The organism is Actinoplanes sp. NPDC051859, assembly GCF_044452725.1.
Taxonomy (GTDB): domain Bacteria; phylum Actinomycetota; class Actinomycetes; order Mycobacteriales; family Micromonosporaceae; genus Actinoplanes.
The window spans coordinates 171,050-260,105 of sequence record NZ_JBITBX010000002.1 but is presented as its reverse complement, the minus strand read 5'-3'; the positions used below and the strand labels follow the sequence as shown (position 1 = coordinate 260,105).

The window sequence follows — 89,056 nt, the reverse complement described above, 5'->3', positions numbered from 1 at the left end:
GACCGGGCTGAGCTTGGCCTGGCTCGGCTTGACCCGGCTCGGCGACCGCACCTCCGTCATCCACGCGGCGTGGACCGGCGGCTACGGCGAGCGCTGCCACGGCCAGTGCGAGGCCGACCGCGAACGTGATTCGGCCGCTGACCAGGTTCGCGGCGAAGACCACCGCGCCCAGCACCCCGCCCAGCAGCGGGCGACGGGCCGATGTGCGCCACAACAGCAACAGGAAAGCGAGCGACGACGCCACCGCGGCGACAGCACCGAGCAGGCGCATGCCCACGAGGGAGCCGAGCGGTGCGGTCAGCAGGCTGTAGCCGAACTGGGCCACGCCGCCGTACCAGCCGAAGTCGACCGGCGCGGTGCCATGCTCGGCGAAGAAGTCGGCGCGGGCTTGTTGGGCGGCAAGGTCGGTGCCCATCGGCGGAGCAAGCAGGAACGCGATCGACAGTGCCACGGAAACAGCGGTGGTCCAGACAAGCGCCCACGGGAGTCCCCGCGGCGATGCTGCCGCGGCGGTCGGACGAGCGGGTCCGGCCGTGGTCGACGCCGCGTCGGCGTGACGTCCGTGCCGATCGCCGGCCGCGGCAACGGCGGAGCGGCGGTGCGGTTCAGGCATCGAGGACGCGTTCCATCGCGGCACGGGAGCGTCGGGTGATGCGCAGGTAGCGGTCGACGAACTCGCCGGGGTCGCCGCCGCCGAGCAATTGCACAACGCCAGCGAGCTCGGGGCCGTGTCGGGGCAGCTGGTCGGTCGGCCGGCCCCGGACCAGCGTGAGCGCGTTGCGGACCTGGGCGGCCAGCGTCCACCCTGCGGTCATTGCCGCCGCGTCGACCCGGTCGACCAGCTTGGCGTCCAGGGCCGCGGTCAAGGCTTCGAGCGTACGGGTCATGCGCAGGCCGGGCAGCGCGAAGGCGTGCCGCAGTTGGACGAGTTGGACCGCCCATTCGACGTCGGCGAGGCCGCCGCGGCCGAGTTTGGCGTGTGTGGTGGGGTCGGCGCCGCGGGGCAGGCGTTCGGTTTCCACGCGCGCCTTGATCCGGCGGATTTCGACGATCTGGTCCCGGGTCAGGCCGCCGTCCGGGTAGCGCATGCGGTCGGCGAGCTGCTCGAATTCCCGGCCCAGGTCTTCGTCGCCGCAGACGAAGCGGGCGCGCAGGAGGGCCTGTGACTCCCACACCTTCGACCAGCGGGCGTAGTACTGCGCGTACGCGTTGAGGCTGCGGACGAGCGGACCTTGGCGGCCTTCCGGGCGCAGGTCGGCGTCGACGCCGAGCGGCGGGTCGGGGGCCGGCGCGCCGAGGGCGCGGCGCAGTTCCTCGGCGATGGCGTGCGCGGCGCTGCTGGCCTCGGCATCCTTGCTGCCCTCCGGGGCGGCGAAGACGAACAGCACGTCGGCGTCGGACGGGTAGCTCATCTCGTAGCCGCCGAGCCGGCCCATGCCGATCACCGCGAACCGCAGGCCGGGCGGTCCGGGTCGGACCCGGCGGGCGGCGTGCAGGGCGGCGCTCAGGGTGGCGTCGGTGACGGCGGACAGGGCGATGCCGATGGCGTGCACGTCGAGCGGCTGGGCCGGGGCCAGCTCGCCGGCGTGGCTCAGAATGTCGGCGCAGGACAGCCGGAACAGCTCGCGGCGGCGCAGTGCCCGGACCGCGGCGATGGCCGGGGCGGGGTCGGTGGCGTCGTCGCGCAGGTGCCGGTCGACGGCGGCCACGAACCCGTCGCGCAGCACTTCGCGGGGTCGCGGCTGGAGTTCGGCGTCGTCGGCCAGCAGGCGCAGTGCTTCCGGGTCGCGGGTCAGCAGGTCGGTGGCGTACCGGGAGAGGCTGAGCACGCGGGCGAGCCGCCGCGCGACCGGGCCGCCGTCGCGCAGCAGGCGCAGATACCAGGGGGTGCCGCCGAGCTTGTCCGACACGTGCCGGTAGTTGAGCAGCCCGCGGTCGGGTTCGGGCGCGTCGGCGAACTCCTGCAGCAGCATCGGCAGCAGCGTGCGCTGGATCGCGGCGGTGCGGCTGACCCCGCCGGTCAGCGCCTGGAGGTGTCGCAGCGCTCCGGCCGGATCGGCGAAGCCGAGCACTTCGAGGCGGCGGCCGGCCGATTCGGCGGTCATCCGCAGCGCTTCGGCGGGCACCTTGGCGACCGCTTCGAGCAGCGGTTGGTAGAGCAGTTTCACGTGCAGGCGCCGCACGTGCGCGGCGTGGCCCACCCAGTCGGAGCGGAACGCCTGGACCGCGTCCCGGCCGGGGTTCGCCGTGTAGTCGAGCGCCGCGGCGAGCCAGCGCAGCAGCTTCGGGTCGTCCGGGACGGTGTGGGTCCGGCGCAGGTTCTGCAACTGCAACCGATGTTCGACCGTACGCAGGAATCGGTAGCCCCGCAGGAGCGTCTCGCCGTCCTCGCGGCCCACGTAGCCGCCCGCGACCAGGGCACGCAGCGCGGGCAGGGTGCCGCCGAGGCGCAGACTTTCGTCGACGCGGCCGTGCACGAGTTGGAGCAGCTGCACGGCGAACTCGATGTCGCGCAGGCCGCCCGGCCCGCGCTTGATCTCCCGGTCGACCTCTTTCGGCGGCACGTTCTCGATGATCTTGCGCCGCATGTCCCGCACGTCGGCGACCGCCTCGGGCCGTTCGGCGGCGTGCCACACCAACGGCGCAAGGTCGTCCAGCCACTCCCGTGCGAGGGCAAGGTCGCCTGCCGCCGGTCGCGCTTTCAGCAGAGCCTGGAATTCCCACGTACGCGCCCAGCGCCGGTAGTAAGCCTGGTGGCTGGCGAGGGTCCGGACCAGCGGCCCGCGGGAGCCCTCCGGCCGCAGGGCGGCGTCGACCGGCCACGCCACCTGCCCGCAGATCTCGATCAGTTTGGCCGCGACCGTGGTCCCGGCGCTGAGATCCTCGTCGCCCGCCGCCACGAAGATGACGTCCACGTCGGAGACGTAGTTCAGCTCGTTGCCGCCGCACTTGCCCATGGCGATCACCGCGAGGCGCGGCGCGGCAATCGACTCCGGCAGCCCCGCGACCGCGATGGCGTACGCGGCGGCCAGCGTCTCGTCGGCCAGCCGGGACAGCGCCGCCATCGTCGGTTCGAGGCCGCGGCCGCCCGTCAGGTCGGCGGCGACGATCCGCAGCAGCGCGATGCGGTACGCCGTACGCAACGCGGGAACCGCCGGCTCCTCGAGCTCGAGGTGACCTTCCGCGGGCGGCGGCATGCCGGTCTTGCCGGTTTCGAGGACACGCCACTGGCCGGGGTTGGCAACCAGGTGATCGCCCAGTGCGCTGGACGCACCGAGCACGCTGATCAGCCGTCGCCGCAGGGCGTGATCGGCGGCCAGCGCCGACAGGACCGCGTCGGCGGCCGGGCTCGCGGCGATCTGCTCGCCGGGGCCGGTGACCGGGCCACCGCTCTCGCGCTGGGCCGCCCGCGCCACCGCGTCGACCAGCCGGTGCAGTTGGCGCAGCGCGAGGCTGGGATCGGCGGCCCGGGACAGCGCCTGCAGCAGCTCCGCGGCGGCGGGGTCGGCCGGCTCCTGCGCGTCGGCGTTCCACAGCCGCAGCCCCTCGGGGCCGAGCAGGGCACCGTCGTCGGCGAAGCCGTACCGGGCGAGGCGGCTGGGTTTGGTCACGTCATTGGCCCAGCAGCGGCAGCGTCCGCGGGCTGTTGCCCGGCACGGGAATGTCCGCGTCGGGCAGCTCTCCGAGGGCGAGCGCGGCGAACCGGGCCGCGAACGGCTGCCAGGCCTCCTCGACATCGGCCAGCACGTCCGCCGTCGCCGCGACCACCACTTCGGGGTCGAAACCCAGTTCTTCGAGCAGCGTACGGTCGGCGGCAGCCCAGCCTTCGATCATGGCCGGATCGCACTCGATGTGGAACTGCACGCCCCAGGCCCGGTCGCCGAGCCGGAACGCCTGGTGCGGGTAGCGGGTGGACGCGGCCAGCAGCACCGCGCCAATCGGCAGCTCGGTGATCTCGTCGCTGTGCCACTGGATCACGTCGGGCAGCAGCGGCACCCACTTGAACAGCGGGTCGGTGTCGGAGGCGTCCCGACGCGCGACCAGGCCCGGACCGATCTCCGGACCGGCCGTGCTGCGCTCGACCAGGCCACCGTGGGCCTGTGCAAGCAGCTGCGCACCGAGACAGACACCCAGCGTCGGTACGCGGTGGCGCACCGCCTTACGCAGCAGCCCTTCGAGGGCCGGGAACCAGGGCGAACCCGGCTGTCCCTGCTCGTCGGGGTACGCACACTGGTCGCCGCCGAGAACGACGAAGGCGACGTACCCGTCGAGGGTTTCGGGCAGCGGCTCGCCCGCGTGCGCGCGGACGACGGTCAGGCCGAGACCGGCTTCGGTGAACCAGTCGCCGAGGCGACGCAGATCGTCGGACGGATAGTTCTCGATCACCAGTGCTGTGCCCACCCCCCGAGGCTATCGGGTGCGGCAGGCTTGTCAGGCCGCGGTCGGCCCGGCCGTTCAGGCCGGCGTCCACCGGGCGATCAGCTCGTCGTCCTCGCGTTCGCCGGTCTCCACGAATCCGAGTGAGCGGTAGAGCTCGCGGGCCGCGGTGTTCTCCGGCTGGTAGCTCAGCGCGACGTTCGGCACGCCCGGCTCGGCGGCGAGGCGGTCCCGCAGCGCGACGATCAGCGCCCGACCGATGCCCTGCCGTTGCCGGGCCGCGTCGACGACCACCCCGCCGATCCACCGGCTGGCGTCGTCGTCGACCGCCCACATGCAGAAGCCCACGACCTCGCCGTCCACGGTCACCGCGAGCGGGTGCCACAGCTCGCCGTAGTGGCAGAGCAGCAGGTAGTAGCTCACGTCGTTGACGAACTCACGCTGCTCGGGCAGCACCGTCAACGCGACGCACGCCCGCCAGGTGTCCTTGGTGACCGGCTCCAGGTCGACCTGCACCGGCATCAGGCGATGCAGGCGCAGACGATCAGGGCCGCGCCGAAGTGCGAGGCCGCGCTGACCAGGGCGCCCGGGTGCCGCTCCTGGGTGCAGATGACCTCGCCGAGCTTGCCCGGGGTCATCCAGTCCAGCACGAGGAAGGCCAGCGCCATCACGCCGATGCCCAGCAGGCCGAAGATCGCCGTGGACGCCAGGCCCTCGCCGAAGTTCTGGTAACTCGTGAAGATCGCGGTGAACACGATCAGCGCGATGCCCAACTGGTTGGCCGCGAGCAGCAGGGCGGCGTTGGGGTTCTTCTCCACCCAGATCAGGTCGCGCAGCTTGCCCGGGGTCAGCAGGTCGACGAGCACGAAGCCCAGGGCCATCAGCCCGATGCCGACCCCACCGAACACGATGCTGCGCCCGGCACCCTCAAGCAGATTCTCCAGCACGGTTACTCCCTCGTCACGGTGTCCGAGGGCACCGTATCCGACCAGGGCACACGGGTGCTCCACCGGCCGGTGGAAAGATCAGAGTGTCAGGTACCGCTCGCGCTCGTACGGGGTCACCTCGCGCCGGTACTGTTCCCATTCCTGCCGCTTGTTCCGCAGCACGAAGTCGAACACGTGCTCGCCCAGCACCTCGGCGACCAGTTCGGACTGCGACATGACGTCGATCGCCTCGGCGAGGTTCTCGGGCAGCGAGTCGTACCCCATGGCCTTGCGCTCCTGCGGCGACAGGGCCAGCACGTCGTCCTCGGCGCCTGGCGGCAGCTCGTAGCCCTCTTCGATGCCCTTGAGCCCGGCGCCCAGCATGACCGCAAAGGCCAGATAGGGGTTGGTGGCCGAGTCGATCGACCGCACCTCCACCCGCGCCGAGTTGGGCTTGCCGAAGGCGGGCACCCGGACCAGCGCCGACCGGTTCAGATGCCCCCAGCTCACGAACGCCGGCGACTCGGTGATCCGGTCCGGCAGCTGCAACGGGAACAGCCGCTTGTAGGAGTTGACCCACTGGTTCGTGACCGCCGTGTACTCCCGGGCGTGCACGAGCAGCCCGGCGATGAACGCCCGCGCGGTCTTCGACAGCTTCAGCGTGTCGCCGCCGTCGTAGAAGGCGTTGCGCTCCCCCTCGAACAGCGACAGGTGGGTGTGCATGCCGCTGCCCGGCTGGTCCGTGTACGGCTTCGGCATGAAGGACGCGCGTACGCCCTGGGACAGCGCGACCTCCTTCACCACGTGCCGGAACGTCATGATGTTGTCCGCGGTGGTGAGGGCGTCGGCGTACCGCAGGTCGATCTCCTGCTGGCCGGGCGCGACCTCGTGGTGGCTGAACTCCACCGAGATGCCGATCCGCTCCAGCGCGAGCACGGCCTGCCGCCGGAAGTCCCGCGCGACCGAGTGCGTGGTGTGGTCGAAGTAGCCGCCGCCGTCCACCGGGATCGGCACGGTGCCGTCCAGCGGGCCGTCCTGCACGAGGAAGAACTCGACCTCGGGGTGGGTGTAGAAGGTGAAGCCCTTCTCCGCCGCCTTCGCCAGCATCCGGCGCAGCACGTGCCGCGGGTCTGCCCAGGCCGCACTGCCGTCCGGGAGCAGGATGTCGCAGAACATCCGGGCGCTCTCGCCGCTGTCGCCGCCCTCGAACGGGAAGACCTGGAACGTGGTCGGGTCGGGCATGGCGACCATGTCGGACTCGGAGACCCGGGCGAAGCCCTCGATCGCCGACCCGTCGATCCCGATGCCCTCCTCGAACGCGGCCTCCAGCTCGGCCGGTGCGACGGACACGCTCTTGAGGGTGCCGAGCACGTCGGTGAACCAGAGCCGGACAAATCGGATGTCGCGCTCTTCGAGCGTACGAAGCACGAACTCCTGCTGTCGGTCCACGTCAACCCCTCGTCCTGCGCCGGTGGGCCCAAGGGTGCCCTGCAGCGGTTACGCCGAGATTACGCGATGCCGGTCCGCGGCCAGGGGGAGAGCACCGCCCTCCCCCGTTCCGGCCTTACCGGTCGAACGCTCCGCCCCGGACGCCCGCCGCGAACGCCTCCCACTCGGCGGGGGCAAACAGCAGCACAGGCCCGGCGCCCCTGTCCTTGGTGTCCCGCACCGCGACAACGTCACGCAGGTTGGTGGCGACCTCGACACACTGGCCGCTACCTGCGGACCGGGACGACTTACGCCACTCAGCATCATTCAAGTTATGACTCACGGTCGTTCAGCTCCTTCATCTTTCGAGAAATGAACTCGACGGACTCGGTCTTGTCGAGGGACGAGGCTTCGAGTTCTTCCCAGAGGTACTGATAATCAAGGATCTCGGAGTGCCCGTCGAGGTAGATCGCACCGGTCAGACTCTCGCTGTAGACCGTGCTCGCCGCGGACCCTCCATCGTCGCCAGCGAAATCGAGCACCGTGAACGCGCCCGCCACTACTGCTCGGTGAATCCCGGAAGATAGCGGGAGCACCCGGACCTGCACGTGCGGCAGCTCGGTGGCCTGCAGCAAGTGCCAGAGCTGACGACGCATCACTCCCTCAGGCAGCTCAATCAGCAGAGCCGGTTCGGCGATGATGACCTCTAGCCGCAGTGTATCGGGGAATCGCGAGAGCAACCGCTGACGAGAACGGCGAAGCTCCGCTCCGCTTCGACGTCCTCATCGGAGAGCTTCGGCCCTACGGCCCGGATGGCCTGCTCCATGTAGGCATCAGCCTGCAATAGCCCGTTGACCACCAGCGGGTCGAAGCAGCGCAGCCGGTATGCCGTTGCTTCCAGAGCTACATACAGCTCGAACCAGTTCGGGACCACGTCGGCGTAAGAGTGCCACCACTGCGCCGCCGTGCCCTTGGTGTCCTTGGCGAGATGAACCAGTGCCTGTCGCGTCTGGACCGGCACGGCGTACAACTCGCAGAGGTTCGCGACTTTGCCGGTCGGGGTGGAGACCGAGCCTTGCTCGATGCGGCGTACCGACTGCTCGGACTGGCCGAGGATGTCGGCGGCCTCCCGCATGGTCTTGCCCGCCATGGTGCGGAATCGGCGGAGAGCGATCCCGAGGATGCGCCGCGGGACCGTCGCGCCTACCGCCACATCTGCCACGCGATTCGACTCCTTCCACATGGGCCCCGCGGACCTCACAGATCGGGAGGTGCAAGGACCTGATTTGTCACGTCAGACAGGTTTTTGCTGGAACGTGAAGATCAACCCGTGGAACCACGCTCTGAGCGGTTGATCCCCCGACCTTACGGAGTGAACATCGACACCCACAAGGTTCGAGCAACCACAAGGGGTGACCGATTGTGCTGCCACTCGCCGTCATATCCGCGCTGATCATCGGGTTTCTCGCCGGTCTCCTGACCTTCAAGATCAAGACACGCTGGTGTCCCTCCTGCGGATCCACCACCCGCGCGGTTCCACCGCCGGAAGGCGCCCGCCCGGACCAAGGGACGCGACGTGTCTGAGCCCCGGAATCAGCTGCCACGACGGGTGTCCGGGACGAACTTGCCGCCCGCGGCGTACCAAAAGATCAGTGCCGAACCCGTCTGGGACGAGAAGACGCTGAAGGTGCTGCTGAACGCTCTCCGGCGCTGGCAGATCATCGAGCGGCGGTGAGGTCACCGGGTCCCGCCAGATCGCGCTCGCCCTGGTGAACAATGGGCGCATGCCCTCGATGCGCATTGCTCTCGCCCAGGTGAACCCCGTAGTCGGTGACATACCCGGTAACGCCGCCGCCGTCCGCCGGTGGACCCGGCAGGCCGCCGACGCCGGTGCCCAGCTCGTCGCCTTCCCGGAGATGATGCTGACCGGCTATCCCATCGAGGACCTGGTGTTCCGGCAGTCCTTCGTCGCGTCGTCGCAGGCCGCGGTCAAGCAGCTCGCCGCCGACCTCGCCGCCGACGGCCTCGGTGACGTGGCCGTGGTGGTGGGCTACGTGGACGCCGACGGGCCGGCCCCGACCAGCGCCGACGCCGTGCCCGGCAGCGGCCCCCGGGACGCTTCCGCGTTGCTGCTCGGCGGCGAGGTGGCAGCCACCTACTTCAAGCACCACCTGCCCAACTACGGCGTGTTCGATGAGGACCGCTACTTCGAGCCTGGCGACACGCTGACCGTGGTGCGGTTCGGCGAGGCCGACATCGCTCTGACCGTCTGTGAGGACCTGTGGCAGGCGGGTGGTCCGTTCGCCGCCGCGCGCCGGGCCGGGGTGCAGCTGGTGGTGTCGATCAACGCGTCGCCGTACGAGCTGGACAAGGACGACGTGCGGCTGCCGCTGCTGCAGCGCCGGGCGGCGGAGGCGGGGGCGACCGTCGCGTACGTGAACATGATCGGCGGTCAGGACGAGCTGGTCTTCGACGGCGACTCGATGATCGTGACGGCCGGGGGCGAACTGCTGACCCGGGCCGCACAGTTCTCCGAGGAGCTGCTGATCCACGACGTGGAGTTGGCGACCGGCGCCAGTGCAGCCACTCTCCCGCCGCCGGCTACCTCCGCGGAAGCCCCGCAGGGCGAGGAGCGCGGTGCGGACGACATGGACATCGCGCGGGTCACGGTGGCCGCCGCGCCGCGCCCGTACGCGGATGGTCCTGCTGTTGGTGGGATTGCCGAAAGGGTGACCGACGAGGCGGAGATCTGGTCCGCGCTGACCCTGGGTCTGCGTGACTACGTCGAGAAGAACGGCTTCCGCTCGGTCGTGCTGGGCCTGTCCGGCGGCATCGACTCGGCGGTCGTCGCGGCCATCGCCGTCGACGCGGTCGGTCCGGAACGCGTGGTCGGCGTCTCCATGCCCAGCGGGTACTCGTCGGACCACTCCCGCGACGACGCAGCCGACCTCGCGAAGCGCACCGGGCTCGACTACCGCACCGAGCCGATCCAGCCGATGGTCGACACGTTCCTGGCGAACATGTCGCTCTCCGGCCTGGCGGTGGAGAACCTGCAAGCCCGGGTGCGCGGCGTGATCCTCATGGCGTTGTCGAACCAGGAGGGCCACCTCGTACTCACCACCGGCAACAAGAGTGAGCTCGCGGTCGGCTACTCCACCCTGTACGGCGACTCGGTCGGCGGCTTCAACCCGCTCAAGGACGTCCCGAAGACGCTGGTGTGGCGCCTCGCGAACTGGCGCAACGCCGACGCTGCCCGGCGCGGGGGCGAGCCGCCGATCCCGCAGAACTCGATCACCAAGCCGCCTTCAGCGGAGCTGCGGCCGGGCCAGGTCGACACCGACTCGCTGCCCGACTACGACGTGCTCGACGCGATCCTCGGCGGCTACATCGACGGCGACCAGGGCCGCGACCAGCTCATCGCCGCAGGTCACGACACCGCGCTGGTGGACCGGGTGCTGCGGATGGTCGACATCGCCGAATACAAGCGCCGGCAGTCCGCGCCGGGGACGAAGATCTCCAGCAAGGCCTTCGGCCGCGACCGGCGGCTGCCGATCACCAACCGGTTCCGCGAGGGCTCGGTGTGACGGCTTCCACTCGCCTCTGACCGCGGGCGGGCCCCGGGTGCGACGATGCGAATCGACACCCGGGGACCGCACTGTGCGGCCTCGAGGGAAGGAGACAACGATGTCCGAGATCACCACCCTGTACGGCGGCCCACCCACCCGCCGGGTCCGCACCCGCGACCTGATCGCGGCGAAGGAACGCGGCGACCGCTGGCCCATGCTCACGTCCTACGACCAGTACACGGCTGCGCTGTTCGACACCAACGGCATCCCGGTGCTGCTCGTCGGCGATTCCGCGGCCAACAACGTCTTCGGCTACGAGACGACGCTCCCGGTCACGACCGACGAACTGCTTCCTCTGGTACGCGCCGTCGTCAACGCCACGAAGACCGCACTGATCGTGGCCGACCTGCCCTTCGGCTCCTACGAGGAGGGGCCGGTCCAGGCGCTGCGCACGGCCGTACGCTTCATGAAGGAAGCCGGCGCCCACGCGGTGAAGCTGGAGGGCGGCCGCCGCGTCGCCGACCAGATCCGTGCGATCGTCGGCGCGGGCATTCCCGTGATGGGCCACGTCGGGTTCACGCCGCAGAGCGAGCACACCCTCGGCGGCTACCGCGTCCAAGGCCGGGGCAACGCCGCCGACGAGGTCATCGCTGACGCGCGGGCCGTCGCCGAAGCCGGTGCCTTCGCGGTCGTGCTCGAGATGGTGCCCGGTGAGGTAGCCAAGCAGATCACCAAGGACCTCGACATCCCGACCGTCGGCATCGGCGCCGGAGCCGACACCGACGCCCAGGTGCTGGTGTGGCAGGACATGGCCGGGCTGCGCACCGGCAAGGCGCCGCGGTTCGTCAAACGCTACGCCGACCTGGCCGGAGTGCTCGGCGAGGCCGTCCGCAGCTTCGCCGACGAGGTCCGCACCGGCGAATTCCCCGCTGAGGAACACACCTTCTAGAAACAGGCACCCGGGCAAGATCGGGGCAATGGCAGACTTTGTGCCATGTCTGTTCCTGCCCGGGTAAGCCTCAGCACCCTCGGCGTGGCCGACGTCGCCCGCGCCACCGAGTTCTACCAAGCCATCGGCTGGCGCCTGTCGCCCGCCTCGGTCCCCGGCGAAGTCAGCTTCTTCCATACCGGCGGCAGCACCCTCGCCCTGTTCGGCACCAAGGACCTCGCCGCGGACGCGGGCCTGCCCGCCGAGACGCCCGCACCGGCGGCCACCGACTTCCGCGGCACATCGCTGGCGATCAACGTGGAAAGCCCCGCCGAAGTGGACGAGGCGCTGCGCACCGTCGTCCAGGCCGGCGCCACCCTGGTCAAAGCCGGCACCGCCACCGCCTGGGGCGGCTACCTCGGCTACTTCACCGACCCCGACGGGCACCTGTGGGAGGTCACCCACAACCCGGACTGGCCGTTCGACGACCGCGGCCTGCCTCAGCTGCCCTGAGCCTTCTCGAATGTCACGGTGCGGCTCGCCGGGTCCGCCACGGCCAGCCGCACCGTGACCCGCTCACCCAGCGGCAACTCCCCCACGCACCGCGCCCGCACTGCGGGCTCGTCGATCGCCACCGTGCCGCCCCGCTTCTCTTTCGGCGGGTCGTCCACATCGAGGACAGCCGCCTCGAAATGCTCGCCCACCCGGTCCGCGAGCAGCACCGCCTCGGTCAGCGCCACCGCGCCACGGTCGGCCGCCGACGCCACCCGGTCGGTCGCGGCCATCGCCGCCGGCAGCTTCGGCAGGGCAGCCCGCGCCCACTCCGGCACCGGCTCACCCGCGTGCAGGGCCAGGCACACCTCGGTCGCGTACCGGTCGGCCAGCCGCCGCAACGGCGCGGTGACATGCGCGTACGGGGCGCCCACCCCGCCATGCCCGGTTTCGGCCGGCACTGCCCCGTCGAACGCCGTGTAGGCCGCCCCACGCAGCAGCGCCGCCGCCTGATCCAGGAAGGCGGCACCCCGCGGATCGGCCGGATCCACCGACGCGACAACCGCGCCCACCGACGCTTCCGCCGGCCACTGCACACCGAGCGAACCGGCAGCGACCCGCAACGCGGTAACCGCCTCAGGTTTCGCCGCCGGCATGGTCCGCAGCAGACCCACCCCACCGTCGAGCATCAACGACGCGGCGGCCATCCCGGTCAGCAAAGAGATCTGCGCGTTGTGCTCCTCCACCGGCAACGGCGCCCGCAACACCAACCGCCACCCACTGCCGTCCGGCTCCACCTCCTGCGCCGGCATCGGCAGATTGACAGCGCCCCGCTCGGCAGCTCGAGCAGCGAGCAGCCCGCCGATCTCCGGCAACAACGCGATCGGCTCCGGCGCGGTCCCCGCCGCCACCGCCTCCTGCAACCCGGCGTAGGCCAGCTTCTCCCGGCTACGCACCCGCGCCCGCTCCACCACGACAGCAACGATCACACCGTCCGCGTCCAGGTCGATCGTCCACAGCACGGCCGCCCGGTCCACGCCCGGCAGCAGGCTCACCGCATCCTCGCTGAGCACCGGCGGGTGCAACGGGATCCGGCCGTCAGGCAGATAGATGGTCTGTCCGCGTACCCAAGTCTCGGTTTCCAGCGGACCGCCCGGCCGCACAAAGCTCGCCACATCGGCGATCGCGTAACGCACCCGGAAGCCGCCACCAGACCGCCGGCCCAGGTGCATCGCCTGGTCCAGATCGCGCGACGAAGCCGGATCGACAGTCACCAACGGCACATCGGTACGGTCCACAGCCGGCGGCACGATGGCGGCAGCCCGTTCAGCCTCCGCCAACGCCTCCGCCGGGAAGTCGCCGGGCAGTTTCAACTCCGCCCGCAGCACGGAGAAGTCGATACGCGGCGCGAAAACCCGTTTGATCGGCACCGCCCATTCCTAACACGCGAAAGGGCCGCACCCCTGCTGGGTGCGGCCCTTTCGCGGCGCTGCTAGCGCTTGGTGGTCGCCTTGCGCACCGCGGCGCTGCTAGCGCTTGGTGGTCGCCTTGCGCACCGCGGGTGTACGACCGTTGATGGTGCTCGCCGCCCGGCCATTGCTGGCCGCAGTCGCCCGGCGGGCTGCCGCCGCGTTGGCGGGTTGCTTGACCCGTCCGGCGTTGGTGGCCGAGTTCTTGGTCATCGTCGCCGGCTTGGCGTTGCTGGCCTTCCCGGCCCGAACCTTGGCAGCGGCGGCGTTGCCGGTCGCCCGCACAGCCGTCGCCTTGGTCGCGGTCGCCTTGGTCGCGGTCGCCTTGCTCGCGGTCGCCTTGGCCGCGGTCGTCTTGGCCGCAGTCGCCTTAGCCGCGGATGCCCGTGACGCAGACGCCTTGGCGGCGGTCTTGGTGGCAGTCGCCTTGGTGGCAGTCGCCTTGGCCGCGGCTGCCGACTTTGCTGTGGCGGGTCGGGCCGCGGGCTTTGCCGCTGGGGACTTGGCGGTTGCCGGGCGGCCGGCCTTGGCGATGCCAGGGGCCTTCTTGGCGATCGTCGACTTCGCCGCCTTGGTCATCGTCGACTTGGCAGCCTTCGGCTTGGCCGTCGTTGACTTGGCAGCGCCGGGCATGGCCGCGGTCGATCGTGCCGTGCTCGGTTTGGCGGAAGCCTTCTTGGCGACAGCGGACTTCGCCAGCGCCTTCTTGACAGCAGCCTTCTTGACAGCAGCCGTCTTGGTGGCGGCCTTTGCCGCCGCATCCGACCTGGTAGCGGCAGCCTTGGTCGCCGCAGCCTTAGTCGCAGAGGCCTTGGTGGCAGTCTTCTTCGCCACCGTCGTCGCCGTGGCCTTCGCTTTCTTCGCCACCGTCGTCGCCGTGGCCTTCGCCTTCTTCGCCACCGTCGTCGCCGTGGCCTTCGCCTTCTTCGCGACGCCGGTCGCCTTCGCCGTCGTGCTCTTGGCCGCCGTGGCCCTCCCTGCGGTGGCGTTGGCCGCGGTCGTGCGGGCGGTCGTCGACTTGGTCGCGGTCTTGGTTGCCGGAGCCTTCTTCGCGGCCGTCTTGCTAGCCGGGGCCTTCTTCGCCGCCACCTTGCCGGCCGCCGTTGTCGCAGCCGCGCTCTTCATCGCCCCAGACTTCGCAGTCGCACGCTTCAGAGCCGTGGTCGTCCCAGCCGTACTCTTCGCAGCCGTGCTCTTCGCAGCCGTGCCCTTCGCAGCCGTTGACTTCGCGGCCGCTGACCTTGTCGCCGTGGTCTTGACGGCCGGGGTCCTTGCAGCGGTCGACTTGGCAGCCGTTGCCTTCTTCGCAGCAGCCGACTTTGTCGCTGCCGATGTGGTGGTAGCCGTCGACTTCGCGGGTGTGGTCTTTGCTACCGAAGCACGGCCCACGGCTTTCGTGGCGGAGGCAGCCTTGGTCGCGGAGGAAGTGGCGCTCTTGGCGATGGTGGAGGCTCGCTTCGCGGTCTTCTTCGCCACAGCAGTACCAGCAGCACCGTTGGCCGACGCCCGGCGGGCCGGAGCGGGCGCCGCGGTGCTCGAAACCGTGGCGGGGCGCTGGCCGGTGGTCGAGGTGGCGGCGGCGGTGCGTTTGGTGGGCGCCGCGGTGGCGCGTTTGCCGGTTGCCGACCGGGCCGCGGCCGTTGCGGCGGCGGGTTTCTTGGCGGCAGCCCGGGTCGGGGCGGCCTTCTTGGTCACGGCCATGGGGTACTTCCTCCTAGCGAATGACTGCGGGCTCGTCTCCGCGGAGGAGACCGACGATTCCGGCTTGGACACAGGGGTCGGGCCGGAGCTAGCTGACCTCCCCGGTCCAGCGGGCGTCCTCGGCATCCCACGCCGCATTGCGCTTCTCGACCGTCTCGAGTGCCCGCGTGGCGTCGTCAGCGGAGGCGTACGGGCCGAGCCGGTTTTGGGCAGCACATACGGCGTCCTCGGACTCGACCCGGTCATGCCGGAGGCACCAGAAGTAGCCGCCCCCACCAGGCCCACTGTCGTTCATGCCATCACTGTGCACCTCAAACCGACCAAGCGCTACCGATTCAGGCAAAAAGCCCCGTTTTTCCATAGTGGAGCGTCGCAAATACCCCCCGAAGGAACGACAAAATGTTTACCGCCGCCGGCGCTTCCTGCCCGCCGAGCCGACCGAAACCACGACCGGGCCAATCACCGAGCCGCCCTGACCAAACAACAGCGCCCCGCCCCACCGAGTCGGCGGGACGGGGCGAACAAGCCAGGAAGCTCAGCGCAGCGAGGCCGCCACCAGCTCCGCGACCTGGACGGCGTTCAGCGCCGCTCCCTTGCGCAGATTGTCGTTGGACAGGAACAGCGCGAGCCCGTTCTCCACCGTCTCGTCGGCACGGATCCGCCCCACGTACGTCGGATCGCGCCCGGCGGCCTGCAACGGCGTCGGAATGTCCGACAGCTCGACACCGGGAGCCGCCGCCAGCAACTCGCGCGCCCGCTCCGGCGTGACCGGTCGGGCGAACCTTGCGTTCACCTGCAGCGAATGGCCGGTGAACACGGGCACCCGTACGCACGTACCCGAAACCTTCAGGTCCGGTAGGCCGAGAATCTTGCGGCTCTCGTTGCGCAGCTTCTGTTCTTCGTCAGTCTCGCCGCGGCCGTCGTCGACGATCGCACCGGCGAGCGGCAGCACGTTGAAGGCGATCGGTCGGGCGAAGGAACGGGCCGCAGGAAACTCGACCGCACTGCCGTCGTGGGTCAGCTCGGTGGCGCGGTCGGCGACCTTCTGCACCTGCTCGGCGAGCTCGGCGACGCCGGCCGAGCCCGCGCCGGAGACCGCCTGATAGGTGGTGGCGACCAGAGAAAGCAACCCGGCCTCGTCGTGCAGCGGCCGCAGCACCGGCATGGCGGCCATGGTGGTGCAGTTGGGGTTGGCGATGATGCCTTTCGGACGCCGGGCGATGGCGTCCGGGTTGACCTCGGCGACCACGAGCGGGACGTCCGGGTCCATCCGCCAGGCCGACGAGTTGTCGATCACGACAGCGCCGGCCTCAGCAACCCGCGGCGCGAACTCTTTGGAGCTGCCCTTGCCCGCCGAGAACAGGACGATGTCGAGTCCGCGGAAGTCCGCCTTCTCGGCGTCCTCGACGGTGGCTTCACCCCCGTGCCAGGGCAGTGTCCGACCGGCGGAACGCGCGGAAGCGAAGAGCCGGAGCTGGTCTACGGGGAACGCGCGCTCGGCCAGGATGCGGCGCATGACGCCACCGACCTGTCCCGTCGCGCCGACGATGCCGATCCTCATGGTCCCAACGTACGGTCCGAACTGCGCGTACGGAAATCTCCGGCCGTAACGTCGACGGCATGTCTGCCGTCTACACCCACGGACACCACGAGTCGGTTCTGCGGCCACACCGGTGGCGCACCGCAGAAAATTCGGCGGCGTACCTGCTGCCCCACCTGACCTCCGGCGCACGCCTGCTCGACGTGGGCTGCGGGCCGGGCACCCTCACCGCCGACCTGGCGACGCACGTCACACCCGGCCGGGTCACGGCCCTGGAGCACACCGGGCCTGCGCTGGACCTCGCCCGCTGCGAGATCGCCCGGCGCGGCCTGACCACCATCGACTTCGCGGTTGGCGACGTGCACGCCCTCGCCTTTGCCGACGCGACCTTCGACGTGGTCCACGCCCACCAGGTGCTCCAGCACGTCGGCGACCCGGTCCAGGCGCTGCGCGAGATGCGCCGCGTCGCCCGTCCCGGCGGCGTGGTCGCCGTGCGCGACAGCGACTATGCGGCCTTCACCTGGTTTCCGCGCCTGCCGGAACTCGACGAGTGGCTGAGTCTCTACGACCGCATCGCCCGCGGCAACGGCGGCGAACCGAATGCGGGACGCCGGCTGCTCTCCTGGGCACACGCCGCCGGCTTCACCGACGTCACAGCGACCTCGTCAACCTGGTGCTTCGCCACAGACGACGATCGGGCGTGGTGGGGTGGCATGTGGGCGGAACGCATCCTCGCCTCGGACCTGGCCCGGCAAGCGGTGGCGTCGGGAGCCGCCACCCGCGACGATCTGAACCGCATCTCCCACGGCTGGCAGACCTGGGCGGCCCACCCCGACGGCTGGCTGTCCGTCCTGCACGGCGAGCTGATCTGTCGGGCTTAGACCGACTTCGGTTTGTACGCCCAGTGCCACGGCTCGCGCGGCACGTTCTCGGTGAAGCCGTACTTTTCACCGTTCTCCCGCATCCACTTCTGCGCCTTGGCGTTCAGATCGAGGTCGGTCGCCATGCCCCAGCCGTGCTCACTGGTGCCCGGCTTCGCCGCCAACCCACCTTGGGAATACAGGCCCTTACGCCGCGCGACGTCGACCTGCTCCTCATATGAGCGGTAGGAGTCGGTGATGCCGATGGTCACCCCCTGCGCCTTGGCGTCGGCGATCATCTGGTTCAGTGACTCGGCGGCCGGCGCCCACAGCTTGTGGTTGGTGTTGCCCACCTTGCTGAGCGCATTCGCCGGGATCTTGCCGTTGCCGTAGGCGGCCAACTCGGTCGGGATCCCCTTACTGTTCAACGAGTACGACTTGTTGGCCGCGCCAGTTGTCTGCGTTCCCATCGCGTCCGCAAGCGCCGAGGCGAACGAGGCACCCGAGGCGGATGTGGTGCCCGTGGCGGTCGAGGTAGCTGCCGCGGTCTTGGTGGCCTGCTGGGTCTGCAACGCGAGGATCCGGCTCTGGATGTCGCTCATCCGGCTGTTGACGCGCTCGATTCCCACCGCGAACACCTCCGTACTTGCGCGGCCTGACCCCTGCCTCTTCGGCGCAACCCGGAAAAGACTGAGCCGCAACCCAGGAGTGGCGTCAACGCGAACCGAACCCCAAGGCGGGGCCAGCCTGCGGCGCAGCCCAAGGCGAGGCCAACCTGCCGCGCAACCCAAGGCGAGGCCAACCTGCCGCCCAGCCCAAGGCGAGGCCAACCTGCCGCCCAGCCCAAGGCGAGGCCAACCTGCCGCGCAGCCCAAGGCGAGGCCAACCTGCCGCGCAACTCAGCGTGCCGTCAGCCTTGCGCCGCGATCGAGGTGGGTCAGCCGATGGCGACGGGTTGGCGCACCTCGTTGCCTTCGATGCGGTCCTTGACCTCCAGGTCGAGCTCCGAGGTCTTGTCGGCGCGGTTCGGCAGCAGGTTGGTGATCAGGACGAGGAGGCACCCGATGCCCGCGTAGAGGGAGAGCACCAGCAGCGGCCCGCCGATCGAGGCGTCCGGGAAGTAGAGGTCGTAGCGGACTGCCTGCACGCCTGCGCCGGTCGGCAGGTTCTCGCCGAGGATCCGGCCGAAGTCGGGCAGAAACTCGGGGAGGATGCTCGCGCCGCTGATCACCGTACCGATGGTGAAATAGACGGCTCCGAGCAGCGCGCCCGCCGGACCGACGAGGGCCACCGCGCCCGCGGTGGAGCCGGTGATCGCGAGCGAGACCAGCGCGAAGATGCCGAACATCGTGACGTGATCGGCATCCGCGCCGACCCCGAACCAGCTCATCGACCACAGCACCACCGCCGCCGACGCCACGGCGTACACGATCAAGGTCGTGAGGTGTCCCAACCCGCGCGCCCACGAGCGGCGAGTGCGCGGGATGAGCCGGCCCAGCCCGACGGAGGCAATCGTCCCGCCGAGGGCGAGCGCCTGGGTGAGGAAGCCCAGTGATGCGCCATTGACATCGTCAGCGGGCAGCGGCACGACGTCGGTGATCGGCGGCGGGGCGGCCAGCGAACTGGCCTCGGCGACGGAGATCGCATTACCCCGCTTCGCCAACTCGCTGAGATGCGCGCCGTTCTGCTGGGCGATGACGGACGTGTAGGTGGTGCGCAACAGTGACGCGGCGGCGGTCCCGGCGGCGCTCGCGATATAGAGGTGCGGCCGGTCAGCTGTCACGTCGACCCCGCCGTACACGGCACGCTCCTGGATCGCGGTCTCCAGCTCGGCCACGGAACCATAGATGGTGGCCTCGAAAACACCGTCGCGCTCCAGCAAGTCGAGGATGGCGGCCTGCTTACTTGCAGGCGAGACCAGCCCGACCGGCACGTCATGCGGCATGGCCCGATGGCCCATGCCCAGGTAGTAGGCGGTGAGCGCAAGCTGCACCAGTGCACCGGCGAGACAGACCACCACAGCGAACCGGCGGAACTGCCGCACCGATTTGATCTGATTGTCGTCATCCGTCATAGCCCCAGCATTACGGACATCCCGAATCTCCCGCAGGTGATCGTCGCGCAAGGTCCAGATCCCATAGGTACGGGCACACCCGCCCCCAACCGCACTACCGCCGCCCCGCCCCCAGGTCTGACGCCGCCCCGCCCCCAGGTCTGACGCCGCCCCGCCCCGCGGCCTAGGCCAGATCTGCGGGATCGGTGTTGGCTCCGCAGAGCAGAACGATCACCCGCTCCCCGACCGCCGGGACATACGCACCTGAGGTGAGCGCCGCCTGCGCGCACGCCGTCCCGTGCTCCACCACGAGCCGATAGTCCTCCCACAACCGCCGACGTGCCTCGACGATCGCCTGATCGTCGACAAGCACCGAGCTCAGCCCGGCGGCGACGGCGGTTTCGACGGCGATCGCCCCGGCACGCCGCGCTCCGAGCGAATCCGCGGCGACTCCGGAAACGGGCACATCCACTGCTGCTCCGGCGTCGAGGGCGGCATTCAACGCCCGGGCGTTGCGCGGTTCGACCGCCACCACCTTGGCCTGGCCGTGCAGAGCAGCCGCCACACCCGCAATCAGGCCACCCCCACCGACCGCCACCAGCACAGTGTCGAAGCCAGCGGGCAACTGCTCCAGCAACTCCAACGCCACCGTGCCGTTGCCCGCGACCATGTCCGCGTCGTCGTAGGCGTGACAGAACAGTGCCCCGGTTTCGGCGCCGCGCACACTCGCGGCGGCGAACGCTTCCGCGTACTCAACTCCGGCTTGGACGACCCGGGCACCCAGCTTGGCCAGCTTCGCGACCTTGACCGGCGGCGCGGTGACCGGCACGAAGATCTCCGCCGGCACGCCCAGCTCCCGGGCGGCGTAGGCCGCCGCAAGTCCCGCATTGCCGCCGGACGCGGCGATGATGCCGGCAGCGGGCAAGCCGTCCTCGGCGGCCGTCAGGATCTTGTTGAACATTCCCCGGGTCTTGAAGGACCCGGCGTGCTGCACCAGCTCTAGTTTGTAGCCGACCGGCCCATCGGTCAGCACGGGTGTCCGGCGCACCCGTCCGGTCAGGCGCCGGGCTGCAGCTTCGATTGCATCGCGGGAGATCACCGATCCGTTCTACCCCACCCGGCGTACGCCGTGCTGCGGCCTGTGGATACGCCGCAGCCTTGTGGATATTCCGTCCCCGCTCTCGCCTCCGTTTCCGCCGGCGCTGTCGCTACCCCCGCTGCCCTCAGCCGGGCGGCTCGAATAGTCCTGATGACGTTCGCCGCCGCCAGTCCCGTTGCCGGCGGAGGCGGTCAGGCTGCCGCGGTCTTGTAGAGGAGGCCCGCCGGGACGGGCTCACGTTCCCCCACCAGGCGGGAAAGGTCGACCAGCCGATGGGAGAAGCCCCATTCGTTGTCGAACCAGCCACGCACCTTGACGCCCCCGTCGGCCGTGGCCTGGGTCCCGGACGGGTCGAAAAGACAGGAGGCCGGGTTGTCTCGGACGTCGATCGAGACAGTCGGATCGGGGTCATAGTCGATCAACCCACGCATCGGCCCCGCTGCGGCCTCCGCCATCGCGTGGTTCAGCTCGTCGACGCTGACCGGCCGATCGGTGTGCCCACCCAGCTCGGCGAGCGACCCGATCGGGGTGGGCACGCAGTAGTAGCTGTAACGCACCTCGCCGAGCCGAGGAAGCACCACACTTAGCAGGTCACCGCTAACGTGATCGTGCGGAATGATGCTTTCCGAAGCGGCCCGTCCCAATCGCGGATCGTCTCGCGACGTTCCCGTGGTGGCATCGTGCACCTTCTGCCAGCCCTGCACCGCAAGCACCACCGAGGTCTGCACGCTGCGCAGCCCGAAGCGGTCCAGCAGCACCTTTGCCATCACGGACAGTGCGTTCACACCGCAGGAGGCAGGCGACACGACATCGTGCCGGGCGGGGTCGTACAAGTCGTGGTTCACCCCCCAGACCAGGACGGCATCTGGGTCGTCCGCAGACGCACTGATCACGACCTTGCGGGCGCCACCGTGGGTGATGTGCACGCGTGCGTCGTCGCCGCGGCGGAACTGGCCGGTGGCCTCGATGACCACGTCAACGCCGGCGTCGGACCACGGGATGCGGCCCGGCTGCGATTCTCGGTAAGTCCAGATCGGACGGTCGTTCACGATGAGCTGCCCGCCCACCGTACCGACGGTGCCAGCGAATCGGCCACGCAAGCTGTCGCGTTTCAGGGCATGCGCCAATCTGTCCGGCGCGGCGATGTCATTAACGGCAGCAACCGTGATTCCAGAGCCCGGCGCGGCGTTGATGATGCGCATAACGGATCGCCCGATGCGACCGAAGCCGTTGATGCCGATCCTGACAGTCACCAAGCACTCCTCGCGGCCGCTCCGACTACCCTGCACTTCGCGACGCGGGAACTCATCCCAGCCCGCACCCGTCGTCACATATCAGACACTATGAGTATGCAACTTGCACGTCAACTCGACCGGTCGGAGGGCATACTCACAACCCCGAGCCGTCGTGTCAACCCGATCAAGGCCGGCCCTTACTCATTACCCGTCCGCTGTGGATCTGCACTTTCACCTGCTATTTCAACCACATCGTAGCCCGCTCCCTGATCACCGCAGGGTCCTCACTGAGTAGGACGGCGACCGTCTAGACTGGACAGAACGTACCGAAGGGTGTCGATGCGTTCCGTCACTGCGCCCGCTGCCGCGCCGAACGGACATCACCGCAGCTCAATCCGTTTTCCGGTCATCATTCAGCACCTCTCTCGCCAATTTGCAAGACCCGAATTTTCCACGGCGACACGGGACTGTGACCATTCATTCATACAGCTAACCGGCCGCGGCACAGAAGAACCGCATCCGCCCCTGCTGAACCCGCTCACGATTCACCCCTACCGCGCTATCCGATTCACGAAAATTTAATGAACGACATCACGGTCCGACCTTTTCTCCTGCCGATCGACCACACCCCCTGCACTACCGCGTCTGGCCGGCCTCGTCGCTCTGGAGCGGGCATCCCTGCGCGCACCTCCTCGGTCGGGCCTCCGCCGCCTCCAGCAGTTGACCGGCCGCGTGACCGGCAACCCGCTACGCCGGCTCTCATCAACGCTCCCACTCGATGCCGGCATCTCGACCGCCGATCCAGGCCGGCATACCGCCGATCCAGGCCGGCATACCGCCGATCCAGGCCGGCGTACCGCCGGACTCGACGGTCGGTTGCATCCGCTTCGATGTCGCGAGGAAGCCGTGCAGTCCCTCCAGACTGGCGTTACGCCCTCGATGGTCAGCACGCAGAACAGCCGGCCCGCACCCAGCCGCAATCGCACCCACACCGATCTCCGACGCCGCCGGCATATCCGAACGCCCGAAGCCACCGCTTCCTAGCCCGCGCCCGAACCCTCCGAGATCAACCGCATCCCAGCACCCGGACCTCGAGAGCGGCCCACCCTTGCGTCAGCTAGGCGCGACCGCGGTCCCGACCGCCGCAGCTGTCGGTTCAGGTCAGCAATCTTTGCCTCGGCACTCGAAGCCGAGTCAGCACAGCCGCGTCCGAGTCCACGTCAGACCAGAACAGCCAGCGACTCCACTCCCACGGCAGAGAAGTAGTACACGGCGCGGCCCCGATGCCGCATCAGCACCCGGCCTATTTCCCTGCGCTGCTGCCGAGCCGCGGGCACTAACACCAGCGAACGCCCCTGGTGCAGCCCGGCCACGTACAGATGCATAAGTGGCGCGTCGCCATCCCAGTCCCGCAAGCGGCAACGCTCGGGATGCCAAGGTCGACTCTCGACCGCAGCAAACCCGGCCGCATGCAATGCGGCGACAGCTGCCCGCGCGCTCTGCCTGTCAGGCAGCAGACCCGCCACCGCGTCAGCGGGCCGTGCCACGAATTCGGGGGTGTCCTGCAAGATCGTCACGATCGCCTCCCGCGCACCGCTCTGCCCGCAGACTAGGGAGTGCTCCGCCGCCCCGGAATGCGCCAGCCAGATGCCCGACACCACACCCCTCCCCAGTTGCGCCACCTCCCTGAGCCCCGCACCATCACCCGCCCTGGCACTTGCTGAGGATTCTGACGGTCAGCCCCGCCAACTCGGCGGCGAGCAGGAAGCGCGGCGGGCGGGTGAGCGGCTGCAGGGTCGCGAGTTCGTGGCAGTGCTGGCACGACGGTACGTAAGCGTATGGCCGCGCTCGTGCGGACTGGGCTCGTGCAGGCTGAGCACGTGCAGGCTGAGCACGTGCAGGCTGAGCCTGCCGGATCGCTCATCGCCGAGGCGTGTGCAACCTCGGCATCAAGATTCACCGCGACAGCGGTTAGTCGCTCTGCTGCTCACGAGCGAGTCGCTTGCGCTCTCGCTGGTCCCGGGTGAACTGCTTCCGGGCAGCCAAGTCACGCTTCCACTGCTCACGAGCGGGCTGCTCGCAGCCGTGCACCGCGTTAGCAGTCTGCGCTGGGCCAATCATCGACCGGAAGAACCAGTCATCAAACGTCGCATGGAACCATCGCATGAACCGGCTCCGGCTCGGAGCCCGATCAGTCTTCGCCATGAAGCCAGCCTCCAACGGATCCCTTGGTGTCCCAATAGTTTGTACCCCAACTATTGGTACTCTAGCCAGCAACCTGAGGAGAAGCCGTAGTGAGTGATCCGATCGACACCACCGATCCGCTGGCGTTGGAGCAGCAGGTGTGTTTCGCCCTGTCGGTCGCTGCCCGGGGCGTCGTCGCGGTCTACCGTCCGCTGCTGGAACCCATGGGCCTGACCCACCCGCAATACTTGGTGATGCTGGCGATGTGGCAACACGAACCGCTATCCGTCCGCAGGCTCAGCGACCTCCTCCAACTCGATCCTGGCACCCTCTCCCCGCTGCTCAAGCGCTTGGAGTCCGTCGGCTACCTGCGCCGCGAACGGGATCCCGACGACGAGCGCAGCCTGTCCATCAGCCTCACCGCCGAAGGCCGCGCTCTCCGCGCCCGCGCTGAGCAGATCCCGCCGGCCGTCGTGCAGCGCCTAGGCATGCCTGTTGCTGAACTCCAACAACTCCACGCCGCTCTCACCCGAGTCATCGCCGCCGCCCGACCCCCAGCGTGACCTCCCGCTCCATTCCCTGGGCCCGCGTCAGCCTTCGCGCCACACGCCCCGATCCGCGGCGTCATTCACATACGCTGCGAAATCCCTGGCGGGTCTGCCTAGAACCTCCTGCACGTCTCCGGTCAGTTCGGTGTCGCCCCGTGCCGCGAGGTTCGCAAAGTTGGCAGCCATGGTGTCGATTGCCTCGACAGGCAGCCCATCCGCGCTCATCGCCTCCCGGAAAGCTTCCGGGCTGCCGTCGAAGGTGATCGAGCGCCCGGTGGCTTGCGAGATGAGCTCCAGCGCTTCCGAAAACGACAAGGCTCGTGGGCCCGTCAGCGACAGCACCCGCCCGGCATAGTCTCCCGAGCTTCCGACTCTCGCCATGACGGCACCGATGTCGGCGGCGTCGACGAAACCCTGCCGGGCCGCCCCGACCGGCACACAGAGGCGCCCGCCCAGGACCGCTGGCCGGAAGAACGTCTCGAAGTCCTGATCGAACCAGTCAGCTCGGACGATCGTCCACTCACCGCAGAAGTCTCGGACCGCACGCTCCGCCTTCTGCAAGTGGGTGACGTTCATGATGTCGATGCCGCGATCCGACAGCAGCACCACTCTGCGCACATCGGCCCGCTCCGCGGTGCCGAGAAACGTGGCCGGCAGCTCGGTGCGGTCCGGCAAAACGACATACATCGTTCCCACGCCACTCAACACCGGCTCCCACGTCTCCGGTGCGGACCAGTCGAAGGGGATTTCGCCATGCCGCGAACCGACTCTGACCTCGTGGCCGGAGTCGCGGAGTTGCCGGACCACCTGGCTGCCGATCGTGCCGGTGCCGCCCAGGACGAGGGTGGAATCGCTGGTAACCATGGCAGCCACGCTATCGCCGATCGTGCCGGCGCAAGCGGTTATCCACAATGGCTACTTATCCACAGGGGCCGCCCAACGCCAGGCCGATCAGGTCATCATGAGCCAGCGCCGCGGGACGGAGCGGCCAAGGAACGCGCGGCCTGGGTGGCTCGGTCGGCGACAGCGTCAGCGGAGTGCGCCTTGCGAGCAAAGAATCCGTCTGCCAGCAACGACGTGTAACCCTGAGCCACCGCGATGGTGGCCTCCACCATCAACACCGCTTCCTGATACGACGGCACACCGGTCGCCGTACCCAAATCAAGCAAGGAGGTCATCAATGCCCGGGTCTGCTCCCGGCGTGCTTCATCCGGAAAGTCGTGCAGCTCCGCGGCATAGATGACCGAGAAGCCGGCTCCCGTACGCGCAACGTACCGAACATATGCGCCCGCCGCGGCCGCCAACCGGGCGGCGGGATCAGACCCGGCCTCCACCGCAGCGGTCTCGATCGCGGCTCGCAGATCGCCCGCAGCGACCGCCGAGACCGCGCCGAGCAGGTGCACCCGATCCGGGAAATGCCGGTACGGCGCGGCCGAGCTCACGTTCAGCCTGCGCGCTACGGCGGCGACCGAGAATCGGGGCAGGCCACCGTCAGCGAGTTGGTCAAAACTGGCCGCAATCAGGGCAGCCCGGAGGTCACCGTGGTGATAGCTCCGCTTCGCCGCCATAGCCCCCGCCCCTCCCTATGTAAGTGGTAACTTACATGAAGACGACCAAGGACAGCGGAGGCACTTGTGAGCATCCGGCTCGGCTACCAGATCCCGAACTACACCTACCCCGGCGGCGCGGTCGAAGATCTCTTCGACACCGTGACTGCGCAGGCTCGCGAGGCCGAGGCGGCGGGCTTCGACACCGTGCTGGTCATGGACCACTTCTATCAATTGCCGGGCATCGGCGCTCCCGAGAACGCGATGCTCGAGGCGTACACCACGCTCGGCGCGCTTGCCTCGGCCACGTCGACGATCCAGCTGTCCGCGCTGGTCACGGGCAACACGTACCGAAATCCCACCCTGTTGGCGAAGACCGTGACCACCCTCGACGTGGTCTCCAAGGGGCGAGCGATCCTCGGCATCGGCGCCGGCTGGTTCGAGCGCGAGCACCACGATTACGGCTTCGAGTTCGGCACCTTCACTCAACGTTTCGAACGGCTCGAAGAAGCGTTGACGATCATCGCCCCCATGCTCAAAGGCGAGCCCGCCACGCTCGACGGCAAGTGGTACCAAGCCCGCGGCGCGATGAACAACCCGCGACTGCGACCGACAATTCCGATCATGCTCGGCGGCAGCGGCGAGCAGAAGACGTTTCGGCTCGCCGCCCGTTTCGCCGATCACATGAACATCATTTGCGACGTCGAAGAGCTCCCCCGCAAGGTCGCGGTTCTGCGTGAGCGCTGCGAGGAAATCGGTCGGGACCCCGCCACGCTCGCGACCAGCTACCTCGCCATGGGCCTCGTCGGCGAGACCGAGCAGGAGGTGAAGGAGATCGGTCAGGAGATCCCGGAAGACCGCCGAAACCGCGTCTTCTTGGGTACGCCCGAACAGGTCGCCGACCAACTCCACGACAGGGTCATCAAGGCAGGCATCGACGGCATCACCATCAACTTGATCCGCACAGGCCACCGCCCCGGCATGGTGACCACAGTCGGCACCGCCCTCAAGCCCTTGGTCGCGTCCGCATAACACGCTTCTCGCAGGTGGTCTGCGCAGACCGTCACGCTTCTCGCAGATGGCGTGCGCACACCGCAACGCTTCCCGCTGACAATGCCGGCAACCTCGCGCTCACCGACAGCCCGGTCGGCTGAGCGTGAGGCCGGTCATGCCGAGTCTGCCAGCGCTCGACCGGACACCACCTGCCCAGCTCTCACTGAAAAATCTTGGCCGTCGGCACCAGGAACCCCCGCAGGTCAAACTCAGTCACAGCCCCAGCGGCAAGAGGGAAGTCGCCCTGGGAAAGGTCCGCCACCACCGAGTTGACCTCCTGCGCGAAGTGCTCGAACTGCTCCCGAGACTCCCAAATCTCGATCACCTCGAAACCACGAGCAGTGGCTCGGCCGATATGCACCAACAAGCCCTCGACCGACCCCGTGGTCCGCCGCAGCAACTCCGCATGAATCTTGTCGTACAGCTCGACCGGGGCGGGAACTTCCATCGTCATTGCGTACATGACGTCCACCTCTCTCAGCACGCCGATGCGCTTCGCGTCTCGATGATGAACCCCGCGGCAAGGACCGGACAGCCGCGTGTCGCCCAACCGACGATGCCGAGTTGGTCACCGCCATGGGTCAACCGGTCCCGCACCTGCGAACGAGGTCAGACATGGCCCTGATCAGGTGCCCGATGCGTGTTGCCTATGACGTTCGCCCAGGCGGAGGAACCGGGGGATCACATACTCTGCGGCCGTCCGACTGGGGTGTGGCGGTTCCGTGCAGATGCGGTGCAGGGCCGCGATCAGCTCGGCGTCCGCTGGTTTGATCAGGCAATGCGCAACCTTCGAGTCCGGCACTGGCTGCCGGTGTCCGTGTTGACAGGAATGTCGACAGTTCTCGTGTACCTGTACGGGTTTTTCTCTCTGGCTTGGGACATCTTCGAGGACTGCCAACGGCATAACCAACCCTTCGACCAGGCGTACCGGTCGGAACACCCGCAGGAGCCGGGGCGCTGGTTCCCACTGCACGACAAGTGCAACGCCAACTTCGATCTCGTACCGGCGTGGGTCAACCCGGCCGTGGTGACCCTCGCAACGGCAACCGTCATTAGTTTGATCATCACTGTGGTCGCTGGCGGGGCCAAGATCGGCCGATCAAGGACCCGGGTGGGAGCGACTTACCCAGGTTGAGGGTGAGTTCTCTTCATCCGGAGGGTGCGTAGTCTCTACGGTTTTCCGCAGGACGGCATGACGTTCAGTCACGCGTGGGGGCAGCGCTGGGGCGTCAGACGACCAGTCTTCCCCCACATCGATCATCACGCCGACAGATGCGGCGAGTTCAGCGCCGCCGGTGGTGAGGGCGACGGACGAGTCGGCCTGTACGCCGGATTCACACTGGCGCACCGGCTCTGAGCAGCCAATATGTAGATCAATTCTAGCTCTGGGCCAAGCCGGGGCCATCAAGGTCCCCGAAGACTTGGTCGAGCGCATGCCGCGCCCGGCCCTGGCTGGAATGCATCAGATGGGTGTAGACGCGCAGAGTGAACGCGGGGTCCGAGTGCCCGAGCCATTCGGAGATGGCCTTGATGTTCTCGCCGGCGTCGAGGAGCGCGGAGGCGAACAGATGCCGTAGCGCGTGCATCCCGTTGTGTCGGCCCCGTTCGAGACCTGCCGCCATCAACGCCGGATGCCAGCACTGTTCGTTGAAGGTGCTGCGGTTGACGGCGTTCTTCCGGGCCGTGGTGAAAACAAGCTGCACCGTGGTCGGCTCACCGCGGAACGGATCTTCCCACGGCAAGGTGACTGTCACGGGTTCGCAGACTGCCATGTGCGCCTGGATCGCCCTGCCGACTGACGCAGGCAGCGGGGTACGCCTTTCCTTGTCGTTCTTGGGAAGGCCGAACACGAGCCGGGAGCGAACCCGCTTCACTTGGCGCCGGATGTGGAGCCATCCCCCTTCGAAGTCGAAGTCGTCGGGTGCGACGCCGAAGATCTCCCCTTGCCGCGCTCCACAGCCACCACCGACGTCCACCATGGGCTTGTAGCGGGGCGGCAGGTCGGCTCTGATCGCGGCTACGGTCGACTTCCGCCAGGGAACGACCTTGCGCGGGATCGGCTGCGGCTGAGTGACCGACTTTGCCGAGCACGGGTTCTTGCGGATCAGGCCGTCATCGACTGCCGCTGTGAAGATCGCGCTGAGGTGTGAGAACGCTACCGATCGAGTAGCGACGGCAAGCACACCTATGAGGCTGGTGTCCCACTCGCGAACGTCGCTCGGCTTGATCGTGTTGATGGGACCGTCGCCGAAGAACGGGATGATGTGCTTCCGTACGCGAATTTCGGTGGTTTCTCGGCTGGACTCGTCGAACTGGTGAGTGCGCAGCCAGCTCTCGGCGAACGTGTCGAACGGCTTCTTCCCCGCGGCGGGATCCACGAACTCGCCGCGGCGCTTGTCCGACTCCACGTCGATCAGGAAGTTCTCGGCCGCCTTTTTCTGCCGATCGGGGAACGACTTGCTCAGTTGCCGGCCATCCGGGCCGTCGTACCGCACCCGGTACCGGTCGCCTTTACCGAAGCGGCTGGTCTTGACCTTCTTCGTTTTGCCTTCGCCGAGGTGAACGGTCTTCCACCACCGGTCCTGGATAGAGCCCATCAGGCCACGACCTGTTCTCGGTACCAGGCTCGTACCGCGGCGGCGTCGTAGCGCAGATGACGGCCAACCCGCCCGGCAGGTGGCCCATAGTGGCGCTTGCGCCATGTGTAGAGGGTGAGAGGTGGCACCCGCAGAAACGCTGCTGTTTCCTCGATCGTCCACAATTCATCGGGACCGGGCTCGGGTGGCGATACCGTCAGTCGCTTGGTCACTTTCCCGCCTCCCCCGCATGGTCGTCAGTTGCCGAAAGATCTGCGGTGGCGAGTTGGGCGGCGCGGTCCTGGGCAGCGAGTAGGGCAGTGCGCCATTGGACACGATGGGAGAGGGCGCGCAGGAGGCGGTGGCCGAGGGGTGCGAGGTCGGGGTCTTGTGGGTGGGCGAGTTCCCAGGCGTAGGTGCCGATCGGTTCGTCTGGTGCGGCGGGTTCGGCGGTGTGGGCGTCGGTGGTGACGCCGAGTAGGGCGCGGACCCAGGCGCGGGTGTCGGCGCGGTGGTCGGCGAGGGTTTTGCCGGACCAGTCGCGGGAGATGAGGATGCGCCGGCCGCCGATGCCGAGGGTGGCTCGTTGGTGGGTGCGGCCTTTGCAGCGGCCGGGCTGCAGTCGGCCGTGGGCCTTCTTGGGTTGCACGCCGTAGAGCAGCCAGTTCGCGCACCTGTCGGAACACGGGGTGACGCGGAGCTCGTGCCAGAGCCGGTCGAGGTGTTGCCGTTGCCGGGCGGTGTCGGTGGTGTGGCAGTCGGCGGAGCTCTTGGTGATGTACTTCGTGATGTAGCCGATGGTGCGGTTGGCGTGTTCGGTGCCGGGGTTGACGCCTTCCGCGCGGACCTGGACGCCGAAGGTGGCGAGGTGGGCGGGTTCGGCGTGCGGGTCGGCGTCGACCTGGTCGAGGGCATCGGCCCACGGGGTCAGCGGTGCGCGGCTGTCCGGGTCGAGCCATGCGCCCTGGCCGGCGTCCCAGATGGGCGGCTGGTCGGGGGTGTAGCGCATGCGGTCGGCCGGGGGCCACCACACCTGGTGGTAGGTGGCGGCGGCGACCTGCCGTAGGACAGCCCGCGGGATGGTGCCGCGGATCGCGAAGTGGGCGTGCGGGGCGAGGCGGCGCTGCGGTTCGACGCAGCCGGCGTACTGGACGTTCCAGCCGACGCAGCGCCTGAGGTTTTGCCAGAACCGGTCGAGCAGGCGGGGAAAGTGCACGGCGTCCCAGGCGGCGCGGCGGTAGTCGTAGCTGCCGGGGTCGACGGGGGTGCCGTCCGGCAGGACGCGGCCGTAGGAGTCGAGGGTCAGGGTCAGCCACATCGATGGCCGGTCGATGTGGCCGTCCGGGGTGGTGTAGGTCTTGCCGACGGTGCGTGGTTCGACCTTCTGCCGGGGCAGGGCGGGGGCGTCTTGCCGGCGGCGGGTGGAGCGCTGGCGGCGTTTGCCGGTGTCGGCGTCGTCGTCGGGACCGGGGTGCGGGGGTGCGACGCGGCCGCGGAGTCCTTCTGCCGCAATGGATTCCTCGACTTCGGCGATGGCCTGATCGAGTTCGGCGACCTGGTCCCATTGGGCTTCGCGCACAGCGCTGTCGCGGGCGGCTTCGAAGTCGGCGCGCAGCAGGATCAGCCCGCGCTGTTCGTGGGTGGCCGGGGCCGGGGCGGGTAGCGGTTCGTCGTCGCGGTGCCAGCCTTCGCGGATCTGGATTTGGCGCAGGCGGCGGGCGCGTTTGGCGCAGGGCGCGCATTTGTCCTCGCGGGTGGCGCCGCACGGGATGTCGATCAGTTCGGTGCGTCCGGTGTGCAGGTCGGTGCGGCGCAACGACACGGGGCGTAGGCAGACGCCGTGCTTGGCGCAGATGTCCTTGAGCACGTGCACCGACAGCGGCAGGCCGAGGCGGGCGGCACGCGATCCCGGGCGGGGCTCGGTGTCCGCGTCCGGCGCCGCGGGCTCGAGGCCGGGCAGCGTGGCGGTCACAGGCGTCCCCATCCGAGGAGGTCGCGCTTGAATTCCCAGGTCGTCGTGCCGTCCGGCCAGCGGACTTTGACCTTGTGTTCGTACTCGTCCATCACTGCGCCGAAGTCTTCGGCGTCGGTACCGGGTTCGTTGCTGTAGCGGACCAGGGCGTGTAACCAACCGTGGGGCATGTAGGGCTCTGACATGGCGGCTGGACCTCCGGTGGGGTGCGGGTTTATCGGGTCACGTGGCCGATCACCGGCGGGCCGTTGAGACGGGTGAACGGCTCCGACGGGATCGGCACGGCCGCGGGAGTGGACGGCTGCGCGCCGGTGGCGGGGGCCGGGTTGGCAGCCGCCGCCGTGGCGGGCTCGGCCAGGGCGGGCTCGGCCGGGGTGGTTGCGATGTCATCGGAGCTGGTGAAGATCAGCTTGACCAAGGCCATGAACGCCAGGGCGGGCACCGCGGACAGCAGCCATCCGGACGGGCTCGGCTGAGCCACGGCGAGTTGCGCCGCCAGCGACAGAACGCCCGAAGCAATCAGCAGGAACAGCGGGTAGCCGACGGGCTGGCCGGTGCGGCGGCGCCGGCGGATGGTCAGGATCGCAGCGACCGGGACCAGCTCGGAGATGACGGCGTTGACCCAGCCGAACGCATCCGGGGTGCCGGCCGGGACGTGGCGCATGGTCCAGTCGTGAACGTGGGTGAACGAGGCCCACCCCGCGGCCAGCGCGACGACGGCGAGGATGACGGTCAGGGCAGCCGATTCGACGCGGCCCGCGGCGTTCACCGCGACGTCCTTGCCGGGCCGATCGCGCGCAGCAGCCGGGTCAGGTGGTTGAGCAGGGTCACGAGCCGGTGCCGGGCCGCGGCTTCGGCGGTAGGCAGGGCGACGCAGAGGTGCACGTCGGCGTACTGGCGTCCGTGCGCGGTCTGCACGCGGGTGATGACGACGGTCCCGGCGCCGGGCAGCTTCGCGGTGATCGGGGCCGACCGGTGTTCGCCGAGCCCGCATCGATGATCTGCGGCGCACCAGTCGAAGTGCCCGGCCTCGGCCGACTGTCGGGTGGCCGCACGGGTGGTGGTGAACATCGAGCTTCGCCTCCTTGCCGAGTGGGTGGGGGTCAGTGGTGGCGGCAGCCGGGGCAGTGCAGGCCGCTGCAGGTGCGTTTGCGGGGCCACAGCAAGGCGGCCAGCAGCAGCACCACGCCGAGGCCACCGACGATGGCCGGGGCATGGGCGGTGATCAGCGGGACGAGGAGCAGCCCGGCGAGGAACAGCACCGCCAGAACGGCGAAGATCAGGGCGGCGATGCGCATCAGGCGGCCTCGCTGCCGGTGATCTGCTGTCCGCTGGCCGTCCGACGGGTGTCGAGGGCGACGACGGTGCGCAGCGAGCCGACGTGGTCGATCAGGGCGTCGATGTCGGCGTCGGTGACGTAGCCGAGCCGGGCGCGGGTGGTGTGCCGGCCGCCGTCGACCAGGGAGAACAGGACGCCGGGCAGGCTTTCCGGGATTTCGTGGCAGCGGGCGCCGTAGTCCACGGCCTTCTCGATCAGTGCGGCGTCGGTGTGGCTCTCGGTGGGCAGCCGCAACGCGATCCGGCGGGTGAACAGGTCCCGCAGCGTGAACGAGTCCTTGGTCGGTTCCTGGATCGCGCCGAGCAGGATGTAGCCGGCGGCGCGGCCCTGGGTCAGCAGCAACCCGAGGCTGTCTTCGATCTTGTCTCGGGTGCGGCGCGGCCAGTACTTGAGCAGCGGGGCCAGCTCATCGATGTCGATCAGGTGCAGCGGCTTGGTCTGCGACGGGACGAAGTCGCGTTCACCGGCCTCGGCCGCGGCGGCGTTGGCGGCCTTCATGTCGCGCACCAGCTGCTGCAGCAGCTCGACCACGTCGTCCTCGTCCACGGCGTACTCCGCGAACAAGGTCCGGGCGCGGGCTAGTTCCTTGGCCTTCGGGTCGATGCCGATCAGGCGCACGGTGCCGTCGGCGATGGCCGGGGCCAGGTGCCGCAGCGCGTTCCACTGCACGCCCGCCTTCCCGGCGCCGCTGGATCCGGCGACCGCGGTGTGCCCGCCGACCACGCTGATCGTGAACGGGTCACCGAACTCGTCCATGCCGACCGGTACCCGCGCGAAGTCGATGGCCGCGGTCGAGGCGGCGAACGGCGTCGCGGGGACCGGTTCGAGGAGCGGGTCGCGGCGCATCAGGTCCAGGCCCACTGCCCCGGGAGCGAGTTCACGGACGGCGACGCGGTGCGCGCCGAAGCCGTGCCGGACCTTCTCGGCGCCCTGGCGGAACTGGTCGAGGTCCTGCCCGATCTGCATCTTGATCGTCAGCCGGTCCCAGTACGCGGTCGTGGTGACCTTCTTCAACGTCGGCGGATGCCACTCGTCGTTGGCCGGCACGGCCAGGTCGCAGCGGGTGAACACGTCGGCCCACCGGCGGCGATACGTCCACCAGCGCCGCCACCACGTGCGGGCCGGTCCGCCGACCACCCACATGAACGTGTCCGCGTGGGCCACCCGCCACGTCGACGCGGCGACCAGCACGGCGCCGAGGACCAGCACGAGGATGCGCCACCCGGCGTAGAACACCGCGGCCGAGACCAGGGCGGCGGACAGCGTGGTGCGCGGGTGGGACACCGCGAGCATGACCAGGCGGGCGACCAACTTGGCGGCGAGCTTCGCCACCCAGACGAGCAGTTTTCCGATCAGGCTGAACAGGAAATCTCCGAAGCTGTGCCGTCTCGCGGTGGCCACGACTCCTCCTGGAAAAGGGCAGCAGGGAGCCGCACCACCAAGCGAAATGGCGGCTCCCTGCTGAATCGGATTTGCGTTAGGCGGCGTTCTGCCGCAGGAGGTCTCGGTACGCCCGGTCGACCCCTTCACTGGCCGCGAGCGCACGGTCGATGCGGCGCTGAATCCCGGTCAGGTCTTCCGTGGTGCCCAAACCGGCACCCAGCTCCGGGTCCTGGCGGGCGCCGTTGTCGATGAGGCGGCGAATCCGTTCCATCTGCACATCGATGTCATCGATGCGGCCGGTGATCTCACTCATGCCGCCGCCTCCGTGTAGTACACCTTGCGGCGGGAGAAGGCGAAGAACTCGTCCGCCGCCGCGCTCGTGACACCGCTCGCGCTCTTCAGCAGGTCCGTGGCCTCGTCCACCACGGCCGTGTCCATGCCCGTACGCCGGCCGCCGACGTTGATCCTGATCTCCCCGTGCCGGTCATCGACCCGCACGATCTCCGCGTGCAGGCCGGACACCATGTCGGCCAAAACCCGCATCTCGGTGGCGATCGTGCGGCGGCGGTGCTTGATCTGCCGCAAGTTGCGGTAGAACTCGACCCGCGCCATCCGATCCACCTGCGCATCGGCGATCTTGTTCGCTAGATACGCCCGCACCATCGACTTGCGGACCTGCCTGCGCTGCGACTTCGGCAGGAAGTTCGCCTCCCGCAGCGGGCGCTCCGCGGCCAGCACCCGGCTGACCCGGTCATGGTCCCTGCTCGTACTTCGCCGTGTTCGAGACATCTCCCTCTCCCCCTCATCCGAGCGGATCCGCGAACCGGACCCGGTCACGCACTGAGCTGGAACAGCGATTCCTGCGACGGCACCCGCGCCGAACGCGTCACCCGACGCCGCACCGACCGCGACACCGGCACCACCGCCGCGGCCACGCTCCCACCCGTCGGGGCAGCGGTCGGCGGAGCGGGAACGTGCCGGGTCATCGTCGGCAGCCACCGGCCCCGGCCCAGCACCGCCCGCAGATCCGTCGCGTCGCGCACATGCGGGGCAATCAGATCCGGGTCCAGGCGCCGCAGCCGCACCACCGTCCGGGCCAGCGCAGCCGCCGCAGCGGAGATCTCCACCAGCGCAGCCACCCGAATCGCGTCGGCCGGCACCGTCTCGTACACCTCACGAGCCGCGCGGACACCCGGACCCGCCAGGACGGCGACGGTGCGGCGATGCGTCCTCATCACGCCGCGGCCTTCGTGCTCTTCGCGGCGGCCTGCGGCTCCGTCATCCCCGTCGCGCGGATCGACCACGCCAGCCGGGCACGGCACTTCTCCGTCGTGCCCTTGCACTTCTGCGAATCCACGTACGGGGTCAGCGTCACTCCCGTGAACTCCACCATCGGCGGATAGCCCGGCAACGTCGCAGCCGGCGGAACCGGCTGGACCGGCGCCACCACCTTGACCTTGATCTCCTTCGTCGCGCCGAACTTGCCCGCCTCCGGGTCCAAGTCCAACGCCTTGACCAGCCACACCCGCTCGCCGGTCTCCTTGTCCCGGAGCTGGTCATCACCCGTGCCGCGCTTATCGAAATCCGTCGCCGGCTCCACACCGAGGAACAGCGCACCACTCGGCGCGATGTACTCCCAGGACACCGGCACCTTCATCGTGTTCGGAATCGCCACGTCTGCCACTCCCTCTCGCGCGCCTCCGGGACTCCCCGGTCAAGGCTTATTCATGCGTGCATGAATAGTATGCACGCGTGCATAGGGGTCGGCAAGCTGAAAGTCGGAAAAATCTTGAGGATGCTAGGCGCGCTGGCGGTAAGGCCAGGTCAGGAGGCCCGTAGCGATGAGAACGGATGCGGCCACAATCAGTGGCGCTGTGAGCCCGTAGATGTCTGCGACTGCACCGCCTACGAATGCGCCTAGGCCAGCGGCCCCGAGGCCGAAGAGACGGAAGGCAGAGACAACCCGACCCAGGAGGCCGTCCGGCGTGAGGGCTTGGCGTGCAGATCCGACGGCGACGCTCGAGAGGGCGGAGCCCGCGCCAAGAACGGCGAGCAAGGGCGCCGCAATCCAGACGTTCCCGGAGATCGCGATGCCCGCCCAGGCGGCGGCCTGGGTGAGGTGCGCTAGAGCCATGGTTTGGCGGAACGACAGCCGGTGAGTTAGCGGTCCAGCCTTCCACCCAGCGATCACGCCGCCGAGCGCGCTCGTGGCGAGCAGGACGCCGTACGCGGCGTTGGGCACCTCGAGCACGTCGATCGCGTAGAGGACGAACGGCGCCATGGCGATGTTGAAGGCTCCGTTGTACGCACCCATGCTGAACGCGAGCGTCCTGAGCTCGTGGGTCCTGAACAGGTGGCGAAGGCCCGATCTGATCGCGACGGTGATCTTCTCGTGTGGTCCGGCTGGAACGGGAGTGTCCGGCAGTCGCCTCACCAGGACCGCGGACAGAAGGAAGGACGCCGCGTCGGCAATGAACGGCAACGGCCGGGCGAGCTGGAAGGTCACCGATCCGAGCGGCGGACCGAGAAGGGACCGACCGACGGTGTCGAGGGCCCAATACCGTCCGTTGATCAGGGCGAGCGCCTCCTTGTCGCGCCCGACGATCGCCGGAATGACGGCTTGCGCTGCCGAGTCGAAGAAGCACTGGGCGATGCCGATCAGGACGACGGCGGCCACCAGAAGCGGCACGGTGAGCCAACCGGCGACCAGCAGCCCAACGAGGCCAGCGAGCACGGTGGCTCTCGCAACATCGGCAATCACCATGACGCGGCGACGGCGCCACCGGTCAACCAGGGCGCCAGCCGGAAGACCGAAGACGAGCCACGGCACGTACACAGCCGCAGTCACCGACGAAACAGCGACCGGATCTCGCGTCAGGGCAGCGGCCAGGAGAGGCGCGGCGGCGAGGAAGGCACCGTCACCGGTGATCGAGATTCCGGTGGCGGCAAGCAGCGGAGTGGCGCGCCGAGTCGCCTTGGTGTGCCGCTCCACTGCTTCCGCCGCCATGGGATGTCAGTCCGCGAGCTCGTTGAGCTCGAACTCGCCAGCCTGGGCGCCGGCCAGGAAGGCCGTCCACTCCCGCTGCGTGAAGGCGAGCACGGGGCCAGCCCCGTTGTCCTTCGTGTCTCGAACACCGATGACGCCATCGACGTACGCGACCTCCACGCAGCCGCCGTCGCCACTGACGCCGCTCTTACGCCACTTTGCTTTGCTGAAGTCGGGACGGTTCATCGTGTGTTGCCTCCCCGGTTTGCTGGACTCAGGTATCGCTCCACGTCGATCGCGAGCGATCTTAGGTAGTCAACCGAACCGTCGGGGGGCAGCGCAACGCTTTGCAGCGACTTGAACAACTCGGCGTAACGCGCGATGTCCTCAGCTGCGGAGAAATACACGTCACCGGTGGGAGACTCGATCCACGCCACCGACGGACTCTCGGCGGCCCGGAAGTCATACACCGTGAAGCCGACGGTCGAGAACGACGGCGAGACGACTCCGAGCGGGATGACCCTCAGGTCGAGCCGCCGAAGCGACTCGGCCCGATCGGCCAGCGCGACGAGCTGGCTTCGGATCAGGTCAGCATCGGCGACGCCCAGGAGCAACGCGCGGGCATCGAGGACAACCTCATATCTCGGGGCGCCCTTCGCCGTCAGCATGTCCTGCCGGCGCATCCGGGCGACAGCGATGCCGTCAGGGTCGGCCGCACCGGCCGCCTTCGCGACCGCCCTCGCATAGTCGTAGGTCTGAAGCAACCCAGGCAACACGACCGGCTGATGATGACGGATCCGCTTCGTCACGGTTTCAAGCGACGCTATCGATCCTTGCCGGCGTGGGTAGCCTCCCGCTCGTACGATCCAGGCGCCCTCACCGGTGTCCTGGGCCGTGGCCCCAAGCAGCTCTGCCCGTACGTCGTCGGTCACTCCATACAGCGCGAGCAGGAGCGAGACATCCTTCACCGTGAACGCGGTGCGACCCGCCTCAATACGAGAAACCTTGGGCTGTGACCAGCCGAGGGTGCGAGCGACGTGCTCGCCCGACAGCTCGGCCAGTTCTCGGAGCCGTCGTAGCTCCGCGCCGATCCGAAGCCGCTGAGCGGATGCGTCCGTCGGCACTCCGACCCCCTCATGCATGCATGCATTGCCTGAGGGAGACTCTACGCCGGTCAAGTAATGCTTTACACGAAGGGATGTTCGGCAGCCCCCTCACTTCAGCGAGGTCGTTCAATCAAGGCTCTGGCCAGAGGCATCCTGCCCGTCCAGACGGCGGCAACTCACGCTACAAGCCGCGAACCGATCACTCTCCGCAAGTGTTCCCTTGCTTCCTCCTTGGCGTGAGCGCCGTCTGCAATGGCTGCGGGAAGCCATTCGGGCCCTTTACTGACCTCAATGTCATTTGCGAAACGCTCTAGCTCACCCTCCCTAACGAGGCAGATTCCCAACACATCCAAGCGATCCAGCAAACGCTTGGCGGCCGCGCGACTCTCGCCCGTCTTGAAAGCTCTCATTCCGTATAGCTTCAGAGCCTTCCAAGGACTCTCCGCAAGCCTCATTTGGGCTCTCACCGCGTTGGCGCTAGCGCCATCCCACGGCGCATCTGGATCCTTACCGAGGACCGAACTAACGGCATCTAGAATGTCCCGGTGAGCAGCCTTAGGGTGGGGCACCTGGAAAGGCTTCACAGCTGTTTGATAGTCGTCTTTAAAATCATCCCATCTACCCCCAAAGCTTTCCACAAGCTTTCTGACCTTCCCAGAGTTATCCAGAAGGTCCAAGTCAGGCGAGGCAACTACTCTGACACGTAGCGAAAGCAGGGCCTTGGCGATCTTTGACATGCCATCCTTTCCGCCAGTTGGAAGGAATAAGACCTCACTAGGGGCCACTCTTGCAGCATCGCCGTCATCCAATGCATCGAGCGCAGCTTGATAAAACTTACAGTCGTCCTCCCCTTCGGCCAACACGACCATTCGATGAAAAAGGCCATCCAAGACGTTCGAGTACCTAAGAACAGAATCACTCCAAAGCAGCTTGACCTCGGAGCTCTGCAGTTGAGACGCAGTGGTATTGCCCTCGTCGCGATCTAGTCGCACGATGGAAACATCGTGGTCGACTTCGAGCAGTCCTGCTACTAGATTTCGATCGTGGGTTGCCAGAACTATCTGTATTTCACGTTTGCTAGCAATCTCCCCTAGAACACGCCCGAGTTCGAATGCCTGGGGCGGGTGCAGAAATGCCTCAGGCTCATCGATCAGAACGACGGGATACGACGAAGTCATCACAGCAAGCAGGGCGCCCATCAAACTGCGCATACCATCACCTTGCTCTGACAGCAAAGGCAAAGAGGACAAAGCATCTCGATAATCACGAGTAACCGCATCCACTGGCGGAGCCGCAACATTAGTTGTTCCGACTCTGAATGCAACCGTGTTACTCAACCTGTCGAGAGTGAGCGGGACTCGAAAGATTCGGACGCAGATCTTGTTGAACTGACCTAGCAGTTCTTCATCATCTTCAATGTGATGCATCGGATGTGCCGGCGGGCTAGATATATCCTCTCGCCGACTTACTCCGCCGACAAGACCAACCCGCGACACAACCTCCGAATAATGGACCAGGAAGGGCATTAGCTGGCCCAGACTTCCGATACTCTCCCAAAGATATCGCACAACATGATCAGCTATTCCGGGAGAGCTACCAGGCAGCGCGTAGGTTCCTGCGGAAGTATAGTAACCATTCTCTTGGAGCCAAGATAGCAGATTGTCGAATCTATCAATCTTACTCAGTGAAGCATCCCGCAAAACCTTCGTGTTGGCAATCTTCCGATTATCATTCCGATCCATGCAAGCCAACAGTTCTCGAAGGACAGTAGATTTGCCAACATTATTGCCGCCCACGATGGCGGTGATCCCCCTCGGAGGTAACTTAATCTCAGCACCAGATTTAAGCTGGATCTGGTCTATCGAGAAGGAAAGCCCCGCCACCTTGCCTCCATAAATTCGCTTGAGCGCTGAACTCCGACCAAGATACTCCGCGACGAGCACACATGTGGAGATTCCTGGCGCGCGCGCCAGCGCCCGCCAGCGGCTAAATCCCCGGCAGTTGCCGTGCCGCTCTACCGTTTCGGTGTCAGATTCCGGAGAGCTGAAGTTCCCGCTGTTGCCGAATTGACCTTTCTAGGATCAAGGCGGCCCGCACGCGGGCCGCAGGCTCGGCGGACCGGCCGGGCACCCCAGAGGGGCCCCACCCCGCCGGTCCGCCGGCCGCAGCCGAGGGGTGCTTGCCGCACGACAAAGCCCGAGCCTCCGGCGGGAGCGCTCAGGCTTCTGGGATGGGTGCCATCCCGCCCACCGACGACCCAGGCGAAGCCGAGCAGACCTGCCCCTCCCGGGACAAGGTCGTTCGTCCGGTAGGGCGCTCCACCTTGTCCCGGGAGGGGCAGGCCCGCTCCACGGTGTGTGGGTCGACGGCGGACGGGATGGCGGCAGCGATTGGGTGGGGGCGAGGCGATCTCTGGGCCATGGCTGGGCCATCGGGGCCATCGCTGGGCCACAAAATGCCGACCAATGATGCCCAACGCTGATCAGTGACGAACACCTATACCCGCAGCTCAAGCCGGGGTACAGGTGCTCCGATCAGGAGGGCGACGGACGAGTCGGCCTGTACGCCGGATTTTGTCCGCGGCGATTGCTCGCCGCTGGGCGGTCATCCATCTCGGCCTGCCGTTGCCGACAGGCTCTTGCGGCCTACCCGCAGGCTCGGGCGAGCAGCCCTCGAACGCCTGCGCCGGCCCCGCACCTTGCGGCGTGGTGCCTTTCTTGGCCTTGCTCCGGGTGGGGTTTACCGAGCCATCCCGGTCACCCGGGATGCTGGTGGGCTCTTACCCCACCGTTTCACCCTTACCGGCTGAACAGCCGGCGGTTTGTTTTCTGTGGCACTTTCCCGCGGGTCGCCCCGGGTTGCCGTTAGCAACCACCCTGCTCTGCGGAGTCCGGACGTTCCTCGGCGGCACCTGTGAGGGCACCGACGCGACCGCCCAGCCGACTCGTCCGTCGCGGGTTGATGATACCTGGGGCTGAGGCCGTAGATTCTTGCGCATCATGGATGTTGGTCAGGTGCTGTTGCTGGTTGTTGCTGGTCTCGCCGCCGGGGTGGTGAACGCGGTCGCCGGGGGCGGGTCGCTGATCACGTTTCCGAGTCTGCTCGGGGCGGGGTTGCCGAGTGTCGCGGCTAATGTCACGAATTCGGTTTCGGTTTTTCCCGGGTACGTGTCGAGCGTGGTGGGCAGCCGCGCGGATCTGGCTGGGCAGCGCCGGCGGTTGGTGGCGATCGTGCCGACGAGTGTGGTGGGTGGGGCGGTCGGGTGTGCACTGCTGTTGAATACCCCAGCCAGGGCATTTGAGGTAATTGTCCCTTTTCTGGTGCTGGGTGCCACGGCCACGCTCGCCTTTCAGGATCGGTTGAAGCGGAGCGGGGGGACGGATCGGACAACAGCGCTGCACCTCGTCGTCTTCGTCGGGGCTGTCTACGGCGGCTACTTCGGCGCCGCCCTCGGGGTCATGTACGTGGCCGCGCTCGCCCTGGTCGTCAACGAAAGCCTGAACCGGATCAACGCGTTGAAGAACGTGCTGTCCGCGTCGGTGGGACTCGTGACCGTCGTCGTCTTCGCGCTGTTTGCGGAGATCCATTGGGGAGCGGTTGCCGCCGTCGCGCCAGCGACCGTGGTCGGTGGGTACGTCGGAGCGCGGATCGCGAGGCGGTTGCCCGCTCCGGTGTTGAAGGGCTTGATCGTCACATTCGGCGCGGTGATCGGAGTGGTGCTGCTGTGGCGGGCGTTCCGGTGACAGAATGCCGACGACGAGGGAAGGTCACATGGTCGAGGATGAGGCGGCGCTAGGCGTCATCGAAACCCAGGTCGCGATGATCGTGCGGCTGGGTGAGGCCACCCGGCGCAGTTCGCCCCGGCCGCATCGGGCGCTGGACCGGGCGGCGTACGTGATCCTGCGGTTTTTGCAGGAGGCCGGGCCGCAGAACATTTCCGCGGTGGCGCACCGGCTCAATTTGGACGGTTCGACGGTGACGCGGCAGGTCGGTGCGATGCATCGGGACGGCCTGGTGGAACGCAGCCCGGATCCGGAGGACGGCCGGGGCACGGTTATTGCCGCGACCGCGCAGGGGCTGGCGCAGGTGGAGGCGGTCAGCCGCGCCCGCCGCGAGCTCTATGACGTGCTGCTGCGGGACTGGACGCCCCACGAACGCAAAGAGCTCGCGGCCATGCTGGAACGGCTGACCCGGGACATGGACACCTACATCAAGACCCGCACCCCGTAAGGCACCAAGACCCGGCCCGGTGAGGCACCTAGACCCGGCCCGGTGAGGCACCTAGACCCGGCCCGGTGAGGCACCTAGACCCGGCCCGGTGAGGCACCTAGACCCGGCCCGGTGAGGCGTCAAGACCCGGCCCGTTAAGGCGTCAAGACCCGCTCCCCGTGAGCGCGTCCGGGGTGGTGCGGCCCTTTTCCAGGCGCGGGTCGCCCTCGTCGGCGAAGTAGTCGTCCGGCGTGGTGCCGTCCGCGCCTTCCGGAGTCTTGGCCGCACGCAGGATCAGCGTGACGATGACGGCGACGAGCAGGTTCACCAGCACCGCGATGAAGCCGACGTAGATGGTGCGCTTGGTGTCGAAGCCGAACTCGGACAGCGGGAACGCCGAACCGCCGAAGTGTTTGCGCCCGGTGGCCGCGTTGGGGATCTGATAGAGCATCCACATGCCGAGGCCCATGCCGGCGGCCCAGCCGGCGATCAGACCGCCGCGGTGCAGCCAGCGGGTGTAGAGGCCGAGGGCCACCGCCGGGGCGGTCTGCAGAATGATCACGCCGCCGATGAGTTGCAGGTCGATGGAGAACTGTGGGTCGAGGAAGATGATGAACGCGACCGCGCCGACCTTCACCACCAGCGAGACGATCTTCGCCACGTTGGCTTCCTGCGCGTGGGTGGCGTCCTTGCGCAGGTATTCCTTGTAGATGTTGCGGGTGAACAGGTTGGCCGCGGCGATCGACATGATCGCGGCGGGGACCAGGGCGCCGATGCCGATGGCGGCGAAGGCGATGCCCGCGAACCAGGCCGGGAACTGTTGGTCGAAGAGCAGCGGCACGACGGTGTTGCTGTCGACGGTGCCCTCGGTGGCGCCGGGCAGCGGCTTCACCCCGGCCGCGATGGCGGCATAACCGAGCAGGGCCAACAGACCGAGCAGGAAACTGTACGCGGGCAGCGCCGACATGTTCCGCTTGATCACGTTGCGGTTCTTGCTGGCCAGCACACCGGTGATCGAGTGCGGGTAGAGGAACAGCGCGAGCGCCGAACCCAATGCCAGGGTGATGTACTGCAGCTGGTTGTTGGCGTTGAGCGTGATCCCGTCGTTGGGGTTCGGCGAGGCGTCGAACTTGGCCTGCGCCGAGTCGAAGATGCCGCCCCAGCCGCCCAGCTTGTAGGGCAGGTAGATCACGGCGACCAGGATCACGATGTAGATCAGGGTGTCTTTGACGAAGGCGATCAGCGCGGGGGCACGCAGCCCGGACTGATAGGTGTACGCGGCCAGAATCGCGAACGCCACGATGATCGGCGCATGCCGGGCGAGCAGGCTGTCCCCGGTCATGCCCATCGTCTTGAGCACGGCCTCGATGCCGACGAGCTGCAGCGCGATGTACGGCATGGTCGCCACGATGCCGGTGATCGCCACGAGCAGCGCGAGGGTGGGCGAGTCGAACCGGCTGCGCACGAAGTCGGCCGGTGTCACGAACCCGTGCCGGTGCGACACCGACCAGAGCCGGATCAGAATCAGGAAGAACAACGGATAGATGACGATCGTGTACGGCACCGCGAAGAACCCGGCCGCACCGGCGCCGAAGATCAGCGCGGGCACCGCGACGAACGTGTACGCGGTGTAGAGGTCGCCACCGACCAGGAACCAGGTGATCCAGCCGCCGAAGCTGCGCCCGCCCAGCCCCCACTCGTCGAGGTGCGCCATGTCCTTCGGCGCGCGCCACTTGGCCGCCACGAAACCCATGGCGCTGACCAGCAGGAACAGCAGGGTGAAGACGACGATCTCGGTGATGTGGTCACTCATCGCCGGCCTCCGTACGCGCGGAAGGGCGGCGGGTCATCAGGTAAACGGTGGACGTGGCGGCCACGCCGAGCAGGATGAACGCGAACTGCAGCCAGTAGAACGCCGGGAAGCCGAAGAGCCGCGGCTCGTCAGAGTTGTAGAGCGGGGTCAGCAGCGGCACGATGATCGGGACGATGAGCAGCCAATTCCATGGGCTGCGGTCGCTGCGGCCGGAACGCACGGGTTCCGTCATGGGGGCACCTCCACTTCACGGCGGTCGCCGCAGGTTACCGAGAGGTTTCGGCGCCCCCCACTGCCCGAGATCATGGTGCGCCGAACGGCCCCGGTGGTGCGCCGAACGGCAAAGGATCAATCCAAGACCGCGGATATCGTACGGGTCAGAGCAGCGTTCTCGTCGTCGCCGTCGAGCGACCACATCATCGCCCCGCCCAGCCCCCGCAGCCGGATGTATGCCGCCTTCTGCGCCACCTGCACCGGGTCGTCGTAGGTCCAGAACGTCGTGCCGTCGAACAGCCAGGCATGCCCGGAGCGCAGGTCACGATGGACGGCGTAGCCCTGGTCGGGCAGGGCCTTGAGCACCTTGTAGTCCTCGGTACCGACGGCGAACGTTCCTGGCGCTCCCTTGGCGGCCGGGGCGAACAGGCCGTCGCCGCCGCCGGTCACGCCGGTCCAGCCCTGGCCGTAATAGGGGATGCCGAGCACAAGCTTGCGGGCCGGCGCACCGAGGTCCCGCCAAGTGTCGATGGCGACCTGGGCGGAGAAGTCGGGGTCGTCGGGGGCACCGGGCGGCACGCGCAGGGCGGACTGCTGGTTGGTGCGGGCATCCCACGAGCCGTGGAAGTCGTAGCCTTGGACCGTACCGAAATCGAGGTGTCGGAAGATCTCCGGCTCGAAGCCGGCGGCGATCTTCGCGGGCGCGGCCGGCAGGAACGCGGTCAGGTCGTAGCGCTCGCCGGTCGTGTGGGTGAGGCGGCGTAGCTGCCGCCGGAACTCGGCGGTGAGCAGGGTGAAATTCTGCTTGTCCTCGGGCCGGATCACGTTGCCGGGGTTGCCTTCGGAGGCGGGCCACTCCCAGTCGAGGTCGATGCCGTCGAAGATGCCGGCGGCGGTGCCGGCGGGCAGGCCGGGCAGGTCGCCTTTGATCCACAGGTCGATGCAGGAGGCGACGAGCTTGTGCCGGGACTCCTCGGTCAGCGCGGCGTCGGAGAAGTGCGCCGAGCCGGTCCAGCCGCCCAGCGAGATCAGCACCCGCAGCTCGGGGTTGGCCGCCTTGAGCTCGGCGAGTTGGTGCAGGTTGCCCGCCAGGGGCTGGCCGGGCTCGTCGGCGACGCCGTCCACACTGTTCTCGGCGGAGAACGACGTCTGCCAGTCGGCCCACGGGTCGGCGGAGGCACAGACGCCGTCCGCGGTGACCGGGCCGAACGCGTAATTGAGGTGGGTGAGCCGCTCGGCCGCACCCGAGTTCTGCACCTTGGCGAGCGGGAAGTTGCGGCCGTAGATCCCCCACTGCGTGAAGTAGCCGACCTTGACGTGCTGGTTCTCCAGATGCGCCAGGGCCGCGCCGGGCGTGGTCGTGACACCGATCAGGACGGTCGTGAGGACAGCGAGCAGCCGACGGGTGTTTCCGCGCATGAGCCCTCCAGGGGCGAGCACTTAAGAAAGTTTCCCGAATCAGGAAGCTAGAGCGCTCGCGCCCGGCGGGTCAAGACATCGATCTACCTCAAATGCGCAGTCTCGTTCACCGACCGCACGGCGATGCCACCGTCCGGCCACAGGTCCACCGTGGACACACCGGCCGCATCCAGGAAAAGCCGGTGCAGGAACAGGTCACTCGCGGCGAGCGCATCCTGCAGAATCAGCTTGATCGGTGAGACGTGCGAAACCACGACAACCACCGACGAAGGATACGCCGACTGCAGCGTCGCCAACACACCGCGGATCCGCTTCGACACCGCCTTGAACGACTCCCCGTTCGGCGGCGCCACGCTGGTGGAGTCGAGCCACCGGTCCAGCTCGTCGGGCCAGCGCTCCTTCACCTCGCCGAAGGTCAGCCCCTCCCAGTCACCGAAGTCGCACTCGATCAGGTCCGGAATGACGGTAACCGGGATGTTGCCCTGCTCGGCGGCGATCAGCTCGGCGGTGCGCGTACACCGCTGCAGGGGTGAGGAAACGACGGCCGCGACGTCGCGGCTGATGCCGGCGACCCGCCCGGCCGCGGCCATGGCCTGCGCCTCACCCTCGTCGCACAGCGGCACGTCGCCGCGGCCCGAGTAGCGACCCTGCTTGGTCAGCGAAGTCTCGCCGTGCCGCACCAGGATCAGCCGCGTGGCCGCATCGAGAGATGGCGGCGCCCAACTGCGCGGTGCGGCCTTCGGCGTCGTGCCGCTTCCGCTCACGCCAGACCTGCTCGCGCTGCTTCCGCTCGCGCCCGCCTTGCCCGCGCCGCTTCCGCCTGCGCCCGCCTTGCTCGCGCCGCTCCCGCCCGCCGACGCGGTCCGCTCGGGCTCGATCCGGTCCCGCACGGGCTTGCCCGCCGCCTCGTCCATCGCCTGGTTGGCGAGGGCGTCGGCCAGCTTGTTGCGCTCCCGCGGGATCCAGTCGAAGGTCACCGCCTGGAAGCCGGCCACCAGCGTGGCAGCTTCGGCCGCGAGCGGCCGCAACCCCGGATTCTTGATCTGCCAGCGCCCGGACATCTGCTCGACCACCAACTTCGAGTCCATCCGTACGTCGACCCGGGACGCACCCAGCTCGGCGGCGGCCCGCAGGCCCGCGATCAAGCCCTGGTATTCGGCGACGTTGTTGGTGGTGGCGCCCAGGGCACCGCAGCGCTCGAGCAGGACGTCGCCGCTGGAGTCGAGCACGACAGCGCCGTAGCCGGCCGGGCCGGGGTTGCCCCGCGACCCGCCGTCGGCCTCGACGGTCACCCGTAGGTCGTTTCCTGTGCTCATGATTCGCTCCCTCATGCGACGCCTGAAAGACGACGTCCCGCCTCCGCTGCGCTCCGACAGAACGCCGCCGCGTCAATTCGGTCGCTCACAGGCCCGACTCGGCAGTGCGGACCATGATCCGGCGGCACTCCTCGCAGCGCACCACCTCGTCGGCCGGGGCGGACTTGACCCGGTTGAGGTCGGCGCCGTACAGCTCGATGCGGCAGCCACCGCAGCGCCCAGCGCGGAACAGCGCGGCACCCAGGCCGGTATCCGCGCGGACCTTGTCGTAGAGCTGGACGAGGTCAGCCGGCAGATCCGCGGCCAGCGGCACCCGGGCCTGCGACTTGAACTCCTGCTCCTTGTCGATCTCCGCGTACGTCTCGTCGCGGTTCTTCTCGGCCGCCGACCGACGCTCGCCGGCCTCGGCGAGGCGCGCCTTGACCTCGGCCAACGCCCGCTCGACGGTCTCCTTCTTCTCCATGAGCTCCAGCTCGGCGTCCTCCAGCTCGGACTGCCGACGGTTCAACGTCGCCAGCTCGTGCTGCAGACCCTCGATCTCCCGGAGTGCCCCGCCGGCGTCGAGCCGGGCCTGGTCGCGGTCCTTGCGGGTCCGGACCTGCTCGATGTCCTTCTCGTAGCGGGTGATGTCCCGGTCCAGGTCGTCCACGGCCACCTGCGCCCGGACCCGCTCGTCCTCGAGCGCGGACAGCTCGCGGGCGACCTTCTCGATCTCGGCGAGCTCGGGCAGCGACCGGCGACGGTGCGCGAGCTGGTTCAGCGCGGTGTCGATGCCCTGCAGGTCGAGCAGGCGCTGCTGGTCTTTGGGGGCGGCCTTCACAGATCGTTCTCCTTGGCTGAGCTGACCGCGTGCACGGTCCAGGGGTCGGTGTCGAGATCGGACACGAGCGCGGTGACGCCGAGCTGCGCGCGCAGCCACCCGGCCACCTCGTCGAGCCAGGGCCGCTCACTCGCCCAATGGGCGACGTCGAGCAGCGCGGGACCGCCGGCGGCAAGATGCTCGCTGGCGGGATGATGACGCAGGTCGGCACACAGGTACGCGTCGGCACCCGAAGCAACGGCGGCGCTCAGGAACGAGTCACCGGCGCCTCCGCAGACGGCGAGCGTCCGCACGATGCGGTCGGGATCCCCGGCGGCCCGTACCCCCGCAGCGGTGGCCGGCAGCCGCCGGGCGGCGAAGGTTGCCAGGTCAGCGAGCCGCATCGGGGTAGCCAGCTCCCCGACCCGTCCCGCCCCCCGGCCCTCGCCCGCAGCCGGACTGCCCGGCGTCGCGGGCACCAACGGGCGCAGCAGCACGAGGTCGAGCCGCGCGGCGAGCGCATCCGCGACACCGGGGTTCGCCACATCGGCGTTCGTGTGCGCCACATAGAGCGCGATGTCGGCCTTGATCAGCCGATGCACGATCCGCCCCTTGTACGTGTCCGGCGCAACCGACGACACGCCCTTCAGCAACAGCGGATGGTGCGCCAGGATCAACCCGGCGCCGGCCGCCACCGCTTCCTCGACGGTCTCCGGCACGCAGTCGACGACGCAGAGCACGGTCTCGACGGGCTGCTCGAAGTCGCCGAGCACCAGGCCCACCCGGTCCCACTGTTCCGCCCAGACCCGCGGATATCGGGCGTCCAAGGCAGCCACGACCTCACGAACGGTGGGCGGCGAAAGAGCGGAGTCGGTCACGGCCGCCAACTCTACCCAGCCCCCGGACCGTCTCCCGCCCTCACCAGGCCATCTCCCCACCATCCGCCGCGCGCCGGCAGTCCGAGAACCCGTCACTCACCGCCATGACCGCCCGGACCCCTCCCGCACATGCGCCGTTGAGACAGCCCAGAACCACCCCGGCCGCTCGACGAACGCGGACTGCCCAGGCATCGCCATCACCAACCGCCACGACCGCGCAGAGCAACCCGGCCGCTCGAACGAGGGCAGGCCGCCCCGCCACCGCGGGTCACTCACCGGCTCGACCGCACAGAGCAACCCCGCCGCTCGAACGAGGACAGGCCGCCCAGCCACCGCCGGTCGCTCACCGGCTCGACCGCACAGAGCAACCCGGGCCGCTCGAACGAGGTCAGGCCACCCCGCCACCGCCGGTCGCTCACCGGCTCGACCGCGCACAGCAACCCGACTACTCGACGAGAGCGGGCTGCTTGGCGGGGGTTAGGAGCGGGCGCCCGGCTCGACCCGGTTCTCGGTGTCGAAGCGGGAGTGCAGGGCTTGCAGTGCTCGGCGCCAGGGGAACTGGCTGCGGAACCGGTCGTTTTGGCCGGGACCGCCGAGCCGGACGACGTCGTCGCCGTGCAGCACCTGAACGCCCCAATTGCGGAGTTTCGCGATGCTTTCGTGCAAGGCCGGATGCATAGCCATGACCTTGTTCGTGTATGGCACCACGACGGTGGGGACGCCGAAGCCGTACCCCTCGACGAGGAGGCCGAGCACCAGCGTGTCCGTGATCCCGGCGGCCCATTTGTTGACGGTGTTCACCGTTGCGGGCGCCACGATCATCGCGTCGGCGGGCGGGAGCAGGTCCTCGTCGCCGGGGTTCTTGTAGTAGCTGCGGACGGGGTGCCCGGTCTGGGCGTGCAGGGCGGCCGCGTCGACGAACTTGCGCCCGTCGGGAGTGGTGATCACGCAGACCTCCCACCCGTCCCGTTGGGCCAGGTCGACCAGCACGCCCACGTCCCGGGCGATCGGCGAACCGCACACCAGGACATAAAGGACGCCCGGTGCCCTATTGGCGCTCATCACCGCAGAATCCACCTCATACGCCGACTCCCATCTGTTCGGCCAGCTCCGCGATGGGCGCCGGCGGGGTGCCCCGGGTGCGTCGCAGCACGTCCGAGAGGACCTCGTGCGCGAGCGGGCGGCAGCGGATCTCGGAGGGGGCGAGCCTATCGCCCTCCAACAACATCGCACTCGCGTTTTCCACATCGCCTACCTGGGCATAGCCGCGGGCAATGTCCAGATAGTGGTGTGCGCGCCGCTCCGGCAGCAGAGCCGCAAAAGCGGCCGTGTCAATGCCCCGGTGTGTCTCGATCGCCTTGCTGCCGTCGCCCAACTCCACCGCCGCAGCCGCGCGATGCAGCTCCACGTTGGTCGGCCCGAACGACGAGTAGTAGTAGTTGAAGTCGCCGCCCAGGTCCCGCGCCGCTTGCTCCGCGCCGCTGACGAGGTCGCGCACCGTCGCACTGTCCCCGATGCGTGCGGCTGCCATTGCGGCTGTGAGCAGCAATAACCCGTACACGGAAAGTCTTTGGGGGGTGGCTGATTCCGATGTGGTCGGCGCGAGCCGATTGGCGATGTTGACGTTGACCTCGAGCGCGGACCGCACCCGGCCGAGCGAGAGCAGCGCCATGCCGACCCGGTGGCTGGCCATGCCCGCGAGCAGTTGGTCGCCGGCCCGCTGCGAGACCGCGATCGAGCGGTCAGCGGCCAGCCAGGACAGCTCGTGCTCGCCGACCTTGCGCAACACCGACGAGGCGATCTGATAAACCTGGCCCAGCAGGTGGGCGGCCTCCCGAGAGTCCTCGCTGCCCGCGAAGGCGCTGTCCGACGCCTGCGCCTCGCGCAACAGCTGGGGAAGCTTGCGGGCGATGACGCCGTAACGCGCGTGCTGGTAGGTGAGCCACGCGTGACCGACCGCTTTGCGCATCTCGGTCAGGCACGGCGGCGTCGGAACGGGCTGGAAGAACGCGTTCATCTGGTCATAACGCTCCAGCGCCGCGCGGATCTCCTCGACCTCGACCTGGTCGATGCAGGTCTGCGACTCGGGCTTACGCTCGACGTCCTTGCCCAACAGCAGCTGGACATCTATCGCCAGGACGTCGGCGATCTCGTAGACGACGGAGAACTTGTCGAGCCGGCGGACCCCCCGCTCCACCTTGTCGACCCAGCTCTTGGACTTGCCCAACCGGTCAGCGAAGACCTGTTGGGACATTTTGCGCCGGCCGCGCCAGTAGGCGACTCGACGGCCGATCGGCAGCTCGTCCACGGTGCCTCCCCAAACTCACCCGGCGACCCCCGCCGGTGAGCAACCGGTGTTTCACTCGACAGTGTGGACCTCACTCGTCTGTGCTGGTCGCACAACTTGTGTGATCTCTTGTCCACCGGCGCTCGTAGTTTCTCATGCAACTTGCAAAAGGTGATCTGTCCGAACCAACGACGCGTGTCGTGCTTGGTGACGGCAACTCCGGCTGATATAGCGCCGGAGGCCGGCGAATCGGGGGTAAACCGACCATGCAGTGGAGCTTCCGCCAACCGATCAGCCCATGGGCGACGATCGATCGCCTGCTTCTGCGCCGAGCAGCCCGGCGCTACGCCAGTCGCGGATGGACGGTGACGCCGGGCGCATTCCTCACCGGCGACCGCTTCACCTGCGGCCGCGCCGGCTGCCCCATCACCGGCTGCCATCCCGCGCTGGAACGGTGGGAAGACCTCGCCACCGCCGACCCCGAACAGGTCAGCCGCTGGTGGCGACGCCGCCCCTACATGGTGCTGCTGCCGACCGGGCGCACCTTCGACGCCCTCGAAGTCCCCGCCCCGGTAGGCCTGCGAGTCCTCGGCGCGGTGCGGCTGCACACCGACGTGATCGGCCCGGAGCGGGGCGACGCCCGCGGTCCGGTCCTGGTCACACCGACCGGACGCTGGATGTTCCTGGTACGCCCGGGCGAGCAGCTGGCCCCGGAACTCGCGTCCCACCTGGACATCATTCGGCACGGCTACGGATCGTGGATCCCCGCCGCACCGAGTCGGACGCCCCAAGGACCGGTCCGCTGGGCCGTCAGCCCGGACCAGAACGACTGGACCCTGCCGACATCCGCGGCCGTCCAGGCGATGCTGCTGGACGCCCTGGACTCCCTCGGCCGCCGACCACAACGGAGAGTCACCGTCACCGTGCCCCGCCAGCTGTCCACAGCCCGCCGAGCGGCGTAACCCCCGCGCCGAGGGCAACGTCCGCACCGAGAACCGAGAGCGATCCGAGGCGTCCATGTTGCCGTCAACCTATGCGGCTACTTGACGGTAGACTAGTCCCCCGTTCGAGTTATGGGCATTTACGGACGTCATCGAGCGCTGACGTTCACGGCGACTTCTTGGTGGGGCGGGCGCGGACGTGCATCCGCTCGCCCTGTGGACCGAAGATCGTGAGCAGTTCGACGGCCTCCCCTGTCGCGCTGCCGAACCAGTGCGGGACGCGGGTGTCGAACTCGGCGGCCTCGCCCGGCGGCAGGACCAGGTCGTGTTCGCCGAGGACGATCCGCAGGTGGCCGGCCAGCACGTACAGCCACTCGTACCCCTCGTGGGTCTGCGGATCGGGCTCCTGGGGCGGACCGGCCGGGATGAGGATCTTGAAGGACTGCAGGCCCGAAGCCTGCCGGCTGAGCGGGATGATCGTCTGCCCGCTGCGATGCTTGATCGGCCGGGCATAGATCCGCGGATCCCCGGTCGCCGGCGCGCCCACCAGCTCGTCCAGCGGCACCCGATAGGCCCGCGCCAGCGGGAGCAACAGCTCAAGCGTGGCCCGACGCTGCCCGGATTCCAGGCGCGACAGGGTGCTGACGGAGACGCCGGTGACCTCGGACAGGGCGGCGAGCGTGGTGCCGTGCTGTTGCCGAAGTGCCCGCAGGCGAGGTCCCACCGCGGCCAGAACGTCCTCATTTGCTGTCACAGCAATTGAGGTTGCCAGCTCGCGGGCCCGCCTGCCACCCACGGCGCGCGGCGCGCGGCGCACGGCGCACGGCTCACGGCTCACGGCTCACGGCTCACGGCTCACGGCTCACGGCTCACGGTGTCGGCGCGCGGCGCACGGCGCACGGCTCACGGTGTCGGCGCGCGGCGCGCGGCGCACGGTACAGGGTGTCGGCGGGGTAGCACGACCTGGTCGCCCGGCCCTCCCGGGCCAGGGCAGAAGAGCCGAGTGATCAGGCGCGGGGTGTCCGGGGCCAGTTCGCGGGGCTGGCGCCGCTTTCGGCAGGCGGCGATCAGTCGCGGGGGTCTGGGGCCAGTTCTCGGTAGGCGGCGATCACGGCGGCGGTGCGTTCGGCGAGTTCCGGGCCGGAGTCAGCGGGGGCGGAAGCGGCCGCGGAAAGGCGGGAGATCGCCAGTTCGGCCTCGCGGGCGGTCTCGCCGACCCGCTGTTCGCGAAGCAGGTTTTCCCCGGCAAGAGCGGCAGCGTTGATGCTCGCCAAGATCCGGTTAGCGGCGCCGGCCGTGGACCGCCACAGCCCTTCCACCCGGAGTCGCTGCTCGGCGAGCGCCTGCACAGCGGGACTGCCGGCGGGCAGATTGTGCAGGGCGGCAGCGCCCAGCTCTTCACGGAGCCGACGGATCTGTTGGCGCCGACTCATGATCGCGGCCAGCTCACGCAACGCAGCGGTGAGGCTTCGGTCGGCGTCAACCGGGTCGATCATGTGCTGCAGCGCCGGCCAGGTCTGCCGAACCCGGCGCGCCACCTCCAGCGCCCGCCCGTAGGCGACCCGCTCCTCGGCGGCATGCAACACGTACGAGTCCTCGCCGCGCGGCAGGGCCAGCGTGCCTTTACGCGCCGCGCGTGCCTGCTGAATGCTGACAAAGGTTACTAAAGCGACAGATCCGGCAGCCGCCGCCCACCACGGGATACCCACGGCGCTGAGCACGGCAGAGAGCACCACCAGCGCCAAGGCGAGCTGGGAGGAGAAACGCACCCGCACCTCGCGGCTGCGGCCACTCGGCCGCACCGGCACCACCTCGGTAACCGACCCCTGTCGGTCCCGCCGAGCGCGCCCGGTCCGCATCTTGATCGGGTACGGCGACACCACGATCTTCTCGTGGTCGACCCCGACAAACAGGTGGTCGGCCCCGACGGGCGAACCCGGGAGTCCGGTCACGGCGCACCCCTTCCACCCGCGTCTGATAGCCGAGCGGACCCGGCCGCCGAGGGGGTACGGCCGGGCCCGCTCACCCACGGAGCCGTCCGCAGGTACCAGAGGAATCGGGTCCAGCCGACCGCACTTGAGCTGGCCTAAGGTGCAGCGCGGGTGCGACCGTGGCGCCATTCGGCGCAGTGCCCGCGAGGGCCCCGCCCCGCACCCGCCGCCCGCTTGTCAGTGCTCGCCTACTCGCGTGCCCGCGTGCCCGTCTGCCTATCTGCCCTCCTGCCCACCCCACCTATCCCCGCCTGCCTGCCCGTCCAAGCGAGTCCCGGCAGTGCCGGCTTCTCGGACGACCAGCAGTCGGCGAACGCTATTCGAAGACTCGGAAGACGAATCGTTCGTTCCAGCCCCGCCCGGTGTCGGCAGTCTCGATCGCTGCCAAAGTCCGCACGTACCGGTTGTACAGCTCCAGGCCGAGTGCCAGCCGCAGGCTGCCCGCGTGGATCCAGACGAGTTGTAAGGGGCGGGGATCACCGGCCGCGAGTTTACGGCTCAGATCGTCGAGGTTGTGACGGTAGTACGGCCCGTAGCCGAGTGCTCCGGACAGCCGCCGGTGCAGGTCCGCCTCATCGAGCACGGACCGGCAGTCGATGACCACGTTCACCGTCTCGCCTTCCGTCGCGGGTCGCCACCCGACCCCTGATCAACGACCTGGATCGCCACGTGATCATGAAAGTGGCAGGCATCTCGTCGACTGTGCCCCGCGACCGCCAGCGGAAACGCCCCCGCCAAGTCCGGCACACTCCACCGGTAACCGACCCGCACCACCAGCGACCCGGGCACCACACCGCTATCGGCCCGCATACCAGCCGGGAAGGATCCGAGGCGGGCGAACAACGGATGCCTGCAGGCAAGGCGGTGTCCACGGTCGCGTCGCAGCCGTTCTGGCTGCCATGGCAGCGCCGAAGGGGCCACGTGTCCCACTGTCCGGCCCACAGGACCGAAGGGGCCGGACGGTGGGAACACGCCGAGTGCGTTCGGGCAGGGAACCCACGTCCGGCCGATCGGCACCTATGACGCGGGAACTCCCTCCACAGCAGATCTCGGCGCAGACGGCTCGCCGGTGACGGCGGTCTGTCGGTCGGAGACCGAGCCGTCGGGATAACGCAGGCCGGTCTCCGACACGCTTTCGCCGAGGATCTCGAGCCGAGCCCGGATGCCACCCCGGCTGCGGCCGAACTCCGCCATCAGGTCCCGCTCCGAAACCCCCGCGCGATAGTGCTCCACCAGCCGCTCGTCGTCCTCGGTGGACCAGCGGACGCCCCGGTTGGGGTAGCGCTTGGGTGGCGGTTCGGCGATCCGGCCCGAGGACGCACTGCGCCGGGTGCGCAGGGTCGAGAGGCCGGCCAGGGTCGTGGTGAGGGCGTCGGCCACGGCGGGGAGGTCGGCGGGCGAGATTCCTCCGCCGATCTCGCTCACCACCTCGCCGCCGGGACCCCAGCCGGTGAGGGACAGCCGGATGCGGTCGTCACCCGTACCCGAAGCGGTGAGGTGGTAGGTGTTGCCACCCGCCAGGAAGTGCCGGTCGAGATGGGTGTGCGGGCGCCGGTCAAGCTCCGCCGTGTATTCGTTGTTATCCATGGAGTGGACGGTAGGGTGGGGGTCCGACAGTTCCCGGCGAATCTGCCGTGACTGTCAGGTAGGCAACATCGGCGGCTCAGCAGCCGAGCCGCTTGCCGAGGATGCGCAAGCCCGGACCGGTGAGATCGTCAAACGCCACGGTACGCCCGCACATGGCCATCATCAGTGCCTCCGCCGGCCCCACCACCAGCTCGCCCACGCCTTTGAACCAGTCCAGGTCGGTAGCCTCGAACCGCAGTCCGGCCAGCCGCCGCCGCGGCGCGAAACCGTACGCGCGGCCACCGGTGAGAAACTCCAACGAAGCCTGCAGTCGTTCTGGCCGCAGGTCGTGGGGCAGGCCGAGGGGGCGGCGCATGTCCTGGCCGTGCACCTGGAGGTCGGTGAGCTGACCCGCGTACCCGACAAGGGGTGGTTTGAAGGGGTGGTCCGCCGCGGCTCGGAGGGTTTGAGCGAGCTCCACGGCCGGGCGGTTCGCCGTCAGGACGGCCAGCTCAGCATTCGCACGGTGCAGCCGAAACTTGTTGCGGACCAGCAGCGTCAGCAACGGCACCGGCGGGCGCACCAGCGCGGCAAGCAGGTGACCTGCTACTTCTTTGACCGTCCACTCGCCGCAGAGGCTCGGCGAGTCCAGCTGTTGGGCGTCCAACGAGTCGAGCAGATCGGCGATGGCACGGCGTTCGTCGGCGATGGCGGCACGGATATCCACAGGCTCAGGCTATCGGTCCGCCAAGATCGGTTCGGCGCGGTTGAATGACCCCATGAAAGATCACCGTCCCCCACCGGAAGTCTTGCGGGCATTCGGCGCGACCGCCGAGCCCGTGCGCCTCTCCGGCGGCAAGGGCGGCACCTGGCGAGCGGGCGACGTGGTGGTCAAACCGGCGGAAGGCGATGACGAGGTCCGCTGGCGAGGCGAGGTCCTCGACGCGCTGCCCGAGTCGCCGCTGTTCCGCATCGCCCGGCCGATCCGCGCCGCGAACGGCGACTGGGTGGCCGGCGGCTGGGAGGCGACCCGCGCGGTCGCGGGCCAGCCTGATCAGCAGCGCGTCGACGACGTCATCCGCACCGGATCCGCATTCCACGAGGCGGTCGCCCACCTGCCACGGCCCGGCTTCCTGCGCACCAGAACCGACCCCTGGGCGTACGGGGAAAGGCTCGCCTTCGGCGACTCCCCCGCCCCAGGCGAACCGCCGGGCACCTCCACCGACCCGGGCGGACCGCTCGGCTTCTCCGCACACCTCGGCGAACCGCTGCTGGCTCGCTTGTTGGCCGTCCGGCGTCCGATTGACCTGGCTGAGCAAGTTGTCCACGGGGACCTGCTCGGCAACGTCTTGTTCGCGGACGGTCTGCCTCCGGCCGTGATCGACTGGGCGGCCTACTGGCGACCACCCGGCTGGGCCACCGCGGTGGCCGTCGTCGATGCGATGGTGTGGCACGGCGCCGACCTCACCACGGCGCAGCGGTGGTCGCACCTTCCGGAATGGGGCCAGCTCCTGGTCCGCGCCACCATTTTCCGGCTCGCCACCTGGGCCGCGGCCGGCTGGACCCACGAACCCCGCGAAGCCTACGAACCGGTGGTGCACGAGGTGATCGCCTATGCCGCCCACACCGTCTAGGGTTCCGTCCGTGGCAGACGTGCGACTGGAACCGATGACCGAGACAGACTTCGCGACCTATCGCGAAACGGCCGAGGAGGACTACGCCCAGCAGGTTGCCGAGTCAGGCGCGATGTCGCTGGCCGAGGCGCGCGAGAAAGCCACCGCCGATTTCGTACGCCTGCTGCCCGGCGGCCTGTCGAGCCCCGACCAGTTCTTCTGGCTCGCTCACGCGGACGACGTCGAGGTCGGCATGATCTGGCTGAACATCGCCGCCCAGAAGGCCTACATCTTCGACATCGTGGTGCGGGAAGACCAACGCCGCCACGGGTACGGCCGGGCCATCATGCGCGCCGCCGAGGACGTGTGCCGCACCCGAGGCGTGACCTCCATCGGCCTCAACGTCTTCGCTCAGAACGCGGGCGCCCGGAAGCTGTACGAGCAGGAGGGCTACGAAACCACGTCGCTGCAGATGCGCAAACTGCTGTGAGGGCGACAGTTCTGCTCCGAGCCTGCGCTACCGAAATCGTGACCCGACCGCGTCGAAGCTCTCCTCAGCTGATCCGTTCCACAGTGGCGGCGTCCACGTCCCCGCCGTTGTACTTGTCGAGTACCGCCTGAAACACGGTGGGGTCGTCCGCTGCCCGGGCGAACAGTGTCATCGACGAGCACAACTTGAGCTCGTCGGGATAGCCGAAGATCTGTTGAGCGGTCCGGCCTTCCAGGTCCAGTAGTACCTGCGCGCATTCGACCAGCCGCGGGCCGAGAACCGGATGAGCTAGGTAGGCGCGGGCTTCGGCAAGGTCGCTGATCGCGTACGTGCGGGCGGTCGGGCTGAAGCCCAGCCCGGCAATCTGCGGAAACACAAACCACATCCAGTGGCTGCGTTTCTCCCCCGCCCGCAACTCACCCAACGCCCGGTCATAAACCGGCGCCTGCGCCGCCACGAACCGCTCAAGTTCAGCCATGCCCGGTCCCCTCGCCGTCCAGTTCAACCGCCATGATGTGCTCCCGCCGTACGCCATCGGGCAGGACCTCGCCGAGTTCACCCGTAGCCCGGAACCCCTGCCTCCGATACAGCGCTTCCGCATGGCTGTTACCGGCAACGACAGCCAGTCGCAGCCTTCGCGCACCGGCCTGCACTGCCCACTGCGCCACCGCTTGGACCAGGCGGTCGCCGACGCCCTGACCCCGGCCGCTCGGCGCCACATACATCGAGATCAGCTCGATGGTCCGCTTGTTTTCGTTAGGAATGCCGCTCGCCATGCCAACGGGTCGGCCGGCAGTGATCGCAAGGAGATTGTAGGAGCCGGGAAGGGAAAGCCGCGCACGCCAGCGTTCCTCCCGGTCACCGTCACCCTGCCAGTCGGCGAGTTGCGACCCAAACGCGGACGCTGATTCCTCGAGCGCGAGAAGCCGCAACTCCCGCCAGAGCCGCCAGTCATCCGGCGTCACCACCCGCATCTCGATCACCCGCCCAGCCTGGTCGGTGCGCGGGAACTCAGGCAACGCCATTTTCGATAGCTACCTCGGAACCGCCAGCGCTAAGCGGCGAAGTCCCCGCGCTGCCGCCGAGCGATCAGGTCGTAGATCGCGATGATGGAGGCTGCACCGACGATTTCACCACGGACGATGCGCGCGGCTGCTTCGTCCAGCGGCACCCATGCGACGCGTTCGGCTTCGTTGACGTCGGTCGTCCCGCCGATGAAGTCCGCACCCCGGCCCAGGTACAGCAGGTTTTCCGCGTCCGCGGTGCCGACCCAAGGCTGGAAGGACGCCAACGGCTCCAGCGAGCGGGGCCGCCATCCGGTCTCTTCCTCGACCTCCCGGGCAGCAGCCTCTGCCGGGTCCTCAGCTTCGTCCACGTAGCCACCGGGGAGCTCCCAGACCCACCGGTCGATCACGAACCGGTGCCGCCACATCATGAGCAGGCGCCATCGGTCGTCCACCACGGCGACCATCGCCGACTGAGGAGCCCTGATGACGTACTGCTCGAAGCGCACCCCGTCGGGGAGCTCGACGTCCGCGATGCTCAACCGGGCCCGGCGCGAGCCATCGACGATCCGCTCGCCATGGATGGTCCACCGGGTCGACTCGATCGCACGCTCTTCGGTCACACCCCAGTATCCGATGTCGCCCGCAGCGCGTGGACAGCGAGCTGATCAGTCGGTGAAGAGGGCGGGCTCCACCTGCACCGCTTGGCCTTCGCGGATCTCGAGGACGACACGCTGGCCCAACGGTCGGGCCAGATTGAGGTCGGCGGTACGGGTAAAGCCCTGCAGCGTGCACAACTCGCCGTACGAGTGCGGCTGTGCCATGAGGACGACGACCACGGCGGTGGCGGATTCGACGGATTCGGCGTAGTAGTCGGCGCCGCACGGTTCGGTCGCCGGACCTTTGGTGCCGGTGAAGGTGACGGTCAGCCGGGTGCTGCCCGGTGCGCCCCGAGCAGAGGTGATGGAGTGTCCGTTGGCGGAGCTCCAGGACGGGGCGCTGGAGGCGGGAGGCGAGGAGTCGGTGGTCGCGTCGTGGTGGGCCAGCACGGCGGCCGCTTGCTGACGGAGCTCTCCGAGGGTCCCGCCGGTAGGGGCCGCCGGCACGGGGTCGGCACCGATCACGTCGTCATCAGTGCATCCGGCGGTCTGGGCCGCGGCGAGGATCATGGCCGCGACCAGCGGCCAGCGGTACGGACGCTCCATCAGGCAACTGAAGCATGCTGGCGGAAGCCCTGGGTGGGGCATTCGCCGAGATGAAGGCCCGGCAAGCCGAGATGAAGGCCGGAAAGGATGGTGGGCGCGGCAGGTTTCGAACCTGCGACCCCTCGCTTGTAAGGCGAGTGCTCTCCCACTGAGCTACGCGCCCGGCTCCGCAGAAACCGGAGTCGTCATCCTACCCGGTCAGCCGACCAGCTCCGTCAGGGCCTTCCGCCAGCCGTCCTGGTCGCGCCGCTCGCCGGGGCCGGTCATCTCGGCGAAGCGGACCACGCCGGCCTTGTCGATGAGGAAGGTGCCGCGGTTGGCGAAGCCGGCCTCGTCGTTGAAGGTGCCGTACGCCTGGGCGACCCCGCCGTGCGGCCAGAAGTCGGCGAGGAGCGGGAATTCGTAGCCCTCCCGCTCCGCCCAGATTTTGTGGCTGTAGGCGGAGTCGACGCTGACCGTGAGGACCTGGACGTCCTCGTTGGCGTACGCCGGGAGGTTGTCCTTGATCTCGGCCAGCTCGCCCTGGCAGGTGCCGGTGAAGGCGAGGGGGTAGAAGACCAGGAGCACCGCTTTGCGGCCGCGGAAGTCAGCGAGGGTGACCTCCTGGTTGTTCTGGTCCTTCAGGGTGAATTCCGGCGCTTCGGTGCCCACGTCGATCAGCATGCGGTAACGATAAACGGCCGCGCCGAATGGCCGCGCGGCGGCAAGGTCCGCGCGGCTGGCGACCGCAGAGTTGCGGGTGCCGTTACTTCTTCTTGGCTCCGCGTGGGGAGACCAGCCGGGCGGCGGTCCAGTCCTTGCCGGCGTTCACCGTGGAGGTCTGCTGCAGGCCAGCCGTGGGTGCGCTTTCACTGACCTCGCTCGGTTCGACGTGGCCGTCGCGGCCCGCCTTGGGGGTCAGGAGCCACACCACGCCGCTGTCCGCGAGCGGGCCCAGGGCATCCGTGAGGACTTCGAAGAGGTCACCGTCGCCGTCGCGATACCAGAGCAGTACCGCGTCGACCACCTCGTCGGTGTCCTCGTCGACCAAATCACCCACGCGTTCGGTCAGGGCGTCACGGAGGGCCTCGTCGACATCGTCGTCGTAGCCCATCTCCATGACCACCATGTTCGGCTCGAGGCCGAACCGGTCCGCCAGGCTGCGTACGCCGTCGGCCTGACCAGCGGTCGCGCTCACTGTCGAATTCCTCCTTGCTGTTCACGACATTCTGTGGGGGTAGTCCACACACTCGGGGCCGTGCGCGCAAGTGGCGCACCGCGTGTGTGGCAATTTACCGTGCCAGCAGGGCGTGGGCGCCCTGTGTGATCGCATCTTCCCCGATCAGGACGTGCTGCGCTGCCGGACCCAGTGGAACGAGCGAATCCGCGGCCGCTATTCGCCGGGCCGAGCCGACGAAACCGCCGTCTACCAGGGCCGCAAGGATTCCTTCGCCGACGCCGCCGGAGCGGCGGGTTTCGTCGGCGATCAGGATTCGGCCGGTCGCCGACGCCTCGCGGAGCAGGTCGGCGACCGGGAGCGGGCTGAGCCAGCGCAAATCCACCACTCGGGACCCGAATCCTTCGTCGGCGAGGCGGGCGGCGACGCGCAGTGCCATCCGGACGCCGTTGCCGAAGGTCGCGATGGTGAGGTCGCCGGCTGCGCCGACCGGGTAGGTGCGGGCCCGGCCGATCGGCACGTGCGCGGTTTGCCACTCTTCCGGCGGCGCGTACGGCGCCAGCCACTCGCCGTCGCCCGGCTGGAACAGGTCGCGGGCGTGGTAGAGCGCGATGGGCTCCAGGAACACGCTGACGGTGCCGTCGACGGCTGCCGCGGCCAGGCAGGACCGCAGCATGGGTGCGGCGTCCGCCGGCCGGGCGGGCACGGCCAACACCATTCCGGGTACGTCGCGCAGCACAGCCACCGAGTTGTCGTTGTGGAAGTGGCCGCCGAAGCCCTCCTGATAGGCCAGCCCGGCGACTCGGACGACCATGGGGTTGCGGAAGGCGCCCTGCGAGAAGAAGGCCATCGTGGCGGCTTCTCCGCGGAGCTGGTCTTCGGCGTTGTGCAGGTAGGCCAGGTACTGGATTTCGGGGATGGGGAGGTGGCCGGCCAACGCGGTGCCGAGTCCGAGGCCCAGGATGGACGTCTCGTCGAGCAGGGTGTCGAAGACCTGGTCGGGGCCGAAGCGGTCGAGCAGGTTCTTGGTGACGCCGTAGACGCCGCCCTTGGCTGCGACGTCTTCGCCGTACACGAGGGCTTCGGGGTGGGTGAGCAGGGCGTCGGTGAGCGTGGCGTTGATCGTCCGGGCGAGGGTGAGCGGGCCGCCGTTCTCGGGCAGTTTGCCGCCGAAGGCGCGCAGGCGGGCCGCGGAGCCGGCCCCGCGGGCCCGGGTGGCGGTGTCGGCGATGTGCCGGGCGGTGCGCAGTGGCCGCCGCGGAGCCAGCGGCGCCACGACTTCGGCCGTGGTGGCGAGTTTGGGTTCGCCGAGCACTTCCTCGGCGATCTTGCGGACCTGCCAGCCCAGTTCGTCGTAGCGGGCCAGCAGCGCCGCTCCGGTGGCGAAGCCACCCGCGACCAGGCGGCGGGCGGTTCCGGTCAGCGGGTCACGCGCGAGGTCGTCGGCGATTTCCGCCCGATTTCGGTACGCGACCTCAGCGTCCGCCCCCGCATGCCCCATCAGCCGCACCGTCCGCAGGTGCAGCACGGCCGGCCGCCGCTGCTCCCGCACCCACTCCACAGCCGCACGCGCGGTGTCGTACGCGGACACCGGATCGCACCCGTCGGCGGCGAGGTAGCGCAGGCCGGGTCGGGCGCGCAGGGTTTCGGCGACCCAGCCCGGCGGGGAGGCGACGCTGATGCCGTAGCCGTTGTCCTCGCAGACCAGCAGCAGGGGCAGCTGCCGGCCGGTGTGGGCGTACCAGCCGAGGGTGTTGAGGGCGGCTGTGGCGCTGGCGTGGTTGACCGAGGCGTCGCCGAAGGACGCGACGGCGATCGCGTCGGCCGGCCAGGGTGGGGTGACACCCGGCTGGGCGGCGCTGAGGGCGTACGCGAGACCGACGGCTCGGGGCAGGTGCGAGGCGATGGTCGACGTGGTGGGGATGATGTGCAGGTCCGCGCGGCCGAAAATTTTGTGCCGGCCGCCGGCGAGGGGTTCGGCGGCTGAGGCGACGACGCCACGCAGGACGTCTCGGGCGGCGTCGAGGAGCGCGGAGTCGTCCGGTGCACGGTTGGCGGCGCGCGCACAGTAGAACGCTCCCGAGCGGTAGTGCAGCAGGGCGGGGTCGTCCGGGCGTAGGGCGGCGGCGACGGCGGCGTTTCCTTCGTGGCCGGACGAGCCGATGGTGTAGAAGCCCTCGTCGAAGCCGCGCAGCCAGCGGGCGGCGAGATCGAGGTGTCGGCTGGTCACCTGCGCGTCGAACAGCTGCCGGGCGACGGCCCCGGTGAGCGCGGAGCCGGCACACACCGGGTCCTCGGCGGACCGGGAGCCGCCCGGCGCGGGCGGGTCGTCCGGCTCCAGGGCCGTGACGGCGGCGCGGAACCACTCGTCGAGGTGCTGCGGGGTGGTCACCCGCATCAGCATTGCCGACCCTGGACAGACCCGCCACCGCTCGGATGACCGCGGGCGATTCGGCTGCGGGCGTGCGATGAGGCGTGGTCGGCTGGATGCATGTCGATATGGGCCGGTGCGGGCCGGGTCGTGCTGTGCGGACTGTGGTTCCTGAGCGTAGGGGCGTCCTTCCTGGTCATGGACCTCTACCTGTAAGACTCGCGGGCATGGACAGCATCGTGATCACCGTGCGGACTGGTGGCAGACCGGTCGTGCGCGACCTGACCGCCGAGGCCGAGCGGTTCGTCGACGGCCGCGGCGATGGTCTGCTGCACGTGTTCGTGCCGCATGCGACAGCGGGGCTCGCCATCATCGAGACCGGGGCCGGGTCCGACGACGACCTGCTGACGGCCATCGAGGATCTGCTGCCCGCCGAGGACAAGTGGCGGCATCGGCACGGCTCACGCGGGCACGGCCGGGACCACGTGCTGCCCGCCTGGATCCCGCCGTACGCGTCACTGCCCGTGCTGGCCGGCCGGATCGCGCTCGGCACCTGGCAGTCCATCTGCCTCGTGGACCCCAATGGCGACAACCCGGAACGCCAGGTGCGGTTCAGCTTTCTCCAAGGTTGAGGGTCCCGCGCCGAAGTTACTGGTCAGTACCTGTGGCGAGCATCGCGTAGCCGGACGGTAGGCGTGACGCCAGCCACCGCCAGGGGGCAGGATGGAACCATTCACCCGTCCTACCCGCACCCGACCAAGAGGAATGCCTGTGGCCACGGAACGCAAGCGCCCGGTGATCAGCGACGGCCTACCGAGCCAGCTTCCGGACATCGACCCCGAGGAGACCGGCGAGTGGGTCGACTCCCTCGACGGGGTCATCGACGAGCGCGGCGCCAAGCGCGCCCGGTACGTGATGCTGCGCCTGCTCGAGCGGGCCCGGGAGCGTCAGGTGGGCGTACCGCCCTTGACCTCGACGGACTTCATCAACACGATTCCGCCGGAGCGGGAGCCGTGGTTCCCGGGTGACGAGTTCGTGGAGCGGCGGATCCGGGCGTACATCCGGTGGAACGCGGCGATGCTGGTGCACCGCGCGCAGCGTCCGGAGATCGGCGTCGGCGGCCACATCTCCACGTACGCGTCGAGCGCCAGCCTCTACGAGGTCGGCATGAACCACTTCTTCCGCGGCAAGGAGCACCCCGGCGGCGGAGACCACATCTTCTTCCAGGGCCACGCCTCCCCCGGCATGTACGCCCGCGCGTACCTCGAGGGCCGGCTGACCACGCACGACCTGGACGGCTTCCGGCAGGAGCTGTCGCACCCGGGTGGCGGCCTGCCGTCCTACCCGCACCCGCGGCTGATGCCGGACTTCTGGGAGTTCCCGACGGTCAGCATGGGCCTCGGCCCGCTGAACGCGATCTACCAGGCCCGGTTCAACCGCTACCTGCACAACCGCGGGATCAAGGACACCAGCCAGCAGCGCGTCTGGGCGTTCCTCGGCGACGGCGAGATGGACGAGGTCGAGTCGCTCGGCGCGATCGGGCTGGCCGCCCGCGAGGAGCTGGACAACCTCACCTTCGTGATCAACTGCAACCTGCAGCGGCTCGACGGCCCGGTGCGCGGCAACGGCAAGGTCATCCAGGAGCTGGAGGCGTTCTTCCGCGGCGCCGGCTGGAACGTGATCAAGGTCGTCTGGGGCCGCGAGTGGGACCCGCTGCTCGCCGCCGACACCGACGGCGCCCTGGTCAACCTCATGAACGTGACGCCGGACGGCGACTACCAGACCTACAAGGGCGAGTCCGGCGCGTACGTGCGGGAGAACTTCTTCGGCCGCGACCCGCGCACCCGCAAGCTGGTCGAGCACATGTCCGACGACGAGGTGTGGAACCTCAAGCGCGGCGGCCACGACTACAAGAAGCTGTACGCGGCTTACAAGGCCGCCACCGAGCACACCGGCCAGCCGACGGTGATCCTGGCGCACACCATCAAGGGCTGGACGCTGGGCTCGCACTTCGAGGCCCGCAACGCCACGCACCAGATGAAGAAGCTGACCCTGGACGACCTCAAGGGCTTCCGGGACCGGCTCTACCTGGAGATCTCCGACAAGCAGCTGGAAGAGAACCCGTATCTCCCGCCGTATTTCCACCCCGGCGAGAACTCGGACGAGATCGAGTACCTGCGGGAGCGGCGGCGGGAGCTGGGCGGCTCGATCCCGACCCGGCGGACCAAGAGCATCCCGCTGGCGATTCCGGAGTCGGCGCGGTTCGGCGACGTGAAGCGGGGCTCGGGCAAGCAGAAGGTCGCCACCACGATGGCGTTCGTCCGCCTGCTCAAGGACATCATGAAGGACAAGGAGTTCGGCGCCCGCTGGGTGCCGATCATCCCGGACGAGGCCCGGACGTTCGGCATGGACTCGTTGTTCCCGACGAAGAAGATCTACTCGCCGCACGGGCAGACGTACACCTCGGTGGACCGGGAGCTGTTCCTGTCCTACAAGGAGTCGACCACCGGGCAGATCCTGCACGAGGGCATCAACGAGGCCGGTTCCACGGCCAGCTTCATCGCCGCGGGCACCTCGTACGCGACGCACGGCGAACCGATGATCCCGCTGTACATCTTCTACTCGATGTTCGGCTTCCAGCGCACCGCCGACGAGCTGTGGGCGGCGGCGGACCAGATGACCCGCGGCTTCCTGCTCGGCGCCACGGCCGGCCGGACCACGCTGAACGGCGAGGGTCTCCAGCACGAGGACGGCCACTCGCTGCTGATCGCGGCGACGAACCCCGCGGTGGTCGCGTACGACCCGGCGTTCGCGTTCGAGATCGCGCACATCATCGAGAACGGCCTGCACCGCATGTACGGCGAGCAGCAGGAGAACATCTTCTACTACCTCACCGTCTACAACGAGCCGATCCTGCAGCCCGCCGAGCCGGCGAACGTGGACGTCGAGGGCCTGCTCAAGGGCATGTACCGGTACGCCGCGGCGCCGGAGACCACCGGCCCGCGGGCGCAGCTGCTCGCGTCGGGCACCGGCATGCAGTGGGCGCTCAAGGCACAGAACCTGCTGGCCCAGGACTGGGGTGTGGCCGCGGACGTGTGGTCGGTGACCTCGTGGACCGAGCTGCGCCGCGACGCGGTGGAGGTCGAGGAGCACAACCTGCTGCACCCGGGTGACCAGCCGCGCAAGCCGTACGTGCAGACCGCGCTGGAGGGCACGGACGGCCCGGTGGTCGCGGTCAGCGACTGGATGCGGGCAGTGCCGGACCTGGTCAGCCGCTGGGTGCCGAACGACTACACGTCGCTGGGCACGGACGGTTTCGGCATGAGCGACACCCGGCACGCGCTGCGCCGCCACTTCCACGTGGACGCGGAGTCGGTGACGGTGGCGACGCTGCGTCAGCTCGCGCTGCGCGGCAAGGTGCCGGCGCACGTGCCGGCCGAGGCCGCCAAGAAGTACGCGATCGACGACGTGAACGCCGCCCCGGTGGGCGAGACCGGCGGCGACAGCTAGTCACAGCTAAAGGGGGATGTGCCGCCTGGCGCATCCCCCTTTTTGCTATGCGGGGATGTAGGAGACGACTTCGACGCCGGTCTTGGTGGTCCACGAGCCGGTGTGGCTCAGCGCCACCTTGGTGCCCTCGTGCCAGAGCCGGCGGCCCTCGCCGACGACGACCGGGAAGACCATGAACCGGTACTCGTCGACGAGGTTGTGTCGGGTCAGGTAGTTGAGCAGGTCGGCGCTGCCGTTGAGAAGCAGGTTGCCGGGTTCGGCCTTGAGCGCGGCGACCGCCTCGTGGACCTCGCCGGTCAGGAAGCTGGCGTTCCACTCGGGCTGGGTCAGCGTGGTGGTGGCGACGTGCTTGGGCATCCCGTTCATCTTCTTGCCGAAGTCGCCGGTGCTGGCTTCCATCTGCGGCCAGGCGGCTTTGAAGCCCTCGTAGGTCTTGCGGCCGAGCAGCAGCGCGTCGGCCTCGGTGAGGTTCGCCTCCTGCCAGCTGCCGAGCTCGTCGTTGAAGTAGGGACCACTCCAGGCCGGTTCCTCGAAGACACCGTCGAGAGTTACGTACGAGACCGCCACCAGCTTGCCCATCCGCTGATCGTAAGCCCGCCGGCGATGATTCTTCCGAAGGAGACCGGGGCCCGTTAGAGTCCGAGACACTTTCGCGTTTCCCCAGGGGGGACCATGAGTGTCACGCAGGGCGCCCCGGCCGCACTGGCCGAGCCGGTAGTACCCGTCCGGCGCTCGTGGATCGGCCTGCTCTTCGCGGCCAACCTGGGACTGTGGATGGTCTTCTTCACCCCGGTGCAGGTGCTGCTGCCTGAGCAGATCGCCGAGATCGGCGCCGCCGACAAAGAGGTCACCCTGGGCTGGGTCACCGCGATCGGCGCCCTGGTGGCGATCATCGTCAACCCCGCAGCGGGGGCCTGGTCGGATCGGTCGCGCTTCAAGATCGGCAGTCGCGCGTACGGAAGGAGGCACGTCTGGACCCTCGGCGGTGCCGCCCTCGCGGCGATCTCCCTGCTCTTCCTCGGGGTGCAGCATTCGGTGGCCGGGGTGGCGCTGGGCTGGGCAGGCACGATGGCCGGCCTCAACGTCATGCTCGCGACCCTGAGCGCGGCGGTGCCCGACCGGGTGCCGGTCACGCAGCGCGGCCAGGTGTCCGGCTGGATCGGCATGCCGCAGGCGCTCGGGCTCGTGCTGGGCGCCGTCCTGGTCACCGCCGTCGTCACCGGCACGCTGAGCGGATACGTGGCGATGGCGGTCGGACTCATCGTGCTGGCCGTGCCGTTCGCGCTGCTGACGCCGGACGATCCGCTGCCCGCCACCACCACCGCCCGGCCGCCGGGCGAATCGATCCTGCGGGTGCTGCGCCGGCATCCCGACTTCGTGTGGGCCTGGGGCACCCGGTTCCTGGTCCAGCTCGGCAACGCGCTCGGGACGCTCTACCTGCTGTATTTCCTCACCGACGAGGTCCGGCTCGACGACCCGGACACCGGCCTGCTGATCATGATCCTGCTCTACACGGTGGGCATGGTCGCCACGGCCGTGGTCGGCGGCCGGCTGTCCGACCGCTCCGGCCGCCGCAAGATCTACGTGGTGTGGTCCGGCGTCGCCATCGCCGTGGCCGCCCTGTTGCTGGCGATCTGGCCCACCTGGCCGGTCGCGATGGTGGGCTCGGTGCTGCTCGGCGCGGGCTACGGCGTGTATCTGGCCGTGGACACCGCGCTGATCACCCAGGTGCTGCCCACCGCGGTGGACCGGGCCAAAGACCTCGGCGTGATCAACATTGCCACCGCGGCGCCGCAGGTGCTCGGGCCGGCACTGGCCGCCCCGATCGTCACCCACCTTGGCGGCTATCCGACCCTTTACGCGGCCACGGCCGGGGTCACCCTGCTCGGCGCGGTGCTGGTGGTGCAGATCCGCTCGGTGCCCTGACGGTTATCCGGGTGACGGGCGCCGTAGGCTGGTCTCGTGACTGTACGCGTACGCTTCGCCCCCTCTCCGACCGGAATGTTCCACGTCGGCGGCGCCCGCTCGGCGCTGCAGAACTGGATCGTCGCCCAGCAGACCGGCGGCACCTTCGTCCTGCGGATCGAGGACACCGACGCCGCCCGTAACCGTCCGGAATGGACCGAGGGCATCATCCAGGCCCTCGACTGGATCGGCATCGAGCGCGGCTCCTACGAAGGCCCCTACTTCCAGTCGACCTACGCCGCCGAGCACACCGCCGCCGCCACCCGGCTCTACGGCGAAGGCCGCGCGTACTACTGCGACTGCGCCCGCGACGACGTCATCCAGCGCACCGGCAACACCCACACCGGCTACGACGGCTTCTGCCGGGAGCGTGCGCTCGGCCCGGGTGAGGGTCGGGCCCTGCGCTTCCGTACGCCGGACGAGGGCGCGACCGTGGTCGTCGACCTGGTCCGCGGCGAGCCGACCTTCGAGAACAAGCTCCTCGAGGACTTCGTCATCGCCCGCAGCAACGGCACAGCGGTGTTCCTGCTCGCCAACGTGGTCGACGACATGACCATGGGCATCACCCACGTCATCCGGGCCGAGGAGCACCTGCCCAACACCCCCAAGCAGCAGCTGCTGTGGGAGGCGCTGGGCGTGAAGCCGCCGGTGTGGGCGCACGTCCCGGTCATCGTCAACGAGAAGCGGCAGAAGCTGTCGAAGCGCCGCGACAAGGTGGCCCTCGAGTCGTACCGCGACGAGGGTTACCTCGCCGCCGCGATGCGCAACTACCTGATGCTGCTCGGCTGGGCGCCCAGCGGCGACCGGGAGATCGTGCCCTGGGAGACCGTGCTGGCGGAGTTCAAGCTCGAAGGCGTCAACCACGCCCCCGCCTTCTTCGACGTCAAGAAGCTGCGCGCCTTCAACGGCGAATACATCCGGGCGCTGTCGGCCGAGGAGTTCGCGTCGGTCTGCGCGCCCTGGCTGTCCGGCACCTCGACCATCCCGGCACCGCCGTGGGACCCGGCCGCGTTCGACACCCGGGTGTTCGCCGCGGTCGCGCCGCTGGCTCAGACCCGGATCGCGGTGCTCAGCGAGATCGTGGAATACGTCGACTTCCTCTTCCTCGACGAGCCGGCAACCGACGAGCAGTCCTGGAACAAGGCCATGAAGGAGGGCGCCGGCGACATCCTCGACGCCGCCGCGGCCGCTTTCGGTGCGCTCGACGAGTGGACGGCTGAGCCGCTGAAGACCGCGCTCGAAGCCGTCGGCGAGGAGCGCGGACTCAAGCTCGGCAAGACCCAGGCGCCGGTCCGGGTCGCCGCCACCGGACGCACGATCGGCCTGCCGCTCTTCGAATCGCTCGAGATGCTGGGCCGGGAACGGACCCTGGCCCGGCTCGCCGCTGCCCGGGCGAAGCTCGGCTGAACTGCCTGTCAGCACCAGAGAATGCGCGCGTCGGGGCTCCCGGCGCGCGCATTACCTCATCCGACAGTGATCGCGCCATCGCCACCCGTCGTTGGAGTATGACTCTCAGCACGTCGGGTGATCCGGGCACCCACAGCTTGCGCCAGCTCGATACTATTCGCGCGCTGATCAGCGGTCATCACTGCTCTTCCTCAGCGTTTCTCTGATAGCTCCAAAAGGCCACGGCCCTGGGTGCGCTCGGAGCACGCCACGGGAGAGTCTGGAGGCAGGACCCGAGCAGCGCAGGCATAGACCATCACGCAGGCGGGGGAGGCCGACGATGGCACGAGGGATCTTCGGAAAGCTGGCGTCGGCAGCCGGTCTGGTGACCGCGGCGGCGGTGCTCGGCACCGGAATCGGTTCGGCGGCGCACGCCGCTCCGCTACCGCACCGGGAGGAGTCCCCGGCCGCGACGACCAAGGCGACGCTGCCGACCACGCTGCAGATTGCCGGCACCGACAGCCCGGAGATCGTCGTCCAGCAGGCCGACCGGCCGGACCTCTTCCAGCGCATGCTCAGTGAGGTCAACTGGCTGTCGGCCGCCGAGCCCACGACGAACAAGCCCGGCTCCGACAAGCTCGGTCCGAAGTACACCATCACGGTGATCGCCAAGGACAAGCCCACCCAGCAGTACGACCTCTATCCGCTGGCAGCCGGCGGGCCGCGGGCCTACCGCCCGGAGAAGCAGCCGAACGGCACCGCGAGCGCCGGCTGGTTCTACGGCCGGCTCACCATGTCCGAGTCGCTGCGGCTCACCGGCGCCCCGCTCAAGCCCAAGCCGGACGTGGTCACCGGCGGCATCGGCGGCGGCATCGGCGAAGAGGTGGACCGCAAGGAGCTCGACCCGGTCGCCATCGGCAACGAGATCGCCGGCGACATGCGCAACCTGTTCCTCATCAACGCGGCCGTGCTGGTCGTGGTCCTGATCGGCCTGGGCGGCGTCGCCTTCCTGGTCCGCCGCCGGATCTAGTCGCCGGACGGGCGCACCGGGATCTTGAAGATGGGGCAGGCCGGGGCGGGGGCGTTGCAGCGCTCCCCCAGGCCGAAGGCGTCCAGCAGCTTGGGGTTTGTCGCCACGTCGGCCAGTTCGCGGCCGGTCAGCGGCGGTTCGCCCTGCTCACCGTCGCCGGTGCCCCGCTCGCCCGTGGCCTGGACCGCGACTGTGCGGCCGTCGACCGTGCGGCGGGCGATCACCTGACGGACCTGCCAGTCCTCGTCGGCGGTGTCGGCGTAGCGGGCGTACTCGATGCCGGCTTTGGTGCGATCCGGGCGGGCGCACGCGGTCTCGTCGGCGAGCACCGGCAGACACAGCCCGGCCGGTGCGTCGAACACGGCCACCTCGATCAGGCCGTGCGGGCGGCCGTCCGATTCCGTCACCGCGTACTGCCGCCAGCCGGAACCCGAGGCGGGCAGGCGGGGCACGATGCTGCGGTCCTTCGCCTCGATCGGACCGACGAGGATGTTCAGCACCGGATCCAACTCGGCGGACGGGCGCGGCTGGGCGACCGGCACCGCGGCGGCCGAGCGGGGCTTCGGGCCGGGTAACAAGACCGTGGTGAGCGCGTACCCGAGCAGCACGACGACCACGATGGCGGCCATCCCACCGAGGATCACCGAGCGGGCGCGGCGGCGGCGCAGCCGATCCGCGCGGCGGAAGATGTCCTGGACCGCGTCGTCGATCGGCGGCTCGCCGGCACAGGCCTGTTCCAGGACAGCGGTCATGGCGGCGCTCATGACGCCACCGGCTGGGTCGCGCGGAGCAGGGCGTTGAAGGCCGACAGGCCCTCCGCCTCGTACTCGGTGACCTTGTTGCCGTCCAGGCCGAGCACGTCCGCGGTCTCGGCAACGGCGAGATGGCAGAAGTGGTGCAGGACGAGCACCGCCCGGCACTTGGGCGGCAGCCGGCGCAGCGCGTCCAGCACAAGCACGGTGTAGACGTCGCCGAGCGCTGCGTCCGTGTCGGCGGCCCCGCGGTCGGCGGGCTCCGGCGGGGCGACGAAGACATGCTCGCGGCGGCTGTGCGACGGCTTGAAGGCGGCCATCAGGTCCCCGTACGCCCACAGGTCCAGGTCGCCGACATCGGGATCGGTCAACGCACGGGCGAGGGTGGCGCGGGCGAGATCGCCAGCGCGGGTCCAGTCGCCGCACATCAGGAACGCGGCGCGGCGCAGGTGGACGTACCGCTGAGCCACATAGTCGTCGGTCATCGCGTTCCTCCGTACCTTTTGCACCTTTATAGGGCATAGGACGGGGGCGCCGACGCGGAACGGGGGTCACACGACCCGGATGGTGACCTCCACGAGCCGGATCAGGTCGTCGAGGTCCGCGTCGAACTCGGCGGCGGAATTCTCCACCTCGTTCTCCGGATCCAGGCTGCCGGACGGTAGGCCACCGGTCACCTCGCCGGTCGTGTAGCCGAGCAGGAAGGCGCAGATCATCCGGGTCAACCGCGGCACCTCAGCGGCGGGCACACCGGCATCGTGCAACGTGTTGCGCAGGGCCGCGGTCAGCCAGGAGCCGCCGGGCGACGGGCGGTTGAGCAGCAGCGGGTACGCCGACGGGTGCCGGCGGGACAGTTCGCGCACCGCCCGACCCAGCGCCCGCAGTCGCTGCCGCCAGTCGATGTCCGCCGGGTCGTCGCCGTACGCCGAGCCGAGCTCCAGGTGCAGCAGGTCGACCAGACCGTCCAGCAGCGCGTCCTTACCCCCCACGTACGGGTAGAGCGCCATCGAGGTGAGGCCTACCCGTTCCGCCACCGCGCGCATGGACATGGCGGACAGCCCGCGCTCGTCGACGAGGGCCAGGGCCTGGTCGAGTATCAGCCGTCTCTTGTCGTCCACTGCCCTACCGTGTCGGCCGTCGACCTGCACGGACGCTGGACGCGCCGCAGCGCCGCCGGCAGTCACTCCCCCGGGTGAGGGTTTAGCACCAACGGCCGGGTGGCCGACCACGGCCGGCCGCACGCCGCCGCGGTCGCACGGCTCCGTGCAGGTGCGCGCCGGCCCAACCGCGCAGCTCCGACCGGCAGCCGCCCCGGTGCGGGACGTCGTCGGTCGGCTCGTCACCGGCCGGCCGTACGGCGAGCGCGGCGTCGGGCGCGGCTTCCTCGGCGTCGTGCTCTGCTTCGGTACGTACGCCTTCGTGCTCGGTCATGTCCGCCTCCTTCCGCCGTGCGCCGGTACTGGGGTCTGATCGGCACCGCGACGCCCGGCTTGACCCTCTGCGGGGACCGGTCCGTGCGGCGCTAGGACGACACCATGCCAGGTCACCGACCGAAACTGGGGGGAAGGCGCACCGCGATTACGGACAAATCTCCCAAAAGTCACGGCAATGTGGTCCGCGACACTCCCGTCTCGCCCGCCCCCTGACATGCTGGGCGGGTGGCGGAGCGCGGCAGGCCTGGGGCGGCGAAGCGCCCTCCTCTGGCGGCCACCCTGCGCAGGGTCGAGCGCAGCGCCGGTGATCTCGCCTCGGCGAGCGTGGTTCGGATGGACGAGACGCTGCCCTGGTTCCGGGCACTGCCCGCGGACCAACGCTCCTCGATCATGCTGGTGGCCCAGGCCGGCGTCCGGTCCCTGGTCGAGTGGCTGCGCTCCGGCGGCACCGCGGCCGGCACCCAGGAAATCTCCGACGAGGTCTTCGCGGCCGCACCCCGCGCCTTGGCCCGCTCGATCACGCTGACGCAGACCGTGCAGCTCATCAAAGTCACCATCGACGTCGCCGAGTCCCAGGTCAGCCACCTGGCTGCGGCTGGTGAGGAGGGCGCTCTCACCGAGGCCATCCTCAAGTTCTCCCGGGAGATCGCCTTTTCCGCGGCCCGGGTCTACGCCCGGGCCGCCGAGTCGCGGGGCGCGTGGGACGCCCGGCTGCAGGCCCTGCTGGTGGACGCCCTGCTGCGCGGCGACTCCTCGGACGTCCTCGCCAGCCGGGCAGCCGCACTGGGCTGGGCCGACGCTCCGCCGGTGGCCGTGGTGGTCGGGCGCTCCCCCGGCGGCGACCACACCGCCGTCCTGCACACCGTCTACCGCGCCGCCCGACGCGCCCGGGTCGAGGTGATCGGCGGCGTGCACGGCGACCGGCTGGTGGTGGTGATGGGCGGCGCCGCCGACCCGATGGCGATCGCGGAACAACTCGCCCCCGCCTTCGGCGAGGGGCCGGTGGTCGTCGGCCCGGCCGTCCCGTCGCTGGATCACGCCACCGAATCGGCGCGGGCGGCACTGTCCGGTTTCAGGGCCGCCCAAGCGTGGCCCGCGGCTCCCACCCCGGTCGCCGCGGAGGCTCTGCTGCCCGAGCGAGCCCTGGCCGGCGACTCCGAAGCCCGCCGCGCGTTGCGCCACGACGTGTATGGCGCCCTGACCCGGGCGGGCGGCGGCCTCCTGGAGACCCTGGACGCGTTCTTCAGCACGGGCGGCGTGCTGGAAAGCGCGGCCCGCGAGTTGTTCGTGCATCCCAACACCGTCCGGTACCGACTCAAGCGGGTCGCCGAAGTGACCGGATTGTCCCCTCTGGACGGCCGCGACGCGTTCGCGCTGCGGATGGCGCTGACCATCGGACGGCTCGATCCTGCGAGCTAGCTCACGGCAACGAGTCGGCCGGCGAAACGTCACGGGTATGCCCAGAAATACCCACGGATACGGACAAAATAGAGCCGGGTTTGTAGGAACCCCACAACGCCGGTCGTAGGGTTTGGTCGCCGGCGGCAACCGCGGAACGGGTTCACATCCGGAAGAGTCAAGGACGTGCTCGCCGTACTCTCGCCCGGCCAGGGCTCCCAGAAGCCCGGCTTCCTCTCCCCGTGGCTCGAACTCTCCGGTGCCGAAGCCCGCCTGAAGTGGTGGTCCGCCCTCGCCGGCGTCGACCTCATCCACCTCGGCACCCAGGCCGACGCCGACAAGATCAAGGACACCGCCCGGACCCAGCCCCTGCTGGTCGCCGCCGCCCTGCTCGCCGCCGAGCACCTCCCGATGTACGACGTCGGCCTGGTCGCCGGCCACAGCGTCGGCGAGCTCGGCGCCGCCGCCCTGGCCGGCGTGCTGCCCGCCGAAGCCGCGATCACCCTCGCCGGCGTCCGCGGCCGGGAGATGGCCGCCGCCTGCGCCCTCGAACCGACCGGCATGAGCGCCGTCCTCGGCGGTGACGCCGACACCGTCGTCGCCGCGATCGAGCAGCACGGCCTCTATCCCGCCAACCGCAACGGCGCCGGCCAGATCGTCGCCGCCGGCGCCCTCGACGCCCTCGGCAAGTTCGCCGCCGAGCCGCCGGAGGGAGCCCGGGTCCGGGCGCTCGCCGTCGCCGGCGCGTTCCACACGCCGTACATGGCCCCCGCCGAGCAGGCGCTCGGCGCGGTCGCCAGCGGCGTCAGCGTGGCCGACCCGGCCCGCATCCTGCTGTCGAACCTGGACGGCTCCGCCGTCATCCACGGCCGCGAAATGGTGCAGCGCCTGGTTCGCCAGGTCACCGCACCGGTCCGCTGGGACCTGGTCATGCGCACCCTGCGCGACCTCGGCGTCACCGGCATCATCGAGCTGCCGCCGGCCGGCACCCTTGCCGGCCTGGTCAAGCGCGAACTCAAGGGCGACAACGCGCCGGAGATCGTCACCCTCAACACGCCGGACGACCTGCCCGCAGCCCGCGACCTCGCCGCCCGGCACGGGATGGTCCCCAGCCTCGAACCGACGCCGGTCTTCCGCGTGGTCGTGGCATCCAGCGCCGGCACCTTCGAGCCCGCCGAAGGCCTCGAGGAAGGCGCGGCCGTCCGCACCGGCCAGGTCATCGGCGCCGTGGTGACCCGGCAAGGACCGGTCGAGGTAGCCGCGCACGCTGCGGGCGTACTCACCGAGTGGCTCGCCCACCACGACGACCCGGTGGCCCCCGGTCAGCCCGTCGCCCGCATCGGGCAGCCGGAATGACCCCGCCGAGCGTGACCGAAGGAGCAGCAGGATGACAGCGGGATCCCGCATCGTCGCGATGGGCCACTATCAGCCCTCGCGGATCGTGACCAACGACGACCTCGCCACGATCGTCGACACCAACGACGAGTGGATCCGGGACCGGGTCGGCATCGCCGAACGCCGGATCGCGGACACCGAGACGGTCGCCGACATGGCCACCTTCGCCGCCGAGAAGGCGCTGGCGAGCTCGGGCCTCACCGCCGCGGACATCGACATGGTCATCGTCGCCACCTGCTCCTCGGTCGACCGCTGCCCCAACGTCGCCACCCGGGTCGCCGCCCGGCTCGGCGTCACCGCACCGGCCGCGTTCGACCTCAACACCGCCTGCTCCGGCTTTTCGTACGGCCTCGCCACCGCCGACCACGCCATGCGCGCCGGCGCCGCCCGCAACGCCATCGTGATCGGCGCCGAGAAGCTGTCCGACCTGGTCGACTGGACCGACCGCAGCACCGCCGTCCTGTTCGGCGACGGTGCCGGGGCTGCCGTGGTGACCGCGGTCGCCGACGGCGAACAGGCCGGCGTCGGCCCGGTGCTCTGGGGCTCCGCCCCGGAGAAAGGCGACGTGCTGCGGATCGAGGGCTGGCGGCCGTACATCCAGCAGGAGGGCCAGAGCGTCTTCCGCTGGGCGACGACCGCGCTCGCCCCGTTCGCGCTGCAGACCTGCGAGCGGGCCGGGGTCAAGGTGGAGGAACTTGCCGCCTTCGTTCCGCACCAGGCCAACACCCGAATCATCGACGGCATCGTTAAGCGGTTGGGCCTCGGTCCCGACGTGGTCGTCGCCAAGGACCTCGTCGAGTCCGGCAACACCTCGGCGGCAAGCATGCCGCTGGCCCTGTCCAAGCTGATCGAACGGCGCGAGGTGCCTTCGGGCGCCCCGGTGCTGCTCTTCGGCTTCGGCGGCGGCCTCACGTACGCCGGGCAGGTCATCCGCTGCCCGTAGCGGCGGATGCGAGGCCCGACGAGTTTTCACCCACCATCGAGAGGAACCACCGAACAATGGCTACCCGCGTTGAGATCACCTCCGGCCTCGCCGAGATCCTGGAGGAGGTCGCCGGGGTGAACCCGGAAGACGTCGCCGAGGAGAAGTCCTTCACCGACGACCTGGACGTGGACTCGCTCTCCATGGTCGAGGTCGTGGTGGCCGCCGAGGAGAAGTTCGGCGTCAAGATCCCGGACAACGAGGTGCAGAACCTCAAGACCGTCGGCGACGCCGTGTCCTTCATCGAGGCGAACCACTGACATGAGCTCCACTGACGTCGTCGTCACCGGGCTCGGCGCGACGACCCCGCTCGGCGGGGACGTCGCGTCCACCTGGGACGCCATGCTCACCGGCCGCTCCGGGGTGGCTCCGCTCACCCAGGAGTGGGCCGGCCAGCTGCCCGTCCGCATCGCCGCCTCCCTGGCGGTCGACCCGTCCGAGGTGATCGAGCGGGTCCGGCTGCGCAAGCTCGACCGCTCCGAGGCGATCGCACTGGTCGCCGCGCACCAGGCCTGGGCCGACTCCGGCCTCGCCGACTCGGGTCTCGACCCCGAGCGCCTCGCCGTCAGCTTCGGCAGCGGCATCGGCGGCGCGATCACCCTGCTCAACCAGGACGACATCCTGGAGGCCTCCGGGCCGCGCCGGGTCAGCCCGCACACCGTGCCGATGCTCATGCCCAACGGCCCGGCCGCCTGGGTCGGCATCGACCTCGGCGCGCAGGCCGGCGTCCACTCGATGGCAAGCGCCTGCGCCACCGGTGCGGAAGCGATGTCGCTCGGCCTCGACCTGATCCGCGCCGGCCGTGCCGACGTGGTCGTCTGCGGCGGCACCGAGGCGGTCATCCACCCACTGCCGATCGCCGGGTTCGCCTCGATGCGGGCCATGTCGACCCGCAACGACGCCCCGGAACGGGCCTCCCGCCCCTGGGACAAGGGCCGCGACGGCTTCGTCCTGGGCGAAGGCGGCGGTGCGCTCGTGCTCGAACGCGCCGACCACGCCATCGCCCGCGGCGCCACCATCTACGCCCGGCTCGCCGGCGCCGGCATCACCTCGGACGGCTTCGACATCGTCCAGCCGGACCCGGAGTGCCGCGGCGGCATCCGCGCCATGACCAAGGCGATCCGCGACGCCGGCCTGACCGGCGCCGACATTGCCCACGTCAACGCGCACGCCACCTCCACCCCGGTCGGCGACATGGGCGAGATCCGGGGCATCCGGGCCGCGGTCGGCGACCACCCGGTGCTCACCTCCACCAAGTCGATGTCCGGTCACCTGCTCGGTGCCGCGGGCGCGCTCGAGTCGATCGCCACCATCCTGGCGATCCGCGACAGCGTCGTCCCGCCCACCATCAACCTGGACGACCCGGACGAGCGGCTCGACCTCGACGTGGCCGCGCACAAGGCGCGCCCGCTGGAGATCGCGGCCGCGATGAACAACTCGTTCGGCTTCGGGGGCCACAACGTGGCGCTCGTCTTCACCCGCGCGTGACCCCTCATCCCACTTTGGAGAACGCCGTGACCACCACCTCCACTCCGGCCGACGCGGCCATAGTCGATCAGCGCGACCCCGAAGTGCGCCTGCGCGCGCTCTTCGACGGGGGCACCCTGCGCCTGCTGGCGCCCAAGGACGACTCGGGCGTGCTGTGGGCCCGCGGCGAGGTCGACGGCACGCCGGCCATCGCCTTCGCCACCGACGCCACCCGACAGGGCGGCGCGATGGGCCTCGAAGGCTGCCGGCACGTCGTCGACGCCATCGACACGGCGGTCCGCGAGCGGATCCCGGTGCTCGGCCTCTGGCACTCCGGCGGCGCCCGGCTCGCCGAGGGCGTCGTCGCCCTCGACGGTGTCGGCCAGGTGTTCGCCGCCATGGTCCGGGCCTCCGGCCGGGTCCCGCAGATCTCGGTCGTGCTCGGCCCGGCGGCCGGCGGTGCCGCGTACGGCCCGGCGCTCACCGACATCGTGATCATGAGCAAGGGCGGCCGGATCTTCGTGACCGGTCCCGAGGTGGTCCGCAGCGTCACGGGTGAGCAGGTCGACATGGAACGGCTCGGTGGCCCCGAGCCGCACGGCCGCCGCTCCGGCGTCGTGCACATCACGACCAAGGACGACGAGACCGCCCTCGCTCAGGCGCGCAAGCTCACCGTCCTCCTCGGCCACCAGGGCCGGCTCACCCCCGCCGACATCGCCGAGGGCGCCGAGGAAGGCCACGACCTCAGCGCCGTGATGCCCGCCGAGGCCAACCGGGCGTACGACGTCAAGCCGGTCGTCAAGGCCCTGCTCGACGAGCCGGGTGTGGAACTGCACGCCAAGTGGGCGCCGAACATCAACACGACCCTGGGCCGATTCGCCGGCCGTACGGTCGGCATCATCGCCAACAACCCGCTGCGCCTCGGCGGCTGCCTCGACGCGTCCAGCGCCGAGAAGGCCGCGCGGTTCGTGCGGATGTGCGACTCGCTGGGCGTACCGCTGATCGTGCTGGTCGACGTGCCCGGCTACCTGCCCGGTCTGGGCCAGGAATGGGACGGCGTCGTGCGCCGCGGCGCCAAGCTGCTGCACGCGTTCGCCGAGGCCGTCGTGCCCCGGGTCACCCTGGTGACGCGCAAGGCGTACGGAGGCGCGTACATCGCGATGAACTCCCGTTCGCTGGGTGCCACCGCGGTGTTCGCCTGGCCCAACGCCGAGGTGGCGGTCATGGGCGCCAGCGCGGCCGTGAATATCCTGCACCGCAAGAAGCTGGCGGCGGCCCCGCACGAGGAGCGGGACGCGCTGCGGGAACAGCTGATCCAGGAGCAGATCACCACCGCGGGCGGCGTCAACCGCGCGCTGGAGATCGGCGTCGTGGACGACGTCATCAAGCCGGAGGAAACCCGGCGCCGCCTCGCCGAGGCGCTGGCCGCGGCCCCCGCCGCCCGGGGAGCACACGGCAACATCCCGCTCTGATCCGAGCACACGAAACAGGGGCGTCCCGGTCGGGGCGCCCCTGTTTCGTCAGTGCTAGCAGGCGCTGCGGGGTAGGCCGCGCACCTCGACCGGGGACCGGCCGGGCGCTTTCGCCTTGCCGGCAAGCACCGCGGACAACCCGGTCAGCGACGCCCGGCTGGACGAATAGGTAGCCACGAGCACCCCCGAGCGCGCCGCTGACAGCAAGTAAGGCGCGTCCAGCATGACCGTGACCGCCGCTTGGGGATCCAGGTCGGTGGCGCGGTCGCCGTACCCGACGAGGTGGATGATCGTGCCGCCCGCGGCCTGGACCTGCACGCCGGCCTTGCGCAGCTCCTCGACCAGCGTGACCCGCGCGACTTCCCGACCGCCGGAGGCGGTGACGGTGACCGGGCCGTTGATCAGCGGGCCGGAACAACGGCCCTTCAGGACGGTGATCGCCGCCGCAGCGGCCGCGTCGACGGCCTTGCGGTGCCCCTCGGACTCCAGCACGGACAGTGCGGGCTGCGGACGACCCGGACGGAACTTCAGCGTGAGGATGCGCGTGACGGCTTCGACAAGCCGCGCCCGGCTCAGGCTGCCGTCCTTCAACCCCGCCACGATGCCATCCCGGGCGGCGGCGAGGTCGGGCGGCATGAGCAGCACATCGTTGCCGGCGTTCAGCGCGCGGACCGCGGCCTCACCGGGCGGCCACTTCATCGCCGGCGCCATGTTCATCGCGTCGGTGACGGCCACCCCGGTGAACCGCATCCGCCCGCGCAGCTCATCCGTCATGATCTTGCGGGAGAACGTCGCCGCGACGCCCTTGTCCAGGCCCTGCACGTCGAGATGGCCGGACATGACGAGGTCCGCCCCGGCGGCAACCCCCGCATCGAACGGCGGTCGGTCCCGCTTCGCCCACTCGGCCGCAGAGTGCTGGACGACCGGCAGGCCGTCGTGACTGTCCCCCGTCGTGTGCCCATGCCCCGGGAAATGTTTCAGCGCGGCCGACACCCCGGCCGCTTCGAGCCCCCGGACCGCGGCACCTACCTGCAGGCTGTTCGCGGCCGGATCAGCACCGTACGCCCGGGACCCGATCACGGAACTGCCGGCCGGGCCGAGCGTGTCGGCCACCGGCGCGAAGTCCACATTGACGCCCATCGCGGCCAACTCGGTCCCGGCAGCGTGCCAGGCGGCTTCGGTCAACTCGGGCCGCCCGGCAGCCCCGAACGCCATCGCGGCCGGCAGCTGGGTGGCCCCGGTCCTGATCCGGGTGACCACACCGAATTCCTGGTCGGTGCCGATCAGGAGCGGCTGTCCCCCGGGCGCCCGCTGCGCGGCAGCCTGCAGACCTGCGGTCAGCGTCCGCACCTGCTGCGGCGAGTCGACATTTGTCGCCGGGTTGGTCGCCCCGGTCGGGTCGTCCGGGGTGAACCCGACCAGGATCAGTCCACCCAGGTGGAACTTCGCCACCATTTCACCGGGCGTGTTCACCTTGCCCAGCCGCTGGTTCCCCGCGGCGGCGGCAGCGTCCACCTTGTCCGCATCAGCACCGTACGCATAAGGCATGAGCACTTGTCCCGCGAGCTGCACGTCACTCATGGCACTGGCCGCGGCGCCAGCCCGCTGCGCGGGATCGCCGCCCACCGAGGCACTTGCGCTCGGCGCCGCGGGCACGGCCACCGGCGCGGACGCGGAGCTAGGAACGGCTCGCGGTTTCGCCGGCGCGTCACTGCCGCAGGCCACCAACACCAATCCGACGGGTACGGACGCAGCAACGCGAAGCGCTCTGCTCACGCACACCATGTGCACCAGCTCCAGCCGCCATCGTCGAACCGGCCGCGGGAGCACGACCGCCGCCCACCCTACGTCGCCCGCCGGAAACACCACGAAGCGGCAACGCACGGAGTCCTATGGCCGACACCCGGTCCTCGGGCCGCGCGCGGTCAGCCGACGCGGGTGAGGAGGGTGAGGGGGGCGCCGTCGCCGGCGTAGCGGTAGGGCTCGAGTTCGGCGTCCCAGGCGGTGCCCAGAGCTTTGTCGAGGGCGTGGGACAGTGCCTCCGGGGCTCGGGCCGAGGCCATGATCGCGCGGAGGCGGTCCTCGCCGATCTGGATGTCGCCGGCGGCACCGATCGTGCCGTGGAACAGACCGCGGCCGGGCACGTGCATGAAGCGTTCCCCGTCCATGCCGGGGCTCGGCTCCTCGGTGACCTCGAAACGGATCATGGGCCACTGCCGGAGGGCAGCAGCCAGCTCGGCGCCGGTACCTGGCCGACCGGTCCAGCTGCACTCGGACCGCTGCATGCCGGGATCGACCGGCTGCGCAGTCCAGTGCAGGGTGACCGGCGCGGTCAGGACGCGCGCGATCGCCCACTCGACGTGCTGGCACACGGCGAGTGGGGTCGAGTGGACGTATACGACGCCACACGTTGGCACGGTGACCTCCCGGAGACCGAGGTGCGTCTTCCCCTACGACCTCGACCGCGGTTGATCGTGCTCCATGATGCCGGGTGGTACGGATGGTGCGCCAGAGAAACCGCAATATCGACATGTGATTGGCCGCAGTGCTACACCTGACCTAACGGACCAGGAGGCTCCCGCGGTGCGGCCCGGCGCTGCTCGTGTAGGATTGCTCCGGCGATTTATGCCGACACCCGTTCTTTCCCAAGGAGTACCGCCGTGGCGAGCAACACCTCGAAGACCGCCCGCGCATCCGTCCGCGCCGGCCAGGCAGGCCAGGGTGGCGCCCTCAGCGTGCTCGGTGAGTTCAAGTACCTCATCCCGCTGGCCAACGGCCGGTTTGCGTATGTGCGCAACCTGACCAACGGCAAGACTGCGCACCTCAAGACCGACTCGGACGCCTTCGTCGAGGAGATCCGGGTCCTCTCCGCTGCCGGCCACGGTGCGAAGATCCGCGCCGAGCTGCAGAGCTACGAGCAGACCTTCCCGCAGCACGGCTGGGCCGCCACTGAGCAGCGGCTCGTCGACGCTGGCGTCTTCGAGGGCTGAGCTCCACCTAGCGACAAGGCGCTCTCCGGGCTTCCTCGCCCGGGGAGCGCCTTTTTGCTGCCCAGGCGAGGAAGCCCGGAGAGCACCTTCTGCTGCCCTTAACTAGGACAGGAACCTACGAGTCGGGCGCGCAGTATTCCCGCTCGACCGCGGCTCGACTCGGAGTCGCAAAGATTTCGTCGCACGGTGGCAATTTCGGGTCAGGCGCGTGATGATTGTTACCCGTGGGTACTGCGGGGCCGTGCGACACACGGAGGTGCCCATGTTCGAGCGATCGGAATTCACCCTCGCCGACGGCGTACGGCTGCATGTGGAGACGTCCGGGCCGGCCGACGCCGCGGTGACCGTCGTCTTCCTGCACGGGTGGTGCCTGGATCGGCGCACCTGGCATTACCAGCATCGGGCTTTGGCGGGCACCGGGGCTCGCGTGATCGCGTACGACGCCCGCGGCCATGGTCGGTCCAGTGTGACGAGGCTGCGGTCGGCCACGGTGCAACAGCTGGGGGACGATCTCGCTGAGGTGATCGACGCGTACGCCCCGACCGGCCCGGTCGTGCTGGCCGGGCATTCGCTGGGCGGGATGACGATCATGGAGTACGCCGACCTGTACCCGGAGGAGTTCGCCGAGCGGGTTGCCGGCCTGCTCTTCGTCTCCACCACCGCTGAGGGCGCCACGCACACCTGTTACGGACTGCCGACGCCGTTGACCCCGATCCTGCGGGCGGCGGAGCAGACCGGCGCCGGAGTGCTGGCCCGGCTCGGCGCGTGGCGGCCGCATCGGGCGATGTTGCCGGCGCTGCGGCCCGGCGTGCGCTGGCTGCTCTTCGGTGAGGAGCACGAGCCGGGTGACCTGGAAGTGACGATGTCCGCGATCGGGCGGGCGTCGCTGCGGTCGATCGGTGGCTTCCGGGCTTCGGTCGGCGCGCAGCAGCGGCTGCACACGCTCGCCGCGCTGGGCGACGTGCCCGCGGCGGTGCTGGTGGGCGAGAAGGACCGACTGACACCGCCGGCTTGTGCCGAGTCGATCGCCGAGGCCTTACCGGGCACCGAGCTCACCGTCTGTCCGGACGCGGGGCACATGCTGATGCTGGAACGACCGGCCGAGGTTTCCGCCGCGCTGGCCGCGATCGTCGAGAAGGCAGCGCAGGTCCGGACCCCGGGCCGTCGCGTCGCCCGGCGGACGGGCTACGACCAAGCCGCTTAAAGTGGAAAATATCCCCCGCGCACGAGCGGACGATGGGTAGCGACCCATCGGCTCGGCGGGCGGCGGGCGCGGGATCGGGCGTGCCGCCGTCGACCGTCTCTCTCGGCAGGAGTAAGTTCGATTGCCCCCTTCGCCCGACGGGACGACGCCGGGGAAGGCAGACGAACGACGAGCGGGGAGTTTGACCCACCTTGAGTGACGCCCATGTCCTTCAGCAGGAGATCGCCGTCGAGCAGGCGCACGTCGACCGGGTGTACGCGCGCCTGGCCGAGCTGCGCCGGACGGCGTCCCGCGCCGAGAAGGAGGGCTATCAGCTCGCCGGGGTCGGTACGTTCGGCGCCCTCGTCGAGCGCGACGCGATGGTGTTCCACGCGGCCCGGCGCCGACACGCGCTGGACACCGAGTACGAGGGGCTGGTGTTCGGCCGCCTCGACATGAACACCAGCGCGGTGCACTACGTCGGCCGGATGGGCATTCGGGACGACGAGTCGCAGTCGCTGGTCGTGGACTGGCGCGCTCCCGCCGCCGCCGCCTTCTATCGGGCCACACCCGCCGACCCGCAAGGCGTGGTCCGGCGGCGCATGATCCAGTCGGCTCGGGAGCGGGTCACCGGCATCGAGGACGACCTGCTGGACCCGGAGGCGGCACCGGACGACCTGCGCGTGGTCGGCGACGGCGCGCTGCTAGCCAGCCTGTCGAAGGCCACCGGCCGGGGCATGCGGGACATCGTCGCCACCATCCAACGCGAGCAGGACGAGGCGATCCGCTCCCCCGCACTGGGCGTGACGATCGTGACCGGTGGACCCGGGACCGGCAAGACCGCCGTCGCCCTGCACCGGGCTGCGTACCTGTTGTATGCGGATCGGAGCCGGTTCGCGGGCGGCGGCATCCTGGTGGTCGGACCGTCCGGGGTGTTTGTCGACTACATCGCCACGGTGCTGCCGTCGCTGGGCGAGGAGACGGCGACGCTGCGCTCACTGGGTTCGCTGGTGCCGGGTTACGACACCGGTCGGGTCGATCCGACGGATGTCGCGGCGATCAAGGGGTCGCTGCGGATGCGCCGGGTGCTGGAGCGAGCCTCGCACGACGCGGTGCCGAACGGCCCCACCGAGCTGCGGCTGCTCTACCGGGGCACGCTGCTGCGGCTGGACGCCGGCGACCTCGATCGGGTACGCCGCAAAGCGCTGCCGCGCGGTGCCCGCCGCAACGAGGTCCGCGGGCACGGCTTCGACCGGCTGTTCGACGCGTTGTGGGCGCAGGCCCGGCAGTCGATCCGGAACCTGCCGGAGAAGCGGGAGTTCGAAGCCGAGCTGGCTGACCGCGCCGACTTCCGCAACTTCCTGCGAGCCTGGTGGCCGCGGTTCACGCCGATGCGGGTGCTGCGGTGGCTGGCCGATCCGGGCCGACTGCGGGCGTACGCGAACGGGCTGTTGTCGAAGGAAGAGATCGCGCTGTTGCAGGGGTCGTTCGACGCGCTCGCCGAGCACGGCCCCACGATCGCGGACGTGGCGCTGTTGGACGAGCTGGACGAGCTGATGGGCCGGCCGCGCAAGCCGCAGCAGAAGTCGAAGAACCCGTTCCACGTGCGCGACGGCATCCAGGAGGTCAGCACGTTCGCCGACCGCCAGCAGGCAGCCCGTGCGCAGGCCGTGCAGCGCGAGGAGGACTACCGCGACTTCGCCCACGTGGTGGTGGACGAGGCGCAGGACGTGTCGCCGATGCAGTGGCGCATGGTCGGGCGGCGCGGCACGTACGCCTCGTGGACGATCGTCGGCGACCCCGCGCAGACGGCCTGGCCGGGCGATGTCACCGAGCTGGACCGGGCGCGCGACAAGGCGTTGGGTTCCCGGCGGCGCAGCACGTATGCGCTGACCACGAACTACCGCAACTCGTCGGAGATCTTCGCGGTCGCGGCCCGGGTGATCCGCTCGATCATGCCGGACCTGCCACTGCCCCGCGCGGTACGCAGCACGGGCGTCGAGCCGGTCGATCAGCTGGTCCCGGCGGCGGAGCTGTCGGAGTCGGTGCGGCAGGCGGCGGAAAAGCACCTGGCCGACGTGGACGGCACGATCGGTGTCATCACGCCGGTGCCCCGCCGGGACGAGATGGCGCACTGGGTGGCGGGGCTACCGGAGCGGGTACGGGTGGTGACCGCACTGGAGGCGAAGGGCATGGAGTACGACGCGGTCGTGCTGGTGCAACCGGCCGAGATCGCCACGGACGACAGTGGCGTACGCACGCTGTATGTCGCACTCTCCCGTGCCACCCAGCGCCTCACCACGATCAGCACGACGGCATGGGCGGCTACGGACGCCTGATCGCGACCGCGGTGTAGGTCGTTTCCGGCGTCGGAGTGGTGGTGAACCGGGCGTTGGGCAGGTAGAAGCGGTTGCCGTACTCGGCGATCGTGGTGGGGACGTCGAAGGCGGGGCTGGTGGTGCGGCTGACGACCGTACCCTTGGTGGCTTGCCTGTTGAGTTTGATCTTGGCGATGGTGTTGAGGCGGTTCTGGACGACGTAGAGGGTCGAGCCGCGCAGCCACAGGCCGTCTCCGTTGGGGACCGACTCGCCGCCCAGGTCGATCTGCTGCGTCACGCCCGCGTACGTGGTCCGGAAGAGTTTGCCGGTGTTGGACTGGACGACGATCAGGCCGCGGCCGTCCGGCGTCGCCGTGATGCCGTTGGCGTTGTTGCCGGTCGTGTAGACCAGGTCGCCGGTGATCGGCACCCGCTCCGCTTCCGCGGGTAGCGCGCCGTGCCGGCCGAGCGGCAGCTTGAACAGCACCGGGTTCGCCGAGTCGGTGTACCAGGCGGCCCGCCCGGTGAGCACCACGTCGTTGATGAAGGCGGGCACGGTCTGCAGCGGGTACGACCGCAGCACCTGTCCGGTGGCGGCGTTCAGCACCCGGGCGTTGCCGCCGTTGCCGCCCGCGACGAACAGCCGGCCGCGGTGGTCGAGCTTGAGGCCGAGCGACGGAGTGCCTGGCCCCTGGCTGATCACCTTGCCCCGGCCGGTGTGCAGGTTCGCGCGGTAGATGTCGCCGTCGACGCGGGAGCCGAAGTAGGCGTACGGAAGCGTGCCGATGGCGATGCCCTCGGGCTGGAACCCGTCCGGCAGGCCGATGACCCGCGGCGCGAAGGACCCGGTGGGCGTCGCGGAGGCGGGCGCGGGTGGGGCTGCGGTGATGGCGAGCGCCGTCAGGGTGACAAGCGCGAGGATGCGTCTGGGCACGGGATCTGTTCCCTCCACACGGGGCCGGTTTGTCGTCGATTGCATACCCCGGTGATGACAATCGGGTTCAAATTGCACACATAGCGATGTGAACATATATTGGGCCGAGTCGGGTGGCTGCGACGGAAGGTGGGCTCATGGGAGCCGGGCACGACCATGGCGGGCAGGCATTGCGCGCCGGCGAGCGACACCGGTCACGACTGTGGTGGGCCGCCGGGCTGCTAGCCGGGTTCATGGTCCTGGAAGCGGTCGCCGCCCTGCTCACCGGCTCACTCGCGCTGCTGTCCGACGCCGGGCACATGTTCACCGACGTGCTCGGCATCGCGATGGCGCTCGCCGCGATCCATGCCGCCGGCCGGTCCCGGGACGACTCCCGGCGTACGTTCGGGCTCTATCGGCTCGAAGTGCTCGCCGCGCTGGCGAACGCCCTGCTGCTCACGGGCGTCGCGGTGTTCGTCCTGGTCGAGGCCGCCCGGCGGTTCAGCGAGCCGCCGGACGTTCCGGCCGGCACGATGCTGATCGTCGCGGTCGGCGGCCTGATCGCCAACATCGTCGCGTTCGCACTGCTGCGCTCGGGCGCGAAGGAGAGCATCAACGTCCGCGGCGCCTACCTGGAAGTGGTCGGCGACCTGCTCGGCTCGGCCGGGGTCATCCTGGCGGCCGGCGTCATCGCGATCACCGGCTGGTCGTACGCCGACCCGATCGTCGCCGTGCTCGTCGCCCTGATGATCCTGCCGCGGACCTTCGCGCTCGCGCGCTCCGCCGTGCGGATTCTCGTGCAGGCCGCCCCCAAGCACCTCGACATGACCCAGGTCCGCGACCGGCTCGCCGCGGTCCCCGGCGTTGCCGACGTGCACGACCTGCACGTCTGGACGCTGACCTCGGGCATGGACGTCGCCTCGGCCCATCTCAGCCTGGAACCGGCCGCCGAGCTGGGCGACGTCCTCGCCGCCGCCCGCGAGACCCTGCACCACGACTTCGAGATCGACCACGCCACGCTGCAGGTCGAGCCCGCCGGCGCCGAGGGCCGCTCCTGCACGCCGGTGGGCTGGTAACGCCTAAATTCCGGATCAGGCCCACACTCCTGGCTAATGGCGTAAGACTGTGCGCATGGGTAACAAAGGGGTCATGGTCTTCGTGCCGGCTCCCCAGCTCACCGTGACCATCGAGCAGCAGAACGACAAGTCCGAGCTGCACGTGCA

The 89,056-nt window shown here is 69.3% G+C and carries 91 protein-coding genes, 1 tRNA gene, 1 other RNA gene and 2 pseudogenes (1 of these 95 only partly in view); 29 read left to right on the top strand and 66 right to left on the bottom strand.

The window, feature by feature from the left end; genetic code table 11:
- The 8 genes and pseudogenes from ACIA1L_RS05140 to ACIA1L_RS05105 form a co-directional block, all read right to left on the bottom strand.
- Nucleotides 1–613: pseudogene (locus ACIA1L_RS05140) on the bottom strand (hypothetical protein); the annotation flags it as partial.
- A complete protein-coding gene (locus tag ACIA1L_RS05135; RefSeq protein WP_396071233.1) occupies nt 606–3,611 on the bottom strand; it encodes a bifunctional [glutamine synthetase] adenylyltransferase/[glutamine synthetase]-adenylyl-L-tyrosine phosphorylase in 3,006 nt (1,001 codons plus the stop codon). The pseudogene ACIA1L_RS05140 and the gene ACIA1L_RS05135, both read right to left, overlap by 8 nt.
- Before the next feature lies 1 nt (nt 3,612).
- Nucleotides 3,613–4,401 (bottom strand): type 1 glutamine amidotransferase, encoded by a 789-nt coding sequence (locus ACIA1L_RS05130; RefSeq protein ID WP_396071232.1) that lies wholly within the window; start codon nt 4,399–4,401, stop codon nt 3,613–3,615.
- Nucleotides 4,402–4,455: 54 nt separating this feature from the next.
- A complete protein-coding gene (locus tag ACIA1L_RS05125) occupies nt 4,456–4,899 on the bottom strand; it encodes a GNAT family N-acetyltransferase (RefSeq protein ID WP_396071231.1) in 444 nt (147 codons plus the stop codon).
- Complete coding sequence (locus ACIA1L_RS05120) at nt 4,899–5,324, bottom strand: DUF350 domain-containing protein (RefSeq protein ID WP_396071230.1); 426 nt, start codon at nt 5,322–5,324, stop codon at nt 4,899–4,901. Before ACIA1L_RS05120 ends, ACIA1L_RS05125 begins: the two co-directional genes overlap by 1 nt.
- A gap of 78 nt (nt 5,325–5,402) precedes the next feature.
- The gene (locus tag ACIA1L_RS05115; protein ID WP_396071229.1) at nt 5,403–6,752 is read right to left on the bottom strand and encodes a glutamine synthetase family protein; all 1,350 of its coding nucleotides are present in this window, start codon (nt 6,750–6,752) and stop codon (nt 5,403–5,405) included.
- Nucleotides 6,753–6,867: 115 nt separating this feature from the next.
- Entirely contained in the window at nt 6,868–7,074 is a 207-nt protein-coding gene (locus ACIA1L_RS05110) for a DUF397 domain-containing protein (RefSeq protein WP_396071228.1), read from the bottom strand.
- A pseudogene (locus tag ACIA1L_RS05105) lies at nt 7,064–7,866 on the bottom strand (DUF5753 domain-containing protein). Before ACIA1L_RS05105 ends, ACIA1L_RS05110 begins: the two are co-directional and overlap by 11 nt.
- Before the next feature lie 441 nt (nt 7,867–8,307).
- Here ACIA1L_RS05105 and ACIA1L_RS05100 point away from each other — a divergent pair.
- From ACIA1L_RS05100 to ACIA1L_RS05085, 4 genes are all read left to right on the top strand, one after another.
- Nucleotides 8,308–8,466, top strand: a complete 159-nt coding sequence (locus ACIA1L_RS05100) for a hypothetical protein (RefSeq protein ID WP_396071227.1) — start codon at nt 8,308–8,310, stop codon at nt 8,464–8,466.
- A gap of 49 nt (nt 8,467–8,515) precedes the next feature.
- Entirely contained in the window at nt 8,516–10,315 is a 1,800-nt protein-coding gene (locus ACIA1L_RS05095; protein WP_396071226.1) for an NAD+ synthase, read from the top strand.
- A gap of 100 nt (nt 10,316–10,415) precedes the next feature.
- Nucleotides 10,416–11,246, top strand: a complete 831-nt coding sequence (gene panB, locus ACIA1L_RS05090; RefSeq protein ID WP_396071225.1) for a 3-methyl-2-oxobutanoate hydroxymethyltransferase — start codon at nt 10,416–10,418, stop codon at nt 11,244–11,246.
- Between the two features lie 45 nt (nt 11,247–11,291).
- Nucleotides 11,292–11,738 carry a VOC family protein gene (locus tag ACIA1L_RS05085; protein ID WP_396071224.1) on the top strand — a complete coding sequence of 149 codons (447 nt, stop codon included), beginning with the start codon at nt 11,292–11,294 and terminating at the stop codon, nt 11,736–11,738.
- On the opposite strand, the gene ACIA1L_RS05080 is transcribed toward ACIA1L_RS05085, so the two are convergent.
- The 4 genes from ACIA1L_RS05080 to ACIA1L_RS05065 all read right to left on the bottom strand — a co-directional run bounded on the left by ACIA1L_RS05080 (nt 11,726) and on the right by ACIA1L_RS05065 (nt 16,448).
- Nucleotides 11,726–13,147 (bottom strand): RNB domain-containing ribonuclease, encoded by a 1,422-nt coding sequence (locus ACIA1L_RS05080; RefSeq protein ID WP_396071223.1) that lies wholly within the window; start codon nt 13,145–13,147, stop codon nt 11,726–11,728. The genes ACIA1L_RS05085 and ACIA1L_RS05080 overlap by 13 nt on opposite strands.
- A gap of 99 nt (nt 13,148–13,246) precedes the next feature.
- Nucleotides 13,247–14,887, bottom strand: a complete 1,641-nt coding sequence (locus ACIA1L_RS05075) for a hypothetical protein (protein ID WP_396071222.1) — start codon at nt 14,885–14,887, stop codon at nt 13,247–13,249.
- An 88-nt stretch (nt 14,888–14,975) separates the two neighbouring features.
- The gene (locus ACIA1L_RS05070) at nt 14,976–15,182 is read right to left on the bottom strand and encodes a hypothetical protein (RefSeq protein ID WP_396071221.1); all 207 of its coding nucleotides are present in this window, start codon (nt 15,180–15,182) and stop codon (nt 14,976–14,978) included.
- A 240-nt stretch (nt 15,183–15,422) separates the two neighbouring features.
- On the bottom strand, nt 15,423–16,448 hold the full coding sequence (locus tag ACIA1L_RS05065; protein WP_396071220.1) for an aspartate-semialdehyde dehydrogenase: 1,026 nt from the start codon (nt 16,446–16,448) through the stop codon (nt 15,423–15,425).
- Nucleotides 16,449–16,507: 59 nt separating this feature from the next.
- Between ACIA1L_RS05065 and ACIA1L_RS05060 the strand changes: the two genes are divergently transcribed.
- A complete protein-coding gene (locus ACIA1L_RS05060) occupies nt 16,508–17,308 on the top strand; it encodes a class I SAM-dependent methyltransferase (protein WP_396071219.1) in 801 nt (266 codons plus the stop codon).
- On the opposite strand, the gene ACIA1L_RS05055 is transcribed toward ACIA1L_RS05060, so the two are convergent.
- The 5 genes from ACIA1L_RS05055 to ACIA1L_RS05035 form a co-directional block, all read right to left on the bottom strand.
- Nucleotides 17,305–17,916: a D-alanyl-D-alanine carboxypeptidase family protein gene (locus ACIA1L_RS05055; protein WP_396071218.1), complete on the bottom strand. Its 612-nt coding sequence runs from the start codon at nt 17,914–17,916 to the stop codon at nt 17,305–17,307. The genes ACIA1L_RS05060 and ACIA1L_RS05055 overlap by 4 nt on opposite strands.
- A gap of 308 nt (nt 17,917–18,224) precedes the next feature.
- Nucleotides 18,225–19,361 carry a hypothetical protein gene (locus tag ACIA1L_RS05050; RefSeq protein WP_396071217.1) on the bottom strand — a complete coding sequence of 379 codons (1,137 nt, stop codon included), beginning with the start codon at nt 19,359–19,361 and terminating at the stop codon, nt 18,225–18,227.
- Nucleotides 19,362–19,524: 163 nt separating this feature from the next.
- Nucleotides 19,525–20,439, bottom strand: coding sequence for a threonine/serine dehydratase (locus ACIA1L_RS05045; RefSeq protein ID WP_396071216.1), 915 nt, complete (start codon nt 20,437–20,439; stop codon nt 19,525–19,527).
- Nucleotides 20,440–20,630: 191 nt separating this feature from the next.
- Nucleotides 20,631–21,692, bottom strand: coding sequence for a type I glyceraldehyde-3-phosphate dehydrogenase (locus ACIA1L_RS05040; RefSeq protein ID WP_396071215.1), 1,062 nt, complete (start codon nt 21,690–21,692; stop codon nt 20,631–20,633).
- Nucleotides 21,693–22,894: 1,202 nt separating this feature from the next.
- A complete protein-coding gene (locus ACIA1L_RS05035; protein ID WP_396071214.1) occupies nt 22,895–23,251 on the bottom strand; it encodes a hypothetical protein in 357 nt (118 codons plus the stop codon).
- Between the two features lie 717 nt (nt 23,252–23,968).
- On the opposite strand from ACIA1L_RS05035, the gene ACIA1L_RS05030 reads away from it, so the two are divergent.
- Nucleotides 23,969–24,421, top strand: a complete 453-nt coding sequence (locus ACIA1L_RS05030) for a MarR family winged helix-turn-helix transcriptional regulator (protein WP_396071213.1) — start codon at nt 23,969–23,971, stop codon at nt 24,419–24,421.
- A gap of 27 nt (nt 24,422–24,448) precedes the next feature.
- Here ACIA1L_RS05030 and ACIA1L_RS05025 read toward each other — a convergent pair whose 3' ends face one another.
- Both ACIA1L_RS05025 and ACIA1L_RS05020 read right to left on the bottom strand, forming a co-directional pair.
- A complete protein-coding gene (locus tag ACIA1L_RS05025) occupies nt 24,449–25,270 on the bottom strand; it encodes an NmrA family transcriptional regulator (RefSeq protein WP_396071212.1) in 822 nt (273 codons plus the stop codon).
- Between the two features lie 95 nt (nt 25,271–25,365).
- Nucleotides 25,366–25,974, bottom strand: a complete 609-nt coding sequence (locus ACIA1L_RS05020) for a TetR/AcrR family transcriptional regulator (RefSeq protein ID WP_396071211.1) — start codon at nt 25,972–25,974, stop codon at nt 25,366–25,368.
- A gap of 66 nt (nt 25,975–26,040) precedes the next feature.
- On the opposite strand from ACIA1L_RS05020, the gene ACIA1L_RS05015 reads away from it, so the two are divergent.
- On the top strand, nt 26,041–26,985 hold the full coding sequence (locus ACIA1L_RS05015) for an LLM class F420-dependent oxidoreductase (RefSeq protein WP_396071210.1): 945 nt from the start codon (nt 26,041–26,043) through the stop codon (nt 26,983–26,985).
- A gap of 181 nt (nt 26,986–27,166) precedes the next feature.
- Here the strand turns inward: ACIA1L_RS05015 and ACIA1L_RS05010 are convergent, their stop codons facing one another.
- Nucleotides 27,167–27,469, bottom strand: coding sequence for a hypothetical protein (locus tag ACIA1L_RS05010; RefSeq protein WP_396071209.1), 303 nt, complete (start codon nt 27,467–27,469; stop codon nt 27,167–27,169).
- Nucleotides 27,470–27,655: 186 nt separating this feature from the next.
- Here ACIA1L_RS05010 and ACIA1L_RS05005 point away from each other — a divergent pair, with 186 nt between their 5' ends.
- Nucleotides 27,656–28,141 carry a hypothetical protein gene (locus ACIA1L_RS05005; RefSeq protein WP_396071208.1) on the top strand — a complete coding sequence of 162 codons (486 nt, stop codon included), beginning with the start codon at nt 27,656–27,658 and terminating at the stop codon, nt 28,139–28,141.
- Nucleotides 28,142–28,385: 244 nt separating this feature from the next.
- Here the strand turns inward: ACIA1L_RS05005 and ACIA1L_RS05000 are convergent, their stop codons facing one another.
- From ACIA1L_RS05000 to rnpB, 17 genes are all read right to left on the bottom strand, one after another.
- Complete coding sequence (locus ACIA1L_RS05000) at nt 28,386–29,603, bottom strand: tyrosine-type recombinase/integrase (RefSeq protein ID WP_396071207.1); 1,218 nt, start codon at nt 29,601–29,603, stop codon at nt 28,386–28,388.
- Nucleotides 29,603–29,815 (bottom strand): helix-turn-helix domain-containing protein, encoded by a 213-nt coding sequence (locus tag ACIA1L_RS04995; RefSeq protein ID WP_396071206.1) that lies wholly within the window; start codon nt 29,813–29,815, stop codon nt 29,603–29,605. Before ACIA1L_RS04995 ends, ACIA1L_RS05000 begins: the two co-directional genes overlap by 1 nt.
- Nucleotides 29,812–31,554, bottom strand: a complete 1,743-nt coding sequence (locus ACIA1L_RS04990; protein WP_396071205.1) for a replication initiator — start codon at nt 31,552–31,554, stop codon at nt 29,812–29,814. The genes ACIA1L_RS04995 and ACIA1L_RS04990 overlap by 4 nt, the downstream gene beginning before the upstream one ends.
- On the bottom strand, nt 31,551–31,739 hold the full coding sequence (locus ACIA1L_RS04985; protein WP_396071204.1) for a hypothetical protein: 189 nt from the start codon (nt 31,737–31,739) through the stop codon (nt 31,551–31,553). Before ACIA1L_RS04985 ends, ACIA1L_RS04990 begins: the two co-directional genes overlap by 4 nt.
- A gap of 29 nt (nt 31,740–31,768) precedes the next feature.
- Nucleotides 31,769–32,323: a DUF2637 domain-containing protein gene (locus tag ACIA1L_RS04980; protein ID WP_396071203.1), complete on the bottom strand. Its 555-nt coding sequence runs from the start codon at nt 32,321–32,323 to the stop codon at nt 31,769–31,771.
- Nucleotides 32,320–32,625 (bottom strand): hypothetical protein, encoded by a 306-nt coding sequence (locus tag ACIA1L_RS04975; RefSeq protein WP_396071202.1) that lies wholly within the window; start codon nt 32,623–32,625, stop codon nt 32,320–32,322. Before ACIA1L_RS04975 ends, ACIA1L_RS04980 begins: the two co-directional genes overlap by 4 nt.
- A gap of 32 nt (nt 32,626–32,657) precedes the next feature.
- Nucleotides 32,658–32,852 (bottom strand): hypothetical protein, encoded by a 195-nt coding sequence (locus tag ACIA1L_RS04970; protein ID WP_396071201.1) that lies wholly within the window; start codon nt 32,850–32,852, stop codon nt 32,658–32,660.
- Nucleotides 32,852–34,294, bottom strand: a complete 1,443-nt coding sequence (locus ACIA1L_RS04965) for an FtsK/SpoIIIE domain-containing protein (protein ID WP_396071200.1) — start codon at nt 34,292–34,294, stop codon at nt 32,852–32,854. Before ACIA1L_RS04965 ends, ACIA1L_RS04970 begins: the two co-directional genes overlap by 1 nt.
- 76 nt (nt 34,295–34,370) lie before the next feature.
- Nucleotides 34,371–34,589 (bottom strand): hypothetical protein, encoded by a 219-nt coding sequence (locus tag ACIA1L_RS04960; protein WP_396071199.1) that lies wholly within the window; start codon nt 34,587–34,589, stop codon nt 34,371–34,373.
- Nucleotides 34,586–35,065, bottom strand: coding sequence for a hypothetical protein (locus tag ACIA1L_RS04955; protein WP_396071198.1), 480 nt, complete (start codon nt 35,063–35,065; stop codon nt 34,586–34,588). Before ACIA1L_RS04955 ends, ACIA1L_RS04960 begins: the two co-directional genes overlap by 4 nt.
- Before the next feature lie 44 nt (nt 35,066–35,109).
- The gene (locus ACIA1L_RS04950) at nt 35,110–35,511 is read right to left on the bottom strand and encodes a hypothetical protein (protein WP_396071197.1); all 402 of its coding nucleotides are present in this window, start codon (nt 35,509–35,511) and stop codon (nt 35,110–35,112) included.
- Nucleotides 35,511–35,951, bottom strand: coding sequence for a hypothetical protein (locus tag ACIA1L_RS04945; protein ID WP_396071196.1), 441 nt, complete (start codon nt 35,949–35,951; stop codon nt 35,511–35,513). The genes ACIA1L_RS04950 and ACIA1L_RS04945 overlap by 1 nt, the downstream gene beginning before the upstream one ends.
- 123 nt (nt 35,952–36,074) lie before the next feature.
- A complete protein-coding gene (locus tag ACIA1L_RS04940) occupies nt 36,075–37,283 on the bottom strand; it encodes an MFS transporter (protein ID WP_396071195.1) in 1,209 nt (402 codons plus the stop codon).
- 6 nt (nt 37,284–37,289) lie between these two features.
- Nucleotides 37,290–37,508 (bottom strand): DUF397 domain-containing protein, encoded by a 219-nt coding sequence (locus ACIA1L_RS04935; protein WP_396071194.1) that lies wholly within the window; start codon nt 37,506–37,508, stop codon nt 37,290–37,292.
- Complete coding sequence (locus ACIA1L_RS04930; protein ID WP_396071193.1) at nt 37,505–38,386, bottom strand: helix-turn-helix domain-containing protein; 882 nt, start codon at nt 38,384–38,386, stop codon at nt 37,505–37,507. The genes ACIA1L_RS04935 and ACIA1L_RS04930 overlap by 4 nt, the downstream gene beginning before the upstream one ends.
- A 158-nt stretch (nt 38,387–38,544) precedes the next feature.
- Nucleotides 38,545–40,311 carry an ATP-dependent nuclease gene (locus tag ACIA1L_RS04925; RefSeq protein ID WP_396071192.1) on the bottom strand — a complete coding sequence of 589 codons (1,767 nt, stop codon included), beginning with the start codon at nt 40,309–40,311 and terminating at the stop codon, nt 38,545–38,547.
- A 603-nt stretch (nt 40,312–40,914) separates the two neighbouring features.
- Nucleotides 40,915–41,315: RNase P RNA component class A (rnpB, locus tag ACIA1L_RS04920), an RNA gene on the bottom strand.
- A gap of 52 nt (nt 41,316–41,367) precedes the next feature.
- Here rnpB and ACIA1L_RS04915 point away from each other — a divergent pair.
- The gene (locus ACIA1L_RS04915) at nt 41,368–42,111 is read left to right on the top strand and encodes a sulfite exporter TauE/SafE family protein (protein WP_396071191.1); all 744 of its coding nucleotides are present in this window, start codon (nt 41,368–41,370) and stop codon (nt 42,109–42,111) included.
- A gap of 28 nt (nt 42,112–42,139) precedes the next feature.
- On the top strand, nt 42,140–42,598 hold the full coding sequence (locus tag ACIA1L_RS04910; RefSeq protein WP_396071190.1) for a MarR family winged helix-turn-helix transcriptional regulator: 459 nt from the start codon (nt 42,140–42,142) through the stop codon (nt 42,596–42,598).
- 142 nt (nt 42,599–42,740) lie between these two features.
- On the opposite strand, the gene mctP is transcribed toward ACIA1L_RS04910, so the two are convergent.
- From mctP to ACIA1L_RS04870, 8 genes are all read right to left on the bottom strand, one after another.
- Entirely contained in the window at nt 42,741–44,390 is a 1,650-nt protein-coding gene (gene mctP, locus ACIA1L_RS04905; RefSeq protein ID WP_396071189.1) for a monocarboxylate uptake permease MctP, read from the bottom strand.
- The gene (locus ACIA1L_RS04900) at nt 44,383–44,622 is read right to left on the bottom strand and encodes a DUF3311 domain-containing protein (protein WP_396071188.1); all 240 of its coding nucleotides are present in this window, start codon (nt 44,620–44,622) and stop codon (nt 44,383–44,385) included. The genes mctP and ACIA1L_RS04900 overlap by 8 nt, the downstream gene beginning before the upstream one ends.
- Before the next feature lie 116 nt (nt 44,623–44,738).
- Nucleotides 44,739–46,022, bottom strand: coding sequence for a glycoside hydrolase family 18 protein (locus ACIA1L_RS04895; protein WP_396071187.1), 1,284 nt, complete (start codon nt 46,020–46,022; stop codon nt 44,739–44,741).
- A gap of 83 nt (nt 46,023–46,105) precedes the next feature.
- Nucleotides 46,106–47,338, bottom strand: a complete 1,233-nt coding sequence (locus tag ACIA1L_RS04890) for a bifunctional RNase H/acid phosphatase (protein ID WP_396071186.1) — start codon at nt 47,336–47,338, stop codon at nt 46,106–46,108.
- A gap of 85 nt (nt 47,339–47,423) precedes the next feature.
- Nucleotides 47,424–48,158 (bottom strand): zinc ribbon domain-containing protein, encoded by a 735-nt coding sequence (locus tag ACIA1L_RS04885; protein ID WP_396071185.1) that lies wholly within the window; start codon nt 48,156–48,158, stop codon nt 47,424–47,426.
- The gene (locus ACIA1L_RS04880) at nt 48,155–49,015 is read right to left on the bottom strand and encodes a Nif3-like dinuclear metal center hexameric protein (protein WP_396071184.1); all 861 of its coding nucleotides are present in this window, start codon (nt 49,013–49,015) and stop codon (nt 48,155–48,157) included. The genes ACIA1L_RS04885 and ACIA1L_RS04880 overlap by 4 nt, the downstream gene beginning before the upstream one ends.
- A 477-nt stretch (nt 49,016–49,492) precedes the next feature.
- Nucleotides 49,493–50,077 (bottom strand): flavoprotein, encoded by a 585-nt coding sequence (locus tag ACIA1L_RS04875; protein ID WP_396071183.1) that lies wholly within the window; start codon nt 50,075–50,077, stop codon nt 49,493–49,495.
- Between the two features lie 16 nt (nt 50,078–50,093).
- Complete coding sequence (locus ACIA1L_RS04870; protein ID WP_396071182.1) at nt 50,094–51,323, bottom strand: helix-turn-helix domain-containing protein; 1,230 nt, start codon at nt 51,321–51,323, stop codon at nt 50,094–50,096.
- Nucleotides 51,324–51,568: 245 nt separating this feature from the next.
- Between ACIA1L_RS04870 and ACIA1L_RS04865 the strand changes: the two genes are divergently transcribed.
- Nucleotides 51,569–52,264, top strand: coding sequence for a bifunctional DNA primase/polymerase (locus tag ACIA1L_RS04865; RefSeq protein WP_396071181.1), 696 nt, complete (start codon nt 51,569–51,571; stop codon nt 52,262–52,264).
- Between the two features lie 145 nt (nt 52,265–52,409).
- Here the strand turns inward: ACIA1L_RS04865 and ACIA1L_RS04860 are convergent, their stop codons facing one another.
- The 5 genes from ACIA1L_RS04860 to ACIA1L_RS04840 all read right to left on the bottom strand — a co-directional run bounded on the left by ACIA1L_RS04860 (nt 52,410) and on the right by ACIA1L_RS04840 (nt 56,527).
- Nucleotides 52,410–52,997: a helix-turn-helix domain-containing protein gene (locus tag ACIA1L_RS04860; protein ID WP_396071180.1), complete on the bottom strand. Its 588-nt coding sequence runs from the start codon at nt 52,995–52,997 to the stop codon at nt 52,410–52,412.
- Between the two features lie 313 nt (nt 52,998–53,310).
- Nucleotides 53,311–54,195 carry a hypothetical protein gene (locus tag ACIA1L_RS04855; protein WP_396071179.1) on the bottom strand — a complete coding sequence of 295 codons (885 nt, stop codon included), beginning with the start codon at nt 54,193–54,195 and terminating at the stop codon, nt 53,311–53,313.
- A 355-nt stretch (nt 54,196–54,550) separates the two neighbouring features.
- Nucleotides 54,551–54,844 carry a barstar family protein gene (locus ACIA1L_RS04850; RefSeq protein WP_396071178.1) on the bottom strand — a complete coding sequence of 98 codons (294 nt, stop codon included), beginning with the start codon at nt 54,842–54,844 and terminating at the stop codon, nt 54,551–54,553.
- A gap of 407 nt (nt 54,845–55,251) precedes the next feature.
- Nucleotides 55,252–55,821 (bottom strand): hypothetical protein, encoded by a 570-nt coding sequence (locus ACIA1L_RS04845; protein WP_396071177.1) that lies wholly within the window; start codon nt 55,819–55,821, stop codon nt 55,252–55,254.
- Between the two features lie 76 nt (nt 55,822–55,897).
- Nucleotides 55,898–56,527: a maleylpyruvate isomerase family mycothiol-dependent enzyme gene (locus tag ACIA1L_RS04840; RefSeq protein WP_396071176.1), complete on the bottom strand. Its 630-nt coding sequence runs from the start codon at nt 56,525–56,527 to the stop codon at nt 55,898–55,900.
- A gap of 52 nt (nt 56,528–56,579) precedes the next feature.
- Between ACIA1L_RS04840 and ACIA1L_RS04835 the strand changes: the two genes are divergently transcribed.
- Together ACIA1L_RS04835 and ACIA1L_RS04830 are read left to right on the top strand one after the other, a co-directional pair.
- On the top strand, nt 56,580–57,434 hold the full coding sequence (locus ACIA1L_RS04835; protein ID WP_396071175.1) for a TIGR02569 family protein: 855 nt from the start codon (nt 56,580–56,582) through the stop codon (nt 57,432–57,434).
- A gap of 10 nt (nt 57,435–57,444) precedes the next feature.
- A complete protein-coding gene (locus ACIA1L_RS04830) occupies nt 57,445–57,903 on the top strand; it encodes a GNAT family N-acetyltransferase (RefSeq protein WP_396071174.1) in 459 nt (152 codons plus the stop codon).
- 64 nt (nt 57,904–57,967) lie between these two features.
- On the opposite strand, the gene ACIA1L_RS04825 is transcribed toward ACIA1L_RS04830, so the two are convergent.
- The 8 genes from ACIA1L_RS04825 to ACIA1L_RS04790 form a co-directional block, all read right to left on the bottom strand.
- Nucleotides 57,968–58,381: a DUF1810 domain-containing protein gene (locus tag ACIA1L_RS04825; RefSeq protein ID WP_396071173.1), complete on the bottom strand. Its 414-nt coding sequence runs from the start codon at nt 58,379–58,381 to the stop codon at nt 57,968–57,970.
- On the bottom strand, nt 58,374–58,877 hold the full coding sequence (locus ACIA1L_RS04820) for a GNAT family N-acetyltransferase (RefSeq protein ID WP_396071762.1): 504 nt from the start codon (nt 58,875–58,877) through the stop codon (nt 58,374–58,376). The genes ACIA1L_RS04825 and ACIA1L_RS04820 overlap by 8 nt, the downstream gene beginning before the upstream one ends.
- A gap of 80 nt (nt 58,878–58,957) precedes the next feature.
- A complete protein-coding gene (locus tag ACIA1L_RS04815) occupies nt 58,958–59,530 on the bottom strand; it encodes an NUDIX domain-containing protein (RefSeq protein WP_396071172.1) in 573 nt (190 codons plus the stop codon).
- A gap of 45 nt (nt 59,531–59,575) precedes the next feature.
- Nucleotides 59,576–60,112, bottom strand: a complete 537-nt coding sequence (locus ACIA1L_RS04810) for a hypothetical protein (RefSeq protein ID WP_396071171.1) — start codon at nt 60,110–60,112, stop codon at nt 59,576–59,578.
- Between the two features lie 88 nt (nt 60,113–60,200).
- Nucleotides 60,201–60,275: transfer RNA gene (locus ACIA1L_RS04805), tRNA-Val, on the bottom strand.
- Nucleotides 60,276–60,310: 35 nt separating this feature from the next.
- Nucleotides 60,311–60,775 (bottom strand): peroxiredoxin, encoded by a 465-nt coding sequence (locus tag ACIA1L_RS04800; RefSeq protein WP_396071170.1) that lies wholly within the window; start codon nt 60,773–60,775, stop codon nt 60,311–60,313.
- Between the two features lie 82 nt (nt 60,776–60,857).
- On the bottom strand, nt 60,858–61,289 hold the full coding sequence (locus ACIA1L_RS04795; protein ID WP_396071169.1) for a DUF3052 domain-containing protein: 432 nt from the start codon (nt 61,287–61,289) through the stop codon (nt 60,858–60,860).
- A 94-nt stretch (nt 61,290–61,383) separates the two neighbouring features.
- Nucleotides 61,384–63,672: a thiamine pyrophosphate-dependent enzyme gene (locus ACIA1L_RS04790; protein ID WP_396071168.1), complete on the bottom strand. Its 2,289-nt coding sequence runs from the start codon at nt 63,670–63,672 to the stop codon at nt 61,384–61,386.
- 194 nt (nt 63,673–63,866) lie between these two features.
- Here ACIA1L_RS04790 and ACIA1L_RS04785 point away from each other — a divergent pair, with 194 nt between their 5' ends.
- Together ACIA1L_RS04785 and aceE are read left to right on the top strand one after the other, a co-directional pair.
- Nucleotides 63,867–64,271, top strand: a complete 405-nt coding sequence (locus ACIA1L_RS04785) for a YjbQ family protein (RefSeq protein WP_396071167.1) — start codon at nt 63,867–63,869, stop codon at nt 64,269–64,271.
- Between the two features lie 139 nt (nt 64,272–64,410).
- Nucleotides 64,411–67,149, top strand: a complete 2,739-nt coding sequence (gene aceE / locus ACIA1L_RS04780; protein WP_396071166.1) for a pyruvate dehydrogenase (acetyl-transferring), homodimeric type — start codon at nt 64,411–64,413, stop codon at nt 67,147–67,149.
- Between the two features lie 45 nt (nt 67,150–67,194).
- On the opposite strand, the gene ACIA1L_RS04775 is transcribed toward aceE, so the two are convergent.
- Complete coding sequence (locus ACIA1L_RS04775) at nt 67,195–67,728, bottom strand: dihydrofolate reductase family protein (protein WP_396071165.1); 534 nt, start codon at nt 67,726–67,728, stop codon at nt 67,195–67,197.
- A gap of 93 nt (nt 67,729–67,821) precedes the next feature.
- Here ACIA1L_RS04775 and ACIA1L_RS04770 point away from each other — a divergent pair, with 93 nt between their 5' ends.
- The 3 genes from ACIA1L_RS04770 (at nt 67,822) to ACIA1L_RS04760 (ending at nt 71,530) form a co-directional block, all read left to right on the top strand.
- A complete protein-coding gene (locus ACIA1L_RS04770) occupies nt 67,822–69,075 on the top strand; it encodes an MFS transporter (protein WP_396071164.1) in 1,254 nt (417 codons plus the stop codon).
- A gap of 36 nt (nt 69,076–69,111) precedes the next feature.
- Nucleotides 69,112–70,521, top strand: coding sequence for a glutamate--tRNA ligase (gene gltX, locus ACIA1L_RS04765; RefSeq protein WP_396071163.1), 1,410 nt, complete (start codon nt 69,112–69,114; stop codon nt 70,519–70,521).
- A gap of 319 nt (nt 70,522–70,840) precedes the next feature.
- Nucleotides 70,841–71,530: a hypothetical protein gene (locus ACIA1L_RS04760; RefSeq protein ID WP_396071162.1), complete on the top strand. Its 690-nt coding sequence runs from the start codon at nt 70,841–70,843 to the stop codon at nt 71,528–71,530.
- On the opposite strand, the gene ACIA1L_RS04755 is transcribed toward ACIA1L_RS04760, so the two are convergent.
- From ACIA1L_RS04755 to ACIA1L_RS04740, 4 genes are all read right to left on the bottom strand, one after another.
- The gene (locus ACIA1L_RS04755; protein ID WP_396071161.1) at nt 71,527–72,294 is read right to left on the bottom strand and encodes a hypothetical protein; all 768 of its coding nucleotides are present in this window, start codon (nt 72,292–72,294) and stop codon (nt 71,527–71,529) included. The genes ACIA1L_RS04760 and ACIA1L_RS04755 overlap by 4 nt on opposite strands.
- The gene (locus tag ACIA1L_RS04750) at nt 72,291–72,767 is read right to left on the bottom strand and encodes a sigma factor-like helix-turn-helix DNA-binding protein (RefSeq protein WP_396071160.1); all 477 of its coding nucleotides are present in this window, start codon (nt 72,765–72,767) and stop codon (nt 72,291–72,293) included. Before ACIA1L_RS04750 ends, ACIA1L_RS04755 begins: the two co-directional genes overlap by 4 nt.
- 66 nt (nt 72,768–72,833) lie before the next feature.
- Nucleotides 72,834–73,400: a TetR/AcrR family transcriptional regulator gene (locus tag ACIA1L_RS04745; RefSeq protein ID WP_396071159.1), complete on the bottom strand. Its 567-nt coding sequence runs from the start codon at nt 73,398–73,400 to the stop codon at nt 72,834–72,836.
- Between the two features lie 82 nt (nt 73,401–73,482).
- Nucleotides 73,483–73,713 carry a hypothetical protein gene (locus tag ACIA1L_RS04740; RefSeq protein WP_396071158.1) on the bottom strand — a complete coding sequence of 77 codons (231 nt, stop codon included), beginning with the start codon at nt 73,711–73,713 and terminating at the stop codon, nt 73,483–73,485.
- Between the two features lie 227 nt (nt 73,714–73,940).
- On the opposite strand from ACIA1L_RS04740, the gene ACIA1L_RS04735 reads away from it, so the two are divergent.
- From ACIA1L_RS04735 to ACIA1L_RS04710, 6 genes are all read left to right on the top strand, one after another.
- Nucleotides 73,941–75,134, top strand: coding sequence for a PucR family transcriptional regulator (locus ACIA1L_RS04735; protein ID WP_396071157.1), 1,194 nt, complete (start codon nt 73,941–73,943; stop codon nt 75,132–75,134).
- Nucleotides 75,135–75,299: 165 nt separating this feature from the next.
- The gene (locus tag ACIA1L_RS04730; protein ID WP_396071156.1) at nt 75,300–76,469 is read left to right on the top strand and encodes an acyltransferase domain-containing protein; all 1,170 of its coding nucleotides are present in this window, start codon (nt 75,300–75,302) and stop codon (nt 76,467–76,469) included.
- 31 nt (nt 76,470–76,500) lie between these two features.
- Nucleotides 76,501–77,451, top strand: a complete 951-nt coding sequence (locus ACIA1L_RS04725; protein ID WP_396071155.1) for a beta-ketoacyl-ACP synthase III — start codon at nt 76,501–76,503, stop codon at nt 77,449–77,451.
- A 56-nt stretch (nt 77,452–77,507) separates the two neighbouring features.
- The gene (locus ACIA1L_RS04720) at nt 77,508–77,750 is read left to right on the top strand and encodes an acyl carrier protein (RefSeq protein ID WP_396071154.1); all 243 of its coding nucleotides are present in this window, start codon (nt 77,508–77,510) and stop codon (nt 77,748–77,750) included.
- A gap of 1 nt (nt 77,751) precedes the next feature.
- A complete protein-coding gene (fabF, locus tag ACIA1L_RS04715) occupies nt 77,752–78,978 on the top strand; it encodes a beta-ketoacyl-ACP synthase II (protein WP_396071153.1) in 1,227 nt (408 codons plus the stop codon).
- A 26-nt stretch (nt 78,979–79,004) separates the two neighbouring features.
- Nucleotides 79,005–80,429 (top strand): acyl-CoA carboxylase subunit beta, encoded by a 1,425-nt coding sequence (locus ACIA1L_RS04710; protein ID WP_396071152.1) that lies wholly within the window; start codon nt 79,005–79,007, stop codon nt 80,427–80,429.
- 54 nt (nt 80,430–80,483) lie between these two features.
- Here ACIA1L_RS04710 and ACIA1L_RS04705 read toward each other — a convergent pair whose 3' ends face one another.
- Together ACIA1L_RS04705 and ACIA1L_RS04700 are read right to left on the bottom strand one after the other, a co-directional pair.
- Nucleotides 80,484–82,214, bottom strand: coding sequence for a glycoside hydrolase family 3 protein (locus ACIA1L_RS04705; protein ID WP_396071761.1), 1,731 nt, complete (start codon nt 82,212–82,214; stop codon nt 80,484–80,486).
- Nucleotides 82,215–82,354: 140 nt separating this feature from the next.
- Nucleotides 82,355–82,846, bottom strand: coding sequence for a DUF3145 domain-containing protein (locus ACIA1L_RS04700; protein ID WP_396071151.1), 492 nt, complete (start codon nt 82,844–82,846; stop codon nt 82,355–82,357).
- 243 nt (nt 82,847–83,089) lie between these two features.
- Here ACIA1L_RS04700 and ACIA1L_RS04695 point away from each other — a divergent pair, with 243 nt between their 5' ends.
- The 3 genes from ACIA1L_RS04695 to ACIA1L_RS04685 all read left to right on the top strand — a co-directional run bounded on the left by ACIA1L_RS04695 (nt 83,090) and on the right by ACIA1L_RS04685 (nt 86,941).
- Entirely contained in the window at nt 83,090–83,419 is a 330-nt protein-coding gene (locus ACIA1L_RS04695) for a hypothetical protein (protein ID WP_396071150.1), read from the top strand.
- A gap of 262 nt (nt 83,420–83,681) precedes the next feature.
- Entirely contained in the window at nt 83,682–84,623 is a 942-nt protein-coding gene (locus ACIA1L_RS04690; RefSeq protein WP_396071149.1) for an alpha/beta fold hydrolase, read from the top strand.
- Nucleotides 84,624–84,814: 191 nt separating this feature from the next.
- A complete protein-coding gene (locus ACIA1L_RS04685; protein ID WP_396071148.1) occupies nt 84,815–86,941 on the top strand; it encodes a HelD family protein in 2,127 nt (708 codons plus the stop codon).
- On the opposite strand, the gene ACIA1L_RS04680 is transcribed toward ACIA1L_RS04685, so the two are convergent.
- Nucleotides 86,928–87,854, bottom strand: a complete 927-nt coding sequence (locus ACIA1L_RS04680) for a superoxide dismutase (RefSeq protein WP_396071147.1) — start codon at nt 87,852–87,854, stop codon at nt 86,928–86,930. The genes ACIA1L_RS04685 and ACIA1L_RS04680 overlap by 14 nt on opposite strands.
- 137 nt (nt 87,855–87,991) lie before the next feature.
- Between ACIA1L_RS04680 and ACIA1L_RS04675 the strand changes: the two genes are divergently transcribed.
- Both ACIA1L_RS04675 and ACIA1L_RS04670 read left to right on the top strand, forming a co-directional pair.
- Complete coding sequence (locus ACIA1L_RS04675; protein ID WP_396071146.1) at nt 87,992–88,909, top strand: cation diffusion facilitator family transporter; 918 nt, start codon at nt 87,992–87,994, stop codon at nt 88,907–88,909.
- Nucleotides 88,910–88,964: 55 nt separating this feature from the next.
- A protein-coding gene (locus tag ACIA1L_RS04670; protein WP_396071145.1) for a 1-phosphofructokinase family hexose kinase crosses the window boundary here: on the top strand, nt 88,965–89,056 show its beginning. It continues 847 nt past the right edge of the window; only the first 92 of its 939 coding nucleotides appear in the window; its start codon is at nt 88,965–88,967; its stop codon lies beyond the right edge, outside the window.

Bases quoted from the DNA above. Each gene is read 5' to 3' on its own strand.
- ACIA1L_RS05125 (WP_396071231.1), bottom strand. From the start codon at position 4,899: ATGCCGGTGCAGGTCGACCTGGAGCCGGTCACCAAGGACACCTGGCGG.
- ACIA1L_RS05095 (WP_396071226.1), top strand. From the start codon at position 8,516: ATGCCCTCGATGCGCATTGCTCTCGCCCAGGTGAACCCCGTAGTCGGT.
- panB (WP_396071225.1), top strand. From the start codon at position 10,416: ATGTCCGAGATCACCACCCTGTACGGCGGCCCACCCACCCGCCGGGTC.
- ACIA1L_RS05085 (WP_396071224.1), top strand. From the start codon at position 11,292: ATGTCTGTTCCTGCCCGGGTAAGCCTCAGCACCCTCGGCGTGGCCGAC.
- ACIA1L_RS05075 (WP_396071222.1), bottom strand. From the start codon at position 14,887: ATGGCCGTGACCAAGAAGGCCGCCCCGACCCGGGCTGCCGCCAAGAAA.
- ACIA1L_RS05070 (WP_396071221.1), bottom strand. From the start codon at position 15,182: ATGAACGACAGTGGGCCTGGTGGGGGCGGCTACTTCTGGTGCCTCCGG.
- ACIA1L_RS05065 (WP_396071220.1), bottom strand. From the start codon at position 16,448: ATGAGGATCGGCATCGTCGGCGCGACGGGACAGGTCGGTGGCGTCATG.
- ACIA1L_RS05060 (WP_396071219.1), top strand. From the start codon at position 16,508: ATGTCTGCCGTCTACACCCACGGACACCACGAGTCGGTTCTGCGGCCA.
- ACIA1L_RS05050 (WP_396071217.1), bottom strand. From the start codon at position 19,361: ATGACGGATGACGACAATCAGATCAAATCGGTGCGGCAGTTCCGCCGG.
- ACIA1L_RS05025 (WP_396071212.1), bottom strand. From the start codon at position 25,270: ATGGTTACCAGCGATTCCACCCTCGTCCTGGGCGGCACCGGCACGATC.
- ACIA1L_RS05020 (WP_396071211.1), bottom strand. From the start codon at position 25,974: ATGGCGGCGAAGCGGAGCTATCACCACGGTGACCTCCGGGCTGCCCTG.
- ACIA1L_RS05010 (WP_396071209.1), bottom strand. From the start codon at position 27,469: ATGTACGCAATGACGATGGAAGTTCCCGCCCCGGTCGAGCTGTACGAC.
- ACIA1L_RS05005 (WP_396071208.1), top strand. From the start codon at position 27,656: ATGACGTTCGCCCAGGCGGAGGAACCGGGGGATCACATACTCTGCGGC.
- ACIA1L_RS05000 (WP_396071207.1), bottom strand. From the start codon at position 29,603: ATGGGCTCTATCCAGGACCGGTGGTGGAAGACCGTTCACCTCGGCGAA.
- ACIA1L_RS04985 (WP_396071204.1), bottom strand. From the start codon at position 31,739: ATGTCAGAGCCCTACATGCCCCACGGTTGGTTACACGCCCTGGTCCGC.
- ACIA1L_RS04975 (WP_396071202.1), bottom strand. From the start codon at position 32,625: ATGTTCACCACCACCCGTGCGGCCACCCGACAGTCGGCCGAGGCCGGG.
- ACIA1L_RS04970 (WP_396071201.1), bottom strand. From the start codon at position 32,852: ATGCGCATCGCCGCCCTGATCTTCGCCGTTCTGGCGGTGCTGTTCCTC.
- ACIA1L_RS04960 (WP_396071199.1), bottom strand. From the start codon at position 34,589: ATGAGTGAGATCACCGGCCGCATCGATGACATCGATGTGCAGATGGAA.
- ACIA1L_RS04955 (WP_396071198.1), bottom strand. From the start codon at position 35,065: ATGTCTCGAACACGGCGAAGTACGAGCAGGGACCATGACCGGGTCAGC.
- ACIA1L_RS04950 (WP_396071197.1), bottom strand. From the start codon at position 35,511: ATGAGGACGCATCGCCGCACCGTCGCCGTCCTGGCGGGTCCGGGTGTC.
- ACIA1L_RS04940 (WP_396071195.1), bottom strand. From the start codon at position 37,283: ATGGCGGCGGAAGCAGTGGAGCGGCACACCAAGGCGACTCGGCGCGCC.
- ACIA1L_RS04935 (WP_396071194.1), bottom strand. From the start codon at position 37,508: ATGAACCGTCCCGACTTCAGCAAAGCAAAGTGGCGTAAGAGCGGCGTC.
- ACIA1L_RS04915 (WP_396071191.1), top strand. From the start codon at position 41,368: ATGGATGTTGGTCAGGTGCTGTTGCTGGTTGTTGCTGGTCTCGCCGCC.
- ACIA1L_RS04910 (WP_396071190.1), top strand. From the start codon at position 42,140: ATGGTCGAGGATGAGGCGGCGCTAGGCGTCATCGAAACCCAGGTCGCG.
- mctP (WP_396071189.1), bottom strand. From the start codon at position 44,390: ATGAGTGACCACATCACCGAGATCGTCGTCTTCACCCTGCTGTTCCTG.
- ACIA1L_RS04900 (WP_396071188.1), bottom strand. From the start codon at position 44,622: ATGACGGAACCCGTGCGTTCCGGCCGCAGCGACCGCAGCCCATGGAAT.
- ACIA1L_RS04895 (WP_396071187.1), bottom strand. From the start codon at position 46,022: ATGCGCGGAAACACCCGTCGGCTGCTCGCTGTCCTCACGACCGTCCTG.
- ACIA1L_RS04890 (WP_396071186.1), bottom strand. From the start codon at position 47,338: ATGAGCACAGGAAACGACCTACGGGTGACCGTCGAGGCCGACGGCGGG.
- ACIA1L_RS04875 (WP_396071183.1), bottom strand. From the start codon at position 50,077: ATGAGCGCCAATAGGGCACCGGGCGTCCTTTATGTCCTGGTGTGCGGT.
- ACIA1L_RS04865 (WP_396071181.1), top strand. From the start codon at position 51,569: ATGCAGTGGAGCTTCCGCCAACCGATCAGCCCATGGGCGACGATCGAT.
- ACIA1L_RS04845 (WP_396071177.1), bottom strand. From the start codon at position 55,821: ATGGATAACAACGAATACACGGCGGAGCTTGACCGGCGCCCGCACACC.
- ACIA1L_RS04835 (WP_396071175.1), top strand. From the start codon at position 56,580: ATGAAAGATCACCGTCCCCCACCGGAAGTCTTGCGGGCATTCGGCGCG.
- ACIA1L_RS04825 (WP_396071173.1), bottom strand. From the start codon at position 58,381: ATGGCTGAACTTGAGCGGTTCGTGGCGGCGCAGGCGCCGGTTTATGAC.
- ACIA1L_RS04820 (WP_396071762.1), bottom strand. From the start codon at position 58,877: ATGCGGGTGGTGACGCCGGATGACTGGCGGCTCTGGCGGGAGTTGCGG.
- ACIA1L_RS04810 (WP_396071171.1), bottom strand. From the start codon at position 60,112: ATGGAGCGTCCGTACCGCTGGCCGCTGGTCGCGGCCATGATCCTCGCC.
- ACIA1L_RS04800 (WP_396071170.1), bottom strand. From the start codon at position 60,775: ATGCTGATCGACGTGGGCACCGAAGCGCCGGAATTCACCCTGAAGGAC.
- ACIA1L_RS04790 (WP_396071168.1), bottom strand. From the start codon at position 63,672: ATGCTGATGCGGGTGACCACCCCGCAGCACCTCGACGAGTGGTTCCGC.
- ACIA1L_RS04785 (WP_396071167.1), top strand. From the start codon at position 63,867: ATGGACAGCATCGTGATCACCGTGCGGACTGGTGGCAGACCGGTCGTG.
- ACIA1L_RS04775 (WP_396071165.1), bottom strand. From the start codon at position 67,728: ATGGGCAAGCTGGTGGCGGTCTCGTACGTAACTCTCGACGGTGTCTTC.
- ACIA1L_RS04770 (WP_396071164.1), top strand. From the start codon at position 67,822: ATGAGTGTCACGCAGGGCGCCCCGGCCGCACTGGCCGAGCCGGTAGTA.
- ACIA1L_RS04760 (WP_396071162.1), top strand. From the start codon at position 70,841: ATGGCACGAGGGATCTTCGGAAAGCTGGCGTCGGCAGCCGGTCTGGTG.
- ACIA1L_RS04755 (WP_396071161.1), bottom strand. From the start codon at position 72,294: ATGAGCGCCGCCATGACCGCTGTCCTGGAACAGGCCTGTGCCGGCGAG.
- ACIA1L_RS04750 (WP_396071160.1), bottom strand. From the start codon at position 72,767: ATGACCGACGACTATGTGGCTCAGCGGTACGTCCACCTGCGCCGCGCC.
- ACIA1L_RS04740 (WP_396071158.1), bottom strand. From the start codon at position 73,713: ATGACCGAGCACGAAGGCGTACGTACCGAAGCAGAGCACGACGCCGAG.
- ACIA1L_RS04725 (WP_396071155.1), top strand. From the start codon at position 76,501: ATGACAGCGGGATCCCGCATCGTCGCGATGGGCCACTATCAGCCCTCG.
- ACIA1L_RS04720 (WP_396071154.1), top strand. From the start codon at position 77,508: ATGGCTACCCGCGTTGAGATCACCTCCGGCCTCGCCGAGATCCTGGAG.
- fabF (WP_396071153.1), top strand. From the start codon at position 77,752: ATGAGCTCCACTGACGTCGTCGTCACCGGGCTCGGCGCGACGACCCCG.
- ACIA1L_RS04705 (WP_396071761.1), bottom strand. From the start codon at position 82,214: ATGGTGTGCGTGAGCAGAGCGCTTCGCGTTGCTGCGTCCGTACCCGTC.
- ACIA1L_RS04690 (WP_396071149.1), top strand. From the start codon at position 83,682: ATGTTCGAGCGATCGGAATTCACCCTCGCCGACGGCGTACGGCTGCAT.
- ACIA1L_RS04675 (WP_396071146.1), top strand. From the start codon at position 87,992: ATGGGAGCCGGGCACGACCATGGCGGGCAGGCATTGCGCGCCGGCGAG.